The sequence below is a fragment of the Nocardioides yefusunii genome (genome assembly GCF_004014875.1).
Classification (GTDB): Bacteria; Actinomycetota; Actinomycetes; order Propionibacteriales; family Nocardioidaceae; genus Nocardioides; species Nocardioides yefusunii.
The window spans coordinates 1-115,343 of sequence record NZ_CP034929.1 but is presented as its reverse complement, the minus strand read 5'-3'; the positions used below and the strand labels follow the sequence as shown (position 1 = coordinate 115,343).

The 115,343-nt window shown below is 68.1% G+C and carries 89 protein-coding genes, 3 tRNA genes, 1 pseudogene and 1 CRISPR repeat array (1 of these 94 running past the window's edge); of the genes and pseudogenes, 47 read left to right on the top strand and 46 right to left on the bottom strand.

The window, feature by feature from the left end; genetic code table 11:
* Window positions 1–326, bottom strand: partial view of a winged helix-turn-helix domain-containing protein gene (locus EOV43_RS00455; protein WP_128219190.1) — the 5' portion only. It extends 193 nt beyond the left edge of the window; only the first 326 of its 519 coding nucleotides appear in the window; its start codon is at window positions 324–326; its stop codon lies beyond the left edge, outside the window.
* 144 nt (window positions 327–470) lie between these two features.
* Here EOV43_RS00455 and EOV43_RS00450 point away from each other — a divergent pair, with 144 nt between their 5' ends.
* Window positions 471–998, top strand: coding sequence for a hypothetical protein (locus EOV43_RS00450; RefSeq protein ID WP_128219189.1), 528 nt, complete (start codon window positions 471–473; stop codon window positions 996–998).
* Here the strand turns inward: EOV43_RS00450 and bluB are convergent.
* A complete protein-coding gene (bluB, locus tag EOV43_RS00445) occupies window positions 986–1,606 on the bottom strand; it encodes a 5,6-dimethylbenzimidazole synthase (protein ID WP_128219188.1) in 621 nt (206 codons plus the stop codon). The genes EOV43_RS00450 and bluB overlap by 13 nt on opposite strands.
* Window positions 1,607–1,744: 138 nt before the next feature.
* Here bluB and EOV43_RS15255 point away from each other — a divergent pair, with 138 nt between their 5' ends.
* Together EOV43_RS15255 and EOV43_RS00440 are read left to right on the top strand one after the other, a co-directional pair.
* Window positions 1,745–2,206, top strand: a complete 462-nt coding sequence (locus EOV43_RS15255) for a nuclear transport factor 2-like protein (RefSeq protein WP_164878753.1) — start codon at window positions 1,745–1,747, stop codon at window positions 2,204–2,206.
* 47 nt (window positions 2,207–2,253) lie between these two features.
* Entirely contained in the window at window positions 2,254–3,432 is a 1,179-nt protein-coding gene (locus EOV43_RS00440; protein WP_164878752.1) for an MFS transporter, read from the top strand.
* A 28-nt stretch (window positions 3,433–3,460) separates the two neighbouring features.
* Here the strand turns inward: EOV43_RS00440 and EOV43_RS00435 are convergent, their stop codons facing one another.
* Both EOV43_RS00435 and EOV43_RS00430 read right to left on the bottom strand, forming a co-directional pair.
* Entirely contained in the window at window positions 3,461–4,498 is a 1,038-nt protein-coding gene (locus tag EOV43_RS00435; RefSeq protein WP_164878751.1) for an enoyl-CoA hydratase/isomerase family protein, read from the bottom strand.
* A gap of 592 nt (window positions 4,499–5,090) precedes the next feature.
* The gene (locus EOV43_RS00430) at window positions 5,091–6,509 is read right to left on the bottom strand and encodes a phytoene desaturase family protein (RefSeq protein WP_128219185.1); all 1,419 of its coding nucleotides are present in this window, start codon (window positions 6,507–6,509) and stop codon (window positions 5,091–5,093) included.
* 145 nt (window positions 6,510–6,654) lie between these two features.
* Here EOV43_RS00430 and EOV43_RS00425 point away from each other — a divergent pair, with 145 nt between their 5' ends.
* The 5 genes from EOV43_RS00425 (at window position 6,655) to EOV43_RS00405 (ending at window position 10,818) form a co-directional block, all read left to right on the top strand.
* Window positions 6,655–7,167 carry a SigE family RNA polymerase sigma factor gene (locus tag EOV43_RS00425; RefSeq protein ID WP_128219184.1) on the top strand — a complete coding sequence of 171 codons (513 nt, stop codon included), beginning with the start codon at window positions 6,655–6,657 and terminating at the stop codon, window positions 7,165–7,167.
* A complete protein-coding gene (locus EOV43_RS00420; RefSeq protein WP_128219183.1) occupies window positions 7,164–8,141 on the top strand; it encodes a hypothetical protein in 978 nt (325 codons plus the stop codon). Before EOV43_RS00425 ends, EOV43_RS00420 begins: the two co-directional genes overlap by 4 nt.
* Before the next feature lie 175 nt (window positions 8,142–8,316).
* Window positions 8,317–8,874 (top strand): SigE family RNA polymerase sigma factor, encoded by a 558-nt coding sequence (locus EOV43_RS00415; protein ID WP_128219182.1) that lies wholly within the window; start codon window positions 8,317–8,319, stop codon window positions 8,872–8,874.
* A gap of 1 nt (window position 8,875) precedes the next feature.
* On the top strand, window positions 8,876–10,141 hold the full coding sequence (locus tag EOV43_RS00410) for a hypothetical protein (RefSeq protein WP_128219181.1): 1,266 nt from the start codon (window positions 8,876–8,878) through the stop codon (window positions 10,139–10,141).
* Window positions 10,142–10,335: 194 nt separating this feature from the next.
* Entirely contained in the window at window positions 10,336–10,818 is a 483-nt protein-coding gene (locus tag EOV43_RS00405; RefSeq protein WP_128219180.1) for an acyl-CoA thioesterase, read from the top strand.
* Between the two features lie 95 nt (window positions 10,819–10,913).
* Here the strand turns inward: EOV43_RS00405 and EOV43_RS00400 are convergent, their stop codons facing one another.
* From EOV43_RS00400 to EOV43_RS15615, 3 genes are all read right to left on the bottom strand, one after another.
* Window positions 10,914–11,231: a putative quinol monooxygenase gene (locus EOV43_RS00400; RefSeq protein WP_128219179.1), complete on the bottom strand. Its 318-nt coding sequence runs from the start codon at window positions 11,229–11,231 to the stop codon at window positions 10,914–10,916.
* A gap of 70 nt (window positions 11,232–11,301) precedes the next feature.
* On the bottom strand, window positions 11,302–12,861 hold the full coding sequence (locus tag EOV43_RS00395; RefSeq protein ID WP_128219178.1) for a flavin-containing monooxygenase: 1,560 nt from the start codon (window positions 12,859–12,861) through the stop codon (window positions 11,302–11,304).
* 82 nt (window positions 12,862–12,943) lie between these two features.
* Window positions 12,944–13,492, bottom strand: coding sequence for a CGNR zinc finger domain-containing protein (locus EOV43_RS15615; protein ID WP_128219177.1), 549 nt, complete (start codon window positions 13,490–13,492; stop codon window positions 12,944–12,946).
* Between the two features lie 70 nt (window positions 13,493–13,562).
* Between EOV43_RS15615 and EOV43_RS00385 the strand changes: the two genes are divergently transcribed.
* Both EOV43_RS00385 and EOV43_RS15925 read left to right on the top strand, forming a co-directional pair.
* Window positions 13,563–14,471, top strand: coding sequence for an NAD(P)-dependent oxidoreductase (locus EOV43_RS00385; RefSeq protein WP_277745800.1), 909 nt, complete (start codon window positions 13,563–13,565; stop codon window positions 14,469–14,471).
* Window positions 14,468–15,349: pseudogene (locus tag EOV43_RS15925) on the top strand (DMT family transporter); the annotation flags it as partial. The gene EOV43_RS00385 and the pseudogene EOV43_RS15925, both read left to right, overlap by 4 nt.
* 92 nt (window positions 15,350–15,441) lie before the next feature.
* Here the strand turns inward: EOV43_RS15925 and EOV43_RS00375 are convergent.
* A complete protein-coding gene (locus tag EOV43_RS00375) occupies window positions 15,442–16,140 on the bottom strand; it encodes a TetR/AcrR family transcriptional regulator (RefSeq protein WP_164878750.1) in 699 nt (232 codons plus the stop codon).
* 181 nt (window positions 16,141–16,321) lie between these two features.
* Between EOV43_RS00375 and EOV43_RS00370 the strand changes: the two genes are divergently transcribed.
* Window positions 16,322–17,782 carry an MFS transporter gene (locus EOV43_RS00370; RefSeq protein ID WP_128219175.1) on the top strand — a complete coding sequence of 487 codons (1,461 nt, stop codon included), beginning with the start codon at window positions 16,322–16,324 and terminating at the stop codon, window positions 17,780–17,782.
* 121 nt (window positions 17,783–17,903) lie between these two features.
* Complete coding sequence (locus EOV43_RS00365; RefSeq protein WP_128219174.1) at window positions 17,904–18,902, top strand: alpha/beta fold hydrolase; 999 nt, start codon at window positions 17,904–17,906, stop codon at window positions 18,900–18,902.
* 28 nt (window positions 18,903–18,930) lie between these two features.
* Here EOV43_RS00365 and EOV43_RS00360 read toward each other — a convergent pair whose 3' ends face one another.
* On the bottom strand, window positions 18,931–19,512 hold the full coding sequence (locus EOV43_RS00360; protein ID WP_128219173.1) for a TetR/AcrR family transcriptional regulator: 582 nt from the start codon (window positions 19,510–19,512) through the stop codon (window positions 18,931–18,933).
* Window positions 19,499–21,034 (bottom strand): MFS transporter, encoded by a 1,536-nt coding sequence (locus tag EOV43_RS00355; protein ID WP_128219172.1) that lies wholly within the window; start codon window positions 21,032–21,034, stop codon window positions 19,499–19,501. Before EOV43_RS00355 ends, EOV43_RS00360 begins: the two co-directional genes overlap by 14 nt.
* A 340-nt stretch (window positions 21,035–21,374) precedes the next feature.
* Between EOV43_RS00355 and EOV43_RS00350 the strand changes: the two genes are divergently transcribed.
* Window positions 21,375–21,872 (top strand): MarR family winged helix-turn-helix transcriptional regulator, encoded by a 498-nt coding sequence (locus EOV43_RS00350; protein WP_164878749.1) that lies wholly within the window; start codon window positions 21,375–21,377, stop codon window positions 21,870–21,872.
* 36 nt (window positions 21,873–21,908) lie between these two features.
* Here EOV43_RS00350 and EOV43_RS00345 read toward each other — a convergent pair whose 3' ends face one another.
* Entirely contained in the window at window positions 21,909–22,973 is a 1,065-nt protein-coding gene (locus EOV43_RS00345; RefSeq protein ID WP_239022157.1) for a lipoate-protein ligase small subunit, read from the bottom strand.
* A gap of 123 nt (window positions 22,974–23,096) precedes the next feature.
* Entirely contained in the window at window positions 23,097–23,909 is an 813-nt protein-coding gene (locus EOV43_RS00340; protein ID WP_128219170.1) for an alpha/beta fold hydrolase, read from the bottom strand.
* Between the two features lie 45 nt (window positions 23,910–23,954).
* Between EOV43_RS00340 and EOV43_RS00335 the strand changes: the two genes are divergently transcribed.
* Window positions 23,955–25,268, top strand: a complete 1,314-nt coding sequence (locus tag EOV43_RS00335) for a condensation domain-containing protein (RefSeq protein ID WP_128219169.1) — start codon at window positions 23,955–23,957, stop codon at window positions 25,266–25,268.
* A gap of 127 nt (window positions 25,269–25,395) precedes the next feature.
* On the opposite strand, the gene EOV43_RS00330 is transcribed toward EOV43_RS00335, so the two are convergent.
* Window positions 25,396–26,247 (bottom strand): DUF4437 domain-containing protein, encoded by an 852-nt coding sequence (locus tag EOV43_RS00330; protein WP_164878748.1) that lies wholly within the window; start codon window positions 26,245–26,247, stop codon window positions 25,396–25,398.
* 201 nt (window positions 26,248–26,448) lie between these two features.
* Between EOV43_RS00330 and EOV43_RS00325 the strand changes: the two genes are divergently transcribed.
* The 7 genes from EOV43_RS00325 to EOV43_RS00295 all read left to right on the top strand — a co-directional run bounded on the left by EOV43_RS00325 (window position 26,449) and on the right by EOV43_RS00295 (window position 36,598).
* Complete coding sequence (locus EOV43_RS00325) at window positions 26,449–27,489, top strand: nitroreductase family protein (protein ID WP_128219167.1); 1,041 nt, start codon at window positions 26,449–26,451, stop codon at window positions 27,487–27,489.
* A gap of 164 nt (window positions 27,490–27,653) precedes the next feature.
* Complete coding sequence (locus EOV43_RS00320; protein WP_128219166.1) at window positions 27,654–29,273, top strand: ABC-F family ATP-binding cassette domain-containing protein; 1,620 nt, start codon at window positions 27,654–27,656, stop codon at window positions 29,271–29,273.
* 10 nt (window positions 29,274–29,283) lie between these two features.
* The gene (locus EOV43_RS00315; protein WP_128219165.1) at window positions 29,284–30,258 is read left to right on the top strand and encodes a 3'-5' exonuclease; all 975 of its coding nucleotides are present in this window, start codon (window positions 29,284–29,286) and stop codon (window positions 30,256–30,258) included.
* Between the two features lie 108 nt (window positions 30,259–30,366).
* Window positions 30,367–31,479, top strand: a complete 1,113-nt coding sequence (locus EOV43_RS00310) for an NAD(P)-dependent alcohol dehydrogenase (RefSeq protein WP_128219164.1) — start codon at window positions 30,367–30,369, stop codon at window positions 31,477–31,479.
* Between the two features lie 174 nt (window positions 31,480–31,653).
* Window positions 31,654–32,964, top strand: a complete 1,311-nt coding sequence (locus tag EOV43_RS00305; protein ID WP_128219163.1) for an amidohydrolase — start codon at window positions 31,654–31,656, stop codon at window positions 32,962–32,964.
* A gap of 162 nt (window positions 32,965–33,126) precedes the next feature.
* Window positions 33,127–33,963, top strand: coding sequence for a DUF4190 domain-containing protein (locus EOV43_RS00300; protein WP_128219162.1), 837 nt, complete (start codon window positions 33,127–33,129; stop codon window positions 33,961–33,963).
* A 172-nt stretch (window positions 33,964–34,135) separates the two neighbouring features.
* Window positions 34,136–36,598, top strand: coding sequence for a UvrD-helicase domain-containing protein (locus EOV43_RS00295; RefSeq protein WP_128219161.1), 2,463 nt, complete (start codon window positions 34,136–34,138; stop codon window positions 36,596–36,598).
* A gap of 18 nt (window positions 36,599–36,616) precedes the next feature.
* Here EOV43_RS00295 and cas2e read toward each other — a convergent pair whose 3' ends face one another.
* The 8 genes from cas2e to cas3 all read right to left on the bottom strand — a co-directional run bounded on the left by cas2e (window position 36,617) and on the right by cas3 (window position 45,870).
* The gene (gene cas2e / locus EOV43_RS00290) at window positions 36,617–36,979 is read right to left on the bottom strand and encodes a type I-E CRISPR-associated endoribonuclease Cas2e (protein WP_128219160.1); all 363 of its coding nucleotides are present in this window, start codon (window positions 36,977–36,979) and stop codon (window positions 36,617–36,619) included.
* Window positions 36,976–37,986 (bottom strand): type I-E CRISPR-associated endonuclease Cas1e, encoded by a 1,011-nt coding sequence (gene cas1e, locus EOV43_RS00285; RefSeq protein WP_128219159.1) that lies wholly within the window; start codon window positions 37,984–37,986, stop codon window positions 36,976–36,978. Before cas1e ends, cas2e begins: the two co-directional genes overlap by 4 nt.
* Window positions 37,987–38,091: 105 nt before the next feature.
* Window positions 38,092–38,838, bottom strand: a complete 747-nt coding sequence (locus EOV43_RS00280; RefSeq protein WP_128219158.1) for a type I-E CRISPR-associated protein Cas6/Cse3/CasE — start codon at window positions 38,836–38,838, stop codon at window positions 38,092–38,094.
* Window positions 38,835–39,560: a type I-E CRISPR-associated protein Cas5/CasD gene (gene cas5e / locus EOV43_RS00275; protein ID WP_128219157.1), complete on the bottom strand. Its 726-nt coding sequence runs from the start codon at window positions 39,558–39,560 to the stop codon at window positions 38,835–38,837. The genes EOV43_RS00280 and cas5e overlap by 4 nt, the downstream gene beginning before the upstream one ends.
* Window positions 39,557–40,738 (bottom strand): type I-E CRISPR-associated protein Cas7/Cse4/CasC, encoded by a 1,182-nt coding sequence (locus EOV43_RS00270; RefSeq protein WP_128219156.1) that lies wholly within the window; start codon window positions 40,736–40,738, stop codon window positions 39,557–39,559. The genes cas5e and EOV43_RS00270 overlap by 4 nt, the downstream gene beginning before the upstream one ends.
* A 22-nt stretch (window positions 40,739–40,760) precedes the next feature.
* Entirely contained in the window at window positions 40,761–41,321 is a 561-nt protein-coding gene (gene casB / locus EOV43_RS00265) for a type I-E CRISPR-associated protein Cse2/CasB (protein WP_128219155.1), read from the bottom strand.
* The gene (locus EOV43_RS00260; RefSeq protein ID WP_164878747.1) at window positions 41,318–42,928 is read right to left on the bottom strand and encodes a type I-E CRISPR-associated protein Cse1/CasA; all 1,611 of its coding nucleotides are present in this window, start codon (window positions 42,926–42,928) and stop codon (window positions 41,318–41,320) included. Before EOV43_RS00260 ends, casB begins: the two co-directional genes overlap by 4 nt.
* Window positions 42,925–45,870, bottom strand: a complete 2,946-nt coding sequence (gene cas3, locus EOV43_RS00255; RefSeq protein WP_164878746.1) for a CRISPR-associated helicase Cas3' — start codon at window positions 45,868–45,870, stop codon at window positions 42,925–42,927. The genes EOV43_RS00260 and cas3 overlap by 4 nt, the downstream gene beginning before the upstream one ends.
* Before the next feature lie 71 nt (window positions 45,871–45,941).
* A CRISPR array of direct repeats spans window positions 45,942–51,643; the repeat unit is 29 nt; unit sequence GGACTCACCCCCGCTCGCGCGGGGAAGGC.
* 305 nt (window positions 51,644–51,948) lie between these two features.
* Here cas3 and EOV43_RS00250 point away from each other — a divergent pair.
* Entirely contained in the window at window positions 51,949–53,388 is a 1,440-nt protein-coding gene (locus tag EOV43_RS00250; protein WP_128219152.1) for an aldehyde dehydrogenase family protein, read from the top strand.
* A 76-nt stretch (window positions 53,389–53,464) separates the two neighbouring features.
* On the opposite strand, the gene EOV43_RS00245 is transcribed toward EOV43_RS00250, so the two are convergent.
* Entirely contained in the window at window positions 53,465–55,306 is a 1,842-nt protein-coding gene (locus EOV43_RS00245) for a hypothetical protein (RefSeq protein WP_128219151.1), read from the bottom strand.
* Window positions 55,307–55,661: 355 nt separating this feature from the next.
* On the opposite strand from EOV43_RS00245, the gene EOV43_RS00240 reads away from it, so the two are divergent.
* The 5 genes from EOV43_RS00240 to EOV43_RS00220 all read left to right on the top strand — a co-directional run bounded on the left by EOV43_RS00240 (window position 55,662) and on the right by EOV43_RS00220 (window position 60,455).
* Window positions 55,662–56,300 (top strand): hypothetical protein, encoded by a 639-nt coding sequence (locus EOV43_RS00240; protein ID WP_128219150.1) that lies wholly within the window; start codon window positions 55,662–55,664, stop codon window positions 56,298–56,300.
* A 53-nt stretch (window positions 56,301–56,353) separates the two neighbouring features.
* The gene (locus EOV43_RS00235; protein ID WP_128219149.1) at window positions 56,354–57,055 is read left to right on the top strand and encodes a hypothetical protein; all 702 of its coding nucleotides are present in this window, start codon (window positions 56,354–56,356) and stop codon (window positions 57,053–57,055) included.
* A 117-nt stretch (window positions 57,056–57,172) separates the two neighbouring features.
* Entirely contained in the window at window positions 57,173–58,033 is an 861-nt protein-coding gene (locus EOV43_RS00230; protein ID WP_128219148.1) for an ARPP-1 family domain-containing protein, read from the top strand.
* A 35-nt stretch (window positions 58,034–58,068) separates the two neighbouring features.
* Window positions 58,069–59,589 carry an ADP-ribosylglycohydrolase family protein gene (locus EOV43_RS00225; protein WP_206611355.1) on the top strand — a complete coding sequence of 507 codons (1,521 nt, stop codon included), beginning with the start codon at window positions 58,069–58,071 and terminating at the stop codon, window positions 59,587–59,589.
* Complete coding sequence (locus EOV43_RS00220; RefSeq protein WP_128219146.1) at window positions 59,586–60,455, top strand: PHP domain-containing protein; 870 nt, start codon at window positions 59,586–59,588, stop codon at window positions 60,453–60,455. The genes EOV43_RS00225 and EOV43_RS00220 overlap by 4 nt, the downstream gene beginning before the upstream one ends.
* Window positions 60,456–60,457: 2 nt before the next feature.
* On the opposite strand, the gene EOV43_RS00215 is transcribed toward EOV43_RS00220, so the two are convergent.
* The 5 genes from EOV43_RS00215 to queC form a co-directional block, all read right to left on the bottom strand.
* Window positions 60,458–60,901: a hypothetical protein gene (locus EOV43_RS00215; RefSeq protein WP_206611354.1), complete on the bottom strand. Its 444-nt coding sequence runs from the start codon at window positions 60,899–60,901 to the stop codon at window positions 60,458–60,460.
* A gap of 484 nt (window positions 60,902–61,385) precedes the next feature.
* On the bottom strand, window positions 61,386–61,961 hold the full coding sequence (locus EOV43_RS00210) for a VUT family protein (protein WP_206611353.1): 576 nt from the start codon (window positions 61,959–61,961) through the stop codon (window positions 61,386–61,388).
* Window positions 61,954–62,331 carry a 6-carboxytetrahydropterin synthase QueD gene (queD, locus tag EOV43_RS00205; RefSeq protein ID WP_128219145.1) on the bottom strand — a complete coding sequence of 126 codons (378 nt, stop codon included), beginning with the start codon at window positions 62,329–62,331 and terminating at the stop codon, window positions 61,954–61,956. The genes EOV43_RS00210 and queD overlap by 8 nt, the downstream gene beginning before the upstream one ends.
* Window positions 62,331–62,966 carry a 7-carboxy-7-deazaguanine synthase gene (gene queE, locus EOV43_RS00200; RefSeq protein WP_128219144.1) on the bottom strand — a complete coding sequence of 212 codons (636 nt, stop codon included), beginning with the start codon at window positions 62,964–62,966 and terminating at the stop codon, window positions 62,331–62,333. Before queE ends, queD begins: the two co-directional genes overlap by 1 nt.
* Complete coding sequence (queC, locus tag EOV43_RS00195) at window positions 62,966–63,652, bottom strand: 7-cyano-7-deazaguanine synthase QueC (protein WP_128219143.1); 687 nt, start codon at window positions 63,650–63,652, stop codon at window positions 62,966–62,968. Before queC ends, queE begins: the two co-directional genes overlap by 1 nt.
* Before the next feature lie 980 nt (window positions 63,653–64,632).
* On the opposite strand from queC, the gene dbpB (EOV43_RS00190) reads away from it, so the two are divergent.
* From dbpB (EOV43_RS00190) to EOV43_RS00140, 11 genes are all read left to right on the top strand, one after another.
* Entirely contained in the window at window positions 64,633–65,766 is a 1,134-nt protein-coding gene (gene dbpB / locus EOV43_RS00190; protein WP_128219142.1) for a DGQHR domain-containing protein DpdB, read from the top strand.
* Window positions 65,763–67,019, top strand: coding sequence for a tRNA-guanine transglycosylase DpdA (dpdA, locus tag EOV43_RS00185; RefSeq protein WP_128219141.1), 1,257 nt, complete (start codon window positions 65,763–65,765; stop codon window positions 67,017–67,019). The genes dbpB (EOV43_RS00190) and dpdA overlap by 4 nt, the downstream gene beginning before the upstream one ends.
* Complete coding sequence (gene dbpB / locus EOV43_RS00180; protein WP_128219140.1) at window positions 67,012–68,115, top strand: DGQHR domain-containing protein DpdB; 1,104 nt, start codon at window positions 67,012–67,014, stop codon at window positions 68,113–68,115. The genes dpdA and dbpB (EOV43_RS00180) overlap by 8 nt, the downstream gene beginning before the upstream one ends.
* Before the next feature lie 205 nt (window positions 68,116–68,320).
* Window positions 68,321–71,542: a protein DpdE gene (gene dpdE / locus EOV43_RS00175; protein ID WP_277745798.1), complete on the top strand. Its 3,222-nt coding sequence runs from the start codon at window positions 68,321–68,323 to the stop codon at window positions 71,540–71,542.
* Window positions 71,535–74,102, top strand: coding sequence for a protein DpdF (gene dpdF, locus EOV43_RS00170; RefSeq protein ID WP_128219139.1), 2,568 nt, complete (start codon window positions 71,535–71,537; stop codon window positions 74,100–74,102). Before dpdE ends, dpdF begins: the two co-directional genes overlap by 8 nt.
* On the top strand, window positions 74,102–74,941 hold the full coding sequence (locus EOV43_RS00165; RefSeq protein ID WP_128219138.1) for a hypothetical protein: 840 nt from the start codon (window positions 74,102–74,104) through the stop codon (window positions 74,939–74,941). The genes dpdF and EOV43_RS00165 overlap by 1 nt, the downstream gene beginning before the upstream one ends.
* A 5-nt stretch (window positions 74,942–74,946) precedes the next feature.
* A complete protein-coding gene (gene dpdH, locus EOV43_RS00160; RefSeq protein ID WP_277745802.1) occupies window positions 74,947–78,009 on the top strand; it encodes a protein DpdH in 3,063 nt (1,020 codons plus the stop codon).
* The gene (locus EOV43_RS00155) at window positions 78,002–78,676 is read left to right on the top strand and encodes a hypothetical protein (RefSeq protein ID WP_128219136.1); all 675 of its coding nucleotides are present in this window, start codon (window positions 78,002–78,004) and stop codon (window positions 78,674–78,676) included. The genes dpdH and EOV43_RS00155 overlap by 8 nt, the downstream gene beginning before the upstream one ends.
* Window positions 78,673–83,079, top strand: coding sequence for a protein DpdJ (dpdJ, locus tag EOV43_RS00150; protein ID WP_128219135.1), 4,407 nt, complete (start codon window positions 78,673–78,675; stop codon window positions 83,077–83,079). The genes EOV43_RS00155 and dpdJ overlap by 4 nt, the downstream gene beginning before the upstream one ends.
* Window positions 83,076–83,594 carry a phospholipase D-like domain-containing protein DpdK gene (dpdK, locus tag EOV43_RS00145; protein ID WP_128219134.1) on the top strand — a complete coding sequence of 173 codons (519 nt, stop codon included), beginning with the start codon at window positions 83,076–83,078 and terminating at the stop codon, window positions 83,592–83,594. Before dpdJ ends, dpdK begins: the two co-directional genes overlap by 4 nt.
* Window positions 83,591–85,558, top strand: coding sequence for a hypothetical protein (locus tag EOV43_RS00140; RefSeq protein ID WP_128219133.1), 1,968 nt, complete (start codon window positions 83,591–83,593; stop codon window positions 85,556–85,558). Before dpdK ends, EOV43_RS00140 begins: the two co-directional genes overlap by 4 nt.
* Window positions 85,559–85,762: 204 nt before the next feature.
* On the opposite strand, the gene EOV43_RS00135 is transcribed toward EOV43_RS00140, so the two are convergent.
* Both EOV43_RS00135 and EOV43_RS00130 read right to left on the bottom strand, forming a co-directional pair.
* Window positions 85,763–86,926 (bottom strand): ADP-ribosylglycohydrolase family protein, encoded by a 1,164-nt coding sequence (locus EOV43_RS00135; protein ID WP_164878744.1) that lies wholly within the window; start codon window positions 86,924–86,926, stop codon window positions 85,763–85,765.
* 106 nt (window positions 86,927–87,032) lie between these two features.
* A tRNA-Leu gene (locus EOV43_RS00130) sits at window positions 87,033–87,116 on the bottom strand.
* Between the two features lie 343 nt (window positions 87,117–87,459).
* Here EOV43_RS00130 and EOV43_RS00125 point away from each other — a divergent pair.
* Genes EOV43_RS00125 through pknB form a run of 7 tightly spaced genes read left to right on the top strand, consistent with a single transcriptional unit; the run spans window position 87,460 to window position 96,262 of the window.
* Complete coding sequence (locus tag EOV43_RS00125; RefSeq protein WP_128219131.1) at window positions 87,460–88,176, top strand: FhaA domain-containing protein; 717 nt, start codon at window positions 87,460–87,462, stop codon at window positions 88,174–88,176.
* A gap of 5 nt (window positions 88,177–88,181) precedes the next feature.
* Entirely contained in the window at window positions 88,182–88,649 is a 468-nt protein-coding gene (locus EOV43_RS00120; protein WP_128219130.1) for an FHA domain-containing protein FhaB/FipA, read from the top strand.
* Between the two features lie 4 nt (window positions 88,650–88,653).
* Complete coding sequence (locus tag EOV43_RS00115; protein ID WP_239022155.1) at window positions 88,654–90,036, top strand: PP2C family protein-serine/threonine phosphatase; 1,383 nt, start codon at window positions 88,654–88,656, stop codon at window positions 90,034–90,036.
* Between the two features lie 52 nt (window positions 90,037–90,088).
* Window positions 90,089–91,462 carry an FtsW/RodA/SpoVE family cell cycle protein gene (locus EOV43_RS00110; protein WP_128222051.1) on the top strand — a complete coding sequence of 458 codons (1,374 nt, stop codon included), beginning with the start codon at window positions 90,089–90,091 and terminating at the stop codon, window positions 91,460–91,462.
* On the top strand, window positions 91,459–92,925 hold the full coding sequence (locus EOV43_RS00105; protein WP_128219129.1) for a peptidoglycan D,D-transpeptidase FtsI family protein: 1,467 nt from the start codon (window positions 91,459–91,461) through the stop codon (window positions 92,923–92,925). The genes EOV43_RS00110 and EOV43_RS00105 overlap by 4 nt, the downstream gene beginning before the upstream one ends.
* Window positions 92,922–94,481 carry a protein kinase domain-containing protein gene (locus tag EOV43_RS00100; RefSeq protein ID WP_128219128.1) on the top strand — a complete coding sequence of 520 codons (1,560 nt, stop codon included), beginning with the start codon at window positions 92,922–92,924 and terminating at the stop codon, window positions 94,479–94,481. The genes EOV43_RS00105 and EOV43_RS00100 overlap by 4 nt, the downstream gene beginning before the upstream one ends.
* A complete protein-coding gene (gene pknB / locus EOV43_RS00095) occupies window positions 94,481–96,262 on the top strand; it encodes a Stk1 family PASTA domain-containing Ser/Thr kinase (RefSeq protein ID WP_128219127.1) in 1,782 nt (593 codons plus the stop codon). The genes EOV43_RS00100 and pknB overlap by 1 nt, the downstream gene beginning before the upstream one ends.
* Before the next feature lie 90 nt (window positions 96,263–96,352).
* Here pknB and EOV43_RS00090 read toward each other — a convergent pair whose 3' ends face one another.
* Window positions 96,353–97,126 (bottom strand): DUF881 domain-containing protein, encoded by a 774-nt coding sequence (locus EOV43_RS00090; RefSeq protein ID WP_128219126.1) that lies wholly within the window; start codon window positions 97,124–97,126, stop codon window positions 96,353–96,355.
* A gap of 101 nt (window positions 97,127–97,227) precedes the next feature.
* Between EOV43_RS00090 and EOV43_RS00085 the strand changes: the two genes are divergently transcribed.
* Window positions 97,228–97,701 carry a cell division protein CrgA gene (locus EOV43_RS00085; RefSeq protein ID WP_128219125.1) on the top strand — a complete coding sequence of 158 codons (474 nt, stop codon included), beginning with the start codon at window positions 97,228–97,230 and terminating at the stop codon, window positions 97,699–97,701.
* Window positions 97,702–98,038: 337 nt separating this feature from the next.
* On the opposite strand, the gene EOV43_RS00080 is transcribed toward EOV43_RS00085, so the two are convergent.
* Both EOV43_RS00080 and EOV43_RS00075 read right to left on the bottom strand, forming a co-directional pair.
* Entirely contained in the window at window positions 98,039–98,989 is a 951-nt protein-coding gene (locus EOV43_RS00080) for a rhomboid family intramembrane serine protease (RefSeq protein WP_128219124.1), read from the bottom strand.
* Window positions 98,990–99,032: 43 nt separating this feature from the next.
* A complete protein-coding gene (locus EOV43_RS00075; RefSeq protein WP_128219123.1) occupies window positions 99,033–99,545 on the bottom strand; it encodes a peptidylprolyl isomerase in 513 nt (170 codons plus the stop codon).
* A gap of 183 nt (window positions 99,546–99,728) precedes the next feature.
* On the opposite strand from EOV43_RS00075, the gene EOV43_RS00070 reads away from it, so the two are divergent.
* On the top strand, window positions 99,729–100,520 hold the full coding sequence (locus tag EOV43_RS00070) for a hypothetical protein (protein ID WP_128219122.1): 792 nt from the start codon (window positions 99,729–99,731) through the stop codon (window positions 100,518–100,520).
* Window positions 100,521–100,610: 90 nt separating this feature from the next.
* On the opposite strand, the gene EOV43_RS00065 is transcribed toward EOV43_RS00070, so the two are convergent.
* The 14 genes from EOV43_RS00065 to dnaA all read right to left on the bottom strand — a co-directional run bounded on the left by EOV43_RS00065 (window position 100,611) and on the right by dnaA (window position 115,319).
* On the bottom strand, window positions 100,611–101,000 hold the full coding sequence (locus tag EOV43_RS00065) for a DUF3817 domain-containing protein (protein ID WP_128219121.1): 390 nt from the start codon (window positions 100,998–101,000) through the stop codon (window positions 100,611–100,613).
* 30 nt (window positions 101,001–101,030) lie between these two features.
* Window positions 101,031–101,885, bottom strand: coding sequence for an SURF1 family protein (locus EOV43_RS00060; RefSeq protein ID WP_128219120.1), 855 nt, complete (start codon window positions 101,883–101,885; stop codon window positions 101,031–101,033).
* An 81-nt stretch (window positions 101,886–101,966) separates the two neighbouring features.
* Entirely contained in the window at window positions 101,967–102,572 is a 606-nt protein-coding gene (locus tag EOV43_RS00055; protein WP_128219119.1) for a hypothetical protein, read from the bottom strand.
* 285 nt (window positions 102,573–102,857) lie between these two features.
* Window positions 102,858–102,930, bottom strand: a tRNA-Ala gene (locus tag EOV43_RS00050).
* Between the two features lie 28 nt (window positions 102,931–102,958).
* On the bottom strand, window positions 102,959–103,078 hold the full coding sequence (locus tag EOV43_RS15610) for a DLW-39 family protein (protein WP_239022154.1): 120 nt from the start codon (window positions 103,076–103,078) through the stop codon (window positions 102,959–102,961).
* Window positions 103,079–103,113: 35 nt separating this feature from the next.
* Window positions 103,114–103,187, bottom strand: a tRNA-Ile gene (locus EOV43_RS00045).
* Window positions 103,188–103,294: 107 nt separating this feature from the next.
* Window positions 103,295–104,137: a DUF3566 domain-containing protein gene (locus tag EOV43_RS00040; RefSeq protein ID WP_128219118.1), complete on the bottom strand. Its 843-nt coding sequence runs from the start codon at window positions 104,135–104,137 to the stop codon at window positions 103,295–103,297.
* A 4-nt stretch (window positions 104,138–104,141) separates the two neighbouring features.
* Window positions 104,142–106,895, bottom strand: a complete 2,754-nt coding sequence (gyrA, locus tag EOV43_RS00035; RefSeq protein WP_378529075.1) for a DNA gyrase subunit A — start codon at window positions 106,893–106,895, stop codon at window positions 104,142–104,144.
* Window positions 106,896–106,946: 51 nt separating this feature from the next.
* Window positions 106,947–109,046 carry a DNA topoisomerase (ATP-hydrolyzing) subunit B gene (gene gyrB / locus EOV43_RS00030; protein ID WP_128222049.1) on the bottom strand — a complete coding sequence of 700 codons (2,100 nt, stop codon included), beginning with the start codon at window positions 109,044–109,046 and terminating at the stop codon, window positions 106,947–106,949.
* 313 nt (window positions 109,047–109,359) lie between these two features.
* On the bottom strand, window positions 109,360–109,947 hold the full coding sequence (locus tag EOV43_RS00025; protein WP_239022153.1) for a DciA family protein: 588 nt from the start codon (window positions 109,945–109,947) through the stop codon (window positions 109,360–109,362).
* Window positions 109,937–111,100, bottom strand: a complete 1,164-nt coding sequence (gene recF / locus EOV43_RS00020; RefSeq protein ID WP_128219117.1) for a DNA replication/repair protein RecF — start codon at window positions 111,098–111,100, stop codon at window positions 109,937–109,939. Before recF ends, EOV43_RS00025 begins: the two co-directional genes overlap by 11 nt.
* 7 nt (window positions 111,101–111,107) lie before the next feature.
* Window positions 111,108–112,025, bottom strand: a complete 918-nt coding sequence (gnd, locus tag EOV43_RS00015; protein ID WP_128219116.1) for a phosphogluconate dehydrogenase (NAD(+)-dependent, decarboxylating) — start codon at window positions 112,023–112,025, stop codon at window positions 111,108–111,110.
* A gap of 60 nt (window positions 112,026–112,085) precedes the next feature.
* On the bottom strand, window positions 112,086–113,210 hold the full coding sequence (gene dnaN / locus EOV43_RS00010) for a DNA polymerase III subunit beta (RefSeq protein ID WP_128219115.1): 1,125 nt from the start codon (window positions 113,208–113,210) through the stop codon (window positions 112,086–112,088).
* 573 nt (window positions 113,211–113,783) lie between these two features.
* Complete coding sequence (gene dnaA, locus EOV43_RS00005) at window positions 113,784–115,319, bottom strand: chromosomal replication initiator protein DnaA (RefSeq protein WP_239022152.1); 1,536 nt, start codon at window positions 115,317–115,319, stop codon at window positions 113,784–113,786.
* Window positions 115,320–115,343: the final 24 nt, after the last annotated feature.

The following is a 115,343-nucleotide window of genomic DNA, read 5'->3' as shown; positions in this document are numbered from 1 at the left end:
GCGACGAGTTGGCGCAGGATCTCGAACTCCTTGTGCGCGAGCTGCACGAGCCGGTCCCCGACGAAGACCCGACGGGCGTCGACGTCGATGGCAAGGACGGGGATCTCCGGCCTGCTCCGCGGGAGTGGGGCCGACGGGCCGGCAGCGGCCGGGAGCAGGATCCGCTCCACGCTGGGCTGCAGGCCGGGGAGCGCCTCGGCCAACTCGTCAGTGAAGCGGCGCAACAGGTGGTCCACGCGCAGTCCGACGTCGACGGGGGAACGAGCCGGCAGGTCGACACGGAGGACGTAGCGGCTGTCCTCGCCGCCGAACGTTGCAGTACTCATCACTCCCCCTTCGCCATTATTTCGATAATCTTACTTGAGATTCACCCCGTGTACATCCCCTCTGCCGACCACCGGTCCAGAGACCCTCGCGCAGCGCCGCGGTGAACGGGCACACTGGCGCTCCGACCAACCTCGAGGACGCCCATGACCGCGCCGACCCCTGACCCACTCATGACCAGACCACCACTCCCGGTGGTGGCAGTGGCGGCCGTGCTCCTGGCCTTCGCGCTCCTCACTCCGGCCGATCCCGTCTACCGGGCCGGGGCTGCGTTCGCGGCGATCCTGATCCTGCTGGTGGTACGCGACCGGACCCCGGCGAAGGCGTCCCCGACGACAGCAACGACGGCAGCGACGGGACCGGGACCCGAGCCCTCGGCGCCCGCCCAGCAGCCACGGCAGGCGCCGGTCGCGCCGACAGGGAACAGCCGCGTCGTGATCACCTCCCCCGGGCCCACACCCGCGGACGTCGCCTGGGTGTGGCGTCAGTACCGCAGCCTCGACCCTGCCGAGGAACGCACACCCGCGCAGTTCGCCGAGCAGCTGGAGGTCGCCGGTGCCGACGGCAGCGAAGTGCTCGCCGGCGCCGGCCTCACGCCCCAGGCCGCCGAGGCGCTGGCGGCGTCACTGCGCAAGGCCGGCGCCGACGTCACCGTGAGGCGTCAGGCGCCGTAGCGCTCCGTGTGCAGGACCGTCTCGAGCGGCGACCGCCCACGCCACCCGAAGCGTTCCAGGTCAGGCACGTCGGGCAGGTTCTCGACCTCGCCGACGCAGAGCCACGCGATCGGGCGGACGTGGTCGGGCAGACCGACGAGCTCGGACAGGAACGGTTCCCGGTAGAAGCTGACCCAGCCCACCCCGACACCCTCGGCAGTGGCGGCGAGCCAGAGGTTCTGGATCGCGAGGACCGCGGAGTAGAGGCCGGCGTCGGCGATCGCGTGGCGTCCGAGCACCTGCTCACCAGCGGTGGTGGGGTCGTAGCCGACGACGATCCCGAGGCCGGACTCGACGATGCCCTCGATCTTGATCTTGGCGAACGTCTCGGCGCGCTCACCGGAGAGTTCGTCGGCGAAGACCTGACGTTCCTCCATGACGTGGGCGTGGAAGGCGTCCAGAGTGGCGGGGTTGCGCACGAGCGTGAACGACCACGGCTGCGTCATCCCGACACTCGGCGCCATGTGCGCCGCGGTGAGGATGCGGGTCAGGACGTCGTCGTCGAGGGGACGTCCGGTGAACTCGGCGCGGGTGTCGCGGCGTCGGGCAATGGCTTCGTAGAGCTCCATGGGTCCTTCCGGGTCGGGTCCCCCATGCCCGCGACCGTAACCCGAACCCCTGCCACCCCTGCGGACGTCATAGGAATCGAGGGCCCCGGGCCTCGATTCCGATGACGTCACGCGGAAGGTGCGGGCACCATGGTCGCCATGACGTCTCCCTCCCCCGTCGAGATCCACCTCCCCTCCGCCGACGGCGTCGCCCGCGCCCACGAGGTCGCCGCGCAGTGGCTGCCGGCCTTCCTCGAGGGACGCCGCGCCGCCGACGAGCTGTACCTCGACGCCGACGGCACCAGTCAGGTCGTGACGTGGCACAACACCACCGAATCCGAGTCGGTGGTGCAGCGGACCCCGTCCCGCACCCGCGCCAACGACGCCGGTTCGGCGTTGCGGGTCGAGGACGTCAAGGTCGAGGTCTTCGACGGCGGCTGGGTCTTCCAGGCCGTCACCGTCGGCACCAACGAGCACGGCGGCGCAGTGCGGATCCCGGTCTGTCTGGTCGCACGGCTGCAGGACGGGAAGATCGCCCGGTTCGAGGAGTACGCGGACTCGCGGGCCTTCGAGACGCTGTTCACCCGCCCCGAGGTCGCCGGGAAGCCCGCCGACGTCTGACAGGGGCACGCCGGAGCCCCGCATCGGCGTCAGGAAGAATCCGGCACATGCCGTCCTCCCCCGACGAGCGCGTCGACCGGCGTCTCGTCCGCACGTTCTTCGTCACCCAGACCCTCGGTTACCTGGCTCTCTTCACCGTGATGCCGGTGGTGCTCGCCCCGATGGCCTCCGACCTCGGCGTCGACCGCACCCAGGTCGCGGTGGCGAGCACACTCTCGACGCTGGTCGGCGCAGCGGCAGCGTTCCCGATGGGGCGACTCCTGGACCGTTCCGGCGGGCGGACGACGATGACGGTCGGCGCGCTCATCGCGGCGTGCGGAGTGTTCGGGTGGGCGTCGGCCGACTCTCTCGGGGTGCTCTATGCGTCGTTCCTGGCGATCGGCCTGGGGCAGGCGATGAGCACCTACGACACGGCGTTCGCGGTGATCGTGGCGACGGTCGGCGCCCAGGCGCGACAGAAGGCGATCGTCGCGGTGACGATGGTCGCCGGCATCGCCACCTACGGCCTGACGCCGCTGTTCGGGTGGATCGAGCAGTCGTGGGACTGGCGGACCGCGGTGGCGACGCTGGGGGTGGCATTGCTCTGCGTCGTCGCCCCCGGGCACGTGTGGGCCGTCCCGGGCAGGTCACTGCACCGCGAACGCAACACCCAGCGCACCGGAGGCGGCCTGCGTGCCGTGCTGCGCGAACGCGACTTCTGGCTGGTGACGTTCGCCTTCACCGCTCAGACGGCCGCGACCACGGCGTTGATGTCGTTGCTGGTCACACACCTGCGTGACGCCGGGATGACGGCGATGCTCGCCGCCTGGATGCCGGTGGTGGTGGGCGTCTCCCAGGTGGTCTCCCGGCTCGCCCTGCAGGGGTCGAACGCGGTGCTGGCGAGGGTCTGCGTGGCGGCGTTCGTCGCGCAGGCCGCAGGAATGCTGCTGCTCTCCCAGGTGGGCGCGCAGGCGATCTGGGTGGTGCTCTGCGTGAGCGCTGCTGGCGTGGGATCGGGGATCGGCGTGATCGCCCGCCCGGTGGTGCTGGCCGACACCTTCGGGACACTGCAGTTCGCCTCGGTGCTGGCGGTGCTGGCCGTCCCGGTCGCGACCGCGCGAGCGTTCTCGCCGCTGATCGCGGCCTGGCTCGACGACGGTCGCTTCCTGGTCCTCTTCGGGATGCTGTCGCTGGTCGCGGCGGCGGCCATGGTTCCGGCCGCGCGCCGCTCCCGTACGGCTGGCTGAGGTCAGCCGACCAGCTCCGGAGTTGAGCTCAACTGACGATCGACTCGACCCACGCGGGGTCGACCTCGGAGACGTGGGTGTGGACCCAGCTGGGGTCGCGGTCCTTGTCGACGACGCGAGCGCGGACGCCCTCGACGAAGTCGTCGCTGCGACGCAGGGCGTCGGTGATGCGGAGCTCCAGCTCGAGGTCCTCGACCAACGTCAGGTCGGCGACGGTGCGCAGCCCCTTGAGGGTGACGGCGACCGCGGCGGGCGAACGCGAGGCGAACAGTTCGGCAGCCTCGACGGCGTCGGGGTGCTCGTGGCCGCGCAGGCGCTCCAGGATCTCGGCGGCGTCGTCACCCGCGAAGCACTCGTCGACCCAGGCGGCCGGCAGGGCGGGCTCGTCGGTGGGCTCGGAGGCGAACGCAGCGAGGGCCTCCTCCAGCCCGAGGACTCCGATCGCTTCGGTGAAGGCGGGCAGGTCGCTGTGCCACACGAAGTGGTCGACGAGACCGACGGCGAGGGCGTCGGCGGCACCGACGGACTGGGCGCAGGTGCCCAGGTAGGTGCCGGTCTCGCCGGCGAGTCCGGCAAGCAGGGAGAGGCCGCCGGTGTCGGGGTAGAAGCCGATGCGGGTCTCGGGCATGGCGGCGACGCAGCGCTCGGTGGCGACGCGGACCTGGCAGTTGCCGGCGAGGCCGAGGCCACCGCCGAAGACGATGCCGTCAAAGAGGGAGACCACGGGGATCTCGGAGGCGGAGATGTCGGCGACGGTGCCGTAGAGGTCAGCCCAGAACGGCATCGCGTAGGTACCGTCACCGAGGGCGTCCTCGCGCAGGGGCTTCAGGTCACCGCCGGCGGAGAAGGCTCGGTCGCCGTTGCCGGAGAGCACGATCGTCGCGATGCCCTCCATCTCCTGGGCGGCTGCGATCGAAGCGCGCAACGCCTTCACCATCGCGTGGTTGAGAGCGTTGAGGCTCGTGGGGCGGTCAAGCTGCAGATGCAGCGCGGAACCCTTCCGAGTGGCAATGAGGGGCGAGGGGAGATCTCCCGTGGCGCGGCCGGACGGGACGTCGACAGTCATTGCTGTTCCTCTGAGCTCGGGGGAAATCATGTCCGCGACCGGTCGACAGGGGGGCAGTTCCGGGTCATGACGTCGTCATGCGCAGACATTGTTGAATCGTAGATTCACAGATGGCTGCAGCGGCACCCCGTGAGCGGGAGAGAAGGGTCACCGGAGATCTGGGTCACCCGATCGGGGGGAGAGTCCGTTCGTCACGACGCACACCGTGAGGCCGGTCGGTCCTGGGCAGGACGTCCGGGCGCGGGTCGACACGGGGTGGGCCGGTCCGTGGTGTGGATCCGGCTCCCCCGTGTCTGCGGTGCGATGCACGCAGTGACGCGGCGGTGGCCGCGATCGGTTCGGCGGAAGACGTCGAGAACGACGAATTACAGGCGTCCCACCGGGGTGCGGGGGCGCTCGAACACCCACATCGTAGGACGATTGAAAGATTTACACGTGCTGTTCTCACTCTACGGAGAGCGACGCCGGTCACACTGGCGCGCACACCTGATCGGGTGTGACCATTCTGGCCCCTGAACGTGCCGCTCAGCACCCCGAATCACCCCGATGCGACGGCCCTCACGTCACCGCGAAGTCACGATCCCCCAGGAACTCAGGCGCTCAGGACACTCAACGCCGCGTTGTGGCCACACATCCCGTGCACCCCACCACCGGGCGGCGTCGACGAGGAGCAGATCCACGTCCCCGGCCCCACCCGGTAGGGGTCGAGCGCCGCCCGCGGACGCGCCACGATCTGCCACGGAGTGTTCGCACCCGCACTGATGTCGCCGCCGACGTAGTTGGCGTTGTGGGCCGTCATCGCGGCCACGTCCCGGGAGAACGACGCCTCGACCTGACCGGTGAACCCGGGGGCGTACTTCTCGATCTGGGCGGTGATCACTGCGGTCGCGTCTCCGGTCCAGCCGTGCGGGACGTGGGCGTAGGCCCACACCGGGTGCAGGTCCCCGACCGAACGCGAGGGGTCGGCGAGGTACTGCTGCCCGACCAGGACGAACGGCTCCTGCGGCATCTCCCCGCGGGCGATCGCGGCCTCCGCAGCGGCGACCTGCCGCGCGGTGCCGCCCAGGTGGACGGTGCCGGCCCGTCGAACGTCGGGGTTGGTCCACGGGACGTGCCCGCGCACCGCGAAGTCGACCTTGAACGCCGCCGGGCCGTAACGGAACCGCTGGTAGGCGCGGCGCACCCGCAGCGGCATCGTGTCGCCGACCAGACGCAGCACCCCTTCGGGAGCGAGATCCAGCATCAGGACGTCGGGGTCGCGGCCGTACACCTCACGCACCTGCGCCATGTCAGCGACGCGGACGCCGGTGCGGACCTGCCCGCCGTACGACTCCAGCACGCTCACCAACGCTGCAGCGATCGCCCCCGAACCGCCCTGGGCGACCGGCCATCCGGCACGGTGCCCGGCCGAGGCCAGCAGCATCCCCACCGAAGCCGTCAACGGGACGTCGAGGCGTCCGAAGAGGTGCGCGGCGACGCCGGTGAGCAACGCCCGGGCCGGCTCGTCGCGGAAGAGTCGCGCCGCGACCGTGGCCGGGAGCACGGAGAACGCACCGAACCGGGCGAGCCTGAGCGGGTGCGACGGGACGTGCAGCAGCGGACGGAAGACGTCGTCGAGCAAGGCGTCGACGTCGGCGGCGAGCGGCGCGAAGACCCGACGCCAGCGATCCCCGTCGACGTCGAGGGAAGCGACGGTGACGTCCATGTCGCGCGAGAGCAGCGCGGCCCGGCCGTCGGGCAGGGGGTGGGCGAGGTCGATCTCGGGCCAGAGCCACTGCAGTCCGTGCTCGTGCAGGTCCAGACCGGCGAAGAACGGCGAGATCACCCCCGTGGGATGGAACGCGGAGCAGTCGTCGTGCAGCAGACCGGGCACCGTGTGCTCACTGGTGCGCGCGCCGCCACCGGGCACGTCCTCGGCCTCCAGCACCGTGACCTGCACGCCTGCGCGAGCCAGCGTGATCGCGGCCGCCAGCCCGTTGGGGCCGCTGCCCACCACCACTGCTTGCGTCATGACGTCCCTTCCGACGAGTGAGGCGCACTGTGTCACTTCTTCCCGCTTCCCCGCTCCCCGCCCCGCACAGAGCCGAGAATGACGCGACACGTTTCGTCCTCCCGCCGCGTCCTTCTCCGGTTGTAGGCGAGAGAGAGGAGAGGTGATGGTCGACGAAGCCGCGTTCCGCGAGTTCGCGCAGGCACGCACCCCGCCCCTGCACCGCGCAGCGTTCCTGCTGTGCGGCAACCACCACGAGGCCGAGGACCTGGTCCAGGAGACCCTGGCCAAGGTGTACGTGGCGTGGGGTCGGCGCGGCGTCGACAACCCGGCCGCGTACGCCCGGACGGTCCTGACCCGGACGTTCATCAGCAGCCGACGCAAGGCCAGCAGCACCGAACGTCCCACCGAGTGGTTGCCCGAGACCGCCACCGTCGGCAGCGACACGGCCGCGTTGATGGACCTCATGGACGAACTGCGGGCGCTGGCTCCTGTCGATCGAGCAGTGGTGGTGATGCGGTACCTCGACGACGCCTCGGTGCGCGACACCGCCCAGGCGCTCAAGCTCTCCGAGCAGGCCGTGCGCACGCGCAGCAGTCGCGCGTTGGCCCGCCTCCGCACCGTCCTGTCCGCCGGCGTCGACGACGTGGCACCGATTGCCCGGGGAGGAACCCGATGACGCAGCACGAGGCACCCAGCAACCACAGCGACGCCACGGACACCGATGACGTGGACGTCCGCGCCGCATTCCGGGCCCTGACCGCCGGACTGGGCCCGTCGGTGGATGCCATCGTCGCCGGTTCCGCTGCCCGCGGCCGGACCCTGCGGCGACGACGCACCGCACTGCGCGTGGCACTGCCGTTGGCGGTGGCCTCCGTCGTCGTGCCGATGACGCTCCTCGTCACCGGCACGGATGACGCCACCGGACGCGACGACACGACCCGCGCCGAACCTGCACCGAGCAGGGTGACGGAGTTCGTCCCCACGACTGAGCCCACGCCCACAGCCGAGCCCACGACGGAGCCCGTGCCCACTTCCGTCCCCCCGAAAGCACCCACTCCCGTCCCCACGACGGCACCGGCTCCTGTGCCCTCGCCGGAGCCGAGCACTGTGCCCGACAGCGTCCCGGTGCCACCGGAGCTGCCGGGGCTGCCGACCTCCGACCCGGACGGCACCGACGAGGAACGGGACCTCATCGCCACCTCGGACGGGCTCCGCGACCTCACCACGATGCTGGAGGTGATGGGCCCCGACGGCGTCACGCTCGCTCCCGTCCCTGCTCCGACACCGGATGCGCAGGTGCCAGCCGTGCCCACACCGTTGGCGTCGCAGTCACCCGTGACGTCGAAGCAGACGTTCAGCACCGTGCTCACCGGGGACGGTCGGACGTCGACCCTGGCGGTGAACCTCACCGAGGCCAAGGCGTCGTGGAACTGGGAGCGTTTCCTGGCCGCCGACGGTGCTGACCCCGCGTGGGGCAGGACTCCGGACGGCGCCCTGCGCGTCACGGAGAAGGGACGCAGCATCCGCGTGGACTGGGTGCGGATCACCGGTGGTCGGGTGAGCGTCACGCTTCGGGCCACGACCGGTGAGCCGCTCCTGGACGTCGAGCAGCTCACCGAGATCGCCCAGAACCCGGTGTGGTGGCACTGACCGTCCCCGCAGACCCCACCGGTTTGGGTCGTGAAATCGAGCGATTCACGACCCAAACCGGTGGGGTGCGACCGGGCCGCAGGCCCGGAAGATTTTTCGGGTGCAACGTGACGTCTCCCCCGACGCGTTCACCCAGTACCGGGGCACCCGCCCCGGTACGACGAGAGGAGGGGCAGTGAAGGACGAGGACGCGTTCCGCGAGTTCGCCCATCTGCGCACGCCCACCCTGCTGCGTGCCGCGTACCTGTTGTGCGGCAACCACCACGAGGCTGAGGACCTCGTGCAGGAGACGCTGGCGAAGGTCTACGTCGTGTGGGGACGCAAGCGGCTGGAACACCCGGTCGCCTACGCCCGCACGACGCTGACCCGCACCTTCATCAGCACCCGTCGCCTGCGTCGCAGCACCGAACGGCCCACCGACGAGATGCCCGACGTGGTCGCGGCGGGCAGCGACACCGACCTGCGCCTCGACCTGGTCGCGGCGTTGGGTCGGTTGCCGAAACTCGACCGGGCCGTCCTGGTGCTGCGGCACCTCGAGGACACCTCGGTGGCCGACACCGCTGACGCCCTCGGGCTCAGTGAGCAGGCCGTCCGTACCCGGTCACTGCGGGCGTTGAAGAAACTCCGCGACCTCATGGGTGATCAGCAGCCCCGCAGTCAGGCCAGCACCCGCACGACCACCACATCCGTTCACGCGGCCGCACCGGTCGCCGTTCACGCACTGGGGAGATGACGTGAAGACCGACGAAGAGCTCCACACCCTGTTCCGCGACGCCAGCAACGACGCCGCACCCGACTTCGCCGTCCACCGCGTGGTGGCCGGCGCCACCACCCGCGGCCGCAGCCTGCGCCGCCGCTCCGTCGCCGTGCGCACCGTCGGCTCGCTCGCAGTCGTCGCGGTCGTCGCCCCGCTGGCCTGGGTGGGCGTCGGGCAGCTGGGTGGGGACGAGGGCCAGGCGCCCTCCGTCGCCGCCCCTGCCAGCCAGGCCGCCGCCCTGAGCGGTCCGCAGCGGATCGCGTTCACCTCCGACACCCTCGCCCCTGAACTGGTCGACGCCGTGCAGGAACTGCGGCCCGGCGCGGACATCACCGTCCGTGAACCGTTCGCGGGCTACAACCGGGTTGGCCGGATCGCAGTGGTCGAGGTGAACGAGGACGGGCAGGGCGGAAACGTCGAGATCCAACTCTGGCCCTCCGACGGAACGATGGAGGAGGTCAGCACGAGCGTCTGCGACCCGATCAACGGAGAGTCGACCTGCACCTCGGTCGCGGGCGGCACCCTGGCGACCAGCGTCGGCGACTACTCCGGGACCTCGATCGTGTCCCACACGGCCACCTTCGTCCGTCCCGACGGGATCCGGGTGGTGGCCACCGCGTCCAACACCGAGGTCGCCGTCTGGCCGGCACCGGTGATCGGTGATGCCCCCGTGCTCGACGACGCCGCCCTCGCCGCCCTCGCCACCAGCGACCGCTGGGTGGAGGACGGCGCACCTGACCCCGCCCCCACTCAGGACGTCCCGCTGGGCACCCTCGCCCTCGACATCGCCGGCATGCAGGCCGAACTGATCGACCAACTGCAGGCGCTCGCTCCCGACGCCACCGTCAGCGCGGCTCCGGCCGCGCAGGGCGCAGGTCCGCGCGTCGGTGCCGTGGTCGACGACGGGCACGGCCAGGCCTTCGTCGACCTCTACCTCGGCACCCAGATGCCCGGCTTCGTCTACGGCGCATGGCTCAACGAGTCCGGCGCCTGCGGCGCCGGCTGCAGCGAGACCGACGAGGGTAGGCTCGAGGTCTACGACGGGGCCGACGACGGCACGCCCGACGAGATCGGCGTCTGGAACGGGGCCACCTACCAGCGCGCCGACGGCGTCGAGGTGCTGGTCTCGATCTCCAACACCGCCGGGCCGAAGTTCGACGCGACCACGACGACGCGGGCCACGCCGCCGTTGACCGGTGAGCAGCTGGCCGCGATCGCGACGTCCGACGTCTGGGTCGACTGAAGCCTCACGCGCAGCGGAACGGGCGGAAAGTCGCCCGCCTCACATCCTCAGGGCCCCCGGAAATCCCGGGGCCCTGAGGCATTCCTACGCGTGAGTAACCTCGATGGGTCCGGACGTGGCACCGGCCCGCTGACCGTCATCCCCGTGACGGGACAGGCCACGTCCTTCTTCCCCCCAGCTCCATCGAAGGACCCATGAACCTCTACGCGCGCCTGCTCCACCTGTTCACGTTCGGTCGTCGTCGTCCCGAGATCTCCATCTGGGACGTCGCCCGCACCCCGTTCCGGGTGCTGCCGAACGATCTCGACATCAACATGCACATGAACAACGGCCGTTACCTGACGCTGTTGGACATCGCCCGGATCGACATGATGGTCCGCTCCGGCGCCTGGAAGAAGGCAATGGACGCCGGCTGGTACGGCGTCGTCGCGAGCCAGGACATCAAGTACCTCACGTCCCTCAAGCCGTTCCAGAAGTTCGAGGTCCACACCCGCATGATCGGCCACGACGGCAAGAACATGCTGGTGGAGCAGAAGTTCATGGTGGGCGAGAAGACGTACGCGATCGCGACGGTGAAGACCCGCTGGCTCTACCGCAAGGGCGGTTCGGTGCCGATCTCGGAGATGCCGCAGGTCGTGGGCGAGTTCCCCGAACACTTCGGCCTGATCTCGGCCTGACGCCTCCCTCCAAGCGCCGAACCCCACCGGTTTGGGCTGTCGAAACGGTTGTTTCGCAGCCCGAACCGGTGGGGTTCGCGTGGTTCAGGGGGTACTCAGACCTGGAGCTCGCCCATCTCGCCCCACGCGTCGCCCTCGACCTGACGCGAGACGATCAGCGGGGTGGCGGTGAGGTACTGCGGGAAGTCGGCCTGCATCTGCTTGAAGTGCTCCGAGTTCACGTGCGGACCGGCGCCGTCCTCGGTGAAGCCCTCCACCAGGACGTAGGTGTTGGGGTCCTCGACCGAGCGGGACCACTCGAACCACAGGTTGCCGGCCTCGGCGCGGGTCGCCTCGGTGAACGGGCGCGAGATCTCGGGCCAGGCGTCAGCGAACTCGGGCTTGACCGGGAACTTCACGACGATGAAGTACATCGATGTCTCCTCTTGAGGGGGGATGGCGGGGACACGGGCCGAGGCCCGAGGGTTCTCCATCGTAGGTGCGTCAGACCTGCCCGCCCGAGGCCCGACGGCCGAAGGTCAGGTTGCTGTCGTCGACGTCACCCCGGCGCAGCAGACGCCGGTCGGCGAACCAGTTCATCGTCATCAGCCACGGCGCCCGGTCCCCCTGGGACGGCAGTGCGTCGAGGGAACGCTGGACGTACCCGGCCCCGAAGTCGAGCAACGGACGGCGCCCCACCGCGTCGGGACCGTCGTCGGCAGGCAGGTCGGGGCGCACCCAGTCGAACCCACCGACCTCCATGTGACGCAGCAGGTCGACGAAGTAGTCGCACAGCAGGCCGACCTTCAACGTCCACGACGCATTCGTGTACCCGATCGAGAACGCGAAGTTGGGCAGGCCGTCGAGCATCAGACCGCGGTAGGCGACGTGGTCGGTGAGCTCGAACTTCTCCCCGTCCACGAGCGTCTCGATCGCCCCGAACGGCTGCACCGTGAACCCGGTGGCGGTGACGACGACGTCGGCCTCCAGGTGCTCGCCGCCCTTGGTCCGGACGCCGGTGCGGGTGAACGCGTCCACCTCGTCGGTGACGACGCGCGCGCGGCCCTCGCGCAGCGTCGTGAAGAAGTCGCCGTCGGGGGCGACGCAGAGCCGCTGGTCCCACGGGTCGTAGGGCGGGTCGAAGTGCGGCGAGAGCACGACGTCGTCGCCGGCGACCTTGCGCTGTGCAGCCCGGATCGCCTTCTTCGCCTGGGCGGGCCAGCGTCGGCACGCCGCCCACGAGAGCCGCTGCACCAGCGCCGACTTGTACCTGGTCACGACGGTGCCGCGTTCGACGCCGAGCAACTTCTTGGCCGCGACCCCGAAACCGTCGCGGGCCGGGAGCGGCATCACGTACGTGGGGGTGCGCTGCAGCATCGTCACCTCGGCGCCGCCGTCGGCGAGCGCGGGGACGAGGGTGACGGCGGTGGCGCCGGAGCCGATCACCAGCACCTTCTTGCCCGCCAACGACTCCGCGGTGACGTCCTCGGGCCAGTGCTGGGGGTGGATCACCTGACCGGTGAACGCGTCCAATCCGGTGAAGTTGGGGGTGAAGCCCTCCTCGTAGCGGTAGTAGCCGGTCCCGGCGAAGATCCATCCGGCGGTCTGGACGCGGACCTCACCGGTGCGGGAGTCCTCGACGGTGACGGTCCATCGGGCATCCGGCGTCGACCACTCGGCCCGCACGACGCGGGAGTGGAACTGCATGAACGGGCGCAGACCTTCGTCGGCCACCGTCGCGTGCAGGTAGTCGCGGATCTTCTCCCCCGACGCGATCGCGTCGTCGTCCTCCCAGGGCCGGAAGTCGAAGCCGAAGGTGTAGAGGTCGGAGTCGCTGCGCACGCCCGGGTAACGGAAGAGGTCCCAGGTGCCGCCGATCTCGTGGCGGGCCTCGACGACCGCGAAGCTGCGCCGGGTCTCGGTCAGCAGGTGCCACGCGGCACCGATGCCGGAGATCCCGGCCCCCACCACGAGGACGTCGACGTGGTCGGTCGGACCGACCGGGCGTGCGACGCGGGTGGGGACGGTGCTGCGAGCCAGGACTCGACGCGGACTGCGACGCATGGGACTCCTCGGGTGTGCCGGGCCGGAGAGGCCCACACTGCCAAGGGATCGCGTCGCGCGCGAGGGGTCAGGCAGCCCCTCCTCACTTCGCAGCGAGTCGCGCCTTCTTGATGCGGTTGCCGCAGGTGTTCATGGAGCACCAGCGCCGGTTGCGCCCGCGACTGCCGTCGACGAACAGGCCTGCGCAGCCAGGCCCCTCGCACAGGCGCACCGGTACGGTGTCGCACGCTCCGAGAACTCGGATCGCATCCTGGGCAATGACCGAGAGAGCGTCCGCGAGGGAGGAGTTCTCGAGGCTCCAGGCAGCGCACCCCTTCTCGTCGAGCACCAGGGTGGCGCGGCCGCCCGCAGCGACGCGGTTGAGAGCTGCCAGGTCCGTCACCGCAGGCGTGAGTCCGGTCGCGAAGGCGGAGCCCACGCGGTGCACCACCTCGCGGAAGTCTACCGCCGACCGGAGATCCGCGGCGTCGAGGCCGACGACGTCCAGCCCCGCGACACGGAACCAGAGTTCGAGGTGGGCCGGGTCGACGAGACGTTCCCGCGGGCTCTCCCCTGCACGGTCACTGAGCGTGGCCGTGAACCGGAAGGCCAGCACGTCGTTCTCGAGCCTGAACACCTTCGTTGCGTCCATCGACGTCTCCCCTCGCTCCACATGAACCATCCTAGCCGGTTCACCCTGGCGACGACGGACGTGGCACCATGTGAACCGTCTTGAACGGTTCAATAGTTCGGAGGGTCTCATGGGACACCTGGCAGTGATCGGTCTCGGAGCCATGGGGCGTGCGATCGCGCGCAACCTGGTCGAAGCAGGGCACGACGTCGTGGTCTGGAACCGCTCCCCCGGGCCCGTCGCCGCACTGGAGGCCCTCGGCGCCACCCCTGCCGCCACACTGGCCGACGCACTCGCGACCCCCGTCGTTCTCTCGGTGCTCTCCGACGACGCCGCCGTCGCCGACCTCTTCCTCGACTCCGGGGCCCTTGCCTCAGCCACCCCGGGGGCGATCCACGCCAACCTCGCCACGGTCAGCCCTGAACTCGCGGCACGCGCCGCCAGAGCACACCGGGACCACGGCCTCGAGTACGTCAGCGCTCCGGTCTTCGGGCGAGTGCCCGTCGCGGAGGCTGGGGCACTGACCGTCATGGCAGCCGGATCCCGGACCGCGCTCACCGCACTGGAGCCGTACTTCGCCGTGATCGGCAACCGCACGTGGCGCATGGGCGACGACCCCGCCGTCGCCAACGTCTCCAAGATCCTCGGCAACTACCTCGTCGCCTCCGCGATCCAGGCCCTGTCCGAGGCAGTCGCCGTCGGCGAGTCAGCCGGCCTCGACCCCCAGCAGCTCGTGGACCTCCTGACCTCGACCCTCTTCCCCGGGCCCGTGTACTCCGGCTACGGATCGATGATCGCGAGCCGCTCCTACCTGCCCGCCGGATTCACCACCACGCTCGGCGCCAAGGACGTGCACCTTGCCCTCGACACGGCAAGCTCCCTCGGGATCGACCTGCCTCTGGGCGAGGTGCTGGGTGACGTCTTCGCGCGCGCCCTCGCAGCCGGGCACGCCGACCAGGACTGGGCGTCCGTGGCGGACCTCATGCCCCGGCGCGCATGAACCATGACACCCCCGCCTCACATCCACCCCCGGGCCCTCCGCCCGCGCATGTCGGCGGCATCCTGGCCGGATTCGGGGCGGGGGCCCTGCTCGCTGCGCAGTCGTGGAGCAACGCCGGCCTGGCCCACGCCCTGGGCGGCGACCCAGCAGCACGGCTGCGAGCTGCCTCGACGAGCATGACCACGGGGCTGGCCTGCCTGCTGGCCCTGCTGGCGTGCTCGCCCCGGGTGCGCCGTCGCACCCGAGGCCTGGCCCACCTGTGGCACCGGCGACAGCTCGGACACGTCGCCGTGGCCGGAGCATCACTGGGCACCCTCTATGTGGTCACCCAGTGCACGGTGGCCCCCACTCTGGGGATCGCCCACTTCACGACGGCAGTCGTGACCGGCCAGACATGGGGCTCCCTGGCCGTCGACATCCGCGGACTGGGGCCCACGGGGCGCACCCCACTCTCCGCCACTCGTCTGGCGGTCGCCGTCACGCTGCTGGGCGCCACCCTCGCCACCACCCTGCACGGCGCAGGCGGGGACCCCGGCGTCACCACCGGCGCCACCGCGGCACTGACACTCGCGGCAGCTGCGACAGGAGCAGGACTGGCCCTGCAGCAGGCCGCCAACGGGCACGTCTCCACGACAGCTGGCCCACTGGGCGCAGCTCTCCTCACCTTCGCGCTCGGCAGCGCCGCCCTCCTGACACTGTGCGCAACCCTGGGGAGGCCGACAGGCACCATGCCTTCCAATCCGGCGACGGAACCCCTGCTCCTCGTCGGCGGCGCACTGGGCGCCTCCTTCGTGACGCTCTGCGCGCTGCTCGCAGGCTCACTCGACTCCCTGACCCTGGGACTGTCGGTGATCTCCGGGAACCTGCTGGCCTCGATGCTGGTCAGCGCTCTGGCGCACGGCCAGCCCCCCCCTCGCGACCACGGCGGTCGCCGGCGTCGCGACCACAGCGGCCGCGCTGGGCCCCCTGCTCAGTCCTCGGCGGTCCGCATCAGCGGCGCCAGCATCGCGGCGACATGCTCGGTGAGGGTGTCGACGTCGGCGGCGGCGAGCGCAGAGGTGCCGAGCTTGACCCGCATGAACCCGATCCCGAACGCGGCGGCCGCGACCAGTTCGGCACGCAGCGCGGCATCGGGTCCGGCGAGGAGGCCGCCCAGGCCGACGCCGAACTTCTCCTCCAGCCCGGCCCGCACCTCGGCGCGGATCGACTCGTCGTTGCTGGCCGCGAGCACGAGCGCGAGCTTGCCGAGGTCGTTCCCGGCCGACTTCTCGGCCAGACGTCGGGCGATCGCGTGCGGCAGGTCGTCGAGGTCGTGGTCGGCGAAGACCTCGGAGAACGGCGGCGCCTCGTCCATGACGGTCTCGCTGAGCAGCGCTTCCTTGGAGCCGAAGTAGCGGTAGACCAAGGCCTGGTTGACGCCCGCGGCGTTGGCGACCATCCGGGTGGAGACGCCGTGGCTGCCGTGCTCGGCGACCAGTCGACGGGCTGCGTCGAGGAGGTCGGCGCGGGTCTTCGCGGCGTCACGACGACGCTTCGGCGCGGCCGCGTCACCCAGGGTCGCGGAGACGACCGTCTGGGGCTTGGTCCCACCGGTCGGTGCGTCGGGCAGGGAGTCCATCAACTCGTCGAGGATCTCTCGCGGTGAGCTGGTGTGCGTCGGGTCGGCCACGTTGGCGTCCTTCCTGAGGGCGTCCGGGTCGAGGCGATCCTAGGCGGTCGACGTGGTCCGGACACCAGTGCGGCGTGGCAGAACTCCGCCGCAAGTAGTCAGTTGTTGACTTACACGATTCCACAGATCTACGGTGACAAGTAATCACTTGATTACTTGACTAGTACCGGAGAAGAACTCTTTGTCCTCCCAGACCACGGCGGCCTCCGCACGCCGCTCCAACCCGGGCGCCGTGCTCGGCATCCTGTCGCTCTCGACCTTCGCCATCATCGTGATGCAGACGATGGTCATGCCGAGCCTCAACCAGCTCGCCTCCGACCTCGGCATCACCACCGCCGACGCGTCCTGGCTGATCACGGCCAACCTGCTGGCCGCCGCCGTCTTCACCCCCCTCTTCGGCTCCCTGGGTGACGCCCTGGGCCGCAAGCGCACCCTGCTCACCGTGCTGGCCCTGACGACGCTCGGCTCGGTGCTCGTCGCCACCGCCCCCGGCCTGGGCATCGCCCTGGTCGGCCGCGTCCTGCAGGGCACCGGCATGGCCGTGATGCCGCTGGCGATCGGCGTCGTGCGTGAGGTCTTCCCGCCCGCCAAGGTGCCGTCCTCGGTCGCGCTGCTCTCCGCCCTCTCCGGTGTCGGCGCCGGCGCCGGCCTGCTGATCTCGGGCCTGCTGATGAAGGCCGACGTCTCGGGTCAGCACATGTTCTGGCTCGCCGCCGCCGTCACCGCGATCGGCTTCCTGGGTGCGTACACCCAGATCCACCTCGCACCGCACGTGCGCACTGCGTTCCACCTCGACGTCCCCGGCCTGCTGACCATGTCGCTCGGTCTGGTCTCCCTGGTCCTGGGCATCAACCGTGGCCCCGAGTGGGGCTGGGACTCGGCGCGCGTGATCGGCCTCTTCGTCGCCGCCGTCGTGCTGCTCACCGCCTGGTTCTTCGTCGAGCAGAAGGTCAAGCAGCCGCTGGTCGACATGTCCACGATGAAGAACCCCGTCGTGCTCTTCACCAACCTGACCGCCCTGATCCTGGGTGCCGGCATGTTCGGTGCGTTCGTCCTGATCCTGCAGTTCGTCCAGACCCCCGAGCAGATGGCCGGCTACGGCTTCGGTGTCGACGCCCTCGGCGGCGCCGTCACCCTGCTGCCCCTCACCCTGGGCACCCTGGTCGCGGCCGCACTGGTCTCGGCGCTGATCAAGAAGGTCGGCCCCAAGTGGCCGCTCGTCCTGGGCACCACCGTCGTGGCGATCACCTACGTCGTGCTGATCTCCTTCCACGGCGACCACATCGACTTCTACATCGCCTCCGGCCTGATGGGCCTGGGCCTGGGTCTCTCCCTGGGTTCGATGCCGACCCTGCTCAACAACTCCGTCCCGGCCGACCAGACCTCGATCGCGAACGGTGTGAACGCCACCCTGCGTTCGGTCGGTGGCTCGATCGGTACGACGATCGTCACCGCGATCATCGCCGCCGAGACCCTGCCTCCCATCCAGCTGCCCACCGGTGACGTGCTGGTGCTGCCCACCGAGGACGCCTACGTCACCGCCTTCGCGGTGTCGCTCGGCATCAGCGTGGTCGCGATCATCGCCGCGATGCTGCTCCCCTACCGCCACGCGGAGCACGGCGCAGCGTCCACCGACGCCTGACCCCTCCTGCACCCGACGGGTGACACGCATCAGGGAGACCCCCCTCCGGCCCACGCCGGCGGGGGGTCTCGCGTTCGCAGGCCTTGACGGCGCCCGCGCGGATGCGGCAGGAATGGAAGGCATGACCCAGGCCTGCCCCGTCCAGTCCGGTTCCGCCGGCGCCCTCGGCATCGACCTCGGCGCCCACCTCGACCAGTTCGCGGACCTCCCCAGCGGAATCCGGATCTGCTTCCGCGACCTCCCTCCCCGTCCAGGCGTCACGCCGCACCCCGTGCCGGTGGTGCTGGTGGGCGGGCTCTCGTTGGAGCAGTCGTTCTGGCCGCGTGGATTCCTGGACCGGCTGGCCGAGGGCGGGCTGCGCGTCATCACCCTCGACAACCGCGACGCGGGACGCTCCACGCACTTGGAGGAGCAACAGCGCGCCACGAAGTTGCAACTGCTCCGGGCCCGTCCGCCGCAGGGTGCCTACACGATCGAAGACATGGCCGAGGACGTCGTCGGGCTCCTCGACCACCTGGACCTCGACCAGGTGCACCTGGTGGGGATGTCGATGGGCGGGATGATCAGCCAGACCGTCGCCTCGACCCACCCGTTCCGGGTGCTGTCGCTGACGTCGATCTTCTCCACCACCGGCAACCCGAAGGTGGGCCAGCCGGCCCGCTCGACCCTGCTACGACTGGCCCGCCGGGCCCCACGGAACGAGATGGAGCACGTCGCGGCACATCTGGGGATGACCCAGCACCTGGCTGGCTGGGCGTTCCGGCCCGACGTCGAACAGGAGGTCGTGGTGGCGCTGCGGAACTGGCGCCGTGGGGCCGGGCTCGGCAACTCGGCCGCGACCCAACGGCAGATCTCCGCGATCCAGGCCTCCGGTGACCGCACCGCATCACTCGGCAGGATCACCGCACCCACGCTCGTCGTGCACGGCGATCGGGACCCGATGGTCGCCCCCAGCGGTGGCCGCGCCACCCACGATGCGATCCCCGGCTCGACACTGGAGGATATCCCCGGAATGGGTCACCACATCGGGCCTGAGGTCGACCGCGAGCTGGCGATCCTCGTCGAGCACCATGCCTTCGCCGCGTGGCACCGGGAGCAGATGGCCGCGCTCAAGGAGTGACCCGCCCTGCGACGGGGGCGTCAGAGCGTCAGTAGGTCAGCGCGATGAGTTCCGCGCGGGTCGCTTCGAGCTGTTCGTCGGTGAGGTAGGGCGTTCCCCGGCTCACCGACAGCCCCTCGACGGCGTACCGCACCGCCCAGACCCGAGCCAGCGGCAGGCCGTCGGCAGCGAAGGCGGCGTTCCACCGTGCGGGATCCTCAGGATCGAGTCCGAAGACGTGCTCCATGCCCTGCTCGGTGCCGAATCGGGCCAGCAGACCGGTCGCGCTCATGAGGTCCTCGAGGTAGGCGCTGTCGCCTGTGAAGGCGCGCACGTAGGCACGAGTGAAGGCACCGGGTGCGGTGTCGTCAGAGTCGGCGCAGGCAGCGACCTCGGCCCAGGTCCGCGCCAGGACGTGGCGGGCCACCCCGACCAGCAGCTCCTCCCGGGAGCCGAAGTGGTGGAGCAGACCGCTCTTGGTGACTCCGGCCTCCCGCGCGACGAGCGCCAGCGAGACCCGGGTGCCCTGCTGGTTCATCAGCCGTTCGGCAGCGTCGAGGACGGCGGCGCGGGTCCGTGCAGCGTCGCGGCTGCGCGGTCCTGCACCAGCGCTCGGCTCAGTGCTCGACATGACTGCTCTCCCCCGAGACGACCTTCGGCGACGGGATCACCTTCCACGCCACGACGGCCGCGACCACGAGGATCGCCGCGGCGATCCAGGCGGTGTCCTGCATGGCGGTCTCGAAGGCGTCCTGGGCAGCGGACACGACCCGGGTGTCGGTGACGGCGTAGACGGTCTCGGCCAACGAGTGCTCAGCCGCTTCCCGGTCAGCGGGGGCGACGCCGTCGGGCAGGGTCAGGGAGTGGCGGTAGATCAGCCCGTTGAGCGAGCCCAGGATCGCGATGCCGAGCGCGCCACCGAGCTCGTACCCGGTCTCGGCGACCGCCGACGCTGCTCCGGCACGCTGGGCGGGGACGGCTCCGACGACGGCGTCGGTGGAGAGCGTCATCGCGATCCCGACACCGAGCCCGACGACAGCCAGGCCGACGCCGAGACCCCAGTAGGTGTCGGCGGCTCCGGTCGCGGCGACGACGGCGAGTCCGAGGGCGGCTGTCATCAGCCCGATCCCGATCGAGCGTCCGGCGCCGAACCGGGCCAGGAACCAACCGATCAGCAGCACCACGACCATCGAGGAGACCATCGCGGGCATCTCGGCGATGCCGGCACGCAGTGGGCTGTAGCCGCGCACCATCTGCAGGTACTGGGAGAAGAAGAACAGCAGGCCCAGGAAGCCGAAGATCGCCAGGACGTTGGCGCCCAGGGCTCCGGCGAAGGCGGGCACCCTGAAGAGAGAGACGTCGAGCAGGGGGACGTCGAGCGTCAACTGGCGTCGGACGAAGACGTACCCAGCGATCAGACCGAGGGCGAGCGCTCCGAGGGCGACGGAGTCGACGCCGTGGGAGATGGAGTGCTTGATCGCGAAGACGAGCGGCACGATCGCGAGGATCGACAGTGCCGAGGAGGTCCAGTCGACGCGGGCGGGGGCGTCACCCTTCGACTCCGGGAGCAGGAACCAGCCCGCGACCAACGCCACGACCATGACGGGGATGTTGATCAGGAAGACCGAACCCCACCAGAAGTGACCGAGCAGGAAGCCGCCCACCAGTGGCCCGAGCGCGCCGCCGGCAGTCGCGCCGACCGACCAGACCGCGATCGCGCGGGCGCGTTCGCCGGGGTCGGTGAACATGGACCGGACGATGGAGAGCGTCGAGGGCATCAGGGTCGCGCCGGCCAGGCCGAGCAGGGCCCGGGCCGCGATCAGGGTCTCGGCGTTCGGGGCGAACGCAGCGAGGGTGGAGGCGACGCCGAATCCGACGGTGCCGGTCAGCAGGAGCCGCTTGCGTCCGATCCGGTCAGCGAGGTTGCCCATCGTGATCAGCAGGCCCGCGAGGACGAAGGCGTACACGTCACCGATCCAGAGGATCTGGGTGGCTGTGGGGCCGAGGTCCTCGGTGAGCGAGGGGACCGCGAGGTACAGGACCGTGCCGTCGATCGCGAGGAGCGTGACGACGAGGACGAGCACGCCGAGGGCGGCCCATTCGCGACGGCCCGCGCGTGCGGCGGACGTCGGCTGGGGGGTGTCGGTGGCCATGCGACCGACCTTACCGACCGTTTGGTCGGTTGTGGTCGGAGTGCGGACGAGCCGCGACAGGGGCCGTCCGGAAAACGACGGAAGGCCCACGACCTCCCCAGACCGTGGACCCTCCTGCAACTGCGCCCTCCGCCAAGAGGACAGCTGCTACCGATCCGGAGACAGACGAAACGACGGCACTCGGAGTACCGCCGTTCGAGCTCACGGAAGGCTTTAACTAAAGGTATGTAATCGTCTGCCGAATTGGCAATCCCCGTGCATCACAGCGTCACAACGCCATCGGGGATGAACGGTCCCGGCGAGAGGGCAATATCTCAGGACGGCATTCACAATGGGACGAGTGAACGACACCCAGGCCCGCCTCGACGTGTGGCTCGCGATTCTGCAGATCCAGTCGGTACGGATGAAGAAGTTCGAGTCGTGGCTCCGCTCCGAGCACGAGATCACCGGCTCGCAGTACGAGATCCTGCGCCACCTCGCCGACGCCCCCGACGGCATGCGGATGCAGCAGCTCAGCGGCGCGATCCTCTACAGCAGTGGCGCCACCACCAACGTCGTGCGTCGTCTCGAGTTCCGCGGTCTCGTCGAACGACACCCGGTCGCCCACGACGCCCGCGGTGTGCACGTCCATCTCACCGACGACGGAGTGCGCCTCGTCGACGCCGTGCGTGCCCTGCACCACACGCACGTCGTGGAGAGCCTGCCGGAGTTCACCGACGCGGCCGAACGCCGCGCGGTCCTCTCCTACCTGTCCCGTGCCTGCGCGGACCAGCCCGCGTCCCCGGTCAGGTTCCGGCCCCCGTTGGCGCGGGTCAGCAGCGAGAACGCTCGCCGCTGACCCACTCCGGGGTCAACGGCGAGCACCCGCCCGGGCTCACGGGATGCGGTACAGCCACTCGTCGGTGGCGAACTTCGACTCCACCAGCGCCTCGGCCTCGGCGCGCGTGGCGTCATCGAGACCGACGGTGGTGAGGCCGTAGGAGTCGCGGAACTCCGCGATCAGCGCCTCCACGACCTCGGCACGCTCCAGACCGGTCTGCGAACGCATCGGGTCGACGCGCTTCTTGGCGCTCTTGGTGCCCTTGTCGGACAGCTTCTCGCGACCGATGCGGAGCACCTCGGTCATCTTGTCGGCGTCGATGTCGTAGGCGGCGGTGACGTGGTGCAGGACCGCACCCTGGGCGAACCGCTTCTGTGCCGCGCCACCGATCTTGCCGGCAGGCGAGGCGATGTCGTTGAGGGAGACGTAGTCGGCGTCGACACCCAGGCCGCGCAGAGCACGCAGCACCCAGCCGTCGAGGAACTTGTACGACTCCGCGAAGCTCTGGCCCGCGACCAGCGTCGTCGGGGCGTAGATCGAGTACGTGATCGTGTTGCCGGGTTCGACGAACATCGCGCCGCCGCCGGAGACACGACGCACGACGGAGATGCCGTGCTCGGCCGCAGCCTCCAGGTCGACCTCGTTCTTCACCGACTGGTACGAGCCGATGATGACCGCCGACGACGCCCAGTCCCAGATCCGCAGGGCCGGCTTGCGACGACCCTCGGCGACCTGGCGGGCCAGCACCTCGTCGACAGCCATCTGCATCAGCGGCTCCAGCGGGCCGGCGTCGACGAGCTCGAAGTCGTGGTCGTCCCACGTGGTCGCCCGGCCCAGCGCACGGAAGACGGTCAGGGCGACGTCCTTGGGCGCGAAGCCGAACATCACCGCGTCACCGCGGGCCTCCTCGACCTTCGCCGTCACACCCTCGAAGGTGGTGTTGACGTCGAGGCCTTCGAGCGAGGCCCGGATGTCGTCGAGGGCCTCGTCGGGCTCCAGGAAGAAGTCTCCGGAGACGACGACGTCGTGCAGACGTCCGTCCTCGACCCGGCCGTCCACACGGACGAGCTTGCCGCCGGGGACCTTGCGTTCACCAGTCACGTTTCCAGTCACGTTCACGACCCCCAATCTACGGGGCACACCAGTGGTACGGACCAGGCCCGCCACCCCCGTTCTGGTCCCCCGCGGACGTCATCGAAATCGGGGCCTCTGGCCCACGATTCCCATGACGTCCCGCTGCCTTCAGAGGTGAGCGGTGACGCGGGAGGCGGAGGCAGCGACGTCGCGGGCCAACACCTGCGGCCACTGCCGCAACTGCGTCGGGGTGGCCGCCACCCGCAGGGTCGCGTCGGGCATCAACTGCACCAACGCCTCCGCGGTGGAGAGCGGGTGGGCGGGGTCGTCGGTCCACGCCAGGATCGTCGACGGGACGTCGATCTTCGCGACGTCGTCACGCTCGGGGAAGTTGGCCAGGGCAGCACCGCGCAGCACCGACGGCATCAGGTCGGGGTCGATCTGCGGGATCGTCGCCGGGGCCGCCGCCTGCGCCGGGACCGGTGCGGCCGCGCGTCCGGCGTCCAGGAAGCCCGCGAGCCCTTCGCGTTCGACGAGGTCGGCCTGGGCGCGGTAGATCCCGGCCTTCGCCACCCGCGTCTCCCACGCGGTGGGCGGGACCATCAGCGTCAGGCCGGAGAACCGTTCGGGGTCCTTCACCGCGGCGTGCAGCAGCGTCGCGCAGCCCATCGAGGGGCCGACGCCGTGCACCTTCTCCCCGGGGAAGAAGTGGTCGAGAAGGGCGAGAAGATCCTCGGCGAGGTTCGACCAAACGTAGTCCTGCGGCACCGTGCGGCCGGTCGAACGACCGTGACCGCGCGCGTCGTAGCGCAGCAGCCGCGTGCCGGAGAGCCCCCGGCCCAGGTCGAGGGCCAGCAACCGGTCGCGCAGCCGCGACGACGTCAGGCCGTGCAACTGCACGACGGGGTGGCCGCCCTCGTCGCTCAGTTCGGTGTCGAGCACGGCCCCGGGAACACGGAAAACCGCCGCAGAACGTGTCATCTCTTTCGCTCCTCAGCCGGGTGGGAGGGCCCTACGCTAGCCGCCATGCGGCTGACCAACGTGGCACATCTGAGACTGCCCTTCGGGCGCCTGTACGGCTACGACGTCACCGTCACCGACCTGCCCGACGACGCCGAACCCTGGCGGCCGGTCTCGTTCGACCAAGGACGCCACGTCGGGGCCGGGGACCGACCCGGGTCGTGGATGGCGCTGTCGTTCCGGCTGCCCGAGCCCGTCGACCGCGAACACCTGGCCGCGGCCTGGCTCGCCGTCGTGCAGCGTCACGGCACGCTGCGCACCGTCTTCTCCCCGCCGGCAGCGTCCGGCGGGGTGCCGTCGTTGCGGGCTGTGGAGGTGAGCGCCGGAGCGTGGCGCGAGCACCGGATCGAGGCCGGCCAGGCCGTCAACGAAGCCCTGCGCGACGTCCTCGACGAGGCGTGCCGCCCCTACGCCGCGCCCTCGCACCGGCTCTGCGTGCTGGAGACCGCCGACGGACCCACCGTCGTCGTCGGGGCCGACCACTCCCACACCGACATGTGGTCGATGCTCGTCATCGTCCGCGACCTGCTCGCGGTGCTGCCCGCGGCCCGGGCCGGCGAGGACCTGCACGACGCGCTGCCCGCGGTCTCGGAGTTCGCCGAGCACACCCGCGCACTGCTGGACCGCCCCACCGCACCCGAGGACGTGCGGCAACGGTGGGCCGAGATCATCACCGACGGCGGTGGCGTGATGCCGCGCTTCCCGCTCCCGCTGGGCGACGTCGACGTCCCCACCCCCGAACGCGTCGAGGTCCGCGACGTCCTCGACGTCTCCTCCTCGGTTGCGCTGGGCGAGGCCGCGGTGCGCGCGGGCGTCTCGACGCTGGCCCTGGTGGTCGCGACGATGGCGACGGTCACCCGCGACCTGGCCGACGAACCGTTGCGGGCGGTCTTCCCGGTGCACAGCCGCTACGACGCGCAGTGGCACGACGCGGTGGGCTGGTTCATCACCAACTCGGTGCTGCACGTCGACGACGTCACCCCGCACGCTGCTGCTGCGGCGGTGAAGGAGGCCGTCCGTCTGGGGTCGTACCCGTTGGCCGACGTGCTCGCGCCGTGGGGCGGGATGCCGTCGGCGCCGGGGATGTTCGCGATCTCGTGGCTCGACCTGCGTCGCCTGCCGGTCAAGGTCGACTCCCATGCCCTGGAGGCGCAGTACGTGGGCGCACGGATCGTCACCGACGGGGTGATGATCTGGTTCGTGCTCGACGCGTCCGGCCTGCACCTGCGGTGCCGCTACCCCGACACCGACGAGGCGCGGCTCAACGTCGGGCGGTGGCTGGACGAACTGGTGGCGGCATTACGAGGCGTGGCTGACTGAGGAATCGAGCAGAGGTCCGTACCCGGACATGCAAAGGTCTCGCCAGGGGCCATGTAAGGCGGGCTCGAGCGACCTTTGCATGTCCGTCTACGAGCGCAGGTTCACCCAGGTGGACGGGACACACCCCTCAGGCGCGGCGCGGGTCCCAGGGGCCGGTGCTCGCCGAGCGGACCGGCAGGGTGGAGGGACGCGGCGGGTGGATCTCGGGGTCGTAGTTGACGGCCGTGCCGCCCCACTCGATCCAGCTGTCGACGGTGTGGAAGTTCTCCAGGGCTCCGTCGCAGCGGATGATCCAGATCGTCTCCTCCTTGGTCTGGAAGTGACCGTGCTTGATGTGCGAGGGACGGAACGTGTACGTCCCGATGCCGGCGTCGCCGTGCAGCGACTCGGTGCGTCCGGCGAGGGTGAAGTACTCCTCGTAGACGGGGTGGTGCAGCATCCGCGGCTCCTCCCACCCGACGGGGGCCTTGATCAGTCGGGTGTAGAAGTTCGTCTCCGGGTCGTGGTGGAGCATCTTGATGTAGAGCGGGCTGAGCGGGCCCTCGACGAACTCCAGTGTCGACTTCCACTCCAGGTCGGCGGGGTTGGTGACGGTGACGTCGCCGCGGGCGTCGTTCCAGCGCTCGCCGGCGACGGTGAACCGGCTGGTGCCGTACTCGCGCCAGTGCAGGAGGCGGGTGCCGGCAGCGACGCGGAGCTCGGCCATCGGGACACCGGCGGGGACGTGGAGGTACTCCCACTCGCCCATCACGGTGCCGTCGTAGGTGATCGATCCGGACAGGACGAAGAACTCGGTGTCGGCGTGCGGAACGCCTGCGGGGCGCGACCAGTCGGTCTCGAACTCCAGCAGCAGCGACGACGAACCGTCCTCCTCGTCGACGGAGAGACGCTTCTCGAGGACCTCTCCGGTGCCGCCGGGCAGTTCTGCCGGGTGCCAGACGTAGTCGGCTTCGTTGATCATCTCGACGTGTGCGCGCATGGCTCCCCCGCTCTTTCTCGATACAACTTGTATCGACAACGAGAGAGTAGGCGCCTCCGTGCCGCGACGCAAGTCTTTCCACTTCATTCTGTATCGAAAAGGGGGGCGGAAACGTTCCATCACCTTCCTCACATATAGACCTCACAGCAAACAAACAGGGACGGCTCACCGCGCGAGGTCCCCAACGGCTAAGTTGGGGCGGTGCTGACCCGGATCGCGCGCAAGGTGCGCAACTCACTCCCCTCGCGCGGAGGTGCTCCCACCCCCGCTCCCACCCCCTCCGTCACCGCGACGACGCCGATGCCGGAGGGCCTGTCCCCCAAGCAGCAGCGCCAGTTCAAGCTGACCCAGGCCGTGCTGCGCGAGGCGACCCTCGACTCCGAGCGCTTCGCCAAGTACTCCGTGCCCGTCGGCGGCACCGGTCGCTACTCCTGGATGCGCGGCATGCGTCTCGACGCCTCCGCCACGCGCCTGTACCACCGCATCGAGAAGGGCCTGTCGCTGCCGAAGCCGCGCCACCCCTTCGGCGCCGTGCCCACGGCCAAGATGGAGAAGGTGCTGGCCAACCCGCACCACGACACCAACGCGCTGTACCGCCACGAGATCGACTCCACGCTCGCCGCGCTGAAGCTGTGGAACGAGCACGAGCAGATCGACAACAGCGTGGCGCCGGTCAACTCGACCCTGCCCGGCAACCCGATCAGCGCCGAGGAGGCTGCCGCCTTCGTCACCTCGCGTCGCAGCATCCGCCACTTCGCCCCCAAGGCGATCGACCGCGCCCTGATCACCGAGGCCACCCGCATCGCGATGTCGTCGCCGTCGGTCTGCAACCGCCAGAGCTGGCGCGCGCACTACTTCGACTCCGCCAAGGACCTCGCCGCCGTCATGCCGCTGCACAGCGGCTCGGCCGGCTTCGGCGACAACGTCCGCGGCGTCTTCGTCGTCACCTTCGACATCCGCACCTTCGAGGGGCCCACCGAGCGCAACCAGGGTTGGATCGACGGCGGCATGTTCGCCCAGACCCTGCTCCTGGGCCTGCACGCGGTCGGCCTCGGCGCCGTCCCGCTCAACTGGTCCCGCATGACCCGCGCCAGCAACACGCTGCGCGAGACCGCTGGCATCCCCGAGTACGAGAACATCGTGATGCTCATCGGCGTCGGCCACCCGGCCGAGGGTCACCGCGTGGCCCGCTCCGCACGTCGTCCGATCGAAGAGATCCTGCGTTTCGGCACCACCAAGTGACCTGACGCGCTCGGGCGCACCTGATCAGCTCCACCGCCCCTCCCCTCCACGACCTCGTGTCGTCGGAAGGTGAGGGGCGGTTGCCGTTGCGGCGCCCCTCCGCCTCCGGGACGCGCGACCGTCGCGGATTCAATCTCGTCGGCGCCTCCTGAGAGGCTGTGCGCATGGGTCACGTCGACGTCGCACACCTCGAATACGTCCTTCCCGACGGGCGTCCACTGCTGGGCGACGTGTCGTTCCGCGTCGGCGAAGGATCAGTGGTCGCGCTCGTCGGCCCCAACGGCGCCGGCAAATCGACGCTGATGAAGCTCATCACCGGCGAACTGACCCCCGAGTCCGGCACCGTGACAGTCTCCGGCGGCCTGGCCGTGATGCCGCAGTTCGTCGGCAGCGTCCGCGACGGCTCGACCGTCCGCGACCTGCTGATCTCGGTGGCTCCTGATCGCGTGAAGAACGCCGCGAAGGCCGTCGACGAGGCCGAGGCACTGATCGCCGTCGACGACTCCGAGAAGGCCCAGATGGCCTACGCCCAGGCACTCTCGGACTGGGCCGACGCCGACGGCTACGACTACGAGAACACCTGGGACATGTGCACCCAGGCCGCGCTCGGCATCGACTACTGGTCGGCGATGGGTCGCGAGGCGTCCTCGCTGTCGGGCGGTGAGCAGAAGCGCGTCGTGCTGGAGGCGCTGTTCCGCAACCCGGCCGAGGTGCTGCTGCTCGACGAGCCCGACAACTACCTCGACGTCCCCTCGAAGCGCTGGCTGGAGGAGAAGCTGTCGGAGACCAAGAAGACCGTCCTGCTGATCTCCCACGACCGCGAGCTGCTCTCGGTCGCCGCACAGAAGATCCTCTCGGTCGAGCCCGCCCCGGCCGGCGCCGACGTGTGGGTCCACGGCGGTGGGTTCGCGACGTTCGCCGAGGCCCGCAAGGCCCGCTTCGCGCGCTTCGAGGAGCTCCGCAAGCGCTGGGACGAGCAGCACGCCCGCCTCAAGAAGCTCGTCGTCGACCTGCGTCAGGCCGCCTCGGTGAGCCACGCGATGAGCTCGCGCTACGCCGCCGCACAGACCCGACTGAAGAAGTTCGAGGAGGCCGGCCCGCCGCCGGAGCCGCCGCGCGAGCAGGACATCACGATGCGCCTCAAGGGCGGCCGCACCGGCGTCCGTGCGATCGAGGTGCAGCAGCTCGAGCTGACCGGTCTGATGAAGCCGTTCGACCTGGAGGTCTTCCAGGGCGAGCGGATCGGCGTGCTCGGCTCCAACGGTTCGGGCAAGTCGCACTTCCTGCGTCTGCTCGCCGGCCAGGACGTCGCCCACACCGGGTCGTTCAAGCTGGGGGCCCGCGTCGTTCCGGGCCACTTCGCCCAGACCCACGCCTACCCCGAGCTCGAGGGCCGCACCCTGCTCGACATCCTCTGGTCCGAGCACTCGCTGCAGAAGGGCCCGGCGATGAGTTCGCTGCGCCGCTACGAGATGGAGCAGCAGGCCGAGGTCACCTACGAGCGTCTCTCGGGCGGCCAGAAGGCGCGTGTGCAGATCCTGCGCCTCGAGCTGGGCGGCGCGACGTCGCTGCTGCTCGACGAGCCCACCGACAACCTCGACCTCGAGTCCGCGGAGGCACTGCAGGCAGCGCTCGAGGCCTACGACGGCACCGTCCTGGCGGTCACCCACGACCGCTGGTTCGCGAAGACCTTCGACCGCTTCATCATCTTCGGCTCCGACGGGGTGGTCCGTCAGAGCGACACCCCCGTGTGGGACGAGAAGCGCGTCGAGCGCGAGCGCTGAGGACGACGACGTGCAGACGCTCCTCGACGTCCTGGTGATCGCCGGTGCCGCACTGGCCGGCATCGTGATGGCACGCCTGGTCGCGAAGCGATCAGAACGTCGACGCTCCCTGGGCCGGGGCACCCCCGTCCCGCGTCCGGCCCCCCACCCCTCCAGCGACGACGAGAGCATGCGCGACACCCTCACGCCCCACGAACCCACTGCCCACGAACCGACCACGCACGAACGACGCGAGGCCGAGCGTCTGGCCGCGAAGGCGGAGAAGGCTGCGGCTCGGTTCGCCCGCGCGGGCACGTCGGGCCCACTCTTCGACTACGTCCTGGAGACGGGCTCGGCCGCGTCCGCAGCAGGCGTCCCCGGAATGGTCCACACCGGCGAGTACGCCGTCGTCGACCTCGAGACCACCGGCCTCGACCCGGCCGACGGCCACCGCGTGATCGAGATCGCCGTGGCCCGCGTGCGCGCCGACGGCAGCGTCGTGGAGGAGTTCTCGACGCTGCTCGACCCCGGCCGCGACCCGCGCACCGGACGTCGCGAGGTCGGCCCGACGCACATCCACCACGTCGAGGTCGACGACCTCCTCGGCGCACCCACCTTCGCGCAGGCGTGGGGCGAGGTGGCCCGACTCTTCGACGGTGCCGTGGTGGTGGCGCACAACGCCGTCTTCGAGGAGAAGTTCCTGGCCCACGAGCTGGGGCTGGCCGGGATCTCCGGCGAACGCTTCCCGGCCGTCTGCACGCTGCTGTGGGCACGCGAGAGCATCAACACCGACAACCACCGCCTCGCGACGGTGGTCGAGCACGCCGGGATCGACTTCCCGCACCAGCACACCGCGCTGGGTGACGTCCGGGCCACCGCGCAACTGCTGCCGATGCTGCTGTCCGCGCACGGCGACGTCGTCCTGCAGGCGCCTGCGGTCGAGCGCGGACGTGCGGCGTCGGGCGTGGGCGTCGACTGGAAGCCGAAGGCTCGCGACCTGGCCTGACGCCGGGCATGTGACACCCGCGCCTCACTCCCGTTCGGGTGTGAAATGTCAGGATCTGTGACGGGGGGACATCCACTTGCACAGAGCCCTGAGCCCATGGAGGTCACGATGAAGATCACTGCACTGGTCGTCGAGGAGAAGGACGCACCGTTCACGGTGCAGGAGGTCGACCTGGCCGAGCCCGGGCGCGGTGAGGTCCGTCTGAAGATCGTCGCCGCGGGCGTGTGCCACACCGACGCGATCACCCGCGAGGGCGACATGCCGATGCCGTTCCCGTCGATCCTGGGCCACGAGGGTGCCGGCGTCGTCGAGGCGATCGGCGAGGGCGTCACCCAGGTCGCCGTGGGCGACAAGGTGATCATCGGCTGGCCGTCGTGCGGCGAGTGCCGCAACTGCATGGACGGTGAGCCCCGCTACTGCCTGCGCACCGGCGAGGCGCTGGTCTCGGGCCGTCGATTCAAGGGCGAGCAGGCCGGCACGTCGGCGTACTCGCGTGACGGCGTCGAGCTGAACGGTCACTTCTTCGGCCAGTCGTCGTTCGCGACCCACTCCATCGTCTCCGCGGACGCCCTCGTGGTGGTTCCGGCCAACACGCCGGTGGAGCTGATGGGTCCGCTGGCCTGCGGTCTCGCGACCGGTGCCGGCGCGGTGCTCAACGAGGCGAAGCCGGGTCTGGGTGACTCGATCCTGGTCGCCGGTGTCGGCGCGGTCGGCCTGGCCGCGATCATGGCGGCCCGCAACTCCGGCGTCACCAAGATCATCGCCGTCGACCTGCACGACTCCCGCCTGGAGCTCGCGAAGGAGTTCGGTGCGACGCACACCGTGAACTCCGGTCAGCGCGACGTCGTCGAGGCGGTCGCGGAGATCACCGGCAGCACCGTCGACTACGCGTTCGACTGCACGGGCGTCATCCCTGTGATCGAGAAGATCGCCGAGTGTGTCGGCATGCTCGGCACCCTGGTGCTGATCGGCGGCGCCCCCGCGGGTGCGTCGTTCAGCCTCGACCACCTCACGACGCTGTGGGGCAAGCGCGTCATCGGCGTCCTGGGTGGCGGTGGCCGTTCGGGTCAGCTGATCCCGGCGCTGATCGAGCTGTACGAGCAGGGACGTTTCCCGTTCGACAAGCTGGTGAAGTTCTACGAGATGGACCAGATCGAGGAGGCGCTCGCCGACTCGAAGTCGGGCGCGGTGATCAAGCCGATCCTGCGGATGCCCGCCTGATCCAGATCTTCGCGGGCCATGGCCTGTGAGGTCGGTGAGGCCGACTCAACGCCCCCACACGTGCGCTGAGTCGGCCTGCTCCACGTCCGATTCTGGATGATGACCAGCAAATGTGGAGATTCGTCCTCCGCCATTGTCGATCCGGTCACGCCGTCTCGTGCGGTTCAATGCCGTATGGGCACCCACGAGCACCCCACCACCACGACGCCTGACGCCGCACTGCGCGAGCGCGCAACCGCCGTCGTCGACTCCCACGCCGACGATCTCGTCGCGATCTACCAGGACCTGCACGCCCACCCCGAGCTCGGTTTCACCGAGCACCGGACGTCGTCATTCCTGGCCGACGAACTCGTTCGTCTCGGCTTCGACGTCGTCCGCGGGATCGGTGGCACCGGCGTTCTGGCGCGCCTCGACAACGGCGACGGGCCCACGGTCATGTACCGCGCCGACATGGACGCCAACGCCGTCGAGGAGGCCAACGACCTCCCCTACCGCAGCACCGTCCGGGTGACGCGCGAGGACGGCACGGAGTCCCCGGTGGGGCACATGTGCGGCCACGACGCCCACGTCACCTGGATGGTCGGGCTCGCCCGGACGCTGGTGGAGACCAAGGACGCATGGCGTGGGACGGTGCTGCTGGTCGGACAGCCCGCCGAGGAACTGATCCAGGGCGCGCAGGCGATGGTCGACGACGGCCTCCACGACCAACCCCTCATGCAGACCCCGGACCACTACGTCGCCCTGCACACCGCACCCGTTCCGGTGGGGACGGTGGCGTGCGTGCCCGGCACGTTGATGGCCGGCACCGACCAGATCGACGTGCTGATCCACGGCGTCGGCGGGCACGGTTCGATGCCGCACGTCACCAAGGACCCGGTGCTGATGGCCGCGACCGCGGTGGTGGAACTGCAGTCGGTGGTGTCGCGACGGATCTCCCCACAGGCGACCGCGGTGCTGACCGTCGGGTCGATCCAGGCGGGCGCGGACAACAACGTCATCCCTGACCGGGCGCTGCTCAAGGTCAACCTGCGCTGGTTCGACGCCGCGGTGCGCGAGCAGCTCGTCGCCGGCCTGCGAGCGGTCTGCGACGGCGTCGCGCGGACGGCCGGGATGAGCGAGGACGCGCTGCCGGAGTACACGTTCAAGGGTGGCTCGACCCCGTTGGTGAACGACGACGTCCAGACCCCACGTCTGACCGGCGTCCTGAAGGAGGTGTTGGGCGAGGACAAGGTGATCACGCAGATGCCGCCGGTGACCGGATCCGAGGACGCGCACCTGTTGATGGGCCCGCACGCCGACGAGATCGCGTTCACCTACCTCAACGTCGGGGTCGCTGACCCGGTGCTGTGCGAGCAGGCGTGGGCGCGTGGCGAGCTGGTCCCCTACGGGATGCACTCCCCGCAGTACCTGGTGCACCTGCCGGCGATCGCGGTGGGCGCGAAGGTGGCCGTGGCGGCAGTCCTGGAGCTGCTCGGACGCCCCTGACCTGCGCTTTCGGGACAGGACGAAACCGAAAGGACGGAACGGCGTCGTTCTATTTCCCCCACGAACAACCGTTCGCGTCTACCGTCGGGGCGCATTGACGAGGCACCGGGGGAGTTCGTCAGCACTGGCCCCTGCCGTGCCCACGACCCACGAGAGCGAGCCATGTCCCAGACCCAGTTCCCGCCTGCCCAGTTCCCGGACGGGCAGCACCCCGGCGGTCAGTACCCCGGCGGTCAGCCCAGCCCGTACCCCTTCACACCGCCCCAGCCGTCGGGCAGCAACGGCCTCGCCACCGCAGGCTTCGTCCTGAGCCTCCTTGGCATCCTCATGTCATGGATCCCGCTGCTGAACATCTTCGGGGTCATGCTCGCGGTGCTGGGTCTCATCCTCGCCGGTGTCGGCCTGGCGAAGTCGAAGAAGGTGAACGCAGGCAAGGGCCTGGCCATCGCCGGTCTCGTGCTCGGCGTCCTGACGATCGTGATCACCATCGCCATCAACACCGTCTTCGTCACCGCACTCGAGGACGCCATCGACGAGACCACCTCCACCGAGGTCGTCGACAAGGACGGCAAGTCGGCCAGCAAGGACGTCGGCACGACCCGTGACAACCCCGCCCCCCTGGGTTCGCAGGTGAAGGGCGACGACTGGACCGTCGTCATCAACTCGGTCTCCACGGTGGAGAAGGACGCCTTCGACCAGAAGGCCGATTCCGGCAAGGTCCTCATCGCCGTCAACCTCACCGCCACCTACACCGGTGACGACGACCAGGGCGAGTCTGCCTGGGCGACCGTGAAGTACGTCGGCAAGGACGGCAAGACCGTCGACGGCACCGACGGCATCTTCGTCGCCGAGGACGCGTTCGACAGCCTCGAGACCGTCTACAGCGACGGCAGCGTCACCGGTGACAAGATCCTCGAGGTGCCCGCGCGGTGGGAGAGCGGCGCCCTCGCCGTCTCCCCGGGCATGTTCAGCGACGACACCTTCGTCGCGGTCAAGTGACCTGAGGCTGCACCGCAGCCACCTGCGCGAGCCCCGCGTCGTCGTCGGACGGCGCGGGGCTCGCTCGTTCTCGCCCTGTTTCCGCGGGCCGAGCACCGAGTGAAGACCGCGCCGGCGTCAGATTCTTGAACAAGAGAACAAAAAACCGGGGTACTCGGGGGAGAATCGCCCCATGAGCAGCGCGACCAACCTGATCCTGGCCGGCGTCGCCATTGCAGCCGTGACTTCGCTGCCGCTGCTGCGCAGCACACCCCGCAGCATCGAGGACGAACGCGACAGCCTCTTCCGGGACGCCCTCGCGACGTGGGCGGCGCGCGTCCGCAGCGACCTCCTCGAGGCCGAGGAGCACCAGCGCTGGATCACCCTCGAAACGCTGCAGACGTGGTCGAGCACCCGACCCGTCGGCCCCCTGCCCGACGCTCTGCGGCAGACCGATTCCGCCCATGGCCGCAGTGACGTCTCCCTGTTCGAGACAGATCTCGACAGCCTGCGGCGCAGCACCAACGACCTCGTCGTGCGGCAGGCGTCGAGTCGTCACAAGACGTTCTTCGACACTGTGCTGGGACAGCCCCTCAGCACCGACCAGGCCGCCGCCGTGGCAGCCACCGAGAACCGCCTCCTGGTGGTGGGCCCCGCCGGTTCGGGCAAGACCTCGCTGCTCGCCGCGCGAGCCGCCTGGACGCTGCGCCGAGGCATCGGGCCCCAGGGCCGCGTGCTGTTCCTGACCTTCGACCAGGCTGCCGCGGACGACGCCCGACGCCTCACCGACGAGTGTCTGGGCCGGGCCGGCGTCGACCCCGAGCGTGTACAGGTGCGCAGCTTCGGCGAGTTCGCCCGCGACGTCGTCGAACAGGCCCGAGGCACCCGGCCGCGCGCTGCGGAATGGACCGAGGGAGCGACCGGCCTGCAGGTCATCTCGGAGATCGCCACCCGTCTCCGTGACGAGGACGAGGAGTTCCGACGCCGTTGGGACACCTACCGTCTCCTGTTCGCGCGCCCCACCACCGCCGACCCCGCAACGCTCCCCCACGAGGACCCGGCCGCGGAGTTCACCACTCTGGCCGGCGAGGTGGCGCGTTCGCGCGGGGAACGGATGCTGGCCGACTGGCTGGTCCTCAACGGGATCGACCACCGTTGGCGCCTCCCCTACCCGCGCACCACGAGCACCCTCGACGACTCCCAGTACTGCCCCGACCTGCGTTATCCCGGCATCGACCTGTGGCACGAGCACGTCGTCCCGGACGCCGAGGTCACCCAGCTGCACGAGGGACCGCGTCACGAGGACACGATGGAGTGGCGACGCAGGGTCCACGAGCGCCACGGGTCGACGATGATCGAGACCGTCGAGTCCGAGGTCGTCGGCGGCTGGGGCCTCAAGAAGTTGAGCGACACGCTCATCAACCGCGGCGTCACGCCCGTCTGGAACCCCGACGCCCTCGGCGATCATGCCCACGTCCGCCACGACGACCTCGTGCGGTTGGTCCGTTCGTTCATGACGCAGGTGAAGTCCACCGGCAACACTCGCGCTTCACTCGACCTGGCGTGGCGCCGCAACGGACGCTCACACTCGACCCGCCTCTTCCTCGATCTCTACTGGCCGATCCACGAGGCCTGGCAGGCACGCTTGGAGGCCGAGGGGGTCAACGACGCCGAGGACGACCTGACCCAGGCCACCACGGCGCTGGAGTCGGGGCTGGACATGGGCTTCACGACCGTCCTGCTCGACGACGCCCAGGACGTCTCCGGCCCGCGGGCACGGATGGTGCGCGCCCTCGTCGAACGGCCCGAGCGACACCTGTTGGCCGTCGGCGACGACTGGCAGTCCGTGCACCGGTTCGCAGGCGCCGACCTGTCGGTGCTCACCGACTTCCGACGCTGGTTCGGTCCGTTCGAGACGATGTCACTGCCCTCGACGTTCCGCTCCCCGCAGACCGTCACCGACACCGCGGCCGAGTTCGTGCAGCGCAATCCGCGTCAGGTGCGACGCACGGTGCGTTCGACGCTGGCGTCCCCCGGCGAGCCGGTGCAGTTGGTGCGGTTGGGTTCGGAGGACGAGATCCCCCGGGCCGTCGCGTCGTGGCTCAACGACCTGTCGCGGCGGGTGACGTCGGCGAGCGTGCTGGTCCTGGGCCGGTACGGCTTCGAGCAGACGTTGCTGGGCGAGGACGTCCCCGCCAACCTGCAGGTCCGGTTCAGCACGGTGCACGACGCCAAGGGCCGCGAGGCCGACCACGTCCTGCTGCCCCGGATGGTGTCGGGCGACCACGGATTCCCCAGCGACGTCCCGGCCGATCCGGTGCTTGACCTCGTCGTCTCCAACGCCGAAGGCTTCCGGCACGCGGAGGAACGACGCCTGTTCCACGTCGCCCTGACCCGGGCCCGGAGCACCGTGACGCTGATGACGGTCCAGGGCAAGGAGTCCGCGTTCGTCACCGAACTCGCCCGGTACGAGCAGCTCGAGGCCTCCGCCTTGAGCACCGCCGATGACCTGGTCGCCTGCCCGGCCTGCCGTCGGGGTTCCTTGGTGCGCAGCAGCGGCCCTCACGGTCCGTTCCTGGTCTGCAGCACCGCACCGGCGTGCCGGCACACGCAGAAGATCGAGATGCCGGACGCGCTGGAGGTTGCCTCCGCCTGAACCACGGGCCGGTGGGATTCACCACGGGTCAGGGGCCGCTGAGTCCTGCCGCAGCCCGGCGGGTGCCCTGGACTCAGGATCGCTCCAGTTCCTCGCGACCGTGACGAGCTGAAGGCCGTCGAAGTCAGTCAGCGCATAACGGTGGTCTCCCACCGTCCGAGCGAGGTACCCCTGCTCCGTGGGAGCTTGAGTGATGAGCGCCGCATACGGCTTCTCCTCGCCCAACAGAGCATCCACAAGACTCTCCCAGAGCAACTCCCTCACTCTCGCCGTCAGCCTCCCGACGTAGACACCCGGCAGCACCTCGACCATCCACTGGTTCAGTGCCCCTCGCACGCCCACCGGCACTGACGAGGACACCATCACGCTGAGAGACCTCATCTGAGCGGCTCGTCCCGGCCGTGCCGATTGTGGCCAGCCAGCACGATCTCCCCGCTGGAACCCCACAGGGAGAGGACGTCAACGTCCCAGTCGGGGTGCGCTTCTTCGTCAGGGAGGTCGACGTCGAGCACGCGGTGGAGGTCGTCAACGATCCTGGGCAGGAGCCGCAGGAGCCTGAATTCGTCCCTGAGCGCCCTCATCACGTCGCGGCCAGGGTTTGCCGAGTTCAACTGCTTGAAGGCCAGAGGCACCGAGATCTCAGCCTTGTAGAGATCAGCGATGTCGAGAACGAACGCACGTGGCGAACCGTGGTGGACCACACCCAGCCCCGGGCTCATCCCGAGCCCGCAGACCACGGCCAGACACACGCCGTACAAGGCGGTGTTGGCGTGGTTCAGGGCATCGTTCACCGGGTCGAGGGGACCTTCCCCGTCTGATTCGTCGAAACGACGACGCCAGGACTTCATGCGGTAGCGGCGGGCCTGCTCGCGGTAGATGGCCTTCATGCGAGCGCCTTCGAAACCGCGTAACTGTTCCAGGGAGATGGGAGTTCCGTCCCTGTTCACCTCCGGGACCGTCAGGTCCGGAAAACGCATCCGCAGCATGCGCGCAGCCACGACCGACCGGACCTCCGGCATCACCGACGCTCGGGCCTGAGCCTGCAGCAGGGTTGTGCTGCGGGAGAGCGGAGACCACGCGGAATACATCCGGACGCCACCGGCTCCTGTCATCAGGACCGCGCAGCCGTTGCGCGCCAGTGCAGCTGCCGCAGGCGCTGAGATGGACGTGCCGGGCCCCAGCATCAGACAGCTGAGATCTGCCGCAGGGATGTAGGTGGTGTGCACGACGCCGTCTCCGGACTCCACCCGAGCGTGCGTCCCGTTGTCGTCCTGCTCCACGCGACAGAGGTCGAGGTACAGGAAGGAGAGCCGGTCGCTGAGGCGTGTCAGGGAAATGGCACCACTACGCCCGGCATTGGGGCGGGCGAGGGAGCCAGGGGTCTTCACCGTTCTCCTCCGCTCGCGCGGAGAGCGTCATCACCGTGGTTGTGAATGGAACCACCCCACGCCATCGCGTGGGAGAGACCTCCCGGCTCCCAGCCCCTCACCGTCTCAGCCTGCCTTGCGAGCGGTGATGAGTCCACAGCCGTAGGACTTGCCCCGCCCCAGGCCTTCGAGCCGGATCTGGCTGAAAGCTGCCGGGTCCTGCACCTTGGCTGTCAGGTCGAACGTGTCGACGACCAACTTCTGGCGACCGGAGAGCGAGGTGTCGCGGAAGTGGTTGACGACCTCAACGCCCTCCAGCGCTCCCCCCAGACGGTCGTCGAGCCATGCAGGCATCTCCTCGGGGGTCACGACCGTCGCCGTCTGCTTGCTGTTGCTGCGATCCCTGCGTCCGTCGGGTCGGCGCACCGGAGTCTCCCCTCGGCTGTTGGATCCTTCGCGGAGGGTCTCCTTGTCGGAGTCGACGTAGTACCGGGTCGTGCGCCGTACCGGGTTCACCGCCACCCGCAGCGTGATCGGGTCACCCACCTCGAACTCCCATCCCCGGCGAGACACCTCCGTGGTGCGACTCAGGGCCGGCGTCAGCTCTGGCGGAACAAGGGACTGCACGAGCACGACACCCGGTTCGCCGGGCACGAGCACGTCCACGCGGTACAAGATCCCCGAGGAAGCGCGACGGTCCTTCGCGCTGCCGGGGAGACGTGGCGGGAACAGCCGCATCACAGCTCGGTGAGCCGCCTGATGGTCACTCCAGTCAACCGGCCGGCCATCGGCTCCGGTGAGTGCGGTGACCGGGAACTGCGTCCAGAAGACTCCTGTCTTGGTGGCTGCACTGGGCGTTGGCGTCAGGGTCATCGCAAGTTCTCCTTCACCCAGGTCAGCTGAGCAGTACGGTCCACACGGTCGGGCGTGTAAGGGCGAGGGTGTTCGTCTGCGTGGTGGAGGTCGTAGGAACCTCGCACCGTGTAGGCCAGCAGAGGTGCCTCTTCTCGGTTCCGGTCGACGTGCGGCAGGTGAGCGAAGAGGTCTTCGAGGCTGCCGTCGTGGATGCCGAGGACGAAGGGGAACGTCGGCGCACACGACCGGCGGCCCAAGTAGGGCATGAAGACAGGGTCGCGCAGGGCTGAGATCCATGCCTCCGCCGTGGACGCATCGGTCTCCAACGCTGCGATGAACTCCGAGTGCGCCAGGAAGTCGCGTCGGGCCACCGTGGTGGGGAAATTGCCGCGGTCGCGGTTCGCCGGGAACGCAGACGTCGACGCACTCCCCACCCGGTGGGACCGGTCAGCACCGCGGTGAGCAGGACCCGTGAGCGAGCTGAGCACCTGGAAGTCCTCAGCGGCAGGGTTGCGGGCGTCCACGCGCACCTGCAACCGGTACCTCTCGCCGATCGAGTCCAGGTCGCGCGCACAGCCGTACCCCTGGTCGTGGGGGCCCAGAGCCGCGCCCAGAAGACCGTTGACCCCCGACTTGCGGGGCAGGGCCTCGGTGGGTGCGACGAAGCGCATGTTGACGGCGTGCCGGTACCCGCTCCAGGCCTGGAGCGGAGCGGCAAGACGCAGGACGAGTGTGCTCATGCGGTTGCTTCAGCCAGCTGCTGCATCACGAGGGAAGCGACGTACTCCGACAGATCGTCGACGGAACCGAGGCTCTCGGCGGCACCGAGGTGCGCGTCGGACTCGACGAGGTCTGCGATCGACGGGGCTGCCAACAACGCGGTGGAGACGTAGTTGGCGGAGTCGAAACTGCGGGCGTCCGCCACCTGTGCTGCGAGCGAGCGCACGGTGGGCCGGGTGAAACCGCCGTTCTCGGCGGCCTCGACGGGTGTCTCGAACTCGTAGACCGTGCGGGTGCGCTGCTCCTCGACGAGAACCGCGAAGGGCTTGGTGTGAGCGTTGGTGTTGGTGAGTCGCCCCGTGGGAAGTGCCTCGACCAGAGCCTTCACCAGCGCCGCGACCTGTTCGCTGGCCGTGGCACTGTGTGCCCCGCTCCACGAGCGGGCCAACTGTGCCGGGTCGATGGTGAAGGTCGAGTAGTAGACACCCGAGGTGTAGTAGGCGCTGTCGATGTGGGCTGCGCCAGCCCCCTTGCTCGCGTCGCCCGCCTCGTCAACAGCCGTGAAGTAGTCCAGGGTCAACGACATGGCGTGGGTCATCACGGCATGGCTGACCGCGACCGCAGCCTGGGTCGACTTCGACGGCTGGGCCGCGAACATGCGTCCAAAGGCCGCGACGTCCAACGAGGGCGAGACGAAGTCCTGCACGAAGTGCTCGTGGCCTGCCTCGACACCACCGTTCTGCTCATCGACGAGCGCCTGGGCGAGGGTCTCGATCTCCGCGTCGGAGAACAGCAGGATGTTGTCCTTCTTGGCGTCTGCCTCCGAGGCGTCTCCCGAGCTCGGCTCCTCGTCCTTGCCTGCCTTCAGCGTCTTGGCGAGGGACGTCACGACCGAGGTGGCTCGCTTCTTCGCCACCTTCTCGTCGAACGCCTTCCCATGCGTCTGGGCGTACTCGCCTGCCAGAGCGACAACTCGTGTCACTGCGTTCGAGTCCATGGTCCGCACCGAGGCAGGAGCGTGGGCGATCCCCGTCACGGCCTCACGGAACGCGATGCGAGCCGGGCGCTTCAGTGCTTGACTGGAGAGTCGCCCCCGCTGGATCCCGCCGTCGAACTGGCTCTTGGGGAGACCGTTCTGGTCGCGGTTCAGGTTGTGCATGGGCAACGCTCGGAAGACGTGGACGGTCACGAAAGTCATGGGGTTTCCTTCTGGTGGGTTCTCAGCGAGTGACGCCGGCAGCGGCGTAGTGGAAGTCGAGGACGATCTGGTTGCGGATCTCCTGGGAACGAGGTGTCGCACCGGTTCCCCAGTGGACGAGCGTCCGAGCGAGCGCGGCGAAGTCGACGGCGACGCCTGCCGAGGAACAACGGTCCACGAGGCCGTCGAGCGCCGCAGCCGCTGACTCAAGGTCCAGGAGAGGAAGCGTGGCAACCTGTCTCTCCACGCTTGATCCGCCCACCGCCCGGCTCAACGAGGCGAAGGAGACGCCGAGCGCTCTTCCCTTGGCGTTGCGAACGTCCTTGTTGGAGGCGCGGATGGCCGCAGCCCTCAGCGCGCCAGACCGCTCTCGGGGGGAGAGGCCTCCCAGGTAGGGGCCGGCCGGAACCACTGCCCGCGACTCTCCTGTCCGGGTGATGCCGTGCCGGAGGTCGGCCAGCCACCCCGAGTACAGGTTGCTGCCCGGGACGCGGTTCGCCGCCAGACGCCGCAGCGTTTCCTGCATCAGTGCTTGGGTGGGCGTGACGGGCTGAGGCTCACCGGTGCCTGCGGCGATCGTCATGAGGTCTCCTGTTCAGGTGAAGATGCAGGTGCGGGGAAGTGTTGGGCGCACGCCTTCGCGATGAGACGAGCGAACTCAGCCCGGGCATGGGCCACTCGGGCGACGGCGCTGGGAACGAGCATGGGCGCAGTGGTGCGGTCGAACTCCCGCCGTGCGATGCGGAGCAAGGCCAGGGCGTGGGAGCGCATGTCCACCTCTTCGCCTTCGTGGACGGCGTGGGCAACCGCAGCGAGGACCGGAACGAGACCGGCGTAGAAGGCTGCTTGCCCCGCCTCGGCGGCCGGCGGGATCCGCGAGTCGCCGGTGGCCAGCTTCATCGCGTACCCGAAGGTGTTGCGGCACTGAGCGGCCAGAGTGAGCAGGGAGCGAACTCGCTCGAGCGCGTCACCCGATGCGCCTGCGACGTCAGCAGGAAGCTCGTCCCAAGCAGCGAACTCTCGGTTGCCGTGGGTGTTGCCGTTGTCGCTGTAGAGGGAGTAGAGCCAGTCCTTCTTCTGCGAGGAGGACACCGTGAGGACCCGATCCGTGCGGGCCCACCGATCGAGCGCGGCCCGGATCTGGTTCTCTGCCCGGAACCAGCGTTCGAAGCCCTCAGTGGTGGTGAGCCTGACTCCGAACGCGCCCCGCGGTTTGAGGTCCCCCGACTTCTGTTCGAGGTAGAGCCTCGTGTGGTCGAACTCGTGGACCATGCCGAGGGACGTCTTGTCGTCCTTGCCCAGGCCAGGAACCGGAATCCCCGGGTCCTCCCCGATCACGAATCCCACAGGGGCACCGTCCTCGACGTAGACCAGCGGCAATGTCTTGGCGTACGTGAAACGGGTGACCGAAGCGACATGTGCTGTCGCGAAGTCGCGAGGAAGGCTCTCGTGGTCAAGGAAGAGCGGCAGGTCGTTGCGGCCGTCGATCCATGCGTACGGCATGTTGGCGCAGAGCGTCCGCGCCAGACTGCGCGGATCGGTCAGATGGACAGCGAACGGGTTCACGTGCCACGTCCCGGCGCTCCCCTTGAGGCTCTTGTGCCCCCAGGGATCCTTGGAGTTGCCGTGCTTCGTCTGGAACCACGTGGTGACCAGCAGCAGTGTGAGCTCCGCACACTGGGTCTCGTCCCTGGTGTCTCGGCGCACCGCCCACTGCGACGAGCTGCCACCGGGGGTGTGGGGATGGAGCATGTGCAGGGACTGGAGCTTTTCCGATCGCGCCTTCTCCCGACCTCGGCGAACCTTGGGATCGGCGACGTCGAGGGAGAAGAGTGCCTCGAGGTCTGCGTGCTTCCGGTCCCAGCGTTGCAGGAACGGCCTGTCCCCGGTCAGCTCGAATCGTTCCTCGTACAGGGCCCCGAACTGGTCGACTGCTTCCTCGGGGAACGACCAACCCTCGTCCTCCCCTTCATTCGGGAGGGCGTCGTCACCGACCAGCCGCAGAATCACCGCGCCGACGCTCGGAAGGAAGCGGTACAGCGAGTCGCGGTCCAGCGGAGTCAGACCAGCACCGAGGCCCGCGAGGTCGTGAGCGCGGACGAAGGTGTCCCTGAGGGAGAGCCGGATCTGCTCCCCGTTCCGGTCCTGGAGTGGCACCCATGGATCTCGCCAGGCGTTGAATGTCGTCATGCAGTGTCCTTCGTCAGTCCCGTCTCGGGGTGATAGCTCGCGATGTCCACGAGGTGGCGCAGATCGAGCGGTCGGGCTGCGGCCGCGCGAGCTGACCTGGGCTTCCACTCGTGACCCGCGAGCGTCTTCTCCAGAGCCGGCTCGATCGCCGTCTTCAGCGCGAGCGGAACATTCATCTGGAAACATTCATAACTATGGTGTTGCGATGGCGTCATGTCGAGCAGTTGCTGAATGTCGAGGCTCGGAAATCGCACGGCCTGGCCATCGCCGTCCCTGAAATGGGCTTCGGCGGAGCTGTCGAACAGGAGGACGGTGAACGCCTCCTGCTCGATGAACCGCGTCCGCATCAGCGCTTCGTCATCGGAACGATGGGTCAACGCCACCAGGTCGCACCACCGTGCCGAACGTTTCCCGCGTGGGGCGGGCAGCAGGGCACGTGTCGAGTCGCCCGACGGCCGAGCCAACGAGGCCCGCGAGAAGCTCGCCGCGCGCACGCGGGCCGATCCGGCCAGCACCTCGTCCAATGCTGCCTTCGCCTCGGACTCCTCGATCGCGAAGAGGGCGTGAGGGTCCTGGTCGTAGGCGGCGTCGACCCACTCCTGCGAGAACCCGAAGACGTCCACGACGGGCTCCGACTCGATACGGTCCAGGAGGCTGCGACGAGTGCGAGCAAGCACTGCCGCGAGGTAGGGAGCCGCACCCCGGTGAGACACCTGGCCGGCTTCGTCGACAACAGTGACGACCTGCATGGTTCTCGGTTCTGACTCCGCCAATCTGCCGCCGCGGAACTCTCCCGGCAGAGCCCCCTCGAACCGCCACACCCGCCCCAGACGCTGGATGAGGTCAGGAGCGGGGGCGAGGTCGCTCGACATGAAGTCGACGTCGTAGTCCAGTGATGCCTGGATCACCTGCGTCCCGACGACGATGACGGGGCGCGCCGTCGGACCGAAACCGCAGCCGTGTGCTCCCTTGCCACTGCGACTGACCAGCGCCGCCTCGATCGAGGTGCGATGTCCGGCCACCATCGCGGAGTGGAGACACAGGACGTCATGACTGCGCAGAACTGATTCGTCCGAGGCCAGTTGACGGGCCACGTCGGCACAATCGGCCACGGTGTTGAGCACGATCGCGACGGGGCTGGTCCGATGCTGCGAGACGGTCCGCTTGGCCCATTCGACGTGGGCTGAGCGCCTCGCTTCGCGGTCCATGACCTCCACCACGTCGAATCGTGTCGGCTGTGGTCGCCGGACCTCTCCTTGAGGACTCCTCACAGTGACGTCGACGTGGCCGTCCTCGGCATGGCCGGCAACGGACACCGTGGACGGGAAGGAGGCGACAAGGCCGCCCAGGTCGTCGCCGCCGCCGTCCTGACGCAGCGGGGCAGCCAGTACACCCGCCCGATAGGCCCTGACCATGCTTCGCATGTGTGCTGACGGCAACGTGGCCGAGAGAAGAGTGACGCGGGTTCCGGTCAGGCCCCACCAGTAGAGGAGTTCCACCAGGAGTTCGGTCTGGTAGTGGTCAAACGTGTGGATCTCGTCGAGGACGACGTGGTGGTTGGCGAGCCCGAGAAGCCTGAGGGTGATGTGGCGTTGTGCCAGCGCCCCCGACAGCGCCTGGTCGACCGTACCGACGACATTGGGGGCGACGAGTCTGCGGATGGCTGCGCTGTACCAAATGAGGTCAGGTCGGTTCGAGCACTCAAGATCGTTCGCCCCCTCGAAACTGGGTTCGTCCTCCGACGCCACCAGTTGGACCTGCTGATGGCTCTTGATCAACGGGAACCGCGATGGGTCGTCCAACGCTGCCCCGACCTGTTGGAGACGGCGTTCCATGGCGTCGGTGGTCGCCAGCGTGGGCAGACCGAAGAACAGCCCTTCCTCGGGGCGCGCTGCCCCTCGCAGCAGCGCCGCCTCGGTCTTCCCGTCCCCCGTCGGGTACATGGCGATCCACAAACCCGAGTCGTCCGCGCCCTGACGAGCAAGTGCCTCTGCCTGGAGCGGACGTGGCTGGAAGGCCCCGAGGGTCACCGCTTCCATCTCGTCGCGGGTGAGGTGGCCGAGCGGGCCGAGGGACTGGCGGACGTGGGCGTGCAACGTCTCGCTCCGTACCCGCATCCACTCACGCGCCGTGTCCGTGGACGTGTACGGATCCACTCCTGTGGACCACAGCTCCTTGCCCGAACGGACCTGCGTGTCGTCCGAGGCGATCCAGTCTGCGAGCGTGAGCAGACCGGAAGTACAGGCGAAGGCGACGGCGCCATGGGACGAGCTGAGAGGCCGGACCTCGTCGGCGTCGACCCCCAGAGTTGTCAGGACTCGCTGGTGGACGAGCGTGTGCGGCTCCTCCCAGCCCTCGAGAAGTTCGTCGCCACCGTTACCGACCCACCCGAGGTGAGTCTCCGGAGCTCGCCAGTGTCCGTGGTGTCCCCCCGCAACGACGCCGATCCACCCTGCCCCTCGGACCGATGTGGTGTTCTCGGCCCAGCTGCCCGTGACCATCCGGTGGGTCAGGAATTCGTGGCGCCTGAGCGGATGCAGCGGGTCTGAATCCATCGCCGAGCGCAGGGTTCCAGGAGTCTTGGGAAGGCGGACGCCGCTCGCCAGCTCGTCTGCGAAGTCGAAACCTGATCCGCGACGCTCCTGGAATTGGAAGTAGGGGTTGAGTTTGCCCAGGTCGTGGATCGCCGCAGCGTAGGCCAACAACTTCCGCATCTGGTCCGCATCCACGTCGGCCGCGCGACTGATGGCGCTCCGAAGCTCAGGCCGCACCCGGGTGTCCCAGAGGTGCTGCATCACGACTGCCGTGTCGAGCAGGTGGCACAGGAGCGGGTACGACCCGTCACGGCCTGGCCTCGGGCCTGGATCCTTGCCGTGGAGTCGCGGATCTGGGCGCCGAGACGCGTCGCCCAGATCATTGAGTTCTTCTGTCCCCGTCAGCACGCGGCCACTGTGCACCACAGCACCGACGTCTTCGGTCTCTTTCTTGGTGCGGCCTACGGGAGACTGCCCGTGGGCTCGCCCCCGCTCACGCGGGGAAGGCTGCTTCGCGGCCACAGACACAGCCGTCGCGAAGGACTCACCCCCGCTCGCGCGGGGAAGGCGCGGTCCTGGCGTGGAGCGACGAGCACCGCCAGGACTCACCCCCGCTCGCGCGGGGAAGGCATGGAACAGGGCAGCGGCGACCCGCAGGGGCAGGACTCACCCCCGCTCGCGCGGGGAAGGCGCAGCTCGCTCACTGGTTCGATCACTGGTGATGGACTCACCCCCGCTCGCGCGGGGAAGGCCCCGCTGTCCCGTTCTGGGACGAGGGCAACACGGACTCACCCCCGCTCGCGCGGGGAAGGCTCCTTGTTGAGGAACTTGCTTCCGGGCGTGAAGGACTCACCCCCGCTCGCGCGGGGAAGGCGGGGACGGTGAGGCCGTCCAGGGTCCGGGCGAGGACTCACCCCCGCTCGCGCGGGGAAGGCGGTGAGTCGGGTGGAGGACCGGCGGTCCTTGCGGACTCACCCCCGCTCGCGCGGGGAAGGCGCACTCCTGGGCGGCGCAATGATTCAGGCGACGGACTCACCCCCGCTCGCGCGGGGAAGGCGCTCCGGAGAGGCTGCAGGGCCCCGAGGTCGAGGACTCACCCCCGCTCGCGCGGGGAAGGCAGCTGGGAGGCTTCCTCGTCGGCCAGCGTCTTGGACTCACCCCCGCTCGCGCGGGGAAGGCGTGGGGTTCTGGTTCTTCGTGTCGGGGAACCGGGACTCACCCCCGCTCGCGCGGGGAAGGCCGGAACCGCCGCCGGTTCCAGACCTTCGCCATGGACTCACCCCCGCTCGCGCGGGGAAGGCAACGCTCCATCGCCGACTGTCTCGCCGCCCACGGACTCACCCCCGCTCGCGCGGGGAAGGCATCGCGATCGTGACGAGGTCCTGCACGGCCTCGGACTCACCCCCGCTCGCGCGGGGAAGGCATGGTCGATGCAGCCGTCGCATGGCCCGGTGCGGACTCACCCCCGCTCGCGCGGGGAAGGCCCGTGTTCGTCGATCCAGAACGCGGACTCTTCGGACTCACCCCCGCTCGCGCGGGGAAGGCTAGGACGCTGACGGCATGTCGACCGTTTCCCTGGACTCACCCCCGCTCGCGCGGGGAAGGCACCTCACGAACGGCAGTGTCGGCGCGCTTCCAGGACTCACCCCCGCTCGCGCGGGGAAGGCGGCTGAGGTGGACCAGGACTTGAACCTATTTCGGACTCACCCCCGCTCGCGCGGGGAAGGCAATTTCTGGTTCCGCATCTGGACGCCGGATTCGGACTCACCCCCGCTCGCGCGGGGAAGGCGGCGCCGCGTTGGCGTGCCCGACGATCGCGTCGGACTCACCCCCGCTCGCGCGGGGAAGGCAGTGCCATCAGCGACCGCAAAGCCGCACGACAGGACTCACCCCCGCTCGCGCGGGGAAGGCCGCTACATCACTGAGGCCGAACTCGCCACACAGGACTCACCCCCGCTCGCGCGGGGAAGGCTCGCCCTGGACCTTGCCGCTGGTCGCGACCTTGGACTCACCCCCGCTCGCGCGGGGAAGGCACCTGCTTGGGCATCGCGAAACCGGTCAGATTGGACTCACCCCCGCTCGCGCGGGGAAGGCGCCACAGCCTGGGGCTTCGTGGTGTTCGGGAGGGACTCACCCCCGCTCGCGCGGGGAAGGCCCCCTGGGTTCAATTCGTCGCGGCTTGTCCCAGGACTCACCCCCGCTCGCGCGGGGAAGGCATCGCCAAGCCTGGGCACGGGATCGAGTTCATGGACTCACCCCCGCTCGCGCGGGGAAGGCCCGTTGACTCTGTGCCGGTTCGCTGCATCTCAGGACTCACCCCCGCTCGCGCGGGGAAGGCATGGCCGACAGGACGCCGGCGATCTTGTCCAGGGACTCACCCCCGCTCGCGCGGGGAAGGCCACTGGCACCCCGACGTGTCAGACGCGGACGCGGACTCACCCCCGCTCGCGCGGGGAAGGCCCCACGGAGACCAGTCCTTGCCCTGCTTGGAGAGACTCACCCCCGCTCGCGCGGGGAAGGCCGGTCATCTGCCTGGGCGCGGGCGTCGGCCAGGGACTCACCCCCGCTCGCGCGGGGAAGGCTGGCCAGGGAGGCATCCGACTTGTCCATCAGTGGACTCACCCCCGCTCGCGCGGGGAAGGCAGAAGCGCCGCGTCCAGGGTTCGTCGCGCATGGGACTCACCCCCGCTCGCGCGGGGAAGGCGACGCGATCTCGATACCCGCGACATCGGCAAAGGACTCACCCCCGCTCGCGCGGGGAAGGCAACCCACACTCAACCCCCGCCACTCGACGGGGGGACTCACCCCCGCTCGCGCGGGGAAGGCACACCAGTTTCGTGGGGGTGAACCTTGGGGAAGGACTCACCCCCGCTCGCGCGGGGAAGGCTGGACATCCAGTGCGGTGACCTTGACCTGGAGGGACTCACCCCCGCTCGCGCGGGGAAGGCGCCCTCGATGTCGACGAGCGCGTCGTCGAGGAGGACTCACCCCCGCTCGCGCGGGGAAGGCCGGGTGGCCGCGATGACGCGGGCGACGGAGGCGGACTCACCCCCGCTCGCGCGGGGAAGGCGAGGCGGGGAGGGGGTTCTGCTCCGGGGTGTGGGACTCACCCCCGCTCGCGCGGGGAAGGCCTCTTCCAGCCCATCGACGGCCAGGGGCACCTGGACTCACCCCCGCTCGCGCGGGGAAGGCCACACGCCGGGCACGGCGCGGGTGGTCATGGCGGACTCACCCCCGCTCGCGCGGGGAAGGCATGGCCGACGGGACGCCGGCGATCTTGTCCAGGGACTCACCCCCGCTCGCGCGGGGAAGGCGCGTTCGTCTTCGCTGCCTTGGCCGCGTCGATGGACTCACCCCCGCTCGCGCGGGGAAGGCGTAGAAGCGGCACACAGCCGCTACTTGACGAAGGACTCACCCCCGCTCGCGCGGGGAAGGCCCCATGTAGAAGATCAGCGGGTTCGGGTGCCGGGACTCACCCCCGCTCGCGCGGGGAAGGCGTGCAGAGGTATCGCTTGAGGCTGCCGGACGGGGACTCACCCCCGCTCGCGCGGGGAAGGCCCCATGGCGGCACGGATCGAGCCGGAGAAAGCGGACTCACCCCCGCTCGCGCGGGGAAGGCAGCGGGATCGTGACCGGGGCGGTGGCGGGCTTGGACTCACCCCCGCTCGCGCGGGGAAGGCGGGCGCCTCGGCGCTGGGATGCTGCAGGGCGCGGACTCACCCCCGCTCGCGCGGGGAAGGCTCCGCGATCAAGGTCAGCGACGCCGAAAAAGCGGACTCACCCCCGCTCGCGCGGGGAAGGCCGGGTCAGTAGATCCCCGCGAGGGGGTCGTAGGGACTCACCCCCGCTCGCGCGGGGAAGGCTGCTCGTGCGAGCTGGGCCGGCGTGATGAGATCGACTCACCCCCGCTCGCGCGGGGAAGGCGGTCATGCGAGTGCCACCCATGCGATGAAGAGGGACTCACCCCCGCTCGCGCGGGGAAGGCGGCAGCCTCATGGGTGGCAAACGCTCTACCGAGGACTCACCCCCGCTCGCGCGGGGAAGGCGGCAGCCTCATGGGTGGCAAACGCTCTACCGAGGACTCACCCCCGCTCGCGCGGGGAAGGCCATTCGAGGCAGTCGGTGCGGATGGGGCAGGTGGACTCACCCCCGCTCGCGCGGGGAAGGCGAGAGCGGTAGCCAGTAATTCAGTGCACCCAGGGACTCACCCCCGCTCGCGCGGGGAAGGCCGAGAGCGATAGTGGGTGACGCTGGAGATCAAGGACTCACCCCCGCTCGCGCGGGGAAGGCAGACCACGGGTCAGGTAGGCCTGACGCTCAGCGGACTCACCCCCGCTCGCGCGGGGAAGGCCGGCGACATCGCTTGTGGTGGGCGGAACGATGGGACTCACCCCCGCTCGCGCGGGGAAGGCCCATCTTCGGTGGCGGCGACGTCCCCCGTCTGGGACTCACCCCCGCTCGCGCGGGGAAGGCCACGACGTGGAGACGTTGAAGAACTGCCAGGCGGACTCACCCCCGCTCGCGCGGGGAAGGCGCACCGGTGGAGTCACGCCAGATGGCGACCATGGACTCACCCCCGCTCGCGCGGGGAAGGCTCATCGAACTGCTGCCCGAAGGTGTTCGCGCTGGACTCACCCCCGCTCGCGCGGGGAAGGCGGCTTAAAGGAGACGTGGACGTGATCGAAGTGGGACTCACCCCCGCTCGCGCGGGGAAGGCGGACTCACGGGTGGCGAGAAGCGCTTCAGTCTGGACTCACCCCCGCTCGCGCGGGGAAGGCGCCCGTTCACGCTCAGGAAACGACCGTGGACGGGACTCACCCCCGCTCGCGCGGGGAAGGCTCCACGGCCGTTACCTCGGTGTCCGTGGGCACGGACTCACCCCCGCTCGCGCGGGGAAGGCGACTACTACAAGGAGCGCACCATCCCGGTGTCGGACTCACCCCCGCTCGCGCGGGGAAGGCGCGGGTACTGCAAACGCGTCTGCGTCGCAGTGGGACTCACCCCCGCTCGCGCGGGGAAGGCGATGCCGCTGGAGCTTCGGAGGTAGCGAGGGCGGACTCACCCCCGCTCGCGCGGGGAAGGCCACACGCCGGGCACGGCGCGGGTGGTCATGGCGGACTCACCCCCGCTCGCGCGGGGAAGGCGTACTCCCGCGGTGGAGTACCCGCCCGCGGACGGACTCACCCCCGCTCGCGCGGGGAAGGCGCGCCGATCACTACCACACCGGTCATGTGCGCGGACTCACCCCCGCTCGCGCGGGGAAGGCTACCGGAGCTTGTACGCGCTCGCCGCGTTCATGGACTCACCCCCGCTCGCGCGGGGAAGGCCTTGAGAGTCAGGCTCACGCCACCCTCCCGTCGGACTCACCCCCGCTCGCGCGGGGAAGGCGGCCTCAGCCAGGGTGAGCGTGCCGTTCCTCAGGACTCACCCCCGCTCGCGCGGGGAAGGCTACGGCCACATCGACAAGAGCAAGGTCACCAAGGACTCACCCCCGCTCGCGCGGGGAAGGCACGGAGCGCACGTACACGTCCCCTGGTTTCCGGGACTCACCCCCGCTCGCGCGGGGAAGGCGGAGATTCTTCAGCGACGCACGCCACTGATCCGGACTCACCCCCGCTCGCGCGGGGAAGGCTTCGACCAGAACCTGAAGTGCCGAGGCTTCCAGGACTCACCCCCGCTCGCGCGGGGAAGGCCCTGAGCAGCAATCTCGCCGCTCAGGATGCTGGGACTCACCCCCGCTCGCGCGGGGAAGGCTCCGACAACTGGCCCGGCCAGCGCGTCGAACTGGACTCACCCCCGCTCGCGCGGGGAAGGCCCCAAGGTCTCGGCAACCTCAGGGCCAGTCTTGGACTCACCCCCGCTCGCGCGGGGAAGGCACCGCCTCATCCGGCGAGGCCGTCGCCCCCATGGACTCACCCCCGCTCGCGCGGGGAAGGCGGCATTGAGCCGACGACCACCGCGCACACCACGGACTCACCCCCGCTCGCGCGGGGAAGGCCGGTCATAGGTCACCGGCACGGGCAGCCCCAGGGACTCACCCCCGCTCGCGCGGGGAAGGCGGAGATTCTTCAGCGACGCACGCCACTGATCCGGACTCACCCCCGCTCGCGCGGGGAAGGCCACTTCAAAAAGTGGCTCGACTCCCCCGAAGAGGACTCACCCCCGCTCGCGCGGGGAAGGCCCTACCTGACCTGCTACTTTACGAGCAGACTGGCCCAGCCTCAGTGTTTCCCGTTGAAGACTCTCGCCCCCAGTCCGTCTCCCCCTGCCGTGAAACTGCCGGCGGCTGGGCCCCTCAAGCCGATTCTCAGCGCCCCAGCGTCAAGTGAGCAGGCCTAGGACGGAACGACCATCGCTGATCCGCGGTCCCCGGAAGTGAATCTGGGTTCACGTCCGACCGAAGGTCGGAAAATCTCTCCACACCCCTGTTGGCGTGATCCACGTCACGCTAGGTTCACCCCAAGAATCCACCAGGGGAGGGAACCCATGTCCGAGGTCCAGAACAGGTCCCAGATCTACGTCGACGGCGCATGGCGCGACAGCGCCGGGACCGGACGCATCGAGGTCCTGAACCCAGCGACCGAACAGGTCATTGCCGAGGTCTCCGCCGGTGACGCCGCTGACGTGCAGGCCGCCGTCGCCGCAGCCCGAGCCGCTCAGCCCGCATGGGCCGCGTTGTCGGGTGCCGAGCGAGGCGACTTCCTGGGTCGCATCGCGAAGGAGATCGAGGCCGAGTTCGCCGACCTCACCGCGGTCGCGGTCGCCGACGTCGGGATGCCGGTCGACGTCGCCGGACCGATCCAGGTCGGCGTCCCGCTCTTCCAGTTCAGCAACTTCGCCCAGCTCGCCGCGACGCTCGACGAACCTCCGCAGGAGGTCGGGCCGTCGCTGGTCGTCGAAGAACCGGTGGGGGTGGTCGGCGCGATCACGCCGTGGAACTTCCCGTTCTTCCAGGTCAGCCTCAAGGTCGGCGCCGCTCTCGCGGCCGGCTGCACGATCGTCCTCAAGCCCAGCGAGGTCGCACCCCTGCTGGCCTACCGCCTCGCCGACGTCGTCGACCGGATCGGGCTCCCTGCCGGTGTCTTCAACCTGGTCTCCGGCGGTCCGGAGGTCGGTGCGGCGCTCTCCTCGCACCCCGACGTTGACCTGCTCTCGTTCACCGGCTCCACCGCGACGGGCAAGAAGATCGCGGTCGCCGCCGCGGAGAACACCACCCGGGTCGCGCTCGAACTGGGCGGCAAGTCCGCGACGATCGTCCTCGACGACGCCGACCTCCAGTCCGCGGTCGCCGACGCGCTCGGCAAGTGCTTCCTCAACTCCGGTCAGATCTGCATCGCCCAGAGCCGTCTCCTGGTCCCGGCCTCGAAGGTCGCGGAGGTCGAGGCGCTGGTGCAGGCGATCGCTCCGGCGTTCACCCCTGGGGACCCGACGCAGAGCGGCGTCGTCACCGGTCCGCTGGTCTCACAGGCCCAGCGCGAGAAGGTGCTCGCGCACGTCGAACGCGCGGTGGCCGACGGCGCTCGCGTCGTCGTGGGTGGCACCCCTGCCCCGCAGGAGACGGGCTTCTACGTCACCCCGACGGTACTCACCGACGTCTCCCCCGACTCCGCGATCGCGCAGGAGGAGGTCTTCGGGCCGGTGCTGGTGATCCTCCCCTACGAGACCGACGACGACGCCGTCGCGATCGCCAACAACTCCGCCTACGGCCTCTCGGGCGGCGTCTGGTCGGCCGACACCGACCGTGCGCTCGCGGTCGCGAAGCGGCTCCAGACCGGCATGGTCAACATCAACTCCGGCCAGTACAACCCCGCCGCTCCGTACGGCGGCTACAAGGCGTCGGGCTACGGACGCGAGGGTGGCGTCGAAGGGCTCAAGGAGTTCCTGCAGACCAAGACGATCAACTACCCCGCGCCTGCCGAGGGCTGATCACCGCACCACCTGCGCGAGGTGGAGGATCACTGTCAGCAGGTGACAGTGATCCTCCACCTCGTTCTCCGTCAGCTCAGGAGCAGGCGTCGAGGAGGCGAACGGCAGTGGCACGGAGGTCGTCGGTGACGGCGCCGCCGGGAAGCACAGCCGTGGCAGGAGCGTCGCGTTCGGCCACGGCCACCGCGCGTCCGTCCCACCGCAGCTCGACGACACCAGCATCGGTGCGTCCGAAGTCGAGGTGCTCGTCGACGTCGCGTTCCTCGGCCTCGACGAGCACCTCGGCGAAGAGTCGAGCGGCCTCGCTGTGCAGGCCGAGTTCGAGCAGCTCACGCCAGGTCCGGACGACGTCGACCCGGTCGTCGAAGTGGATGCCCAGGTGCGGGTGCGCGGGGTCGAGGGCTTCCCACGTGGCCCGCTCGACGAGCGCCACCGCACGGTTGCGCAACGCGTCGTACTGCTGGGTCGAGAGGCGTGCCAGGAACGGTTCGCTGAGCCCGGGGACAGTGTGCGCGGCCCCCGAGGCGACGTCGTGGGAGGACGCAGCGATCTCGAGGTGGACGTCGAGGTCGGCGAGTTCGAGGCGGTGCTCGCCACACGTCCACGTGACGCGCAGGTGCCGCAAGGTACGGGCAGCCAGGGTCGCGTCGGGCAGGTAGACGACGAGGTCATCGAGGATCGCGGTGGAACGCGGCAGGGTCGCGCGGAACCAGTGGGGCCGGGTGTAGTCGGTGCGGCCGGGTTCGGCGCCGAGCCAGCGCGGAGCCGGCGTGTTCACGGCCCAGTCCCGGAGGCCGGCGGGGGCGGCCTCAGTGAGCGTCGCAGTGAGCGCGCAACTCGCGAGGGTGTGCAGCCACTGCCCCACTGCGACGACGAATCGCGGACCTTCACGACGCACGTCGGCCGGGGACTGCGCCGGGTCGGGGACGAGCGCGAGGTGCGGTGAGCCGTACCACCGGTCGAGCCAGAACCGGACGCCGTCGGCCGTCGCCGAGGCGTCGAGACGGATGGCGAGGTGCGGGTGCTGGAGCGCGATCAGCGCCAGCCCCGAGGTGCCGCCCACCGTCGCGCCGGGTTCGTGGGCCGCGGGGGTGGTGAGCCATTCCTCCAGGAACGCGACGAGGCTGCGCGGGGAGTCGACGGTGAGGGTCTCCCCCGAGGTCGTCCCCGGCCCGAGGTCGCCGCCGGGGGCTGCGCTCGCGTCGAGGGTCGCGACCACGCCGAGCGCACCGCCGTCCCACGTCAGGGCCGCTTCCGCGGCGGCGAGTGCGACGGAAGTGAGGACGTCGGCGGTGTCCTGACCGGAGTCGTTGACGGCGTACGGGTCTGCGACGTCGAGGTCGACGGCGGTGAGCGCGTGGTCGGTGTCCTCGAACGCCGCCCAGTCGGGGCCGACCGGGACCGGGAACACCTTCGTGAAGAGGCGTCCCTCGGCGACCCAGCAACGCACGTACGGGCTGTCGCCGTGCTCGGGGGGCGCAGCGGGTTCGAGGAGCAGGTCGGCGCCTTCACGCAGCGCGGTGGCGAGCCAGGCGCGGGTGTAGATGGTCAACGCGAGGCGTTCGACCTCTGCCGCGAGCTCCGGGACGCCGATGTGCGGAGCGAACGGTGCGGCCGCGAAGGCGGCGAGCGGACGTGCCGGTTCCCGCAGGTCCACATCGCTGCGGACGACGGCGATCACCTGCGCGTCGGCGTGGAACAGAACCACTTCGCGGTGGTGCGGCGGACCGGGGTCGACGCGGGCCAGCGTCGCGGTGCCGAGCATGGCGGCGAACTCGTCGGCGTCCCGGAGGTCGACGTCGACCGAGCCGTGGTCACGAGTCAGCCGGACGACGCCGTCCACCACCGGCCCGACGAGGACGAGCTCCCACCCGTCAACGCCTGCGCAGACCTCACCGGGACCGCTCTCGAGAGCCATGTCGTTCCTCCGTCAGTCAGTGAAGTGCCGATGCCCACGATGCACCGCGTCCCCAACCCTCACACGCGGCGCCTCAAGATCGGCGAGCACGTCCCACGCACGCTTGCAGGATGGGGGTGAAGCGAAAAAGGGCCCGCGGTTCGCACCTCTCTTGGAGCATCGCTCTGTGAACGACCAGTCTGACCAGTCCCCTCTTGACGAGTCCCAGTCCCACCCCCAGGTCGGCCAAGTCGCGAACGGCCACGTGTTCACAACACACGGCTGGTATCCACTCCGGCACCTTCCACCGGGATCACCTGGCCCCTTCTACGCTGGCGACGTCCTGAACGGCCAGGCTTTCACCGGTGAGCACTGGGTGCACCTCCCGAATGACTTCCATGCACCTGCGACGCCGCAGCCCTTGGCAGCGCCCGGTGGCGCACTCCCTGCCCAGCCCAAGAAGCGGCTCAGCAGAGGCAAGCGCATCGGAATCGGTGTCGCGATCTTCGTCGGCGTCGTGTTCGCCGTGAACATGATCGTAGGCATCACCTTGGCGCTCACGACCGCCCTGCAGGCCGACGACACGAAGGCCACTGTCCAGAGCACGACGAAGTCCCCCGCCCCGTCTGCCTCACCTTCGCCACGCCGGCCCACTGATACCCCCACTGCACGTCCCAAACCGACGAAGAGCGCCCAGCAGATCGCCGACGAGAAGTACGCGGCGGAGATGAAGAAGGCCGGCTGGAAACAGATCGACGACGACGTCTGGTCACGCTGGGACGAGGGCGAGTCCGACATGTTCTTCTACACCTTCAAACTGCGCGTGGTCAGTCCCACCGGTTGCAACAACAGCCTCTACGTCAAGGGCTCACTCCTGGACCAGGGCGGGACCGTCATCGGTTTCGCCAACGACGTGCTGCCAGGTCTCGCGGCCAACCAGCAGGCCGTTCTCGAACTGACGTCCTACGACGACAACGCTGCGTCCATCCAGCTCGACGAGGTCAGCTGCTACTGATGAGCGCAGCAAGTCCACTTCCTCCTGTCCCGGTTCCGCCTAGAGTCCCGCCCATGGACGAACAGTTCGAGGCGAGGGTGGCTCTACGCATCTCGAAGGAGGTGCGGGGCCAGTGGGCGCTTCCGGTGGACGAGAACGTCTCGGTGGGCCGGCTGCCGACGGCAGGCCTGCACGTGGGCGACTCCTGGGTGCCGAGTCGGTTGTGCCGTTTCATTCCGTTCGAGCGCGGTTGGGTGCTGCAGTTGGGGCGTCCGCGGGCATTGGTCGCCAACAAGTACCTGGGGCAGCACACGTTTCGCGGGCGCGCAGCGGTCGCCTTGCAGCCGGGGACGTCGATCATCCACTTCCCCGAACTGGACGACGAGCTGTACCTGCGGGTCACCATCGGTGCCGGTCAGGCGGAGGGGCTGACAGTGCTGCACGACCTGCCCGCGCAGCGCGAGGGGACCTACGACCGAACCTCGGGACGGTACGCGATCGACCAGGTGGTGCTCACTGACAACCAGCGGCTCGTGCTCGCCGTGACGTACCGCCACCTGCTGGTGCGGGCCGCAACGCCCGACAACGTCGCGAAGGCGGCGGCGCAGGCGCTCGGCAAGAGTGAGCAGGCCGTCAAGAACACCCTCACCGACGTACGACGGAAGGTGAACCGGGAGCGTTGGCTGCACCTGCAGGACACCGAACACCTGGGCCAGTACCTGTGCCGATTGACGCACACCATCACCATGGCTGACCTGCCCGAACAGTTCCGCTGAGGTGACACCACTGCCGTCCGGGAACGGAGGGGGGTTACCCGGGTAACCCCTCCGAAACGGCCCTCCTCGGCAGAGTCCTTCTTGTCGGTCCGACCGGATCGCAGAAGGAGGAACACCATGCTGAACGTGCACGTCGGCCAGGGCACGACCCGTGGCGCGCTGACCGTCTTCCCGCTCTGGAAGGAAGGCGCCGGTTTCGCCCGCCACACCCTGGCCACCGACCACCTGGAGATCGCCGAGACCGAGGGCAGCCCGCGGGTCGACACCCTCGTGGTCGGCAACCCCGGTGACCGCCCGACGTTGATCCTCGAGGGTCAGTTGTTCGAGGGCGGGTGGCAGCACCGGATGGCGACACGGCCGGTGGTGGTGGGCGTGCACCAGACGCTCGAGATCGACGTGGCCTGTGTCGAGCAGGGTCGGTGGACCGGTGCGACGGAGCAGAACTCCCGCGGCCGTCGAGTGACGCCGTGGATCCGCGAGTCGGTGCGCAGCGGCGGGAACGTCCAGCAGGAGGTCTGGGACCGGGTCGCGCAGCGCACCGCAGGGACCGACAACCCGACGCGGTCGTTCGTACGCCGCCTCGATTCCGAGCACGGTAGTGACTGGTCCGACCTGCGTCCGCTGCAGGGGCAGACCGGGATCCTGGTGGGGCTGGCCGGCCAGCCGTTGATGGCCGAGATGTTTGCCACCAGCACGGACCTGCGCCAGCAGATGCCGTCGATCCTCGACGCCGTCAGCATCGATGCTGCAGCGCTGCAGGACAGCGGCGCGCTCCTGCAGTCGACGCCGGAACGTCGCGCGGTGCGGTTCGTGCACCGCTTCACCCAGGTGCAGCGCAGCGGCCTGCGCCAGGCAGGTGTGGGCGTCGAGGAGAGCGGCCGGTCGCAGTACCTGGACGCGTCGGTGGTCCGCCTGCAGAACACGCCCGTCCACGTGCGGATGAGCAACGTCCGCCACCCCCTGCTCGCCGGCGTCTGAGCCGGGCTACCCACGATCCTGGAAGGAAATTGATGATGACGACGAACTTCACGAGCGCTCAACTCGACCGTGTGTGTGGTGTTCTGCTCGGCTCCGCGGCCGGGGACGCGTTGGGGGCCGGCTACGAGTTCGGCTCGGCGCCGTACTCGGGTCGGCCGGAGATGATCGGTGGCGGCCTGGGTGGGTTCGCTCCGGGCGAGTGGACCGACGACACCTCGCAGGCAATGGCGATCGCCAGGGTCGCAGCAACCGGCGCGGACCTGCGGGACGAGGCCGCGCTGGACGCCATCGCGGCAGGTTTCGCGGAGTGGTTCGCGGGCGGACCGTCCGACGTCGGGATCCAGACGTCGCAGGTGCTGCGGCTGGCCGGGCCTGACGCGTCGGCGGCGACGATGCGGGACGCAGCGCGGGCGGTGCACGAGCGCAGTGGCCGCAGCGCAGGGAACGGGTCGCTGATGCGGACGGCGCCGGTGGCGTTGGCTAACCTCGACGACCCGCAGGCGTTGGTGGAGGCTGCGTTGGCGGTGAGTGCGCTGACGCACCACGACCCCATGGCCGGCGAAGTTGCAGCACTGTGGTGCCTGATGATCCGTCACACCGTGCTGACGGGTGAGTTCCCGACGAGCGCGGAGGCCGTGACGGAACTGGAACACCACCTGGGCCGTACCGGGTGCGTGGACTGGCGGGCCCTGCTCAACGCCGCGGAGGAGTACGACCCGTCCGCATTCACCTCCAACGCGTGGGTGGTGGGAGCTCTGCAGGCCGCGTGGTCGGCGATCGTGCACACGCCCGTCCCCGGAGGTTCGACCGGCGACGTCCCGGACGGAATGCGTTGCCTGCACCTGCAGGACGCGCTGGCCACTGCGATCGGGATCGGGCACGACACCGACACCGTCGCCGCGATCGCCGGGGCGCTGCTGGGCGCGCGGTGGGGTGGCAGTGCCGTGCCGCAGGAGTGGCAGGAACTGCTGCACGGCTGGGGCATGACCGGGTCGCGTGGTGCCGCCGACCTGGTGCGGCTGGCGCTCTTGACCGCACAGGGCGGGAGGACCGCGACGCGTAGCGGCTGGCCGGCGTGCGAGCGGATGGAGTACCGCGGTTGGGGCGGCGAGGAGACGTTCGTGCCGCACCCCACCGTCGACGGGGTGTGGATCGGCGGAGCGTTGCCGGTCGAGAGCCTGCCCGCCCAGATCGACGCCGTGGTCAGCCTGTGCCGGATGGGCACCGCCCAGGTGCCTGAGGACGTGAGCAGTCACGTGGTGCGCCTCGTCGACACCGAGGCCGAGGACAACCCGAACCTCCACTTCGTCGTCGACGACGCGGCCCGCACGGTGCTCCGGCTGCGGGCGCAGGGCAGAGGCGTCTATCTGCACTGCGTGGCGTCGCACAGCCGGACACCGACGGTCGCGATCCGGGTGGCGGTGCTTGCGGGGGCGTCGTTGGAGGAGGCCACCCGCGCGGTGGTGGATGCTCTTCCTGCAGCGAACCCGCGGACGTTCTTGCGTCAGGCGTTGGAGGAGCTGTCGAAGGCTGACGAGACGAAGGACGACGCATGAGGATCGACCTGCACACCCACTCGCTGCGCAGCGACGGCTCGGACACGCCGCGTGCGCTGGTCGCGAAGGCGGCCGCGGCGGGTCTGGACGTGGTGGCGTTGACCGACCACGACACGGTCGCGGGGTGGGACGAGGCCGTTGCTGCGGGGGCCGAGTTCGGGGTGGCGGTGGTCTGCGGCATCGAGCTGTCGGTGACCGACGCCTTCGAGCGCGACGGCGTCCGGACGAGTGCGGGACGGCACCTGCTCGCCTACGGCGTCGACCCGACCGCGCCCGCGCTGGCCGAGATCCTGGCCCGGGCGGCGACGTCACGCGAGGACCGCGCCGAGGCTCTCTTCGCCCGGTTGGAGCAGAGCGGGCTGGGCGTGGACCGGGCTGCGGTGACGGCGTCGGCCGGTGGCATCCCGAGCCGCAAGCACGTCGCGGCCGGGATGGTCGCTGCCGGTCATGCGAGCAGTGACGACGACGCGTTCGCGCGGTTCCTCAACGAGGGCCGGGAGTTCCACGTCGAGCGGTACCGCCCGAGCGTCGAGGACGCGATCGCTGCCGTCCACGCTGCGGGCGGGGTCGCGGTGATCGCGCACCCGCGCGACACCAAACGCGGTGCAGGGGTCGACGACGTGCGTATGGCGCAACTGCGGGAGGCAGGGCTCGACGGCGTCGAGGTGGACCACCAGTCCCACGACGCCGCGACCCGCGCTGACCTGCGGGTTCTCGCCGGTCGGCTCGGGCTGTGGGTGACGGGTTCGAGTGACCACCACGGTGACCGGAAGGTCGATCATGACCTGGGCTGCAACCTGACCGACGTCGACCAGGCGCGGGGGTTGTTGGGCGACGCGTTCCCGGAGGCGTCGCACCAGGGCTGAGGTCAGCCCACCGTGACCAGGGTCGCTCGGGCGCGTTCGTACTTGGCGCGCAACTGGGCTGCCTTCTCCGGATCGACCTCGGCCAGGACCGGGTTGTCGGCGAGGTTCTGGGCGTTGTCGGCCAGCTTCACCAGACGTCCCAGCGGGTGAGCGGCGGCGCGGTCGATCAGCTCGTCGTAGGTCTGTCCCTCGACCTTGCTGACCGCGACGACGGCCTCGACGACGACGTCCGGGACGCCTGCCGTACGCAGGTCGTCGGTGGTGAGAACGGTGTCCTCCAGGACGTCGTGGAGCCACCCAGCCATGACGGCCTCCTCGCCGTGCTCGACGAGGCGCGCCGCGACACCGGCGAGGTGGTGGTCGAGGTAGGTGCGTGCCTGCTGGTCGACCTGACGACCGTGGGCTGCCTTGGCGAGGACCTTGCCCTGGTCGAGCGTGATCTTCATGCGTCTCTCCTGACCAGGGCGCGGGGCGTTCCCGCGTCCCGATCGGGAGCGTAGCGAGCAACTCCGACACGTTCTGCCACGACCATCGACGCTGCGTTCCTCCCCCCGGAGTTCCCGATTATCACCCTGGGTTGATGCCCCACGGCGTGTGGTCCGTGCAACCGCGTTGATTCTCTGCCCTATCGTTCGCTGCACGCGTTGGAGGTGACCCTTGACTCACAACACCGTTCCTGTCTGGACTCTCACGTCGTCCGAATCGACGTCCGTGCCCGCCCTTCCTCTTCGGAGTGGCCCGACGTCAGAATGGCTCACGTAACTGCGTAGGACTCTCTCTGCGCTCCGCGACTCTCTGGCGACACGTTCGGATCACTCGGGCAAGTCTCTGACGTCAATGGTGTCCTCAAAACGATTCCGCTGCACGCGGGACCATTCCGCGCCTACGTGACGCACTTCCACCTCACCCGCCGTCAGTTAGGCCGGCCAATCATGCATGGCGCCCACGACCAAGAAACCTACGGATGAGCATAAATACACACAGTGGAACGAAGGTCGCCCACAACACCTTTCCCAAGAACTGCCCACCCACTGTCTCTGCGGTGATGGGGAATCCCGCCAGAGAAAGAAACAACAGTGTGTCTACGGGCGCGGAGACCACGTTGGACACGATGGCACCCTGAACGAATCCCTTAGCGTTACGCACCGGGATGAACACCGCAAGGTCGATGAACTCAGCCGCAAGAAATGCGACGACCGAAGCGACCGCGAGAGCAGGCGAGGCGAGGAGCCAGGAGACTCCTCCCGCCAAAAGCACTGTACCGATGGCGATCCACCGGTTCCCGTATCGATGCACGAAGTCCCGCGCCAACAGCGCAAAGCCCGCCGCGTACGTCCCGGCCGTGACGTAGAGCCCAAATCCGACCGTCACCAACCCAAGGCGGTCGGTCACGATGTTGGCAGCCACGACAGCGGCGATGTACACGACAATGGCGAGAAGCAGTCTGCCCCACGCGAACGGCCCTGCCATACGCTTCGAGTCAGGCGCGGTGATGAATTCAGACATGCGAACCGCCCCCTACATAGCGAATCTCGGACGTGCAGGTCTCCTTTACCCTCACCTCTGACAACCCCGGCAGTTCCGCGATGAGTTCATTCCAGATCCAAACGGCGAGGTGTTCACTCGTGGGGTTGTCCAGTCCATCCACTTCGTTGAGGTAGCGATGGTCGAGTCGCTCGTCGAGTGGCGCCCAGGCAGACTTGAGATCACCAAAGTCCTGGACCCAACCAGTCTCCTCGCCTACAGTGCCGGCCACCCGGATCGCCACGCGGTAGGAGTGCCCGTGCAAGCGTCCACACTTGTGCCCCTCGGGGACGTTAGGCAGGTGGTGTGCCGCCTCGAAGGTGAACTCGCGAGCGATCTCGGCTGTGTACATCACGGAATCCCTAGGTACTTGTGGGTCTGGAGGCTGAGTTGCCATCGGGGGTTGTCGAGGCAGAACTTCACGGCTGCAGCCACGTTCTGCTCCAGTTTGGGGCCATCCATGGGTTGGACCCGCAAGTTCTCGAACTCGAGCGATTCGAACCTACGCGGGTCGACTCCCAGTTGCGGGTAGACGAACTTGAGTTCCTGGCCTTCTCGGACGACCAGATCTGACCCGATCTTCGGACTGACACACAGCCAGTCCACGCCCCCCGGAGGTGTGCGCGTGCCGTTCGTCTCAACCGCGACGTAGAACCCACGCGCGCGGACCGCAGCAACCGCTTTCGAGTCCAGTTGCAGCAGTGGTTCTCCCCCTGTGAACACAACCATCCGGTTGTCCCTGTCAGATTCAGGCCAGGCGACAAGGATCGCATCGGCTAAATCATCGGCAGTGGAGAACTTCCCTCCCCCCACACCATCCGTACCGACAAAGTCTGTGTCGCAAAACTGGCAGATCGCGCGCGCGCGGTCGGCCTCGCGCCCGGTCCACAGATTGCAGCTAGCAAATCTGCAGAACACGGCAGGGCGACCGGCATGTGCTCCCTCACCCTGGAGGGTGTAGAAGATTTCCTTGACTTTGTACGTCATCAGTCATTGACATAACTGATCGGATCACTGGTTCCGGCCTCTTCGAAGCCCTTGAGGCGGAGCAAGCAGGAGTCGCACTGCCTGCAGGATCGCCCCTGGTCGTCCGGGTCATAGCAGGACGAAGTGAGCCCGTAGTCCACCCCAAGCGACAAGCCCAGCGTCACGGTCTCGCCCTTCGTCTTATCGATCAGGGGAGTGTGGATCCGCACATGCTGGCCCTCGACACCTGCTCGCGTCGCAAGATTGGCCATGGCTTGGTAGGCCTTGATGTACTCGGGCCGGCAGTCCGGGTAACCCGAGTAGTCCATGGCGCTCACGCCGATGAAGATGTCGTTCGCCCCGATGGTCTCTGCGTACGCCAGAGCGAACGACAGGAACACAGTGTTGCGGGCCGGGACATACGTGATCGGGATGTCCTCGGCGACGTCGGCGACGGACGCGTGCTTCGGCACATCGATGTCAGAGGTGAGCGCAGAGCCACCGAAGACGCTGAGATCAATGTCGCAGACAACGTGGTTGGTTACTCCGAAGTGCTCCGCAACCCGACGCGCTGCCTCGAGTTCGACGACATGGCGCTGTCCGTAGCGAAAACTCAGCGCATGCGGGTCGTAGCCTGCACCCTTCGCGTAGGCCAGCACCGTCGTGGAGTCGAGTCCCCCACTCAAGAGGACTACCGCCTTGGCCATGTCGCCACCTTCCCAACTGCTGCACCCCGAGACCAGATCGTTTCGAGTAACTGTCGCGTACAGTAGGAACTGTACACTGACAGTTTTGAACCCGGAGCCCTAGACATGACCACGAAACTGACACTCCTGGTCACCTGCACCAACCGCAAGACGACTGCCACTTCTTCTGAACTGCAGGTGCGAAACCTCCCCGACGCCCCCCTCGAAGAGCGAGTGCGGCATTGGAATCAGCGTCTCGCCAGCGCTGGCACCAGGCGCCCCCTCCGCGAGCTCTACAAGGGCGAAGCATGGGCGCAAGTGAGGCAACTCGAGAAGACAGCGCGGGCATCAGGGTATGAACCCACGGTCGTCGTGGCATCGGCTGGCCTAGGATTGCGTGGGATCGACTACCCCTCCCCCGCCTACGCCGCCACCTTCAACCGACCTCACAAGGACGCAGTCGGTGACACGAATTCCGCGGCCAGTTCATGGTGGAAGCACCTCCATGACCAAGATTCAGAGCGACCCGCGTTGAAGGGGCCCATGCTCTGGGTGCTCTCACAGAGTTACTCGGCTGCTATCAGCCAGCACCTGTTGGCGTATGCAGACACCGCTGAACTCCTGGTATTTGGCGGATCCGATCACATCGCTCCTGCTCAACGCATGCCCTCCGACCGGTCCCTGCGCAGCAGTCTGGGGGGCACAGCCAATGGACTCAACCTGCGGATGGCAATCCGCTGGTTGGAATTGGCGGAGGATGGTGGCCTGTTCACGGCTGCGACTCGCGAACGCTGGAACGCGTGGGCGGCAGTGTCGCGCAGAACTGAGGTGCACGGACGCATGACTCTCTCCGACAGTGCCGTGCTCGACTTCATCGGTTCGCTGCGAAGCAGCGATCCCGGTATCCCCAAGACTCGAGCACTTCGACTCCTTCGGGACGCGGGCTACGCCTGTGAACAACGACGATTCAACACACTCTTCGAGCCGACAGGGGCACGCTCATGAGCGAACAATGGCTGGAGCGTCGCGCACTCAAAGTGCTCCAGAACGACACGGTGCCTCTGTACCTGTTCGCACTGGCCGCTGAGGAAGTCGATCTCATCGCGGACGTGGCGCGCGTGAGTCGGGATGAGGCTGGACGCCTCATCGGCTATCAGCGACCCGAGAAGCGGAAGCACGTCAAACAGATCCAGGACTATCTGGACTCCGATGAGGTCGTCTTCCCCAATGGACTCATTCTGGCCCTTCCCCCCGAGGTTCGTTTCAAGTCGAGTCGCGGCCCCAATTCCTCGGATGGCCTTTCGGTCTCTGGGACCCTCGAGATTCCTCTCAACAGCGTGTCAGGGACATTCCGACCGGCTTGGATTGTTGACGGCCAACAACGCAGTCTTGCTCTGTCCCGCACCAGGCATACCCGCCTTCCAGTGCCGATAGCCGGTTTCGTCACCGAGAACCTCGAACTCCAACGTGAGCAGTTCCTGCGTATCAACACGGTTCAGCCACTGCCAGCGGGACTTGTCACGGAACTACTGCCCGAGATCGCGCGAGTCCCTTCTCCACGTATGGCCACCCGGCAACTGCCCTCAGCTCTGGTCGACATGCTGAACCAGGATCCAGGTTCACCGTTCTATGGCCTCATTCGTCGAGCCTCCTCAACCGGCGAGGAGCGCAAGACCACCGTCGTCACTGATACGAGTCTCGTTGAGGCCTTGCGCGAGTCGATCGAGTCTCCCTCTGGGGCACTGTTCCCTTACCGAAACATCGCCACAGGCATGACTGACACCGCCGGGATCCGCAGTGCCTTGTTCGCCTACTGGGGAGCAGTGCGCGAGACCTTCCCAGAGGCGTGGGGACTGCCTCCCACCAAGTCCAGGCTCATGGGCGGCGTAGGAATCCGTTCCATGGGACGCCTGATGGACCGTGTACTGGCGCACGTGGACCCGCTCGGAAATGACGCAGGCGCAGAGATCCAGCAAGAATTAGCCCGTGTCTCGGAGTGCTGTCGCTGGACCGACGGCGTCTGGGAAGACCTCGGACTCGGATGGAACGACTTGCAGAACACCCCTCGCCACATCAGCGCACTCTCGAACGCTCTCATTCGTTCCTACCTCGCAGCACGGGCAGGCCATCGATGAGGTTCTACTTCCCCGATAGCCAAGACCTCGTCAGCCCAGCCTACGACTTCCTACGGGACGAGTACCCGCCGCACCGTGTGCGGCAACGGGACGATCTCTATGCCCACGAGGTGCTCGAGAAGGCGCCCTACCACGGAATCTTGGTCAGCAAGGCCATCGTCGATGGCTCCGTGAAGGGAGGCGGCAAATACACCGGCGCGCAGCGAGCTCGTCTTCAGCGGATGGGAGTGAACCGGTTCTTCCGCCTGCCCTCCAACGTCCTAACCTTGGGCGACAACGGAGCCTTCAACTACGTCGAAGAGGAGATCCCGCCAGTCACGGTTGCGGAGACACTCGACTTCTACGTCGAATCGGGGTTCGACGCCGGGATCAGCACTGACCATGTCATCTTCGGCTACGACGAAACCGCCCCCTTGGGCGACCCCGCCCCGGTCGAGTGGCAGGAACGCAGGGCCCTCACGTTGAGGCTCGCCGAAGAATTCATCAACTCCACGCAGGATCAAGGAGTCTCCCTGGACCCCGTCGGCGCTGCTCAAGGCTGGAGTCCCCAGAGTTACGCAGACAGTGTGCGCCGCTTGGAGGACTTGGGATACCGCCGCATCGCGCTGGGAGGCATGGTGCCGCTGAAGACGGCTCAGATCATCGACTGCCTCAAGGCGATCGATGACGATCGGCGCTCCCGTCCGGACGGGTGGCAGCCAGCAGAACTACATCTGCTTGGGATCACCCGAATTGATTCGATGGAAGAGTTCGCCGCGCTTGGCGTCACAAGCTTCGACAGCACCTCTTCCTTCAGGCAAGCCTTCATGGACGATCGTAAGAACTACCACATCGAGAACACCTCCTTCGTGGCTCTACGTGTGCCCCAGGTCGACGGTAATCCCACGTTGAAGCGAGCCATCCTGGCCGGGACCGTCTCTCAGAGTGAAGCCATCGCGGCCGAACGGGCTGTCCTCAAGGCCCTTCGCGCCTTTACTGGGGCACCCAACGAGGTGAGGGGTTGTTTGGACGTGCTGGGCGCGTATGAACAGATCTGCGGTTCCAAGAAGTCCTACTTGGATGCCTACGAACGCACACTCACAGCCGCACCTTGGCTCCACTGCTCGTGCACCCTATGCCGCAAGCACGGCATCGAAATCGCCATCTTCCGTGGGACCGAACGCAACAAGCGTCGTGGATTCCACAATCTCTCCGTCCTCGCCGACCGCATGGACTCCCTGTCCCTCCCTCAGAGAAAGTCCATCGATGACTGACCGCCACGACCTTCGACTCCCGGCACTCCAGATCAAGCAGGGCGAGCAGTACATCTACGCCTTCGGTGTCGACGGGAAGAGGGTGCATGACTTCACCGCCGTGAGTCGGGTGCACCGCGACGAAAAGAAGTTGGCTGGATACCAGCGTCCTGAGGTACGCACACACATCAGGGCGATCCGCCGCTACCTCGAGTCCGACAATGCAATGCTTCCTAACGCCATCGTCTTCGCTTTCGACGATCGCGTCCGCTTCGAGGCTCACACCACTTCCATGGCTGTGGACTACGTCCGTACTGGCGAACTCGTCATCCCCATCGATCCGTCTCTGCCTGAGTCCGAGCGACCCGCTTGGCTCGTGGACGGACAGCAACGCAGCGCAGCCATCCGCGACGCGGAGGTCGACCAGTTCGCCGTGGCCGCGGTCGGCTTCATTGCTCGCGGGGAGGCGGAGCAGCGATCCCAGTTCATTCTGGTCAACAACACCAAGCCACTCCCCAAGGGACTCATCCACGAACTCCTTCCGGACACCAAGGGACACCTCCCTACTGCATACGCCCGTAAGCAACTCCCCGCTGACGTCCTCTCGCGCCTCAACTTCGGGACTGCATTGATCGGCGAACCGTTCGCGGGAAGGATCGCCACCCCCACCGCTCCGGATGGCTACATCAAGGACAACAGTGTCCTCAAGATGATCGAAAACAGCCTCTACGACGGCGCTCTCTACCAGTACCGAAACCCCGTCGACGGCACAGGCGACATCGAAGCGATGGTTCTGCATCTCAACCTCTTCTGGACCGCTGTTCAGCACGTCTGGCCCGGAGAGTGGGAACTCCAACCTCGCAAATCGCGCCTGACTCACGGCGCCGGAATCCAGGCTCTGGGCTTCGTGATGGACCACCTGACCGAAGGAGTCCAAGCCAACGATCTGCCCTCTCTTGATCTGCTCGCTTCGCTCCGACGACTGCGTCCGCACTGCGCATGGACCAGTGGCACCTGGGGCTTTGGCGACGAGCAGGATCGACGCTGGAACGGAATCCAGAACACGCCCAGCGACATCCGCCTGTTGACCAAGCATCTCCTCAAGCACGTGAACTGAGTAGGACTCCGGGACAACGAGTTCGCTCCTTTCGCCCTCCCGGCCACTGACCCCGTCTGCGGAGATCGACCGCAGGCGTCACGTAACAAGCCTCCTCTAATGATTCCGGGCCTCACCCGTCATGAACCGAGATGAACGACTACATTGAGGCTTCAACAAGGATCGACACCAGGGGGTTCAAGTGGCCGGGAATATCTCTGTCGGAATGTTGGTCCGGTTCGACGGCGCACCAAGCATCGGTCGCGTTGCGGAGTTCAACGATGGTAAGGCCCGTGTTGACTTCTTCGAATCACCGGCCGAACCCGTGGCGCACTCCCAGTGGGTCCCCGCCGATTCTCTGCGCAGGTGCATGCTGACCAAGCAAACTCGCGTGTTCCTGCAGGACGGCCATAACCGTTGGCGCGCCGGGCGCATCATCGAGGGCGACGGCGACTCCTACAGGATTCGAATTCCCGACATTGCGGTAGACACCGAGTGGCCCGAACACCGACTGCACGTGCGGTGGGACAAGCCGCCCAAGGACACACTGCAGGTTCTGCTATCCGGAGCCAACGAGAGTGCGCGATACCAGGACGTACGAGAGCCGGTCCGGAGACTGCTCGCTGCTGAACGCGCGGCCACCGGGTCTGCTACCGCCATCGGTTCGTCAGCCATCCGTATCCATGCCCACCAAATCAACGCAGCCCTGCGCATCATCCGAGATCCAATCCAGCGCTACCTGCTCGCAGACGAAGTGGGCATGGGTAAGACCATTCAGGCTGGCTTGGTGATGCGCCAGACCCTGCTGGATTCCCCCGGGCGTCGTATCGGCGTGCTTGTCCCCGACGCCCTCGTCGGGCAATGGCGCGCCGAGTTGCGAGACAAGTTCCTGGTCGACGACTTCCCCACGGATGCCGGCGAGTCCCCGGTCACGATCCTGGGCCACAACCAGGTCGGCCGGTGGCACGAGTTTGGCGACCTCGACATGCTCGTCGTCGACGAGGTCCACCTGCTCTCACGCACCACGACGCCTGACGAGCCGCGCTACGCGCGCCTGGTCGAACTGGCCCACGCGACGCCGCGCCTGCTGATGCTCACGGCCACCCCGTTCGCCAAGGAGACGACCAGCCACCTCGCCCTGCTCCACCTCCTCGACCCCGACTTGTTCTCCTGGGACGACGTCGACGCCTTCGAGCGCCTGCTGGAGTCGCGTCACGCACTGGCCCGCAGCGTCTTCGGCCTCGACGAGGAGCCCTACCCGGAGTACCCGGAACTGCTACAGAGCCAGTTCGACGACATCCTCGCGCACGTCCCCGACGACGAGCACCTTAAGGAGTCGATGGCCCGCGCGATGGCACTGTTCGGCCCCGAGGGCACTCCTCCCGAGGCGGTCGACACCGAGGCCCTCAAGTTCGCCGTGGCAACCGTTCGAGCCCACGTCTCGGAGACCTACCGCCTCCACCACCGGGTGATCCGCAACCGGCGCCACCAGATCGCTCAGCAGCAACTCGACGACGCCGGACTTCTGACACCCTTTGAGTTTACTGGCCGCAAGCGGCCCGTCGGGTCCCGTCAGGAGAACGACGAGATGAACTTGTGCAACCTGGCCATCACCCGATGGGCCTCGAGGTGCGCGGATGCCGTGGTCGACCTGGGCGTCACCCCCGAGGAGTACGTGCCCGTCTTCCAGGTGCTGTTCTCCCGCTCGAACGGCCCCGTAGACGACCTGATCGCCACGTTGGGCCACCGTCTCGGCACGGAGGACGCGACCTCCGCGGCACTTCTCCCCCACGAACTAGCGGCTCTCGAGTCCGCTCCGGTGCTCCCCTTTGAGGCGCAGATCCTCAACGACCTCCGCGCTGTACGTGACAGCGGAGCCCTGCAGGCGATCGCGGAGTGCATCGCCCAACGGTCCCCGGCCCGACTGCGCAGTGTGGTGTTCTGCGGCCCCGGCTCGCTCGCCCGGGCCTTGGTCGAGGAGTTGCCCAGCCACTCCGGTGCCCCGGTGCTCAGCCACCTGAACTCCCAGAGCGAGGAGGCGCGTGAGGAGGCAGTACGGGCGTGGATCCGCTCCGGCGGCATCCTGGTCGCCGACGAGAGCGGTGACGTTGGCCGCAACATGCAGGCGGCCCAGGCGGCGTTCCACCTGCGTCTCCCCCCCGTTCCGAACGCACTCGAGCAACGCATCGGTCGCATCGACCGGTACGGTCGTGAAGGTGCGGCCAAGCAGGTCGTGGTCACTGACTACGACGCACAGAGCGTCTTCACCGCCTGGCTGCTCTCCTTGGTCAAGGCCTTCGAGATCTTCGACGCCTCCGTCTCGACCCTGCAGGAAGTGGTCGATGACCTGACAACGCAGGTGTGGACCGCGGTGCTGGACCAGGGCGTCGAGGCGGCGGAGCAGATGCGCGAGTCCATCGTCGACGAACTCACGAAGGAGCGTCGTCGGATCAACGAACTCGACGCGCTCGAATCCTCCTATGGAGCCGGTGGTCTGGGTCAGGAACTCGCCACCTCAATCGCTGCGCACGAGGACCGGCACGAGGAGATCGAGGCAGCATTCCGTGCCCTCCTCGAGGGCGTCGAGGGCTTCCATCTCGCGGCCCGGGAGAACCCTGACGGCAGCGTTACCTTCGGACGCGACCCCTACGCCGCTCCCCTGCTCAACGAGCGCCAACTCGGCATGTTGCTGCACCCCCCGTCTGCGGCGACCGGCCACTTCGACCGGTGGCGTGTGCAGCCCGGACGTTCCCTGTTCCGCCGGGGCAACCCGTTCGTGGACGCGATCGAACGACTCCTCGACGTCGACGACCGCGGTCAGGCGAGCGTGTTGTGGCGGTACAACCCGACCGGGCCCAGCGACCCCCTGCCCTACTTCGGGTTCGACTTCGTGATCGAGGCCGACGTCTCCCAGGCGCTCGCCCTGTGCGACGACTCCGTGGACGCCCTCTCGATCGTGCGTCGTCGGGCCGACTCCGCCCTGCCGCCGCAGCGCCACCGCATCTGGGTGCCTGCCACTCATGCGACAGCGATCGAGGACCCGGGGTTCGCGGAGTACCTGAACAAGCCGGTCAGCGAATCCACCGGGGTGAAGAGCATCAAGGGCAAACTCAACTCCGTCCTGTACTCGGTCTTCGGCAACCAGGACACCTTGGAGAGCACGTCCCGTGCCTCCCTCGAGGTCGCCACCGCTCACGTGGAACAACTCTCCGGAGTGCGCCAGGCCTCCGAGTGCGCCGTGCAGCAGGTGGCACTGGAGACCGAGTTGCTGCGTGCACGCAGCAACGCACGCAGCCAGGCAGGAACCCTGGTGGCCGATCCTCGTGCCCTGGAGTTGGAGATCGCCCTCGGAGAGGCGATCCAGGAGGGTGTCGCCTCCCCCATCGTGCGCATGACCGGCGCACGGGTCGTGATCGTTTCGAGGGAGTCTTACGCCGACCATGTCTGAGCACGACCTCTCCGTCCTGCAGAACGCGTTGCAGGCGTGGCCCACTCCTGCGCACCTCGAGGCACACCACAGGATCAGCGACGTCTGTCGTCGTGCCCTGGACGCCATGCACGGTCTCACCCTGGGCGAGTCGGGATGGCTTGACGTGACCGCACTGGTCCGGCAGGTGTTGCTCATCCAGGGCGTCACCTACGGCGGCGCGCCGTCCTTGGTCGTGCCCTCCGAAGCCCCCTGGCCCACGGCTGATCAGTGGCGCGACACGGGGTGTGACGTGTCGTCGTTGGCGAACGCGCGCCTGCGGGTCACCGCCGAACTCTGGGCCCCTCCGACCTCCTCGCCGGAGGAGCAGGAGGCAGCCGAGGAGCAGGTCCGTGAGGTCTACCGGGACCTCGATCCGACCTGGTCGAACCAGATTCCCAGCGACCCCTTCTGGCGGGCGGCCCACCCCGACTTCGGTGCCTACCGCGGCGAACCCCAACGGCAGGCCGCACGGGCCGCCGCCCTCAACGACGGCGGATCGCTGATGGTCGCCTTGCCCACGGGGCGTGGCAAGACCGCCGTTGCGTGGACGACCATGTTGATGTCCCACACGGGCGTGACCGTGGTGATCGTCCCGACCGTGGTCCTGGCCCTCGACATGGAGCGCCGCACCATCGACCTGGAGAGGTCGACGAGTCGGGTGCTGAGTCCGGTGCACCGCTTCGCCTACATCGGTGCGATGTCGGCGGAGACGAAGAAGGAACTGCGCGCCGCCATCCGAACCGGCAGCCAGCGCATCGTCTACACCTCGCCCGAGGCGTTCGTCCAGGGCCTCTCCGACGCCGTCATCACCGCTGCCAAGAAGGGACTGCTCCAGCAGGTCGTAGTGGACGAGGCCCATCTGGTCGATCAGTGGGGAACCGAGTTCCGTCCCGAGTTCCAGATGGTTCCGGGTGTCCTGAACGCGGCCTACGACGCGGCCCCGGACGACCTCAAACCCTCCACGTTGCTCCTCAGCGCCACACTCGCCCAGCGTTCGGTGGACGTCCTCGAGTCCCTATTCTCCAAGCCCGAACGCCCCATGGACGTGGTGTGGGGCACCGAACTCCGGACCGAACCGTCCTACTTCTTCAGCAACCACCCCTCCGAGGAGGAGCGCACCGCTGCCGCCCTGAAGGGGGTCACACTCCTTCCCCGGCCGCTGATCCTCTATACGACGAAGGTCGAGGACGCCGAGCAGTGGGCCGACCGTCTGCGCGCGACTGGCCTGCAGCGGGTCGCGGCGATCACCGGCAAGTCGTCCGACGAGGAACGGCGTTCAGTGATGGAACGGTGGCGTGGCGAAAAGCCCGACGGGACGCCGACCGCGACGACGTTGGACGTCGTGGTGGGCACCTCAGCCTTCGGTCTCGGACTCGACATGTCGAATGTACGCACCGTGATTCACGCCTGTGTCCCCGAGACGATCGACCGCTACTACCAGGAGGTGGGCCGCGGCGGCCGTGACGGTCGTCCCACCCTCGGGTACCTCGCGCAGGCTCCCGACGACATGCACATCGCCGAGAACCTGAACTCCATCAAAGTGATCGGCGACGAGTTGGGGTGGGCGCGCTGGGAGGCGATGCTCAACCAGTCCACGCCGGTGCTGGGCGGCTCGCGTCTGCGCATTAAGCGTTCATCCTTACCGGCGCACCTCAACGAGGGTTACGACCAGCACAACGCGTGGAACCTGCGCACCCTGCTGCTCGTCACCCTGGCCGGTGCGATCACGCTGCGGGCACCGCAACCGGATATCCCCGAGGGCATCACCCCCGAGGAGCGTTCCGCCCTGCTGGACGAGTACTACGAGCAGGCCCCGGACGCCATCGACATCGTCCTGCAGGACGGAACCCTGATGCAACCGGAGGCCTGGAAGAAGGCGGCCCACGCGGTCCGTCAACAGATCCAGCAGGCACAGACGAAGTCACTCGTGGCCATGCAGAAGGTGCTCGCGCAGACGACCTGCGTGGGACGCACCATCGCCCAGCACTACGCTGTGACGTTCGACGGCGCGAGGTTCCACGTCAGCGCCGCCTGCCGAGGGTGCCCGTCCTGTCGGCGTGACCCCTCGTCGTCCCCCGGAACGTCTCCGGCCGAACCTGCTCCCCCGCTCCCGACCTCCCGCACCGCCACCGACCGGATGGCGCCCTGGCGAGGTGGTCAGGGTTGGATGTTCATCTCGTACGCCCCCGGCGACAGGTTGGACGACCTGTTCGCCCGCATGGCTGAACGTGGCCTGAACGTGTGGCGGGTGGACCTCGAGACGGCAGAACGCCTGCAGCGCAACGTCCCGACCATCCCTGTGGTGTGGGACGACCCCGAGCCCGGCTTTTCCCCCCTCGAATTTCACCCGGGCCCTTTGGTGGCCGTAGTCCACTCCGATGAAGTCCCGAAGAGGGTGTGGGAGCGCATCTCCACCGGGCTCCCCACGTACCTGATAGGGCCCGAGACCCTGCGCAACCCCAGTCGCCCAGACTCGTTACTGCGTGACGTCTCCGAGGGCACCTACGCCTCGGCCAAGTCTCTACTGAAGGGCATGTAATGGATCTCCTGAACCCAAATCCGAGTGCGGTGCTGCCCCAGGCAATGTGGCTGCTGCATTCCGCGGCGTCGGCTCATGCCGGCCTCACCCGGGAGTCGCTTCTCGACCTTGTGCTGCCAAAGACCTACCACCATGTCGCCCCCTCGAACGGACACCACGTCAGGGCTGCTTTCACCGCCCTACAGAAATTGGGCCTCTTCACCGTCGACGACGGTGTGGTCACTGCCCTCCAGGTCGAGGACCACACGGTGTTCATCCGTCACCTGCGCCACCGCCTCATCCACCCTGCCGACACCTTCGGTCCCGACCATGAAGGGGCTCCCTCTCTCGTCCGAGGACTGCGGTGGCTTCTAAAGCAACCCCCCGCAAAGGCACTTCACTACAGCACCGACATTGAGGTGAAAACAGACGAAGAGACTCGCAACACCTTGAAGAACAAAGAGCGATGGAACATCTTCCGCCCGTGGTGCTACGCGCTCGGATTCGGTCACCCTGCGCTGAGTCTTGTGGACAAGAACAACTCTGATACCAAGATCATGGCGGACCCCACCCCAGCCGTGGTCGACGTGATCTGGCACCCGTTCGGGGAACCCCTGCCCCGTGACACGCAGATCCCCATCTCGCAACTGCTCGACTTCCTGCGCCGGGAGTTGCCCGTCCTGCCTGACGGCACCGGCGAACCCCGCGAACTTCACGCCCTCGGCCACGCCCTCCTCGCCGCTGCCCGGCAAGGTGTACTAGACCTCGCGTATGAGTCCGACGCCCCTTCCAACTTGGCCCTTCCGTACGCCAAGGCCGGCGAGACCCCCCTCGTCTCCGCCGTCACGATCAGGAAGTGAAGTCGATGACCCTGCAGACCAATCACGCGTGCTGGACGATCGCAGACGTCGTCTCGACCATCCCTACCGAGGCGGCGACGCCTTCGGCAGAGGTGTTGCTCGCGACCCACGCTCCCTTGCGCATCACGCGCCACGAAGCCATCGCCCGTGGTTCAGGACCCACCATCATCGATGAGCAGACTGTGCTCGAGGAGTTCTTGGAGCGCGAACCCACCAAGGGCATCCTCGTCGCTCCCGTGGTCGGTGAGTCCGGGACCGGCAAGTCGCACCTGGTGCGCTGGGTACACGCGAATCTTGTTTCCAAGGCTCCCGGCAACGTCCCGCGACACATCATCTATCTCCGTAAGACGGACACGAGCCTGAAGAACGTGGTCGAGCGGCTACTAGTCGGGCAGCAGGGCCCCCAGTTCGACGAGATCCGCAACAAGCTCGACACGTTGGGCGCGAGCGTCTCCCAAGAGACGATGGAGGGCCGCATCCTCGACTCGTTGGCCGAGGCGTTGGAGAACCACGAGGTCACCGGAACAACCAGAATTCTCACCGGAGTGAGCGGACTTGCCCTCTTCTTCCGGGACCCCCTCTTCCGTGAACACCTGCGCCGCGAGGGGTCATTCGTCCAGCGGCGCGCTCGGCACGCACTGCACGGACGTGCCGTGGACGAGGCGGACATCCCCCTGGAGTTCACGGCCGAGGAACTCCCACTCGACATCGTTGACTTCGCAAGCGTTCTCGACGCGGCGGCTGCGACACAGAAGATCTTCAGACTGGTCTCCACCAATGCGAACCTGCAGAACGCTGCGGTCGAGATGGTCAACGAACTCCTGCATGTCGCCGTGACACGAGCGGTCGGCCTGAGCGTGGGCGACATCTCGCAGGCCTTCCTGCAGATGCGCGCGAACCTCCTCGGCGACGAGATCATCCTGCTGATCGAGGACGTCGCCCTGATCCAAGGTGTGCGTCGTGACCTCCTCGACGCCATCGTCGAACCGGCCGAGGACCAGGGCACGGTCAAGTACGCCACGGTGCGCACGATGATGGCCGTGACCTCCGGTTACTACAACGAGACGCTTCCAGAGACCTTCCGCTACCGGGCCGAGGCTTCCGGGCCTCGCTACCAAGTCGACATGGACCTCGCCAACCTGGAAGAGGACGAGGACTTCTTCGCCGACTTCGTCGGTCGGTACCTGAACGCTGCCCGAGTCGGCAAGGAGGCACTCGAGGCGGCGGCGCCTAACATCCCAAACCCTTGTCACAAGTGTCCGTTCATGGGACCGTGCCATGCTACGTTCGGCCACGACTCCGAGGAGCACGGCCTCTATCCGTACAACAAGGTCGCCGTGCGCAGGGTCGTGCAGACGCTCGCCGACTCGCGTCCCGACGGGGCCCGCACATTCAATCCCCGTCGAGTCCTAGCCAAGGGCGTACGCGACGCCTTGCGCGAGGGTGCCGGACAGATCACGGGTGGCCAGTTCCCGCCCGCGGAATTCCTCGGCGGTTCGAACCTCTCTGGCCTCCCCACCCTTCCGTTGGGAGTGCGGGCCAAGATCGAGGCGGACCTCCCCGAGAAGGACGCCGGACGGGCCATCTCGCTGTTGACCTTCTGGGGCGACGCGGGCAAGAAAACGATCCCGAGCGATCTCTTCCGTGCCTTCTCCCAGGAGTCCTTCGCCGAGATCAGCACGGACGACGCGGTCGCTCCCCCTCTTCCCGACCAAGATCCGATCGGCTCGGCGCCACAGAGGGTGTCGCCATATTCGCCTGCACTGGTCAAGAAGTTGAAGGCAATCGACCTGTGGTCGGCCGGTGAGGCGACGCTGGCGCATAACATCGCCAGCGATCTACGTTCGATCGTGCGCGAGGCCCTGCTCGCCAAGGTCGTCTGGCTCGCACCGCTGATCAAGGATCCCGACTCCGCCACGATCAACAAGGCCATCAAGAACAGCGCTTACAGCATCTCGATCGCCCATGCGGGCGAAAACGTGCTCGGTACCTCCCCGGTGCTGACCATCCCGCGCTCCGCCGTTATGGGCCAACTCTTCACCGGGTTGCTCCTTCTGGAGGCCGGTCATGCCCAGGACGCCGGGTCGGCGTTGGCGAGTCTGGATGCCCTCGTGACGGCCGCGGTCCCGGCCGCACAGCAGGCGATCCTTAAGGAGTACGACGCCGTCGACGCCGTGATCGTCGACGTCGCCACCTCGTTGCTCGTCGGAGCTGCCCGTTGTGGGCAATTGCCTTCCTCCCCCAAGGACGTCGACCTGCTCGAAGCCGTCCTCTGGGCCCCGAACCTCGACGTTGAGCGTGCAGACGCGCCGAGTCGTACGGTGGCTTGGCTCGCAGCTCACCAGTCGTACATCAAGACCCGGCCCGCCGTGGTCAAGAACTTCGTGGCGAGAGTGGGTGCCGCCCAGGGAGTGACGGGTGCCGTCTACGGCATCGATGTCGCACGCCTCCTACCTCTTTTGCGCACGGCGTGGAAGCAGGCCAAGTCGCCCACCGCGGAGTCGTTGGTTCTACCTGCCTGGGCAAAGGAATCAGAGCGCCTGTCCAAGGACCTGAAGCGTGCCGCAGCGGCCCAGGTTGCCTACTGGAGTGACCTGGTCGAACGGGCCCACGTTCATCTCCCGGCCGGCAGCACCTGGAGTGAGACACTCGACGTCCTGACCTCCACGTTCACCGTCGCCAGCCAGGCAAGTCTGGTCATCCACCCCAACATGCCGGCACTCCAGGCCGGACTCCAGGAGGCGCGTGCCTTCGAAGGACGCAGCGTCGCGGACGTCGCGAAGGTACTCACGCAGGTGGCTGGCCTTCCCCAGGGCAGCGACCCGTCCCGTCTCATCGGCATCGAGGTGGGCGGAGACCTGTCGCGGGTGGTGGCGATGTTGGAGCAGTCCGCCAAGTGGGTGGACAACGGCCTCGAGATCGCCAAGGGCAACGACGACGACGACACCACCCTGGAGGACAAACTCCAAGTCGCCATCGACGACCTTCGCGCGATCGTGGACGAGTACACGCCCGACACCGACCAGCAGGAGCAGACCTTCGATGGCGCAGGAGCCGAACATGTCTGAGACGCTCAGCCTCCGGGACCGCGCCAAGCAACTGGGCGCCAAAGCCCGTGCCAAGCAGGAGAACATGGCCGACGTCGTGGCGGCAGGTCAGTTCGAGACCGCCCTTGAAAAGCTGACCTCGATGTACTCCCCCCTGCGCTCAGCCCTGCACACCCACCAGAAACTGCGTTCGGCTGGCATCCCGATGCCCGACGTCACTGGTCTGGAGGCCCCGCTGACCAAACTGGAAGAGGAGGCGAGCATCAGCAGACCCACCCCCCAGTTTCTCGCCAGTCGGCGCAAGGACATCAGCACTCTCACCACGAGCGTCCAGGCCCTCACCGACCAGGCATGGAGGACGTGGGCCGCCACACAGATTGCCGAACTCGCTGTGGACCCGTCGCTAGTGGTCGGGACGCGTGGACAGCGCTTCACCCTCAAGGTCGACGACCTCAAGTCCATGGCAAAGAAGTCCGCAGCCGAAGCTTTCATCCCGGAGTTCAAGAGCTGGCTCGGCACTGCCGCCGATCTGCGTGACCACCTGAGTTCCCCGATGACGGCCGAGGACGTGTTCGACCGGATCAAGGCGACCCCCGGATTCTCCTTCAGCGACTTCACCACCGAGGAGTTGGAAGTACTCCAGCACGACCTCGACGCCGCGCAGAGGATCAGGATCACCCTGCTATGACCATGACGCCCTGGAACGGGTACTCCGACCTGCTGTCGCGCATCGAGGACCTCGAGATGCACTTGCTCTCGTGGGGAGTGGTCGACGGTCACCTCAGCGAGGAGGACGTGCTGGACGCGATCGGCGCCCAACTCGACGCCGACCTCGACCGTGACCCGACGCTGATCCCGCCCTCTGCGCAGGAGTGTCTCGACCGGCTCGTCGCGACCGGGTTGCTGCACCGCATCCCGAACACCGCGACCTACCGGACCCGACTGGCCGAGACACTGCGCCTGTTGCGGAGCCTGCGTCAGTTGCTCCCGCCGCGAGATAGCGAGCCCGCCTTGGGGTGGTGGCGCCAGGGCAGTTCGCTGGTCTCCGACTACCGACTGCGGGTCTCACCGCGCCGCTACCCCGCACGCACCGTGCCACTGGACGCCGTACTCGACGTTCTGGGAGCAAGCGGGGACTGGACCCCCGAACGTGCTGCCGTGGTCCGGTCGATGTTGGGCACCGACCTGTTGGCGCAGTTCCAGGTCGACGCCACCCGGACAATCCTGGGGTACCTCGCCTCGGGCCAATCCGGTGCCGCGATCGTCACCGCCGGCACTGGTTCCGGAAAGACGCGTTCCTTCTACCTCCCGGCCATGATCGACATCGCTGCTTCGCACGCCACGAAGCGCTCGGGCCCACACACGTTGGCCCTGTACCCCCGCAACGAACTGTTGCGCGACCAGGCGCGTGAGGCGATGCGCGTGGCAGAGGGGATCGGCCCCCTGGCCGGCCCGGGCACGCGGCACGCACGCATCGGCCTGTTGTATGGCAACACCCCATACAACGCCAACGACCCCCAGCATGGCAAGGTCCACTACGGCTGGAAGGCGGTCTCCCAGGGCTGGGAGAGCCCTTACTTCCCCTGCCTCGACGACGACTGTCTGTCCCCCCTGATCTGGACGACCGTTGACCGGAAACAGGGCATGGAACGCCTGACGTGCCCGGCCTGCGGCGCCACCACCACTCCCGGCGCGATCGCGATGACGCGCGACTCGATCCGCAAGAACCCGCCGGACATCCTGTTCAGCACCACCGAGATGCTGAGCAAGCATTCCACCTCGTCGCTGGCGACGGTCCTGGGGTGGGCCGGGCACAACGGAACACGCCTCGTCCTGCTTGACGAGGTGCACACGTACTCGGGCGTCTCCGGTGCCCAGGTTGGCCTGATGCTGCGCCGCTGGCAGCAGGCCATGCAGGTCACGCAGGGCGCCAACGCTCCCCGGCCTGTCTTCGTGGGCCTGTCCGCAACGTTGAAGAACGCCGGCGATTTCATGGCCACGCTCACCGGGGTCGACCGTGCCCGTATCGAGGCGATCGCCCCGGCGATAGAGGACATGCTCCCCGCCAGTCGCGAGTACGGACTGGTGCTGCGGGGCGACCCGACCTCGGGTGCTTCCCTGCTGTCCACCACGATCCAGACGACCATGCTGTTGTCGCGCATGCTCGACAACAAACCGGGCCTCTTCGGGTCGGTGACGTTCGCCTTCACCGATGACCTCGACGTGATCAACCGTCTGCACGACGCCCTGCAGGACGCCGAGGGCCACAACCCCTACGGCATGGCGCGCGGCACGAACCTGGCACAACTGCGGTCGCCCATGCACCCGCAAGCATCCGCCCGCTACGCCGAAGGGCAGTCGTGGGACCTGCCGAATGCTCTCGGTCGGATGGGCCGGAAGATGCTTGTGGCGCGCACGAGCTCGCAGGATACCGGCGTGGACAACCAGGCCGACGTCATCGTGGCCACCTCCTCGCTCGAGGTGGGCTTCAACGATCCTCGCGTGGGTACAGTCATCCAGCACAAGGCCCCCCGGGACATGGCCTCCTTCCTGCAGCGACGGGGTCGTGCAGGGCGTCGTCTCGCGATGCGGCCCCTCACCGCGGTGGTGCTGTCCGACTACGGGCGCGACCGACTCGCCTACCAGTCTTACGAACAACTGCTGGAACCTGAGATCTCGCGCCGCAGCCTGCCGATCGGGAACCGATTCGTCCTCAAGATCCAGGCGACGCACAGCCTCCTCGACTGGCTCCGACGCCGGACTAAGACGGATACCCGTCGTCTGTTGGGGGCGCCTCAACTCAAGCCAGGCCAGCAGGCCCCAGACGCCTCAAAGATCATCACCCTGCTCACCGACGTGTTGGACAACGCGGACCTCCTACGCGACTTGACCCTGCACCTCAAGAGGGCACTCCAAATCGACGAGGAAGAGGTCAGCGCCCTGCTCTGGGAGGAACCCCGCTCTCTCATGCTCTCCGTCGTCCCGACGGCACTCCGCCGCCTGGAGTCACGTTGGACTCCGATGGGTGACAACGGCGACCCCGGCGGCAGCGACCGCGACCCGTTGCCGGAGTTCATGACGCGGGCTCTCTTCGAACCCCTCAACACCCCCGACGTGGAGTTCATCCTCCCGTTCAATCGGAACGAACCCGAGCGGATGCCGATCGCGCAGGCACTGCGCGAGGCCGTGCCCGGCCGCTTCAGCCGACGCTACGGACACCAGCACGCCCTGGACGCCACTTGGCTCCCCCTGCCCGCCGCCGGCAACCTGCTCCCCCTCACCGACATCGTCGCCCGGGGACGTGCCTTGGGGACCTGGGAGGTCGACGGCCAGGAGTACCTGGTGGTCCGTCCGTACGCCCTGACGTTGCAGAAGCCGGGACGCGAGGTGCAGCAGCAGTCCCAGGCGATGCCGGTGTGGCACACGCTGTTCGAGTACACCAGGTCGACCCTCGTCGACGTCGACGTCCCTCGACCCTCGGTGTGGTCGACCTTCATCTCCTCTGTTGGCTTCGGCCTGCACGTCACGGGAAGCCCGCTGACCGTGCGACGCATGACGACGGGGTCCACTGGTGAACTGGTCATCAAGGAGGGCTTCAAGCACACGCGTACCCCCATCGAGGTGCAGTACACGCACGAAGGCAAGGACGCCGCCCTGGGCTACGAACTCCAAGTGGACGGCATCGTGGTCAAGGGCTCCCTGATCGAAGTCCGTGACGGCCTGCGGACATATGCGCACAGTCCTGCTTGGCGCACCGCGGCGTTCAAGCAAATGGTGCTCGAGGACCCTGACCTCGACGGCATCGCGAACACGTTCCAGCGTATCTGGCTGGTGGAGGTCTACAAGCACGCGCATGTGAGCCGCGGCCTCGACCTCGACGACCCCAAGGCGTTGGCCGCAACTCTGAGCAACGGCGCCTGGGCCACCGACATGTCGGCGTTCTTAGCGGCCTCCTACCGCGCTGAGATCGACGGTGACACAGAGGCACGTCTCCTCACTGGCTTGAAGGACCTAGCCTCCCGGACGACCGTGCGCCGGGTGATCGAGAAGCACGGTTCTCTGCTTTCCTCCGGCGACCCGTCGATCGTCACCCAGGAACTACTCGACCGCGTCTTCGCCGACTCCATAGGAGCCGCTCTGCTCACGGCTGCGGAAGCTTTGCTTCCCGACGCGCAAGAAAACGATCTCACCGTCGACATCTCCGTCGATTCCGCGACTGACCGCTTCACGGTCCACCTGACCGAGACCTCCATCGGCGGACTGGGCTTGGTCGAGAGCCTGCACCGCGAATACGTCCAAGACCCACGGACCTTTTGGGAGGCCGTCGCACGTGCAACGGCACCCACGGAGGCCGAAGAGGTCGACGTGTCCCTGCAGACCCTCCTGCGCGATCTCACCGCTCCGGACTCCGTATACCGCCCGCATGTAGCCGCCTTCCGTGCCGCAGAGACGATCAGCAAGATGGACTCGTCCCTCGACGCTCTGGTTGAGGCTTGGACCCTGCACGAGGGCCCGCCCTCGCACCTGCTGGTGTCGAGCATCGCGGCACGTTTCCTACGTCCCGGCTCCTCTCCCCAGGTGGACGCCACGATCGCGCGCCTCACACAACAGTGGATGGACCAAGAGGAGCGTCTGGGCGTTGAGATCGATGCGCGCACCTTGGTGCACCTGATCGAGTCCGGCCGCCTGCCCGGAGGCCTGGGGTCGCTGACTTCGGACATGGTGTTCTCAATGCTGTGGCTGCGTGGTGAGGCCGCCCGTGCCCAGAACCTCCAACACTGGCACCCGTTCCGCACCAACGTGCTCGTCGACCGACTGGCCATCGAGAGCGCGATCGGGGACCCCGGCACATCGGTGGACGTCACCGCGGACGACTGGGTCCAGGCCTATGTGGATGCCATGGAGGCTGAAGGTCGGGTCACCTTGCTGGCCCCATTCCGCGCCCGCACCTCCGTCGCGCGGGCATTGCGCCGTGTGGCCGTCGAACCTCTCGACCGAAACGGCCTCCGTGTTTATGGACGTGTCACCGGGGTGACCCAGGTCAAGGGCCACGTCCAGGTGTCCGTCTCCCTTGCCGAGGAGTTGCAATGATCCTTTCCCGTGACCTGCGGACACGGCCGCGGAACGGACTGGCCGTCACCGACCTGCTCACCACCTTGTTGTTGGCCGAGATGATCGATCCCAGCCCAGAACTGTGGCTGGTGAGCGGATGGATCACGGATATCCCCGTGATTGACAACCGGCACCACCAGTACGACGCCGCGTTGGGGGGCGCGGCGCGCACCACCCTCATGCTCAGCGAGGTCCTCGCCGAAGTGACCTCACGCGGAACCTCACTGCACTTAGCCCTGCGGATCGAGCAGCACAACGAGTGGTTCATCCGGAGGGTGCAGGAACGCATCCCATCTAACCGCCTGCACCTCCACGAGAGTGCAGAACTGCACGAGAAACTCATCGTCGGACGCGACTGGATCATGAAGGGGTCGATGAATTTCACCGTCAACGGCACTCAACTCAACGAGGAGAAGATCCAGGTGGTGCACGACGAACGCAAGGCGGCTCAAGAACGACTCGAACTGCAGACACGATGGATCGGACAGGCATGATCTCGGCGAACGAATTCCTCCCCAGGTTCTTCGGCGAGGGCAACAACATCTGGCCCGGAGTTGATCCCCAGCACGCCATGTCTTCGGCCCTCTCGAAGTTCCTCGACGCCCTGGAGAAACCGGGCGAGTGCCCGGTGATCCTGCCACGTCAGATACTCATGGCTAAGCCCTCCGTCTGGTACGTGATCGCCCATGACACTGCACACGTCGAACGGGTCCGACTACTCCTGCAAGCCACCGTGGCGCACTCGTGGGTCCCTTTCAACGGCCGGGTCGCGCATCTGACCCCGTCTGACCCCGTGGACCGGGCTGTCCTTGACTTCCGGGGGCCGGGCACCACTTTCGTCCTGAAGCCTTCAACGCCCGAGGCCGAGCGACGAATGGTCTGGGCGTTGCGCCGTCTGGCCACGAGCCTCGCCGGTCGCGAACTGCGCGTGCCCAGCGTTCCCAGGCCAGTCGGTCGCATGTTGAAGGAATTCGAACTCCATCTGGCCACGGACTCAGTCGCGGGATCCGCGCGCATCCTCTCCGAAATCGAGAGCGCCGGCGGGATCTCCCACGAGAACATCGCCTTCCTGCGTCTGCGCCGTCTAGCACAACTAGGGCTTGAGGAGGAAGTGCTCTCCTCCCCTTCTCTCCCCTCTCTCGTCTACTCCGAACCGCCTTTCCTCGTCCGTGAAGCGGTGTTGGGCGCTTGGGCCCGTCATCTAGTCCTGCCCGTCCTCGAAGACGCGGGCAACGATGCCGCATGCGAAGCCATCATCTCCTCTCCCATCGACATCGCGATGTTGGTCGACGCCCGGAGCACTGAAAGCACCGACACGGACGTGGCCCGTGTCAGCAAACTCGTGCTGGCCATCCGTGCCAGCAGTGCACCTGCTCCGATACTCGAAGAAGTCACCGAGTCCGCCACCGACGCCGAGTTTGAAGTCGACGAGGCGACCCCCAGTCCGACGCCCACCCAGGTGACCACGGACCTCCCCGAGTGCGGCGAGGAGTCGATGTCCGAGGGACTCGAAGAGGACGACGCACTCAACCCCGAGGGATGGCTCGACTGGGTCGCGGCCATAGCCGAGGAGCGGCAGCCTGAACTCGACCTGAACGTCATTGGCACCTGGACCCCAGCCTGGGGGGTAGACACCGAATTGGCGGCCGCCATCAACGATCTGCCCAGCCTTGCCGAGGACTCCCTGATCAGCGGTGTGGCGGCCCTGCTCCACACCGACGATGCGGACCATCCCGCCCCGCGCACCGCCCGGGCCTTGATCGACTGGTATCTGGTCACCGAACGCTTCACACCACTCGACCTCAGCGTCCTATGTCGACTACTGCAAATCGTTATCCGCAGTTCCCCTAACGAGCAGTCGTATAACGCACTTCTGGGCGATATCCGCGCCTACGCCGACCGTTGGGTTTCAGTCTCCAATGCCGTGCGGGTCATCGACATCGCCGACGCCGTGGCTTGCGGGCCTGCAGGCGAGGCGCGCGACAATTTCGTTTCCGCACTACTGTCACCCCTCAACCATCAACGCACTCGACTACCCGAGTCGATGCGAACCGTGGCCGACTTCGTTACTAGCGACCTAGAAATAGCCCTTGATTGGCAGGTTCCAGGAACAGTTGTCCAGGCTGACCAGGATTTGCCACGCGAGTCAATCACGCCTCGAATCCTGCTTTACAGCCTCGACAGTGGAACCTTGGGCCGCTCCGAACAGGCTATCTCCAAGGCGTGGCCTGAAGCATCAGTCGATATTTCGGATGCAAAAGTCGGAAACGACTCTTTGAAGCAACTAGCCCGCAATTCTGACATCGTTATTATGGCAACTCGGAGGGCGACACATGCAGCCACAAATTTCATCATCCAGAATCTTGGTGGTGCGACTCACCTCGAGTATGCCGATGGTTCCGGATCGGCGTCTATGATCCGCGCAGTCGAGGCAGGAATCAGCGCTTGGGCAGGATGAGTAAATGGCCCTCCCCACGAAGGGAAGCGTCCCGATCGCACCACTTGGACTGAGCAAAGGCCACGCCGTTGACGCTCGACAAGAGCGATACCTGCCAGCGGTAGACGCGCCGATGCTACCTCCAGGTCGAGTAAGGGTGAGACGTGAAACATCCAAGTCCGCCAGTGAGGGGACTTCCCTGAAATTGCTCGCAGATACGTGAGATCAAGCCCCCGGGTACTTGCTGTCCCACCACACGTCAGGATCGGGACGATCGCTCGGCCAACCCTCCTTCCAAGAGGCAGGCGCCTGGAAACCACTGAGGCTGGTGTCGAGGTCGATGGCGAGGCGGTCCATGGTCCACCCGTGCGTGAGGCGAGGTAGCAGCGACGTCGGGAGAGCCTCGTACCCGAACAAGGCACCCAGGACGGCGCCCGTGACGGCAGCCACCGAGTCGGGATCCGGGGCACGGAGCGCGAAGTCCAGCGCCCGGCCGACGTCCCAGACGTCAGGGAAGCTCATCGCGGCATAGAGGCCACCGAGTAGTGCGGATCGCGCAGAGGTGTCCGGCGCCAACCCGCGAAGCACGGAGAGATCTGCTCGAGGTGCCTCAAGCACCGACACGAGGTCTCTCCGTGAAGCGTCAGCCATCGGTTCACGGACGAGGTGAGGCTCCTCGACGGCTTGGCGCACCCGGTCATCCAGCGTCAAACGCGACCGCTGGAGCATCGCAGCGACCAAGCGAACTCCGAGACCCGACAACCGCTGGGACTCCCCATCGTCATGGGTGAGCAACGCCAAGTTGCGCGCCCACATCTCCACGTACGCCGCATACGGAGAGTCACCCGCACCCAGGAGTTCTGAGTAGCCGCTAGCCCCCACTGGGCGCTCCAGTTGCGTGAACGCTGCCACAGGCAACACCCGTATCAGAGCTTGGCACCCAGCGCTCCGAACCGGACGTCCTTGCTGCAAGGCAGCGATCGTCGTTGGAGACTTGCCGCGGCCGGTGCCCATGGCGGGGTCCTCCCACAGCCATCCGTTGGGCCAGGGCCGCGATCCGTCAGCGAAGCCTGCCAAGAACCTCGGCACCCAAGTCTTGAGCCGCGGCTCCGGGTAGCCGCGCTGCTCGAACCACCTCTGATAGCCGTACAACCCGACCTCGACAAGGTCAGCATGCAGGATTCCGTAGCGCACGTAGTTGCGCTGGGTTCCCTCAATGCTCCATGCAGCGAGCTCAGTTGCGACGCCGGCCACCAACGGCCCCGAACCGTCACGCTCATCAGCCGTGGCGTTCCCCAGAGCGTCGCCGAGAGCTAGTCCCAGACACAGTCCCCGGATCCGGCTCAGCCGAGTCGGCAAGTGTTCTGGGTGGGTGATTTCTGCGGGCACGCGGACCATTCAACGACCAAGAGAATCACTTCGCGCGTTATTCGCCATCCTGTCCACCGGAAATGACAGAAGCCCCGGTCTGATGACCGGGGCTTCTGATCAAGCGTGCGCGAGGGGGGAGTTGAACCCCCACGCCCTTTCGGGCACACGGACCTGAACCGTGCGCGTCTGCCTATTCCGCCACTCGCGCTTGATGAGAGAAACGTATCCCACCGGGAGCGATACGCCCAAACCGGGGCGCAGTTGTGGCCCTCTCGCAGCCGTTCCACGCCTGAAATCACGCCTGAACGCACAGTGGAGCGCACCGTCGAGCAGCGTCCGTACGCCACCTCGCGCGACACGACGTCGTCCGGACCACCGGGTGCGAACCGGTAGGTTCGTCCACTTGCTCGTCGTGGGAACACGTGGCGGCAAGGCTGCGCGGATACGATCACGGCAGGCCACGTGTGTGGTCTCACTGCACGTACGCCCTCGCGCGTATGCCGACAGCGCCGCCCGGCGGTGCTCAGGAACCAACATGGAGGAGGTGGGTCGTGGGAGCCCTGCAGCGTTTCGAGCAGCGCCTGGAGGACCTTGTCTCCGGCGTCTTCGCCCGCGCCTTCCGCAGCGCAGTGCAGCCGGTGGAGCTCTCCGCCGCGCTCCAGCGCGAGGTCGACAACAACTCCCAGATCCTCAGCCGCGACCGTCGTCTGGTCCCCAACGACTTCCGGGTCGAGCTCTCCGCAGCCGACTTCGAGCGTCTGGCCCAGTACGACGACGCGATGGCCCGTGACCTGGCCGAGCAGCTCGAGGAGCACGCCGCCGCGCAGGGATACGTCTTCCCCGGCGACGTCTCGATCGCGTTCGACCGCGCCGACGACCTCACCACCGGTCGTTTCCGCATCCTCTCCGCCGCGAAGGCCTCGGTCACCGGCCCACAGCCGCCGGCGCGCCAGCGACTCCGCACGCCCGACGCGGTCCTGGAGATCAACGGCACCCGGCACCCGCTCCTCGCTCCCGGTCTGGTGATCGGTCGCGGTTCGGAGGCCGACATCCGGATCAACGACCCCGGCGTGAGCCGCAAGCACGTCGAGTTCGAGATCTCCACCCACCCCGACGGCACCGTCCAGGTGGTCGCCACCGACCTCGGCTCCACCAACGGCATGACGGTCAACGGTCACTCCATGACCCGCGCCGCACTGCGCGAGGGCACCGTCGTCCGGATCGGCAACACCGACATCGTCGTGCACATCGAGCCGGAACGGAGCTGACGTCGATGTCCGAGATCACCCTGTTCCTGATCAAGTTCGCCTACCTGGCGGTGCTGTGGATCTTCGTCCTGTCGGCGGTCTCGGTGGTCCGCTCCGACATGTTCGGCGCCCGGATCCCGCAGACGGCCCCCACCGGCCGTCGCACACCGCGCTCACCCAAGCCCCCGGCCCGACGCCGCGGCATGCCCACCCACGTCGTCGTGGTGGAGGGCAGCAACGTCGGCGCTCGTGCCGAACTGAACTCCGCACCGGTCCTGATCGGTCGTGGCAGTGACGCCGCGATCCGTCTCGACGACGACTACGTCTCCACCCGCCACGCCCGCATCGCGTCCTCGGGTGACGCCTGGTACGTCGAGGACCTCGGTTCCACCAACGGCACCTACGTCGGGCCGACGCGCCTGACCGAACCGCTCGCCGCGAACTCCGGCATGCAGGTGCGCGTGGGCAAGACCGTCCTCGAGTTGAGGAAGTGACCCGGTGACGCAGAACGACGACCGGAGCGACGACCGGCCCACGATCCAGCCCTCCACCGACCCCGGGTCCCCGACGCACGTCGAGGCCGAGCCGACCGTGATGCGCCCGATCGTCCCGGCGCCGCGCACGGCTTCGCTCCCCGACGACGTGGTCGCCCACGACCTGCGTCTGGACTGGTCGGCGTTGTCCGACGTCGGTCGGGTCCGCAAGGACAACCAGGACTCCGGCTACGCCGGCGAGCACCTCCTCGTCGTCTGCGACGGCGTCGGTGGCGCTGCTCGCGGCGACATCGCCTCCTCGACGGCGGTGCGTGCGTTGCGTCGTCTCGACGAGCCCGGCGCAGCCGACGGTCTGGAGCGGGTCGCGGGTGCGATCCAGCGGGCCACCGACATGATCGGTGAGCTGGCCGAGCAGGACGAGTCCCTCTCGGGCACCTCGACCACCGCGACGGTCGCGCTCTTCGACGGCGGCAGCATCCACCTGGGTCACGTCGGTGACTCGCGCGCCTACCTGCTGCGCGACGGCGTCCTGACCCAGCTGACCCACGACCACACGTTCGTGCAGTCGCTCGTCGACGAAGGTCGCATCACCGAGGCCGAGGCCCGGGTGCACCCGCACCGCAACCTGATCCTGAAGGCCGTCGACGGGGTCCGTGACCCCGAACCCGACCTGTTCAGCGTCCCGCTGCGGGTCGGCGACCGCCTCCTGTTGTGCTCCGACGGCGCCTGCGGCGTCCTCGACGACACCGCCCTGACGGTCCTGCTGGCCGAGGGCACCCCTGACTTCGCCGCGGTCGAGCTGGTGCAGTCCTCCCTCGAGGCCGGCTCCAGTGACAACGTGACCTGTGTGGTCGCCGACGTCATCGCACCCGATGCGACCCGTGACCCCAACCTGTCGCCGCTGCTGGTGGGCGCTGCCGCCGACCAGCCGCGTCTGCCCGAGGCCAACACCTCGGCCCGGGTCGCGGCCGTCGCGGCTCCTGCTGCTCCCGCCGCCTCGGCCGGCACTGCTGCGGCCCCGTCCGCTCCGCTCGACGAGGAACTGGTCCGGTACGCCCCGCGCGAGCCGCGTCGTTTCGACTGGTTGAAGCGCATCTTCATCACCGTGGCCCTGCTGGGTCTGGTGTGGGTGGCCGGCGTCGCTGCGTGGTCGTGGAGCCAGAAGCAGTTCTACGTCGGTGAGCACGAGGGTGCCGTGACGATCTTCCGTGGCGTCGACGCCAGCCTCCCCGGCATCGAACTGTCCCAGCCGTACGAGACGTCCAACGTCCTCGTCACGGACCTGGCCCAGTACGACGCCGACCTGGTCCGTGACGGCATCACCGCCAAGGATCTGACGACAGCGCGCGACACCGTCGACAACCTGGGTACGAAGCGGGTGCAGTGACGTGAGTGTGGCTCTTCGCAAGACCGGGGACCCCGCACAGCCGGGTGTCCTGATGGGTTTCGTCCACCGCAGCCGTCGTGGCGCGGAACTGTTCCTGCTGCTGATCGCGCTCGCGGTCGGCATCGGTGCCTACGCCGCGGTCGGGCTGGGTGTGCAGGGTGAGATCCCTGTCGACATCCTGACCTACGGCGGCTGGCTCTCTGCGCTGGTGCTGGTGTGCCACGTGACGTTGCGCTTCACCGCGCCCTACGCCGACCCGGTCCTGCTGCCTCTGGTGGCGGCGTTGAACGGGTTGGGGTTGGCGGTGATCCACCGCATCGACCTGGCGCGTGGCCGCTTCGACGGCGGCCTCGCACAGCAACAGTTGGTGTGGATGACGCTCGGCGTGGGCCTGTTCGTGGCCACGATGGTCGTCGTACGCGACCACCGGCTGCTGCAACGCTTCACCTACACGTCGGCCCTGGCTGCGTTGGTGCTGCTGCTGCTCCCGATGGTCCCCGGCATCGGCCACTCGACGCTCGGCGCCAACATCTGGATCAAGATCGGCGGGATGACGTTCCAGCCCGGCGAGATCGCGAAGGTGCTGCTCGTCATCACCTTCGCCGGCTACCTGGTCCAGCACCGCGACGCGTTGGCCCTGGCCGGACGTCGGGTGCTGTTCGTCGACCTTCCCCGTGGACGCGACCTGGGGCCGATCCTGGCGATGTGGCTGGTCTGCATCGGCATCCTGGGCGTCCAGAAGGACCTCGGTTCGGCGCTGCTCTTCTTCGGCCTGTTCCTGGTGCTGCTCTACGTCTCCACCGAACGGTCGGGGTGGCTCGTCGTCGGCGGCATCCTCTTCGTCGTCGGTGCGACGGCTGCGTACACATTCTTCGGGCACGTCCAGAACCGTGTGCGGATCTGGCGCGACCCGATGGACTACTACCAGTCCCTGCCCGGTTCAGGTCAGCTCGTCGACTCGATGTTCGGCATGGCGTGGGGCGGCCTGATGGGCCGTGGTTTCGGTGAGGGCAAGCCGTGGCTGATCCCCGTCGTCGAGTCCGACTTCATCATCGCCGCGATCGGCGAGGAGCTCGGCCTGACCGCCGTCATGGCGCTGCTGCTCTGCTACGGCCTGATCGTGGAGCGTGCCCTGCGCACCGCGCTGATCTGTCGTGACGGCTTCGGCAAGCTCCTGGCGACGGGTCTGGGTGCGGTCATCGCGCTGCAGGTCTTCGTCGTCATCGGTGGCGTCACCGGCCTGATCCCGCTGACCGGTCTCACCACCCCGTTCCTCTCCTACGGTGGTTCGTCGTTGATCGCGAACTGGATCATCGTGGCGTTGCTGGCGCGGGTCTCCGACCACGCCCGCAAGCCCCCGCCGGACCTGACGCCGCACGCCGCCCCCGACGACTCCGAGTCCACCCAGGTGGTGCGTCTGCGATGAACAAGCCGATCCGCACGATCTCGGTCTTCTGCCTGCTGCTGTTCGTGGCCCTGATGGCCAACGTGACCAAGCTGCAGGTCTTCGACGCGCCCGAACTGGCTGAGTCGAAGTACAACAAGCGCGTCATCGACGAGCAGTTCTCCCGCGAACGCGGCGCGATCCTGGTGGGCCGCGACCCGGTCGCGCAGTCCGTGCCGGTCGAGAGCCGCTACGAGTTCCAGCGCGAGTACCCGCAGCCGCGTCTGTACGCCCACGTCACGGGCCGCTTCAACTACTACGGCTCGACGGGTCTGGAGCGTTCGCAGGCCGAGGTGCTCTCCGGTGACGACTCCCGCCTCTTCGTGAACCGCGTCGTCGACATGCTCGCCAACCGCTCCCCCAAGGGCGGCAACGTCGAACTGACCATTGACGCGGCGGCGCAGAAGGCGGCCTACGACGGTCTCTCCGCGCTGCCCGGCAAGGTGCAGGGCGCCGTGGTCGCGATCGAGCCGAAGACCGGCAAGGTCCTGGCGATGGTGTCGCTGCCCAGCTACGACGTCAACAAGCTCGCCGACCACGACCTCAACAACGTCAACAAGGTCCACGACAAGCTCAACGCCGACCCCACCCAGCCGCTCGTCAACCGGGCCACACAGCTGCGTCTGCCGCCCGGTTCGACGTTCAAGCTGGTCACTGCCGCGGCCGCGATGGAGTACGAGGGCTACAGCTCGACCTCGCAGGTCCCCGGTGGCGACACCTACCAGCTGCCCGGCACCAAGGGTGAGACCGGCGAGATCGACAACGGCGGCCGTTCCTGCGGCAAGAAGAAGGTCTCCTTCGCCCAGGCGATGGGGCAGTCCTGCAACACCACGTTCGCGCAGCTGGCCGTCGAGGTCGGTGGCAAGAACATGGCCAAGCAGGCCACGAAGTTCGGCTTCGGCAAGGTCTACCTCGACGATCTCGACCAGGTGGAGTCCAACTTCCCCGCCGACACCGACCCCGCCGAGACCGGCCAGACCGGCATCGGCCAGTTCGAGGTCGCCGCGACGCCGCTGCAGATGGCGATGGTCGCGGCCGGCATCGCCAACGACGGCGTCGTCATGAAGCCCTACCTCGTCGACGAGCTCTCCACCCCCTCGCTCAACGTGCTCGACCAGAACGACCCGAAGGAACTGAGCCGCGCGACGTCGGCCAAGACCGCCAAGCAGCTCACCGACCTCCTCGTCGCCACCGTCGACTCCGGCACTGCCTCCCCCGCCGCGATCAGGGGTGTGAAGGTGGCCGGCAAGACCGGCACTGCCCAGTCCGGAATCGACCACGTCCCCCCGTACGCATGGTTCACCTCGTACGCGCCGGCCTACGACCCTGAGGTCGCCGTCGCGGTGATGATCCAGAGCGCCGACGTCGACCGCGGCGAGGTCGCGGGCGGCAAGCTCGGCGGACCGATCGCGAAAGCTGTGATGGAAGCGGTGATCAACCGATGAACGCACTCGACATCCACGTGGACGATGCCCACAGGTACCTCCTGGGCACCCGGATCGCCGCCGGCGGCATGGGTGAGGTCTGGCGCGCCACCGACACCGCTCTGGGCCGCGAGGTCGCGGTCAAGCTCCTCAAGGCCGAACTGGCTGACGACACCCTCTTCCGCTCCCGTTTCGAGGCCGAGGCACGCCACGCGGCGGCCCTGACCCACCCCGGGGTCGCAGCGGTCTACGACGTCGGCGAGTCCGCTCCCCTGCAGGGAGTGCGCCGTCCCTACCTGGTGATGGAGCTCGTCGAGGGCCAGCCGCTGAACAACCTGATCCGTCCCGGTGCCGTGATGGACCCCGCCGTCGTGCGTGACCTGATGGCCCAGGTCGGTGACGCCCTGGGCGCGGCCCACCGTGCCGGGATCGTGCACCGTGACGTGAAGCCGGGCAACCTGCTCGTCACCCCCGAGCGCCGGATCAAGGTCACCGACTTCGGGATCGCACGCGCCGTCGAGGCGGTCGCGCTCACCGAGACCGGTCAGGTGATGGGCACCCCGCAGTACCTCTCCCCCGAGCAGGCCGAGGGCAAGCGGGCCACGTCCGCCTCCGACGTCTACTCCCTGGGCGTGGTGACCTACGAGTGCCTGGCCGGACGTCGTCCGTTCGAGGCCGAGTCGGCCGTCGCGACCGCGCTCGCGCACCTGCGCAACCCGGTGCCGCCGCTGCCCGACACGATCCCTGCCGACCTGGCCGCCGTGGTGATGCGCGCCCTGGAGAAGAACCCCGAGGTGCGTTACCGCACCGGTGACGAGTTCGCCGCAGCGTTGCGCAACCCGGCCACCGCGATGGTGGGCATGCCGACCCAGGTCGCACCGGTCTTCCCCGTCACCCCCGAGACCACCGTGATCGCACCGCCCACCGCAGTCGCTCCCGCCGCCTACGACCCGACGACGGGCACCCAGGCTGTCCTCGGCGCGGCCACCGGTGCGGTGCCGTTGCCCGAGGAACCGGAGAAGAAGTCGGTCATGGGCTGGGTCCTGGGTGGACTGGCCGCCCTCGTCGTGGTCCTCGCGCTGGTCGCCTGGTTCCTGGCCAGCGGAGGCAAGGACACGCCCGACGAACCGGTCGAGTCCCCGACGCCGAGCGCGACACCCACCGACGACGTCGACGACGACGAGCCCGAGACGGTCCGGGTCGACGCCGATCAGTACGTGGGACGCGACGTCGAGGACGTCTACTCCGAGCTGCGCTCCTTGGGTCTGCGCGTCGACCGTGAGCCGCAGACCAACCCGGGCAGCGAGCGGGAGGGGCGCGTCACCGGCGTCGATCCGTCCGGACGTCTCGAGACCGGCGACCGCGTGACGGTGACGTTCTGGGGTGCCGCTCCGGAACCGGAACCGGAACCCACCCCGGAGCCCACCCCGGAGCCCACGCCGACGCCGACGCCGACGCCCACTCCGACGCCGACGCCCACTCCGACGCCGACGCCGACGCCCACCCCGACGCCCACCGAGGCCCCGACGGACGAGGTTGATCCGACGGTGTCCGAGCCTGTCCTGAGAGGCCAGTGATGACCACCCCCGAACCGACGTCCGTCGGTGGACGCTACGAGCTCGCCGAGCTGCTCGGTCGTGGCGGCATGGCCGAGGTGCGCAAGGGTGTCGACACCCGGCTGGGCCGCACGGTCGCGGTGAAGCGTCTGCGGACCGACCTGGCCTCGGACGCCACGTTCCAGGCCCGGTTCCGGCGTGAGGCGCAGTCCTCGGCCAGCCTCAACCACCCCGCCATCGTGTCGGTCTACGACACCGGCGAGGAGTGGGTGGACAACGCCGACGGCGGCGTCGCGCAGCCCTACATCGTGATGGAGTACGTCGCCGGGCGCACCCTGCGTGACGTCCTGCGCGAGGGCCGCAAGATCTTGCCCGAGCGGGCCATGGAGATCGTCTCCGGCATCCTGACCGCGCTCGACTACAGCCACCGTGCCGGCATCGTGCACCGCGACATCAAGCCGGGCAACGTCATGCTGACCCCGGCCGGCGACGTGAAGGTGATGGACTTCGGCATCGCCCGTGCCATCTCCGACGCCGCGAACACGATGACGCAGACCTCGGCCGTCGTCGGCACCGCCCAGTACCTCTCCCCCGAGCAGGCGCGCGGCGAGACCGTCGACTCCCGTTCCGACGTCTACTCCACCGGCTGCGTGCTCTACGAGCTCCTGACGGGCCGTCCGCCGTTCATCGGTGAGTCGCCGGTCTCGGTGGCCTACCAGCACGTGCGTGAGCCCGTCGTCCCGCCGACCCAGGTGGATCCCTCGCTCCCGCCGGAGGCCGACACGATCGTCCTCAAGGCCCTCGCCAAGCGGGTCGAGGACCGCTACCAGTCCGCCGCCGCGATGCGTCAGGACATCGAGCGTCACCTCGCCGGCCACCCCGTCCAGGGCGCGCCGGTGCCGCAGCCGCCGTCCTCGGCCGAGCGCACCACGGTGACGCCGCGTCCGACCGCCGCGACGCCGCGCGTCGACGTGGAGGAGCGCAAGGCCCGCAACAGCCTCGCGATCTTCGTGGGCCTGCTGGTGATGGCGGTCTTCGTGCTCGGCGCGTTCGTGCTGCCGCGCATGTTCGACACGGCCCCCGAGGAGGTCGCGGTCCCCTCGGTGGTCACCAAGACCGCCGACGAGGCACGCACCGAGATCGGGAAGGCCGATCTGGTGGTCGGCAACATCACCTACGGCACCTCCGACGACGTCCCCAAGGGCAAGGTCATCAGCCAGGACCCTTCGGGCGGCTACATCGCGCCCGGCACCCGCGTCGACTTCGTCATCTCCACCGGTCCGCCGGAGGTCGAGGTCCCCAACCTGACCGGTGTCGCGAAGGACGAGGCCAGCGAGAAGCTGGGCAACCTCAACCTCGAGGTCAAGGTGAAGGTCGAGAAGTCCGACGACCCCAAGGACGAAGTGGTCCGCACCGAGCCGTCCGCGTTCAAGTCGGTCGCCGAGGGCACCGTCGTGACGATCTTCGTCTCCACCGGTCCCACGACCGTCCCCGACGTGGTGGGCCTGGACCAGGCGGCCGCGACCCGGATGGCGGAGTCGGCAGGGTTCTCCGTCGACGTCGTGCCGTGGGCGGACACCAAGGAGAAGAAGGGAACCGTCATCCGACAGTCCCCGACCTCGCGTCCTGAGCGTCAGGGCACGCTGGTGACCCTGTTCGTCTCCACCTACGAGCCGCCCGAGAAGCCGTCGCCGAGCGGATCCCCCAGCGGTTCGCCGAGTGGTTCGCCGAGTGGTTCTCCCAGCGGATCCCCCAGCGGTTCGCAGAGCCCCTCCCCCGATGACGAGGACGAGGACGACTGATCCCCTCCCCCGACGTACGACGAAGCCTCCACCACCAGCCGGATCATCCGGCGGTCGTGGGGGCTTCGTCGTGCCGGGCCGTGGCTCGGTTCAGGAGTCCAGCGGGACGGCGTAGCTGAGGTTGGGGACGCCGTCGTAGGCGGGCGCCTCGAGGAAGGACTCCAGGCGGATGTCCCACCCGACGCGGACCTCGGGGTCCTGCGCGGCGGCCCGGTAGAGGTCGAGGTAGTCGTCGCCCTCGACGGACTTGAAGAGGTCGAGCTGGTTCCCGATCGCGCTGATCACGTACGGCGGGGAGTACGGGACACCTTCGAGCTGGACAGTGTTCCCCGAGCACTTGATGCCGGTGGTGGAGATGATCCGCTGCCCCTGCACGGTCACCGCGGTTGCTCCGCCACGCCAGAGTGCGTTCACGACCGCCTGGATGTCCTGCTGGTGGACGACGAGTTCGTTGAGGTCACGCGAGGTGCCGTCCATGATCTCGGCGGGTGCGTCGGTGAGGGTGACGGTGACGCCTGCGCCACGGCGGGTGGTGAGACCCGCGGGGTCCTCCAGGACGGCGATCCGACGGTTGTACCGGCTCACGGTGCGGTCCCCGACGCTGGCGGTCAGCAGGGCGACCTCCTGGTCGAGATCGGCAGCCCGTTCGTTGAGCTCGGTGAGCTCGGCCGACTCAGCTTCGACGATCGAGGCGATGTCGGTGAACTTGCTGGGCCGCAGGTCGATGCCGTCGCTGTTGGCCGCGGAAACCACGCAGAGGGATGCCCCGAGCAGCACGACGACAGGCGTGGCCAGTTTCCAGCGGCGTTCAGAAGGCGTCAGCGGGCGCTTCGTCTCCGGGGACGGCTCCGCACCTTCACTCATGGCGACTACGCTAACCGCGCGGGGCAAGTGTGGCCGAACGCAACACCGGCCACGGACTCCGCATCCATCCACCACGTCACCGCACTCATGAGGAGCACCAGGTGTCCAGCACGAAGGACAAGCTCGACGCAACGGGCATCCCGAAGGAAAAGTTCCTGTCCGTCCGATTCGTCATTTCACTGCTGCTGGTGCTCGCGGGCATCGCGTGGATCGTCTTCCAGTACACCGTGGTCCGGGTCGACCCGATCGCTGCGGTCACCGACGGCGCGAAGCCGGGTGGGCCGAAGTGGGTCGACGACATCGGCCTGTGGAGCTACTGCATCGGCTTCGGCCTGCTGATGGTCGGTCTTGCCACCGCGGCGCACCCCTCGACCCCGCTGGGCCGTGGCCGCGGCGTCGTCGTGGGCATGCTGGGGTGCTTCCTGCTGGGCATGATCTGGATCTGCACGTTCTACGTGTTCCAGAACCAGACACTCGACTCGATCTGGGTCATGAACGACCTCGGCAACTACAACATCCTGGTCGGCATCGCCTTCCTGGCCGTGGGCTTCACCTACGCCACGAAGTGGGAGTGATCCCCGCCTGAGCCAGGCTCAGCAGGACCGCAGAGCGGCCGCGACCCACAGGGTCGCGGCCGCTCTGGTTTTCCACAGAAGTGTTATCCACAGTTGTGAACAACCCTGTGGAGGAGTTACAGACCTGTAGTTATTCACAAGTTCTCCACTGCCTGTGCATTAAGTACCGGAAATACGGTTTCCTGAGCGCGATTTCTGCACATTTGCCGAGGTCAGCGTTCTCCACACGCCTGTGGAGAACCTGTTCATGCCCCCGTTCGGGGGTGGTTTTTCCACAGGAAACGTGAAAAACGGCCCCCGAAGGGGCCGTTTCTCCACAGATTTCCGGGCGTCGTCCTCAGGCAGGGAGCAACTGTGCCGTCCTCGCCACCAACAACGCTCCCGCGATGACGACGAGCAGTGCCACGCCACTCCACTGGAGCGTCGACCGACGCTCGCCCCGCGGCGTGAGCACCATCAGCAGCGCCACCAATGCGCCACCGACGAAGCCGCCGAGGTGACCCTGCCACGAGATGTTCGGGACGAAGAGCGTGATCGCGACGTTGACCGCCAGCAGACCCGCCATGCTGCGCACGTCCCCGCCGACCTTCCACACCAGCACCAGCGTGGCCCCCAGGAGCCCGAAGACGCCGCTGGAGGCGCCCAGCGTCGACTGGTAGGGCTCAGCGAACCACATGATCGTCACACCGGCCACGAAGACCGAGACGAGGTAGACCGCCAGGAAGCGACTGCGACCCAGCACACGTTCAAGATTGGGGCCCAGGACCCACAGCGCGAGCAGGTTCATCGCGATGTGCAGGAACTCCTGGTGCACGAAGCCGTGGCTGAGGATCTGCCAGAGCGCTCCGTCGGTGAATCCGGGCGACCACGACAGCCCGTAGGAGGTGCAGAGGTCCCCGGAGGTGACGCTGGGGTACCACCCCGAGCCGTCGACCGCGGAGCAGCTGCCCACCGGCGTCAGCATCAGCGCCGAAGCGAGCTTCGAGGTGAGACCGCCGGTCGCCCGGACGAGGACGAAGACGGCGATGTTGATCGCGATCAGCGCGATCGTGACCGTGCGCGGGTCACGGGAGGCACGCCCACCGAAGGGGAGCATGCCCTGACGGGTCTGCTTGACCCCCTGCGCGACACAGTCGGGGCACTGGAAGCCGACGGCCGCTTGGTTCATGCAGTCCGGGCAGATCGGACGCTCGCACCGCTGGCAGCGGATCCAGGTCTCCCGTCCGGGGTGCCGCATGCACTGCGGCGCCCCGGACGGGGACTGCGAGGGGTCGCTCGGTTGGGTCACTGGGTTCCTTCCCCTGGCCACCCCTCGTGGGTGGAGCTGAAGATCAGCGGGTGATCTCGACGGACTCGATGGTGATCGGCTCGATCGGGCGGTCCTGGCGGCCGACCGGGGCGGTGCCGATGGCGTCGACGACGGCCTTGGAGGCGTCGTCGGCGACCTCGCCGAAGATGGTGTGCTTGAAGTTCAGCCAGGTGGTGGCCGCGGTGGTGATGAAGAACTGCGAGCCGTTGGTGCCCGGGCCGGCGTTCGCCATGGCGAGCAGGTACGGCTTGTCGAAGGTCAGCTCGGGGTGCGGCTCGTCACCGAACTTGTAACCCGGGCCGCCGGTGCCGGTGCCGAGCGGGCAGCCGCCCTGGATCATGAAGTTGTCGATGACGCGGTGGAAGCCGAGGCCGTCGTAGTACTTGACGCCCGAACGACCGGCGTCGTCCTTGAACTCCTTGGTGCCCTCGGCGAGGCCGACGAAGTTCTCGACCGTCTTGGGAGCGTGGTTCGGGAACAGGTTGATGACGATGTCACCCTTGTTCGTCTTCAGGGTGGCCTTGAGCTCAGACATCTTGGCGTCTCTCCGCATCTGTTGGGGTTCCGTGCTTGCTGCCCCAGATCTTCCCACGCGGGACCCACTTTCCCCACGGGACCAGACCTCTGGCGCAGCCTTGTGTCCTGTGTTGGGATGGGAGCCGGCGTGGCCCGACCCGGGTCCACGTCGCCAACGGTCGTTTCTGGGGAGGTGACACCGATGGGTGTCCGCAGCAAGAAGTCACTGCTCGAACAGGCTCATGACGTGGTGCAGGACGTCGCCGAACAGGTCCAGCCGCACCTGGAGGCCGCGGCGGACAAGGCCGTCGCCCTGGGCAAGGACGGTCTCGACCGTGCCGCGCCCCTGGTCGACAAGGGCAAGGAGGTCGCCGGCACCGCCGCGGCCAGCCTCACCTCGTCCGTGGACGACGCACGCGCGGTCGCCCGCGAGAAGGGCGCCGAGGTCGAGAAGAAGGCCGCCAAGACGTCGCGCAAGGTCTCCAAGGACGCCCGCAAGCAGTCCAGGTCCGCGAAGAAGGACGCGAAGTCCGCCACGAAGGACTCCCGCAAGAAGCTGGAGAAGTCCGCGCGTCGCAAGTCAGCCGCACTGAGCGCCACCACCGCTGCCGCCGCGGCCGCGGTGAAGAACCACGGCAAGGCCCCGAAGAAGTCGAAGAAGAAGGGCGGCGTCTTCGGGAAGCTGTTCGTCATCGGGGCGCTGGCTGCCGCCGTCGCAGTGGTCTACAAGAAGTTCGTCGCCGGTGGCTCGACCGGCGGGTCGCACAGCACCGCGCCGTACACCCCGCCGCCGGTCCCGAAGGCCACGCCTGCGGCTCCCGCACCCACTCACGCAGCTGACGAGGAGGAAGCCGCGCACGGTGAGGGCGAGACCACGAGCCCCGAGGTGGAGCCGTGGCCGCACGACCACCTCGACTCCCAGTCCGACCCGATGATCGCCTCCGACGAGCCGGCGCCCTACAAGCCGGGCAAGACCGGCGACGCGCTGGACTGAGTTCGCTCTGCTGAGAACGGACGAGAGGCCCACCCCGGCGTGCGGGGTGGGCCTCTCGTCCGCGGAGCGCTGCGTCCGTGGAGCCGGCCGTCAGGCGGCGAACTCGTCGGGGAAGTCGTTCTTGATCCGGGTGCTCGCCTTGTGCTCGGCCCAGAACGAGACCACCGGGATCGTGCCGGCGACGAGGATGCCGAGGGTGTAGCCCATCGACCACTTCGCCTTGCGCGAGAGCGAGAAGGCCATCACCAGGAAGATCATGTAGAGCCAGCCGTGCAGGGTGCCCAGCCAGCTGGTGATGAACGAGCCGGCCTTCTCGGCGTTGCTGCCCTCGTCGAACCAGTTGGGGGTGCCGATCGCGTCGACGCCCCACAGGGGCTGGCCGTCGAAGTTCGACAGCGGCACGCCGACGAGGCACAGGACGATCAGCAGCACACCGACGATGTAGGCCATGAGTCGGTAGCGGAACAGAGCCTTCTTCACGTTTCGAGAGTACCGACGCGCCGCAACGGTTCAGGCGTCGGTGGCGGCGTGGGTGTCCTCACGCCGCTCGTCGACGGCTTCGACAGGCTCTGCGGTGGGCTCTGCGGGAGCGTACTGAGCAGCTTCCTCCTCGCGCACCCGCAGCACCTCGTCCCGGCACCAGCGCAGCCAGATGAACAGCGCGAAACCGGCGAAGATCCACCACTCCATCGCGTAGAGGAAGTTGCGCCAACCGGTGGTCGCGGAGACCTCGGGGACCTGGGTGAGGTCGACGGACTCCAACGACTCGACGCCGCCGTTGCTGGTGCTCGCGTCGACGTCCTGGATGTCGTGGTCGAGCAGCAGGTAGCCGCCGTAGAGGTCGCGGTCGACGTGCTGGACCAGGTCGGCCATCCGCACCTGCGGGATGACGTCGTCGGTGGGGTCGTCGTCGGGCATCCCGGCCTTGCCCTCGGGCGGCTGGAGCCAGCCCGCCAGGGACGCCTGGCCGGTGGGCGCGACGGGACGGGGATCGATCTCCTCGATCCAGCCTCGCACGACGGGGATCGCGGACTCGCTGCCGTCGACGGCGAACATCGTGATCACCCAGTGGCCCTCGACGCCGTCACGGTCCCGGTCGGGGACGTAGACGGTGCGGTCGGTGAGCCATTCGCCCTGGGCGGTGACCGAACGAGCCACCTGGTCCTTCTGGAACGGCTGGTCGGGGCCGATGACGTCGACCAACGGCTCGGCCGAGCGCTCGATGCGTTCGGTGGACGCGTCGTCGCGACGGTCCTCCCACGTGTTGAGCTGCCACAGCCCGAGACCGACGGCCGCGGAGGAGAGGACGATGCCTGCGACGTGGGCCCCGAGAGCCACCGGACGGAGCAGCACGGGGATCTTCACGCCTCGAGTCTAGGTGGCGTGTGGTGGAGCAGCCGCGTCCGTCGAGACGTCGCCCTGCTCACGCCCGTACGGGCGCGGGCGTCACCAGCCGAGCGGAGAGACCGGTGCTCGACGGATCTCGCTGGAGCGCACGATCGTGGGCGGCAGCGTCGCGTCGAGCCGGGCTGCCTTGACCGCGACGGCGACGGCGATGCCCAGGGCGACGACGGCGACGGCGAGGAGTGCCAGCGGGGCACCGAACAGGGTCAGGACGGCCATCGCGATCGCTCCCCCCAGCAGCGGGAGTGCGGCGGAGAGTCGCAGTGCAGCTCCACGGTGACGCACGGTTCCGGCGGAGCTGACGCGTTCGAGGACCCGGCGCACGAAGACGCGGGGGGAGCCGTGGACGTCGTCGGCGTGACGACCGCGGCGCGTGAACATGTCGACGGCCTCGACCAGGACCGCGTCGATGTCGGCGTCGGAGACACCTGCGGCACGCAGGCGGACCGCGACGGCGCGGGCCCACTTGTGGTCGCCGTCGGTCAGTCCGACGAGCAGTTTGCTCGCCTCGCGACGCTTCGCGGCCGCGTATGCCTCCGCTGCGTTCTGCGGGACTTCGCTCTGCGGGGCTGCCCGCTGGGCCGGCGGGACGGGCTCGACGGTGGACTCAGCGGGGGCCTCGACCTGCATGGACGCGTGCTTCGACATGGGGGGACTTCCGAGAGATGAACAATGGCGACCGCTCACCACCGTGGAACAGCGCTGGCGGCAGTGCGGCGAGGGACCTGGGCCTGGCGGTGCCACAAGAGTTCCCGAATCCACTATCGGCAGAAAAGCCGCTGTGTGAGAAAAAGAGGACGACGTATCGCCGGTCACGCTCCGTGGTGGCCCCTGAGGACGGGCGCAAGCGAGAGGCCGTCACGCGCGGGCCGCGTCGGACGCAAGACCCCTGAAATGAAGAAAAACCCGGAGTGGAGCCTCCAGGTCTTTCAGTGGAGCCTGGGGGACTCGAACCCCCAACCCCCTGCTTGCAAAGCAGGTGCGCTACCAATTGCGCCAAGGCCCCATGCTGGCGTGAACCAGCGGGTCTTACCTTACGCCACGGAGTCCGTGACGCTGTGCCAGACGGCCTTTTCGGACCGGCTCTGGTCAAACTTCTTCTTGCCGATCACTGCGGCGACGACCGCGAGGGCGATGAGAAGGATCTTCTTCATCGACTTCCTCCGTCTTGGACGTGATGGCGGAACTGTGGGCCTAACAGGACTTGAACCTGTGACCTCTTCCTTATCAGGGAAGCGCTCTAACCGTCTGAGCTATAGGCCCTCCCTCGGCGAACCGAGCGAGTGTGGGCTTTGCGGCCCAACGAGGTGAAACACTACCTGATGCCCTGAGAACAGGACAAAACGGGGTCCACCCCACGCGAGAGGACGTCAGTCGGCGTCTTCGGAGAGCGTCACCTCGACGCCTCCGAGCAGCGCTGCCGCCATGTTGTAGAGGAACGCACCCAGGGTGGCCATCGCGGTCAGCAGGAACACGTTCACCACCGAGACGACCAGCGTCAGGCCGAGCACGCGACCGGTGCCGACGTAGTCCTGGATGTCGAACGACGACGTCCCGTCGCTGTTGGAGGCGACGCTGGCGGCGATCGAGTTGATCGCGTCCCAGACGCCGGCAGCACCCATCACCGACCAGGTGATGAGGACCGCGACGAAGGCGACGACGCCGAGCGCCACCGACAGCAGGAACGCGACCTTGGCGACCGACCAGGGGTCGATCCGGCTCAGACGCAGGCGAGCCCGACGCGGACCACGTCCGCCGAGGCTGGCCTTGCTGGTCACCGGGTCGCCCTGCTGGGCCGAGGAGACCTGCTCACGGGCCGAGGAGGCCACGGCGCCGACCTTGTCGGCGCCGCCACGCAGGACGGCGCCCAGACCAGCTCCGGCCTTCTTGCCCGGCTTCTCGTCAGAGGCGTTCTCCGTGACGGGTGCTGCCGCCTTCTTCACGGTCGGGGCCTGGGCCTTGGGGGCTGCGGCCGCAGCCGACGAAACGGGCCGCGTGGGCCGTTCCGCCGGCGCGGGACGCTGCTGGCTCTGTCCCGGGCGCGAAGCAGCCTGGGGCGGCTGCTTCGCTCCCGGCGTCGGTCGTGCTGCCGAGTACTGACTCGGACGCTTCGACGAGGACGGCAACTGAGCAGAAGGGCCTGCCGGGCGTGCCGCCTTCGGTCCCTGACCGTTGGCGACCGGCTTCCCGTCCTTGTCGAAGCGTTCACTCATCAGATCAGTCCTCGGTGCTCTCGTCGGTGGCGCTGTCCGCGGTCACGGTCTCGGCGCCGGTCGGGTCAACGGTCTCGCCGACAGGACCTTCCTCGGTGTTCGTCTCGTCCTCGGGAGAATCATCACGCGACTCCGTCGAGCGGGCAACCACTGCCACCGAGTCGCCCTTCTTCGGGGTCACGAACTTGACGCCCATGGTGGAACGTCCGGTCGGGCGGAAGTTCTCGTCGATGGGGGAGCGGACGACCTGGCCCGCCTCAGTGATCGAGAGGACCTCGTCGCCGTCCTCCACGATGAAGGCGCCCACGAGCGTGCCGCGAGCCTCGTCGGCCAGCTTCATCGCCTTGATGCCGATGCCGCCACGCGACTGGACGCGGTACTCCTCGATCGGGGAACGCTTCGCGAAGCCGCCGTCGGTGATGGTGAAGACGAACTGCTTGGCCAGGGCCTCCGGGGTCTCGACGACCTCGGTGCCGTCGGCCTCGGTGGTCACGACCTCGCCCGGGACGACCTCGCCGCCCTCGCCGATCTCCGCAGCCACGTGCGCGGCGCGGATGACCGACATCGACAGCAGTGAGTCGCCGTCACGGAACTTCATGCCCGTCACACCACCGGTGGCGCGACCCATCGGGCGGAGCTGGTCGTCGGAGGCCTCGAAGCGCACCGACTGGCCCTTGCGGGAGACCAGCAGGATGTGGTCCTCGGGCGCGACCAGGTCGGCGCCGATCAGCTCGTCGTCGTCGTTGCGGAAGTTGATCGCGATGACGCCGGCCTGACGCGGGGAGTTGTAGTCGCCCAGACGCGTCTTCTTGACCAGACCCGACTTCGTGGCCAGCACCAGGTAGGGCGCCTGCTCGTAGTCGCGGATCGCGAGGACCTGCGCGATCTTCTCGTCCGGCAGGAACGACAGCAGACCTGCGACGTGGCCGCCCTTCGCGTCACGACCCGCCTCGGGCAGGTTGTACGCCTTGGTGCGGTACACGCGACCGGCCGAGGTGAAGAACAGCAGCCAGTGGTGGTTGGTGGTGGAGATGAAGTGCTCCACGACGTCGTCACCGCGCAGCGAGGCGCCACGGACGCCCTTGCCGCCGCGCTTCTGGGTGCGGTACTGGTCGGCGCGGGTGCGCTTGGCGTAGCCACCACGGGTGATGGAGACGACCAGCTCCTCGTCCGGGATCAGGTCCTCCATCGAGAGGTCGCCGTCGGCCGCGATGATCTGGGTGCGACGGTCCTCGCCGAACTTGTCGACGATCTCACCGAGCTCCTCGATCACGATCGCGCGCTGACGGACCTCGTCGCCGAGGATGTCGAGCAGGTCGGCGATCTCGATCTCGATCTTGGCGAGCTCGTCCATGATTTTCTGGCGCTCGAGGGCGGCCAGACGACGCAGCTGCATGTCGAGGATCGCGTTGGCCTGGATCTCGTCGATCTCCAGGAGCTCGATCAGGCCCTGCCGGGCGTCGTCGACCTCGGGGGAGCGGCGGATGAGGGCGATGACCTCGTCGAGAGCGTCGAGCGCCTTCACGAGACCGCGGTAGATGTGCGCGCGGCGCTCGGCGTCGGCCAGGAGGAACTTCGTCCGGCGGACGATGACCTCGATCTGGTGGGTGACCCAGTTCGAGATGAACTGGTCGATGCTCAGGGTGCGCGGCACACCGTCGACGAGCGCCAGCATGTTGGCGCTGAAGTTGGTCTGCAGTTCGGTGTGCTTGAACAGGTTGTTCAGCACGACGCGGGCCACGGCGTCGCGCTTGAGCACGATGACGAGGCGCTGGCCGGTGCGCGAGGAGGTGTCGTCGCGGACGTCGGAGATGCCCTGGACGCGACCCGAGTCGACGAGCTCGGCGATCTTGAGCGCCAGGTTGTCCGGGTTGACCATGTAGGGCAGCTCGGTGATGACCAGGCAGGTACGACCCTTGGCGTCCTCGTCGATGGTGACGACGGCGCGCTGCTGGATCGAGCCGCGACCGGTGCGGTAGGCCTGCTCGATGCCCTGACGGCCCACGATCAGCGCGGCGTTGGGGAAGTCAGGTCCCTTGATCCGCTCGATCAGGGCTTCCTGCAGCTCCTCGCGGGTGGCCTCGGGGTGCTCGAGCGCCCAGACGGCGCCGTCGGCGACCTCACGCAGGTTGTGCGGCGGGATCGAGGTGGCCATGCCGACCGCGATGCCGGAGGAACCGTTGACCAGCAGATTCGGGAAACGCGCCGGGAGGATCGTCGGCTCCGACGAACGACCGTCGTAGTTCGGCTGGAAGTCGACGGTGTCCTTGTCGATGTCGCGCACCATCTCGAGCGCGAGCGGGGCCATCCGCGACTCGGTGTAACGCATCGCAGCGGCCGGGTCGTTACCGGGCGAACCGAAGTTTCCCTGGCCGTGGATCAGCGGGTTGCGCATCACCCACGGCTGCGCGAGGCGCACGAGGGTGTCGTAGATGGCGGTGTCGCCGTGCGGGTGGTACTGACCCATGACGTCACCGACGACGCGCGAACACTTCGAGAAACCGCGGTCGGGACGGTAGCCACCGTCGTACATGGCGTACAGGACGCGACGGTGCACCGGCTTGAGGCCGTCACGGACGTCGGGGAGTGCGCGGCCCACGATGACGGCCATCGCGTAGTCGATGTAGGAGGCCTTCATCGACTCACGGAGGTCGACCTCCATGATGCGGTCGGTCGTCAGGCCGGCAGCGGTGAGGCTGCTGGTCACGCCGGGAGCGTTCTCTTCGGGAGTGTTGTCACCGGTCGGGGTGTCAGTCACGATTGCTCTTTCTGAACTGGTCTATCGATGTCTAAGTTCTGGTGGAGAAACTCAGATGTCGAGGAATCGGACGTCCTTGGCGTTGCGCTGGATGAACGCGCGACGCTGCTCGACGTCCTCGCCCATGAGGATCGAGAAGATCTCGTCGGCACGCGCTGCGTCGTCCAGCGTCACCTTTTGCAGGAGGCGCTCGTCGGGGTTCATCGTGGTCTCCCACAACTCGTCGGCGTTCATCTCACCGAGACCCTTGTAGCGCTGGACCGGGTTGTCCTTGGGCAGCTTCTTGCCCGCCGCCAGGCCTTCCTTCATCATCGCGTCGCGCTCGTCGTCGGAGTAGACGAACTCGTGCGCGGCCGGCTTGTTCCAGCGCAGGCGGTAGAGCGGCGGCATCGCCATGTAGACGTAGCCGTGCTCGATGAGCGGCTTCATGAAGCGGAACAGCAGCGTCAGCAGCAGGGTGTTGATGTGGTGGCCGTCGACGTCGGCGTCAGCCATCAGCACGACCTTGTGGTAGCGCAGCTTCTCGGCGTCGAACTCCTCGTGGATGCCCGTGCCGAGCGCGGAGATGATCGCCTGGACCTCCTGGTTGCCCAGGACCTTGTCGATGCGCGCCTTCTCGACGTTGAGGATCTTTCCGCGGATCGGGAGGATCGCCTGGATGCGCGGGTCGCGTCCGGACTTGGCCGAACCACCTGCGGAGTCACCCTCGACGATGAAGACCTCGCACTCGGCCGCGTTCGTCGACTGGCAGTCGGCGAGCTTGCCGGGCAGGCCACCGCCGCCGAGCAGACCCTTGCGGTTGCGGGCCAGGTCGCGGGCCTTGCGGGCCGCCATCCGCGCGGACGCAGCAGCCTGCGCCTTGCGGATGATCTCCTTGCCCTCGTTCGGGTTCTGCTCCAGCCAGGCACCGAGCTGGTCGTTGACGACGCGCTGGGTGAAGCCCTTGGCCTCGGTGTTGCCGAGCTTGGTCTTGGTCTGGCCCTCGAACTGCGGCTCGCCGAGCTTGATCGAGATGATGGCGGTCAGGCCCTCACGGATGTCGTCTCCGGAGACCCGGTCCTCCTTCTTCTTGACCAGGCCCCACTCCTCGCCCCAGCTGTTGACCAGCGAGGTGAGTGCGGCGCGGAAGCCCTCTTCGTGGGTACCGCCCTCGTGGGTGTTGATCGTGTTCGCGAAGGTGTGGACCGACTCCGAGTAGGAGGTGTTCCACTGCATCGCGACCTCGAGGCTCATGTGAGCGCCGCCGGCGTCCTTGGCGTAGTCGCTGGAGACGGCCTCGAAGGAGATGACCGACGGGTTGGCCTTCTCCTTGCGACGGTTGAGGTGCTCGACGAAGTCGACCAGTCCGCGCTCGTAGAGGAAGACGTGCTCGACGCCGTTCTCTCCGACGACGCCCTGGGCGGACTCACCGGGGACGGCGTCGAGGTCGGCGTCTAGGTTGGTCTCGGCGTCCACGCCCTCGACCGCCTGGGGACGCTGGTCGCGCACGACGATCTTCAACCCACGGTTGAGGAACGTCATCTCGCGGATGCGCTTGGTGATGGTGTCGATGTCGTACTCGAGGGTCTCGAACGTCTCCGGCGAGGCCCACCAGGTCACCGCGGTGCCGGTGTGCTCGTCGTCGGCGAGCGGGCGGACCTGCTCGAGGTCGGCGTCGGGGACACCGTGGGTGAAGCTCTGGCGCCACAGGTGGCCGCGGTTCTTGACCTCGACGACGAGGTGCTCGGACAGCGCGTTCACGACCGAGACGCCGACGCCGTGCAGGCCACCGGAGACCTTGTAGCCGCCGCCGCCGAACTTTCCACCGGCGTGCAGCACGGTGAGGGCGAGCGTGACGGCGGGAAGCTCCTGGCCGGGCGCAGTGCCGGTGGGGATGCCTCGACCGTTGTCCTCGACGCGGACCGAGCCGTCGTCCTTGAGGGTCACGATGATCTCGTCGCAGTGACCGGCCAGGGCCTCGTCGACTGAGTTGTCGACAATTTCCCAGATCAGGTGGTGCAGACCACGCACGCCGGTCGAGCCGATGTACATGCCGGGCCGCTTGCGGACAGCCTCGAGACCCTCGAGGACCTGGATCGCGGAGGCGTCGTACTCAGCGGACACAGTGGTGTCGACGCTGGACTGCTGCACCTCCCCGGGGACCTCGGTCATGACCTCTTCGGTCGGGTTCTCAGCGCTCACGCAGACCTACTTCCAGTTCGTGCGGTACGTCGTGGGGCACGACGAACGACGGCCGCGACTGACGGAGTACGCGACCACTGTTCAGTTTACCCGCTCGACCGAACAGATTCAGCCTCCCGCGCCCAGCCGGTGGGCACGAGTTGGTCCAGAAGTGCCCACAGGGGCCCCTAGAAGGCCTCTCTGGCACCCCCAGAGGGGTCGAGGTATGTCCCGGTACGTCTCGCAGGCCCGCAGATCGGCACAGGCCGATTCCGGCCTCCCCGACGTCGTCGTCGTGCGGAACTCAGCCGTAGGTGTCGCGAACGCCTCGACCGCCGGAGCTGCGCAGGCCCTTCTTCCACGTCGGGACGTGCGGCCCCAGGACGTCGATCACGACGACCGTGCCGTGCCCCAGGTCGGCGTTGAGACGCTTCACCAGCCGAGGTGCGAGCAGGCGCAACTGGGTCGCCCACGCGGTGGAGTCGGTACGCACGGTCAGCTTGCCGTCGACCAGCGCCTCCGGGGTGCAGTGCTCCGCGATCGCCTCACCGACCAGCTGCGGCCACTGGGCGAAGACGCCCTGGGCCTTGAGGTCGGTCTCCCAGCCGCGATTGCCGACCAGGCGTTCCAGAGCGTTGCCCAACGCCTGCGGGTCGCGGTCGTCAGGGTGGGCGCCGGACCAGGCCGACTTCCCCCGACGACGCTGAGGACGTTCCTTGCCGCCGCCCTTCGACGCCCGACGCACGGGCGCAGGCGCCTTGGACTGCGCACGGGCGAACGAACGGGCCAGGTCCAGACCGTCGGCGGGCGGGATGTCGCCGGACTCGGGCAGGTCGACCGTCGGGGTGGTGCCGGTCAGGACGTCGTCGTCCTCGGGGACGTCAGTCGACACGCGTCACCGTGCCCTCCTGCACCCGGAACCGGGCACCGCTCAGAGCGGGCGGGACGTCCTCGGCCACCGCGGCGGTGATCAGCACCTGCTCGGCACCGGCCACCATCTCGGCCAGCTGCTCACGACGGCCCGCGTCGAGCTCGGCGAAGACGTCGTCGAGGATCAGGATCGGGTCGTCGCCCTCGCTGCGGAGCAGCTCGTAGGAGGCCAGCTTGAGCGCCAGCGCGAACGACCACGACTCCCCGTGCGAGGCATAGCCCTTGACGGGCAGCTCGAGATCGCCGTTGCCCAGGGTCAGGGTGAGGTCGTCGCGGTGCGGACCGACCAGGGTCACGCCACGGTCGAGCTCGTCACGGCGTCGCGACTCGAGTTCGAGGTTCAGCACCTCGGCCAGGGACGCGATGCTGGGCACCGTGCCGTCGGCGCCGCCGTCGCCGCGGGGCAGCTCGAACGACGGCTTGTAGGCGATGTGGGCGTCGTCGCGCGAGGCCCCGCGAGCCACCGCTGCGTACGCGGTCCCGACGTAGGGCTGCAACGACGCGACGAGGTCGAGGCGCTGGTGCAGGATCTCGGCGCCGAACTGCACCAGGTGGGTGTTCCACACCTCGAGGGTGGAGAGCAGGTTCTCACCGCCCGCGCCGCGTCCGCGCGCGGTCTTGAGCAGGCTGTTGCGCTGCTTGAGCACCCGCTCGTAGTCCGAACGGACCGCCGCCATCCGCGGGGAACGCAGGACGAGCAGGTCGTCGAGGAACTTGCGACGGTCGCTGGGATCACCCTTGACGAGCGTCAGGTCCTCGGGGGAGAAGACGACCGTGCGCACCAGCCCGAGGATCTCGCGCGGGCGCTGCAACGGAGACCGGTTGATCCGGGCCCGGTTGGCCTTGCCCGGGTTGAGCTCGACCTCCAGTGTCGCGGCACGACCGTCCTTGACCACCACTGCCCGGACCAGCGCCTGGGGGGCGCCGGCCCGGATCAGTGGTGCGTCACTGGCCACTCGGTGCGACGCCAGCCGGGACAGGTAGTCGACCGCCTCGACGAGGTTGGTCTTTCCCTGTCCGTTGCGCCCCACGAACGCCGTCACGCCCGGTTCGAGCTTGACGTCGACGTCCCCGTAGGAACGGAAGTCGTGGAGCAGCAGGTGCTGGACGTGCACGGAGGAATCAGGCGTCGGGGTTCGCGTCGCCGCCGGCGGGCGGCTCGATCTGGACTGCGTGGCCACCGAACTGGTTGCGCATGGCTGCGATCGCCTTCATCGCCGGGGAGTCGTCCTGGCGCGAGACGAAACGGGCGAAGAGCGCAGCGGTGATGGCCGGCACGGGGACGGCGTTGTCGATCGCGGCCTCGACGGTCCAGCGACCCTCGCCGGAGTCGGAGGCGTAGCCCTTGATCGAGGCCAGGCCCGGGTCGGCGTCGAGTGCGTTGACCATGAGGTCGAGCAGCCAGGAACGGATGACCGTGCCCTCGCGCCAGGAGCGGAAGACCTCGGTGACGTTGTCGACCAGGTCGGCCTTCTCCAGCAGCTCCCAGCCCTCGGCGTAGGACTGCATGACGGCGTACTCGATGCCGTTGTGGACCATCTTGGAGAAGTGACCGGCACCCACGCGACCAGCGTGGACGGCGCCGAACTCACCCTCGGGACGCAGGGCGTCGAAGGCGAACTGCACCTTGGCGACGTCCTCGGCGGAACCGCCGTACATGAGCGCGTAGCCGTTCTCGAGGCCCCACACACCGCCGGAGACGCCGCAGTCGACGTAGCCGATGCCCTTCTCCGCGAGCAGTGCTGCGTGGATCTCGTCGTCGGTCCAGCGGGAGTTTCCGCCGTCGACGACGACGTCGCCCTCGCCCAGGAGCTCACCGAGCTCGGTGACGGTCGCGCGGGTCGGCTCGCCGTGGGGAACCATCACCCAGACGACCTTGGGGCCGCCGTCGGTGCCCAGTGCGGCGACGAGCTCAGCGAGCGAGCCGACGTCGCTGAGCGACGCGTCCCGGTCGTAGCCGACGACGGTGAGGCCTGCACGGCGCATGCGCTCGCGCATGTTGCCGCCCATCTTGCCCAGTCCGACGAGTCCGATTTCCATGTGTCCTCCGAGACAGTGCTGCGTACGTGGGGGCGACCGGACAGTGTCCGGTCGACGAAGTCAGGAAAGCAGACGGCGCGGCATCAGGAGATAACGGAACAGATTGTTCTCGCTGGCTCCGGTGGCCTGGATGACGACGGGCTTGGTCGGCTGGGTGAACGAGAGGTCGACCTTGTCGCCGGCCATCGCGGACAGTCCCTGCAGCAGGTACTCGGGGTTGAAGCCGGTCACCAGGTCGTCGCCGGTGACGTCGGCGCTGACCGCTTCGGTCGCCTGCGCCTCGTCGCCGGACTGGGAGTCGAGGATGACCTCGTCGCCGACGAAACGCAGCTGGACGGCGGTGTTGCGCTCCGCGACCAGCGCGACGCGCTTGACGGTGTCGATGAGCTCCTGCTTGGAGATCGTGGCGACGGTGAGGTGCTCGGCCGGGAAGAGGCTGCGGACCTTGGGGAACTCGCCGTCGAGAAGACGCGTGGTGGTGCGACGCAGACCGTCGCCGCTGCGGCCCTCGAAACCGATGATGCCTTCGCCGCCGGCGGACGAGATCGAGATCGTGACGTCGCCCGAGAGGGTCTTGGCAGTGTCGGAGAGGACCTTGGCCGGGACCAGCGCAGCGAGCGAGGCGGTGGTGTCGTTCGGCGTCCAGGTCAGCTCGCGGTGCGAGAGACGGAAGCGGTCGGTGGCGAGCAGCGACATGCGGTCGCCCTCGATCTCGATCCGCACGCCGGTGAGGACCGGAAGCATGTCGTCGCGACCCGCCGCAGTGACGGCCTGGGAGACCGCGGAGGCGAACTCCTCGCCGTTCACGACGCCGGAGGCCGGCGGGACGGTGGGCAGGGAGGGGTAGTCCTCGACCGGCATCGTCTGCAGGGAGAACCGACCCGAACCACACTTGAGCTCGAGCTTCGCGCCGTTGAGGTCGAAGTCGATCGGCTTGTGGGGCAGCGAGCGGCAGATGTCGGCGAGCAGACGCCCGCTGACGAGCACCTTGCCACTGACCTCGAGGTCGGCGGACAGCTCCGCGCGCGCAGAGGTCTCGTAGTCGAAGGAGGAGAGGACGAGTCCTTCGTCGCCGGCTTCGATCAGCAGTCCGGCGAGCACCGGAGCGCTCGGGCGGACGGGAAGGCTGCGGGCCGCCCAGGCCACAGCGTCTGCGAAGACGTCGCGTTCGACGCGGAACTTCACTTAGGTCCTCCGGGTTCGTGATTCGCGTGGTCCGTGAATCCTGCCATGCCGCGTCGACACCTGTCGTCTCGACAGGAACGTCGGCGACGACTCCGAGGAGCCCTTCTGGACCACTTCACGACGTCGCTCGCACCCGAGGAGGACTGACGCAAGGAAGTCCGGACACCCTGTCCGAAAAAAGACGGAGGGAGGAGTTCTCCCCAGGAAGTGCGCAAAGTGAGTTTCAACTGAGTGAGCCCCATGTGTAGGTAAGTTGTTGTCATAGGGACTGGGGAAACTGTGGAAAACCTCCGAAACGGCAGGTCACGGCCACTTTGCCCCCGTGCATGACCTGTGCACAAAAAATGGGATGACTCAGGCAGGGTGTGCACTCCGCCGGGTTGTTCACGCGACCCCCGCTCTTCATCCACAGGGCTGTGGACAAAACCGGCCCTTCGCTCATTTCTTTATCCACAGGCCTGGGGGACCTCCACGGGGGTGGCAGGAACCTGCCATTCGGGTAGCACTGAAACCCCTTTGTGGGGTTCCGACAAAGGGGTTCCGGTGGGTTCCGTCGGCTCGACGGATCTGGGTTCAGCCCTGGCGTGCCTGCATCTTGATCCGGTTGGTGAGTTCGGAGACCTGGTTGAAGACGGCGCGACGCTCCGCCAGCAACTGGTTGATCTTGCGGTCGGCGTACATGACCGTCGTGTGGTCGCGGCCGAACTCCTTGCCGATCTGCGGCAGGGACATGGAGGTGAGCTCGCGGCAGAGGTACATCGCGATCTGACGCGCCATCACCAGGTGGCGTCCGCGGCTCGGGCCGCAGAGGTCGTCGATCGAGACACCGAAGTAGGCCGCGGTCTGGGCGATGATCAGCTGCGAGGTGATCTCGGGCTCGCCGCCCTCGGGGATCAGGTCCTTGAGGACGATCTCCGCCAACGACATGTCGACTTCCTGACGGTTCAGGTTGGCGAACGCCGTGACCCGGATCAGCGCACCCTCGAGCTCACGGATGTTGGTCTGGATCTTCGAGGCGATGAACTCCAGCACGTCCGGCGGAGCCGTCAGTCGGTCCATCGCGGCCTTCTTGCGCAGGATCGCGATGCGGGTCTCGAGGTCGGGAGCCTGGACGTCGGTGATGAGGCCCCACTCGAAACGGTTGCGCAGACGGTCCTCGAGTGCCTCGAGCAGCTTCGGGGGACGGTCGGAGGTCAGCACGATCTGCTTGTTGGCGTTGTGCAGCGTGTTGAAGGTGTGGAAGAACTCCTCCTGCGTCTGCGTCTTGCCCTCGAGGAACTGGATGTCGTCGATGAGCAGGACGTCGACGTCGCGGTACCGACGCTTGAAGCGGTCCTGGCGGTCGTCGCGGATCGCGTTGATGAACTCGTTCGTGAACTCCTCCGAGCTCACGTAACGAACCTTCGCGCCGGAGTAGAGCGAACGGACGTAGTGGCCGATCGCGTGCAGCAGGTGCGTCTTGCCCAGACCGGACTCGCCGTAGACGAGCAGCGGGTTGTACGCCTTGCCCGGCGCCTCGGCCACCGCGACGGCGGCTGCGTGCGGGAAGCGGTTGGAGGATCCGATGACGAACGTCTCGAAGGTGTACTTCGGGTTCAGTCGGGTCTCCAGCGCGGTGGGCGGGGGAGTGGGGCGCTCCGGGGTGTAGCCGGGGTCGAAGCCGGAGTGGCCGCCCTGGCCGAGCTGGTGTCCCAGCTGGTGACCGATGCCGCTGGGGCGCGAGGACTCGGGCTCGCCGTGGTCGAGGACACGGCCGGCGCCGTGACCAGTGCCGTGACCGGGGAGGTCGACGACGTCGGCGTCCCAGTCGGAGTTGTTGCCGGACTGACGGGCCGGAGCCTCGTCGATCGTCGGCAGGGGTGCCGCTTCGTCCTCGAGTCCGGGGTTGACCGTGACGGCCATCCGGATCTCGCGACCGAAGCGGTCGCTGAGGCGGTCCTCCAGGTGCGCACGCAGGCGTCCCTCGAGCTGACCGCGGGTGAAGTCGTTGGGCACCGCGATGATCGCGGTGTTCTCGTGCAGGGTGACGGGCTCGCTGGCGCGCAGCCACGCCCGTTGGTTGGGCTGCAGCTCCTCGACGACGTCGCGCCACACGGTGTTCAGATCCACCGGCTGGTTCTCCACTTCTTCCCC

Coding starts and splice junctions, on each gene's coding strand:
- EOV43_RS00450 (WP_128219189.1), top strand. CDS start 471: ATGACCGCGCCGACCCCTGACCCACTCATGACCAGACCACCACTCCCG.
- bluB (WP_128219188.1), bottom strand. CDS start 1,606: ATGGAGCTCTACGAAGCCATTGCCCGACGCCGCGACACCCGCGCCGAG.
- EOV43_RS15255 (WP_164878753.1), top strand. CDS start 1,745: ATGACGTCTCCCTCCCCCGTCGAGATCCACCTCCCCTCCGCCGACGGC.
- EOV43_RS00440 (WP_164878752.1), top strand. CDS start 2,254: ATGCCGTCCTCCCCCGACGAGCGCGTCGACCGGCGTCTCGTCCGCACG.
- EOV43_RS00435 (WP_164878751.1), bottom strand. CDS start 4,498: ATGACTGTCGACGTCCCGTCCGGCCGCGCCACGGGAGATCTCCCCTCG.
- EOV43_RS00430 (WP_128219185.1), bottom strand. CDS start 6,509: ATGACGCAAGCAGTGGTGGTGGGCAGCGGCCCCAACGGGCTGGCGGCC.
- EOV43_RS00425 (WP_128219184.1), top strand. CDS start 6,655: ATGGTCGACGAAGCCGCGTTCCGCGAGTTCGCGCAGGCACGCACCCCG.
- EOV43_RS00420 (WP_128219183.1), top strand. CDS start 7,164: ATGACGCAGCACGAGGCACCCAGCAACCACAGCGACGCCACGGACACC.
- EOV43_RS00405 (WP_128219180.1), top strand. CDS start 10,336: ATGAACCTCTACGCGCGCCTGCTCCACCTGTTCACGTTCGGTCGTCGT.
- EOV43_RS00400 (WP_128219179.1), bottom strand. CDS start 11,231: ATGTACTTCATCGTCGTGAAGTTCCCGGTCAAGCCCGAGTTCGCTGAC.
- EOV43_RS00395 (WP_128219178.1), bottom strand. CDS start 12,861: ATGCGTCGCAGTCCGCGTCGAGTCCTGGCTCGCAGCACCGTCCCCACC.
- EOV43_RS15615 (WP_128219177.1), bottom strand. CDS start 13,492: ATGGACGCAACGAAGGTGTTCAGGCTCGAGAACGACGTGCTGGCCTTC.
- EOV43_RS00365 (WP_128219174.1), top strand. CDS start 17,904: ATGACCCAGGCCTGCCCCGTCCAGTCCGGTTCCGCCGGCGCCCTCGGC.
- EOV43_RS00360 (WP_128219173.1), bottom strand. CDS start 19,512: ATGTCGAGCACTGAGCCGAGCGCTGGTGCAGGACCGCGCAGCCGCGAC.
- EOV43_RS00355 (WP_128219172.1), bottom strand. CDS start 21,034: ATGGCCACCGACACCCCCCAGCCGACGTCCGCCGCACGCGCGGGCCGT.
- EOV43_RS00340 (WP_128219170.1), bottom strand. CDS start 23,909: ATGACACGTTCTGCGGCGGTTTTCCGTGTTCCCGGGGCCGTGCTCGAC.
- EOV43_RS00335 (WP_128219169.1), top strand. CDS start 23,955: ATGCGGCTGACCAACGTGGCACATCTGAGACTGCCCTTCGGGCGCCTG.
- EOV43_RS00330 (WP_164878748.1), bottom strand. CDS start 26,247: ATGCGCGCACACGTCGAGATGATCAACGAAGCCGACTACGTCTGGCAC.
- EOV43_RS00320 (WP_128219166.1), top strand. CDS start 27,654: ATGGGTCACGTCGACGTCGCACACCTCGAATACGTCCTTCCCGACGGG.
- EOV43_RS00310 (WP_128219164.1), top strand. CDS start 30,367: ATGAAGATCACTGCACTGGTCGTCGAGGAGAAGGACGCACCGTTCACG.
- EOV43_RS00305 (WP_128219163.1), top strand. CDS start 31,654: ATGGGCACCCACGAGCACCCCACCACCACGACGCCTGACGCCGCACTG.
- EOV43_RS00300 (WP_128219162.1), top strand. CDS start 33,127: ATGTCCCAGACCCAGTTCCCGCCTGCCCAGTTCCCGGACGGGCAGCAC.
- EOV43_RS00295 (WP_128219161.1), top strand. CDS start 34,136: ATGAGCAGCGCGACCAACCTGATCCTGGCCGGCGTCGCCATTGCAGCC.
- cas2e (WP_128219160.1), bottom strand. CDS start 36,979: ATGAGGTCTCTCAGCGTGATGGTGTCCTCGTCAGTGCCGGTGGGCGTG.
- EOV43_RS00280 (WP_128219158.1), bottom strand. CDS start 38,838: ATGACCCTGACGCCAACGCCCAGTGCAGCCACCAAGACAGGAGTCTTC.
- cas5e (WP_128219157.1), bottom strand. CDS start 39,560: ATGAGCACACTCGTCCTGCGTCTTGCCGCTCCGCTCCAGGCCTGGAGC.
- EOV43_RS00270 (WP_128219156.1), bottom strand. CDS start 40,738: ATGACTTTCGTGACCGTCCACGTCTTCCGAGCGTTGCCCATGCACAAC.
- casB (WP_128219155.1), bottom strand. CDS start 41,321: ATGACGATCGCCGCAGGCACCGGTGAGCCTCAGCCCGTCACGCCCACC.
- EOV43_RS00260 (WP_164878747.1), bottom strand. CDS start 42,928: ATGACGACATTCAACGCCTGGCGAGATCCATGGGTGCCACTCCAGGAC.
- EOV43_RS00250 (WP_128219152.1), top strand. CDS start 51,949: ATGTCCGAGGTCCAGAACAGGTCCCAGATCTACGTCGACGGCGCATGG.
- EOV43_RS00245 (WP_128219151.1), bottom strand. CDS start 55,306: ATGGCTCTCGAGAGCGGTCCCGGTGAGGTCTGCGCAGGCGTTGACGGG.
- EOV43_RS00235 (WP_128219149.1), top strand. CDS start 56,354: ATGGACGAACAGTTCGAGGCGAGGGTGGCTCTACGCATCTCGAAGGAG.
- EOV43_RS00230 (WP_128219148.1), top strand. CDS start 57,173: ATGCTGAACGTGCACGTCGGCCAGGGCACGACCCGTGGCGCGCTGACC.
- EOV43_RS00225 (WP_206611355.1), top strand. CDS start 58,069: ATGACGACGAACTTCACGAGCGCTCAACTCGACCGTGTGTGTGGTGTT.
- EOV43_RS00220 (WP_128219146.1), top strand. CDS start 59,586: ATGAGGATCGACCTGCACACCCACTCGCTGCGCAGCGACGGCTCGGAC.
- EOV43_RS00215 (WP_206611354.1), bottom strand. CDS start 60,901: ATGAAGATCACGCTCGACCAGGGCAAGGTCCTCGCCAAGGCAGCCCAC.
- EOV43_RS00210 (WP_206611353.1), bottom strand. CDS start 61,961: ATGTCTGAATTCATCACCGCGCCTGACTCGAAGCGTATGGCAGGGCCG.
- queD (WP_128219145.1), bottom strand. CDS start 62,331: ATGTACACAGCCGAGATCGCTCGCGAGTTCACCTTCGAGGCGGCACAC.
- queE (WP_128219144.1), bottom strand. CDS start 62,966: ATGACGTACAAAGTCAAGGAAATCTTCTACACCCTCCAGGGTGAGGGA.
- queC (WP_128219143.1), bottom strand. CDS start 63,652: ATGGCCAAGGCGGTAGTCCTCTTGAGTGGGGGACTCGACTCCACGACG.
- dbpB (WP_128219142.1), top strand. CDS start 64,633: ATGAGCGAACAATGGCTGGAGCGTCGCGCACTCAAAGTGCTCCAGAAC.
- dpdA (WP_128219141.1), top strand. CDS start 65,763: ATGAGGTTCTACTTCCCCGATAGCCAAGACCTCGTCAGCCCAGCCTAC.
- dbpB (WP_128219140.1), top strand. CDS start 67,012: ATGACTGACCGCCACGACCTTCGACTCCCGGCACTCCAGATCAAGCAG.
- dpdE (WP_277745798.1), top strand. CDS start 68,321: ATGTTGGTCCGGTTCGACGGCGCACCAAGCATCGGTCGCGTTGCGGAG.
- dpdF (WP_128219139.1), top strand. CDS start 71,535: ATGTCTGAGCACGACCTCTCCGTCCTGCAGAACGCGTTGCAGGCGTGG.
- EOV43_RS00165 (WP_128219138.1), top strand. CDS start 74,102: ATGGATCTCCTGAACCCAAATCCGAGTGCGGTGCTGCCCCAGGCAATG.
- dpdH (WP_277745802.1), top strand. CDS start 74,947: ATGACCCTGCAGACCAATCACGCGTGCTGGACGATCGCAGACGTCGTC.
- EOV43_RS00155 (WP_128219136.1), top strand. CDS start 78,002: ATGTCTGAGACGCTCAGCCTCCGGGACCGCGCCAAGCAACTGGGCGCC.
- dpdJ (WP_128219135.1), top strand. CDS start 78,673: ATGACCATGACGCCCTGGAACGGGTACTCCGACCTGCTGTCGCGCATC.
- dpdK (WP_128219134.1), top strand. CDS start 83,076: ATGATCCTTTCCCGTGACCTGCGGACACGGCCGCGGAACGGACTGGCC.
- EOV43_RS00140 (WP_128219133.1), top strand. CDS start 83,591: ATGATCTCGGCGAACGAATTCCTCCCCAGGTTCTTCGGCGAGGGCAAC.
- EOV43_RS00120 (WP_128219130.1), top strand. CDS start 88,182: ATGTCCGAGATCACCCTGTTCCTGATCAAGTTCGCCTACCTGGCGGTG.
- EOV43_RS00110 (WP_128222051.1), top strand. CDS start 90,089: ATGGGTTTCGTCCACCGCAGCCGTCGTGGCGCGGAACTGTTCCTGCTG.
- EOV43_RS00105 (WP_128219129.1), top strand. CDS start 91,459: ATGAACAAGCCGATCCGCACGATCTCGGTCTTCTGCCTGCTGCTGTTC.
- EOV43_RS00100 (WP_128219128.1), top strand. CDS start 92,922: ATGAACGCACTCGACATCCACGTGGACGATGCCCACAGGTACCTCCTG.
- pknB (WP_128219127.1), top strand. CDS start 94,481: ATGACCACCCCCGAACCGACGTCCGTCGGTGGACGCTACGAGCTCGCC.
- EOV43_RS00090 (WP_128219126.1), bottom strand. CDS start 97,126: ATGAGTGAAGGTGCGGAGCCGTCCCCGGAGACGAAGCGCCCGCTGACG.
- EOV43_RS00075 (WP_128219123.1), bottom strand. CDS start 99,545: ATGTCTGAGCTCAAGGCCACCCTGAAGACGAACAAGGGTGACATCGTC.
- EOV43_RS00070 (WP_128219122.1), top strand. CDS start 99,729: ATGGGTGTCCGCAGCAAGAAGTCACTGCTCGAACAGGCTCATGACGTG.
- EOV43_RS00055 (WP_128219119.1), bottom strand. CDS start 102,572: ATGTCGAAGCACGCGTCCATGCAGGTCGAGGCCCCCGCTGAGTCCACC.
- EOV43_RS15610 (WP_239022154.1), bottom strand. CDS start 103,078: ATGAAGAAGATCCTTCTCATCGCCCTCGCGGTCGTCGCCGCAGTGATC.
- EOV43_RS00040 (WP_128219118.1), bottom strand. CDS start 104,137: ATGAGTGAACGCTTCGACAAGGACGGGAAGCCGGTCGCCAACGGTCAG.
- gyrB (WP_128222049.1), bottom strand. CDS start 109,046: ATGACCGAGGTCCCCGGGGAGGTGCAGCAGTCCAGCGTCGACACCACT.
- gnd (WP_128219116.1), bottom strand. CDS start 112,025: ATGGAAATCGGACTCGTCGGACTGGGCAAGATGGGCGGCAACATGCGC.